This window comes from Streptomyces kanasensis, assembly GCF_043077165.1.
Taxonomy (GTDB): domain Bacteria; phylum Actinomycetota; class Actinomycetes; order Streptomycetales; family Streptomycetaceae; genus Streptomyces; species Streptomyces changanensis.
In genome coordinates, this window is the sequence record NZ_JBIBSF010000011.1 from 47111 (window position 1) to 162453 (window position 115343).

Genomic DNA, 115343 nt, shown 5'->3' on the forward strand with positions numbered 1-115343 from the left:
GTTGCGGCCCGGGGGGGGGGGGGCCCCCCCCGCCCCCGGGCCGCCGCGGGGCGGGCCCCCCCCCCCCCCCCCGGCCCCCGGGGGGGGGGGCCGCCCCCCGCCCCCGCCCCCCCCCCCCGGCTCGCTCCGCTCAGTCGCGGGCCAGCAGCCTCTTCATCTCCGCGATCTCGGCGCTCTGCGAGGCCGCGATCGCGTCGGCCATCTTCGTGGCCGCCGGGTACGCGCCCCGCTCCCGCTCGGCCTTGGCCATGGTCACGGCCCCCTCGTGGTGCCTGATCATCATCTCCAGGAAGGCGGTGTCGAAGGCCTTGCCCGAGGACTTGCCCAGCGCGGCCATGTCCTCGGCGCTCATCATGCCCTCCATGCCCGCGTGGTGGGAGTGGTCCGCGGCGCCCTCGGCGGGGACCTTCTCGCCCCAGGACACGAGCCACTCGGAGAGCGTCCTGATCTCCGGGTCCTGCGCCTTCTCGATGTCCTCGGCGAGCTTCCTCACCTCGGGAGACGCGGCCCTCGACGGCGCCAGGTCCGCCATCTGCACCGCCTGCCGGTGGTGGGGGATCATGCCCTGGGCGAAGGCGACGTCCGCGGCGTTGTGCCGGTCCTGCGACGCCGGCCCGGACGCCGGGGCGGAGGAGGCCGACGAGGGGGTCGCGCCGTGACCGACGTGCCCGGTCGATCCGCTGCCGCTCCCGCCGCAGGCGGCGAGGGCGACCGCGGCCACGCCCGCGGTCAGGGCGGCGGCGGTACGGCGGTGGAGGGAACTCCTGCTGTTCATGGGTGCTGCTCCTTCACGCGCGGCGACGGGCGCCGCGCGGGGTGTCACGGATGGGAGACGTACGTACCGGGGCACGGCGCTCCACCGGCCGGTGCCGGGGGGCGCGCGTGCGGCGCGTCGGTCTATATCCGCAGGAGCTGCAGCTCGGACAGGTCGGGAGGGCCCCTGCCGCTCGCCGTGGAGGCCGGAAGGCCGTCCCCGGGCGCCAGGGCGGTGGGGACGGCCGCCACGGTGGCGGTGAGCGCGGGCGGCGTGTAGGCGGAGCCGGTACCGGCCGCCGCGCACGTCCCGTCGGCGTGGGCCGGGTGGCCCGCCCCACCGTCGGAGTGTGAGCAGTCACCGTCCAGTCGGGGCACCTCCGCCGCGGTGGCCGGCACCGCCTGGTGGCCGGTGTGCGCGGCCGCCACGGGCATCGATCCGGGCACCAGGCCGTGCATGCCCAGCACACCGGCCAGCACCGCGAGCACCAGCGACGACAGCAGGCACCCGACGGGGTGCCTGCTGGTCACGGTGCGCGCGCTCGCCATGGCGCCATCGTACGCGGGCGGTGAGGACGGACCGTGCCGGTGGCGGGGTCCCGGCCGGCGCGGTCGTCGACGGACCCGCCGACCCGGCTCGTCGTCCGGTTCGTCCGACTCGTCGAAGTCGTCGGACGTCGGGCGCGTACAGGGGGACCGGAGCGGCGGGAGCAGTCGCCGCCGTCACTCGTGGTGACCGGACCGGCTCCCGAGCATGCGGACGGCGTCGGCGGCCGCCGGCGACAGCGTCGACGTCCGCAGGTCCGCCAGCGGTACCCACACGGCCGCGTCGGTGGAGCCGTCGGTCTCGGTCACGACCGGTGCCCCGCGCGGGAGGTCGACGGCGTAGAAGAGCGCCGTGAGGTGCCAGCTCACCCCGTGCCGCCGCGCGCCGTAGCTCCGGGCGTCGGGCAGGCGGGCGGCGGAGAGCTCCAGGCCGGTCTCCTCCCGGAGTTCGCGGGCCAAGGCCTCCACGGGCTGCTCGCCCGGGTCGATGCCACCGCCCGGGAGGTGCCAGAGCCCGGGGGCGAACACCGGGGACGCGGCCGACAGGCGGGCGAGCAGCAACCGGTCGTCGTCCACGGCGATCGCGTACGCCGAGACCCGTGTCCGCACGTCCGTGTCCACTGTTCCCCGTCCTCCCCGCGCCGGACCGGCACCGCGCCGGCACCGTGCCGGCACCGCGCCGGCTCCGGCACCGTAACCCGGCCAAGATCGACCGTCAGGAGCCGAAGCGGAGGCGGGCGGCCTCGCCGCACGGGCCGGGCAGTGCCGTCCCGACGCCGCCACCGTCCCGAAGCCGCCACCGCCCCGAGGCCGCGACCGCCCCGGCCGGGGCCGGCGCTTCCTCCCGGGACGTGGCGGAACGGGCCGTCCACGTCCCGGACCGGGCGCCCGACGGATGCCCCTCCTGTCGGAGGCGCCGCCCGGACGACGGGGTCCGGCCGGGCGTCACACCGGCATCACCGGCCGCGCCGCTGCGGGTGCCGGACCACGGGGATGCGGGGCGGAGCCCTCGCGGGGGTCGGCCGGCCCGGGTTGCGCAGGGCCCCGGACGACACGTCAGATGGGCGCATGCCCTTGCACTGGAAGCTCGTCATCGACAGCACGAACGCGCCCGCCCTCGCCGACTTCTGGGCGGCGGCACTGGAGTACGAGGTGGAGGACCCCACTCCTCTGGTCGAGCAGCTGCTGGCCGCCGGCCACCTCCCGGAGGACGCGGTCGTCGAGCACCGCGGCCGCAGGACCTTCCGCGGGTACGCCGCGATCCGTCACCCCGAGGACCCCTACGACGCGACCAGCGGGGTCGGCCACGGCCGGCGACTCCTCTTCCAGGACGTGCCCGAGCGCAAGTCCGGCAAGAACCGTCTGCACCTGGACGTCCACGGCGGGCCCGGCGGCCTCGACGACCTGGTGACGAGGTTGGAGACCCTGGGGGCGACCCGGGTCCGCGAGGTGGACAAGGGGCCCGCCGGACACTGGTGGGTGATGCAGGACCCGGAGGGCAACGAGTTCTGCGCGACCTGACCCCGGGACCCCGGCGCGCTGACCCGGTCACCGTGCGGTGCACGGCCCGGGGGCGTCCCCCCCCGGTGGCCGGGGTACCTTCCGGCGTGACCGCGACCGGCGGCGCGTCCCGCCCGCCCGGCGTCGGGGGTCTCGGCGGACGTATCCGGTCAGGCCCAGGCGTTGAAGAGCACTCCGCCCAGCGTGTCCACGCCGTAGCAGCGCACCTGCCGCCGTTCCGCCTTGGTCAGCACCGACGTGTCCACGTCCGAGAGGGGCGTGGCCAGCCGTTCGCACGTGAGGAGGACGAGACCCGCGTCGGAGAAGGCCCGGGCCCACGCGGGTGGGCTCACGAACTGGTCCGTGTACCAGTTCCGGCGGGTCTCGGCGAAGGCCACCCACGGGTGGTGGGCGTGGCACAGGACGATCCACTCGTCCCCGCCCCCGGTGATCACCGCGGTGTGGAACGTGACCGGGTAGGTCTGCTCCTCGACCTCGTCCACGGTGCCTCCGGCGGCGCGGGCGGCGGCGTGGAGTGCGGTGCGGAAGGCGCGGAGGCCGGTCCGGGGGAGCGGGCCGTCCTCCGGGCGGAAGAAGCCGGTCGCTCCTCGCGGCAGGGCGAAGCCCGCCCCCTCGTCATGGCGCATGCGTCCATCCTGCCCGAGCGGCGCGGCGGGTCGCGTGGCGGTCACCGCCGTCTTGCTCACCGGCCTGCCGTCTCCTGCGCCCGGCCGCCGCTTCCCGACCGGTCCGCCACCTTCCGGACCGGCCCGCCGGCTTCCTCACCTGCTCACCGGCTCACCCATCACCCGCTCACCGGCTCCGGGGACGGGCTGCCGGCGTGGTCGGCCAGGAAGGGGTAGTCGGTGTACCCGGTCTCCCCTCCCGTGTACATCTGGTACGCCTCGCGCACCGGATTGAGCGGAGCGCCGAGGCGTATCCGCTCGACCAGGTCGGGGTTGGCGATGAACGCGCGGCCGAGGGCGATCAGGTCCGCGCCGGCAGCCAGCAGCCGTTCGCCCGCGCGCCGGCCGCCGTCGGCGGGGAGCGGCGTTCCCCACCCGAGGGCCGGGTTGGCGATCAGCGTGCCCGGCCAGCCGTCGCGGAGCGTGCGGAAGAGGGGCTGGTCCGGATCGGCGGCCACGACGTGCAGGTAGAGCGGTCCGCTGTCCGCCAGGGCTTCGACGAGCGCCGGGTAGACGCTGTCGGTGTCGTCCTCCCGTACGCCGTTCACGGTGTTGCCGGGGGAGACGCGCAGTCCGACCCGCTCCGGTCCGATCGCGTCGGCGACGGCCCGCACCACCTCGACGACGAAGCGGATCCGGTGGGCCACCGGGCCGCCGTACGCGTCGCCGCGCCGGTTGGTGTTCCCGGCCAGGAACTGGTGCAGGAGGTGCCCGTTGGCGGCGTGCACCTCGACGCCCTCGAATCCGGCGTCGACGGCGTTGCGGGCGGCCGACGCGAAGTCGGCGACGGTGGAACGGATGTCCCGGGTCGTCATCTCGCGCGGCACGACGGCGGGCCGGAGCCCGGAGGGCGTGTGGAGGGTCTCCGGCAGCGGCACGGGGGAGGGGGCGAGGGGAGTGAGGCCGCTGGTCTCCGGGTGCCCGACCCGGCCCCCGTGCTGGAGCTGCAGGAACATCCGGCCGCCCGCCGCCCGCACGGCCCGTGTGACCCGCCGCCACCCGTCGACGTGCGCCTGGCTGTGTATCGCCGGGATGTTCGGGTACGTCTGCCCGACGGCGTTCGGCGTCGCGGCCTCGGCGATGATCAGCCCGGCGGAGGCGCGCTGTGCGTAGTAGGTGGCCATGAGCGGCTGCGGGACGCCGTCCGCCCCCGCGCGGTTGCGGGTCAGGGGCGCCATCACGAGACGGTTCGGCAGGTGGAGCGGGCCGAGGCGGGCGGGTTCGAGGAGCTGCGGGATGCGGGGTGTCTGCGTCATGCCGGTACCGTAGGAACTGACACCGGTGTCAGGTTCAAGTGCCCGTCGGGCGGCGGGGGGGGGCGGGAAATGAGGATCGGTGAACTGGCCCGGCGCAGCGGGGTGAGCGAGCGCTCCCTGCGCTACTACGAGCAGCAGGGGCTCCTGCGGAGCGAGCGGACCCCGGGCGGGCACCGGGAGTTCGGCGCGTGGGCCGTCGACCGCGTCGTCCGGATCCAGGCACTGTACGCGGCGGGCCTGAACAGCAGGAAGATCGCGCAGTTGCTCCCCTGCATGCGCGACGCGGACGGCGGACCCAACGCGTCCGCCACCTCGCGCCTGGTCGGCGAGCTGCTCGCCGAACGCGAGCGGATCGACCGCACGATGACCGACCTGGCCCTCACGCGCGGCATCCTGGACGAGGTCATCGAGGCGGCGTCCGGTGACCGGGGCGCGGGTGACCGGGGGGCCGGTGACCGGGGCGCCGCAGCGGACCGCGGGGCCCAGGCGTCCTGAGCCTTCCTCCCGCCTCCACCGCTCCCCGGCCGTCCGTCAGACCGGGGGCCGGTGCGGCGGCAGGTGGATCCGGGAACGCAGGTACTCCAGCCCCGTGGTGCCTCCCGTGCCGGCCCCGTCGCCGATCATGCGTTCCACCATCAAGAGGTGTCTGACGCGCCAGCGGGTGACCGCGTTGTGCAGGGCCCGCCAGGACGGGGCCGGTTCCTCCTGCTCCTCGCCGCGGACGGGTGGCGTGCCGGCCCCGCCCCCGGTGTCCCTCGTACGCCCGAAGTGGGCCCTGCCGTGTTCGTCGACCAGGTCGAACAACGCGGCGAACTGGGGTGACTGCGACCCGCTCGCCTCCTCCAGGAGCGGACGGAAGGCGCCGAAGCCGGCCGGATCCAGGTGGTCGAGCAGGATGAGGTGCTGGTCCAGGGCCTCGACCAGGGCCGTCACGCGCCGCAGCGACGTACAGGCCGGTCGCACCCGACCCGCCTCGGTGTGCTCCAGGGCGGTGCCGAGGTCCACCAGCGCCTGGCCGACGAGCAGCTCGGCCGACTGGTGGACGACGATGAAGAGACGCTCGTCCGGCCAGCGCGCCGTGTCGTCCCGCGGGGTCCGAGGCCGCTGGAGGGACAGCAGCGAGGGAAGGCGCAGATAGCGCTCGTAGGGTGTTTCCACATCGCGCTCCGTCGCAGTTTCGTCCGGGAGTGGGGGGAGGGGGAGGCGGTCGGGGCCTCCTGGCACTGTTACCGGAAGCGGGGCGGAAATCACCTCCGGGCCTGCCGGCGCTGCACCGACCGGTGGAACGCGCCCCCTCCGCGCTGCCGCGCGCGACGCGACGGGCCCCCGCGCCGTGCGGACTGCGACGGGCCCCCGCGCCGTGCGGACTGCGACGGGCCCCCGCGCCGTGCGGGAGGACGACGCGCCCCAATCCCGCCGCGGGGAAATCCGGGGGTGCGGGGCCTGCCCGTTGGCGTACCGTTCCCGGCCATGACCGTGCTGCGTGGCGCCTTCGTCGTCCTCCGCCCCACCGTCCGCGAGGACATCCCCGCCCTGGCGGCCATCCGGGCGACACCCGAGGTGCGCGCCCGGTGGAGGGGCGGGGACGACCTGGGGGCGGAGATGGCGCGGGAGTTCGACGACCCCGACAACCGGTGGCTGACCGTCGAGCACCGGGACCGCACCGTCGGCATGATCCAGTGGTACGCCGAGGAGGAGCCGGACTACCGGCACGCCGGCATCGACCTCTTCCTCGACCCCGCCGCGCACGGCAGGGGGCTGGGCACCGACGCCGTACGGACCCTCGCCCGCCATCTCGTCGACGTCCACGGCCACCACCGGCTCGTCATCGACCCGGCGGCCGACAACGCCGCGGCGATCCGCTGCTACACCAAGGTCGGCTTCCGGCCGGTGGGAGTCATGCGGCAGTACGAACGCGGCGCCGACGGCACCTGGCACGACGGGCTGCTGATGGACCTCCTGGCGGCGGAGCTCGTCCGCCGTCCCTGACCGGCACCGGAGGCGCCCCCGGCGGGCGCCGCTCCTCCGGCGTGCTGTCCGCCGTCCCGCGCGGCGTCCGACCTCCGGCGCGGCGTCCGGTCTCCGGCGCGCGTCCGCCGTCCCGCCGGTGCCCGCCGTACCTTCCTGGCCCGGCGCCGCGCACCGCCCCTCGCCGTCAGCCGTCGTCCCGGTGCCGCGCCGCCGAGGCGCCGCGGTCCCGCGTGACCGCCAGGACGCCGCCCGCGACGGCGATCACCGCGATGGCCAGGGCGATGCTGACACCGCCCTCGGTGTCCCAGTACACGTCCTCCAGGCTGATCAGCAGCGCGGCCTCGTCCACCACCAGCGCCAGGCCGACCCCGTAGGCCAGGCCCATCCACGCGCGTGCCCGGGCGGAGCGCTGGACCAGGCCCGCCACACCGACGGCCGCGAGCAGCAGGATGCCCCACACATAGTGGTGGAGGTGGACCCCGCCGGCCTGGACGTCACCCACGCCGGCCACGTCGATGTGGATGAGCCAGGTGAGCAGACGCATCCCGCCGAAGGTGAGGGCGAACCCCCACCAGGCCAGCACCAGTCCGCGCCGCTCCGGGGAGACACCGGGCAGGACGCGCAGCCACGGCGAGGGCCTGCCGCCGTCCTCCTCGGACCGGGGCGTGCGGGTGGTGGTCTTCGACGGCTTCACGCGCGTCCTCCTGTCACGAACGTCCTGATCAGCGCGGCCATGGCGTCCGGCGCGCTGTAGTGGGCCGCGTGCGCGGCGTTCCGCACCTCGGCGAGGTGCCCGTCGACGACCGTGCGCGCCACCCGCCGCACCCAGGCGCCGGAGGCGAGCGGGTCGCGCGCACCCCGTACCACGAGCGTCGGCGCCCGGACCCGTGCGAGGTTCCCCTCGAACGACGTGGCCGCGTCCCGCAGGGCGTGGCGGAACGACGCGGCGAAGCGCAGGGGGCCCGTCAGCAGGTAGTCGGCCGTCGCCACGGCGAGCAGCGGGAGCGGCTCGCGGGGCGCGTCCGCGAGGAGCCGCCCCGCCTGGCGCCAGCCGGACGCCCCCGGTTCGAGCGCGGGGCCGACCATCACCGCCCGGTCCACCCGGCGGGGGTGGCGGGCGGCGAAGGCCGCGACGACCTGACAGCCGACCGAGTTGGCGACGAACGTGCACGGCCCCAGGGACAGCCCCCGGTGCCAGTCGCCGACCGCCTCGGCGAGCGCACCGACGTCCGGCATGCGGCGCACGGCGGACCGCGACCGTGCGTTGCCCGGCAAGTCCGGTACGAGCACGCTCGCCCCGCCCGCCGCCAACCGCCGAGCGAGCGGCACGAAGTACCGGCCGGACAGCCCGAGCCCGTGCACGAGCACCACGACCGGAACGTCGTCGCGCGGCGGGGGCCCGAACCTGCGGGTGAAGAGGCCGGGGGTCGTCGTCTGTCCCATGCGACCACCATCGCGTCCGGGGAGGCCGGAGGCGGGGAGGTGCCGTGTGTCGTCCATGGTGTCCCACCTGCCCCGACGGACCGCCCACCATCACCCGCCTCGGCCCCGCCCGCAGCAGCCGCTCCGGCGTACCGGCCCGCGCAGCCGTCGCGGTGCCCGCGCCCTCGCCGCCACCGCCGTTGCGAACTCGCACCCGCCGCGCCGGACGCGGTCTACCCCCTGCGGACCCGTCGACGCCGTGGACGGGCCCGGGAGCGTGCGGCGGAGGGCGTACGCCCCTGCTGTCCGCCCGGCCAGGGCGGACAGCCCGCGCGGACGCCAAAGCCCGCATGGACGCCAGAGCCCGCGCGGACGCCGGAGCCCGGGGCGCAGAGACCTTTCCGAGGGGGTGATGGTCCACGGAGGTGGGGAAGCGGATCCGGTGCCACGCACCCCGGGCCCGTCCACGGGGCCACACCACGGAGCCCGCGGCTGGCGCCGGCCCACAAGGCGGCCGACCTGACCGGTCTCTCCTCCCACGGCCCCCGCCTCCCGCCGCTCGGAGGGCTCCGGCGGCTCGGAGGGTTCCGGCGACGCCGGCTCCCGCACTGTCGGGGGTAGCGCCCGGGGGCCGCCTCGTGCCGGCCGGGGCGCGGGGGAGCGGCGGCCCGTGTGTTCGGCGGCGCGGGGGAGTGGCTCAGCGGGCGCCGCCGAAGATCCGCTCCAGATGCGCGTCCAGCCGTGCCAGCGCCTCGTCGCCGGTCTGGACACCGAGCAGGGTGTACGCGGTCAGGCCGTCGACGAGGCTGATGAGCAGCATCGCCTCGGTGTGCGGGTCGAGCGCACGGTCCGCCGCCAGCTCGCCGCGCTCCCCGGCGCTGCGCAGGAGGTCGGCGAAGAACCCGGCCAGCTTGGGGATGCCCTCCCGGGCCTCCTCGCGCAGCCGCTCGTCGTGGACCGCGCGGGCGAAGTAGGCCGCGCCGACCAGCGTGCCCACCCGGCTCTCCTCGTCCAGCGGCAGCATTCCCGTCAAGCACTCCCGCAGGACGACCCTCGGTGGCGGTCCCTGGGCCCCGCCCCTCGATGGGCCGTGAGCCCCACCCTGCCCGCCCCCTTCCTGCTCCAAGCCCTCGCCCGGCTCCCGGTCCCGTGCTCCGCCCGGCTCCTGGACCGCCGCGAGCGCGCCGAGGCGTGCGCGGATCCGCCCTTCCGCGAGGGAGTTGATGTGGCGCAGGGCGAAGAGCAGCATCTCGTCCTTCGTCCGGAAGTAGTGCTGGAGCCTGCCCAGCGAGATGTCGGCCTCCGCCGCGACGTCACGCAGGCTCACCCCGTCGAGGCCGCGCGTACCCGCGATGCGCCAGAGCGCCTCCGCGATCTCCAGGCGCCTGGCCTCGTGGTCCACCTTCTTCGGCACCGGACGTCCTCATCTCCTCCGTGCGGCAGGCCGGTTCCCCGGCCGGGGTCCCTCCGGGCCCGCCGCGTTGGCAAGTCACTTGTACCGTTGTAACGTATCGCTATCCAATACAGTTGACTTGGAAAGTGGGTCACCGTCATGTCTCTTCCTGCCGTGCCCGGCCTGAGGCCGCCCCGCCACCGGGTCGATCCCCGATCCCGCCGTTGGTGGGCGGCCCAGGCGCTGGTGACGGTGAGCGGCCCCATGCTGCTGACCGCCCTCCTCGTCGGCGTGCTCTGCGCGCTGTTCTTCGCCGGGTCCCTGCCCTGGCTCGCCCCGTTGCTGGTGATCTCCCTCGTCGTCCCCGCACTCGGCTACCTGCTCCTCATGCCGCGCCGCCGGTACGCGACGCACGCCTGGGAACTGGGCAGGCACGCCGTCTACGGAGCCGGCGGCTGGATGTGGCAGTGGTGCCGCGTCGCCCCGCTCGGTCAGGTGCAGACCGTCGACACGGTCCGCGGCCCCCTCCAGCGGCGCTACGGCCTGGCGACGCTCACCGTCACCACCGCCTCCACCGCGGGTGACATCAGGATCGCGGGGCTGCCGGACGCGCTGGCCGAGGAGCTGGCGCGGACGATCGGACGGGCCGCGCACACCGCCCGTACCGCTTCCGCCACCCCGGAGGGCGCCGCGTGAGCCGTCAGGGCGAAGCCTGGCGGCGGCCCGCCGCCCGTACCCTGCTCGTCCACTGCGGCTGGCTCGTCCCGCCGCTCGGACCGCTCGCCCTCACCCTGCTCGCCACGGGCGGCCGCGTCCCCGTCGGCGCGCGCATCACCCTGGCCGCCCTCGTCGTCTCCTTCGCCGCCGTCACCACCGCCGGCCTGATGGCCTGGTCGCGCACCCGGTACCGGCTCACCACCGACGCGTTCACCCTGCACAGCGGGGTGTTCAGCCGGCAGCGCCGCACCCTCCCGCTCGACCGGATCCGCAACGTCGACCTCACCGCGCCCCCGTTGCACCGCCTGCTGGGGCTCACCGTCGTACGGGCCGGAACGACCGCCTCCGGCGGGGAACGCGGCGGCATCACCCTGAACGCCGTCACGGTTCACGAGGGGCACCGGCTCCGGGTCGCCCTCCTCGCCCGCGCCGCCACCGGCCCCCGCGCCGCCACCGGCCCCCGCGCCGCCACCGGCCCCCGCGCCGCCACCGGCCCCCGCGCCGCCACCGGCCCCCGCGCCGCCACCGGCCCGGGCGCCCGGGCCCTCACCGAAGACCCCGTACTCAGCCGCCTCGACTGGCGGTGGCTGCGGTACGCGCCGCTCACCTTCTGGGTGTTCGGCGGCGTGGGCGTCGCGGTGGGCACGGCGTACCGGATCCTCGACGGCGTCGGGATCGACCCGTGGCGGGCGCGGTACGTCCAGGAGGCGTTCGACGCGCTCGGCGCCCGCGCCCTGTGGCTGACCGTGCCCGCGGTCCTCGTCGCGGTGACCGCCCTGGGTTGCCTCGGTGCCGTCGTCGTCTACGCGGAGAACTGGTGGGGGTACCGCGCCGCCTGGACCGACACCGACACGCTCACGGTACGGCGCGGCCTGCTGACCACCCGCTCGGTCGCACTCGAACGCGGGAGGCTGCACGGCGTGCTGCTCCGCGAACCCCTCCTGCTGCGGGCCGCCGGCGGCGCGAGCGTGACGGCCGTCGCGGCCGGGCTCGGCGACAAGGAGGAGGCCCATGCGCGCGGTGCCCTGCTCCCACCGGCGCCGCGTGCCGAGGCCGCACGCGTCACCGCCGGAGCACTCGGTGTCCCCGCACCACCGTGGGACTCCGTCACGCTGACCCCCCACCCACGCGCCGCGCTGCGCCGGCGGAGGGCCCGCGGCCTGCTGTACGCCGTCCTGCCGGCGACTGCCGTACTCCTCACCCTCGGACTGTTCGTGACGCCCGTCTTCCTCCACGCGGCGTGGCTCTACGCCCTGCTCGCGACGGCGGCGACCCTGCTGCTGGCCCGCGACGCGTACCGGAGCCTCGGCCACTCCCTGCACGGGCCGCACCTCCTGGCCCGTTCCGGCACGTTCCACCGGGACACCGTCGCCCTGGACCGCGCGGGGATCGCCGCCTGGACGTTCTCCACCTCGCCCTCCGGCCGCCGCGCGGGCCTGGTCACGCTCACGGCGGCGGTGGCGGCGGGGGAACACGCGTACCGCGTCCGCGACATGGCCGCCACCGACGCCGTCCCCCTCGCCACGGCAGCCCGCCCGGGCATCCTGGAGGAGTTCCTCGTCCAGGACGCCCCCGGCACGCGCCCGCGAGTCGGATGGACGCGGCGCACGCCTGGCAGGCGGCCCGCCTCGTGGCGAGTGGTTGCTCCGGCGTTCGGCAAGACGGTCTTCTCGGCCGGAGTGTCCCGCTCCTGACGGTACGTCGGATCGGGTACGGGCCCGTCGACCCGGCGGCGCCGGTGCGCGTCGCCGGGCGATTCGCCTGCCGCGTGCGCGTCCGCCGGGGTGTGGGGGAGTGGGGGAGGGGAAGGCGGAGCCGGGAGCGGGGCGGGTCCGGAGGGGTTTTGCGCTGGTATGCAGCCAAAAACCCATTCCGTGATCTTCGTCCTACTTGACGGTAGCTTTCGGGGATAGCGTCCTGTCCCATGATCAAAACCAAGGGGACATCAGCACGGACGACGGTCCGGGCGACGGCCGTGGCCGGCGCGGTCCTGGGTCTCGCCGCGGCCCTGGTGCCCGGCCAGGGCACGGCGCACGCGCAGACGGCACAGGCCCGGCGGATCGTGGTCGACAGCCGTACCGACGCGCCCGACGCGACGCGCTCCGACGGCAGGTGCCTGTCGACCAGGGGTGGTTGCACGCTGCGCGCGGCGATCATGGAGGCCAACGCGCACCCGGGCTCGACGGTCGTGCTCCCGGCAGGCCGGTACGACCTCGCCATCCCGCCCCTCCTCGGGCGGGCCTTCACCGACTACACCCTGGCCGACACGGCACACGGGAACCTGAAGGTCTTCGCGCCCACCACGATCACCGGGGCCGGAGCGGGCAGGACGGTCATCGACGGGCACGGCGTCGACCGGGTGTTCACCGTGATGCGGCCGTCGACGATCTCGGACCTCACCATCACCGGGGGCCGGTCGGAACCCACGGCGTCCCTCTACAACTACTACGGCGGCGGCGCCGTGCTGAACTCGTCCGACCTGACGATGGAGCGCGTCCACCTCACCCGGAACACCGGGAGGATCGGCGGCGCGGTCCAGAACATCCCGCTGAGCTCCTTCACCCTGCGAGACAGCCTCGTGGACCACAACGAGGCCGGCGAGGCCGGCGGCATCCGGTTCGACTCGGCGGGGCTGGTCGAACGGTCCACGATCACCGGCAACCGCGTCGTCGACCCGCACGACCCCACCCGCCCCGGTGAGCTGGCCGGTTACGGCGGCGGCATCGACGTGCGGGGCATCCGGGACGTCACCCTCGTGGACACCAAGGTGACCGGCAACCACGCCGACAAGGGCGGCGGCGGCATCAACATCACCCTCGCCTACGTGCCCGCCCCGCCCGTGCCCGTCGGCCCCGGCAGTGTCCGGCTGAAGAACAGCACCGTCACCGGCAACACCAGCCTGGCGGGCCCGGACGACTGCCGTGCCGTACTCGCCCGGTTCGCCGACCTCGGTGGCAACGCGGTCTCCGACGACGGCTGCGGCGTCAGCCGGTGAGCCGTCGGGCCGGCCCGCGATCCGTGACCGCGGACCGGCCAGAGGCAGCCGGAATCGGGGCGACGTGACCGGACCGGACCGGGGCCGACGCGACCTGACCGCGCCGACCCGGCCGGGCCGAGGTGACCCGACTGCGCCGACCGTACCGGGCCGATGTGGTCCGACTGGGCCGACGTGACCTGCCGTGCTCGTGGCGGCAGCGGCCGGCGTTGGGGGGCCGGGGCGTACTGCCGGGTCGGCGTACTCGCGGGTCGGCGTACTGCCGGGCGCGTCCGGAGCCGGGCGGGCCGGCGCCGTCAGCCGTCATCCCCGCACCGGCCGTGCCCCTGCCGCCCGGCGCCCGCCGGCCCGGCGCCCCACCCGGCCGTCCTCCCCCCCCGCCGCCCGGCGGCCACCGGCCCGGCGCCCCGCCGCCGCGGGCGGCCGGGCGGACGGGCCGCCTACCGGGCCCGCGTCCCCCTGGCGCGGGCCTCGCGCGGAGGGTTACGCGGTCTCCTCGACGAACCCCTCGTCCGGGAAGCCCTCCTCGGGGAAGTCGCTCCCGGTGGGCCCTTCCGCGCCCATCCCCGGACCGGCGAAGAGGTTCTCCACCAGCTCCTCGATGTCCAGTTCCGTGGCGCCGGTCGGGGCGGTGGGCTTGACGCCCTCGCTCATCCGCACCACGAGGCCGAGCTTCTTGACCTTGGCGTTCTCGGCGAGCTTGGCGAGGTCGACGCGGACCTCGGTCAGCTCACCGTTCTTCAGCGTGAAGTCCGCCGTCACCTTGGTGTTCGGGGCGTCCTTCAGGTCCTTGTCCGTCGGCAGTTCCACACCCGGCGGGAGGTCCTTCGCCAGCGGGCGGATCTCGCCGATCATCTCGGTGATCAGCGTGCGGAAGGGGGCCGTGGCGGTGATGCGCTCGGTGCCGCCCTCGCCTCCGGCCGTCGTGAAGTCGACCTCGCGCGCGACGACGTCGCGCAGGGCCTGCACGAGCTTCTTCTGCGTCGCGGCGTCGAGGCTGGGCTCCGGCGAGGGCTTCGCGCCGGGCTCCCCGCCCTTCTCGGCCGCGAGCTCCTGCATCTTCTTGTTGTCGATCTTCACCCACTCGCCCTCGAGCACCTTCTTGAGCGCGCCGGCCTCCGGGGGCAGGTCCGCCGCCTTCGGCAGGGGGCTGCCCATGGCCTTGCCGAGGGTGTCCACGTCGGAACGGACGTAGGTGTGGTCGCCGACGACCCGGTACTCCAGCAGGTCCCCGTCCGGGGTGCTGACCTTCATGGCCATGCCGTCGAAGTCCTTGTCGCCGGCCTCGCCGAACGGCTTCTTCGACTGCACGGTGACGCTGATCTTCGCCCCGCGGAGCAGCTCCACCGCCTCGTCCGGGATCTCGTCGCCGGGCTCGGGGTCCGACGTGTCGTCCAGCGCCTTCAGTGACGCCGCGTCGGTGTCCAGGGACAGCTCGAAGGAGAGCGACTTCTCCTTGTCGAGCTTCTCGAAGGCCCGGTCGAGCTTCTGTCCCGCGGACAGCTGCTCCACCGTGCCGCACGCGGCCGAACCGGCGAGGACGGCGCCGACGACTGCGGTGGCCGTGAGGGTCTTGCGTATGGCGGTGATGGTGGTCTCCTCGTTGATGTGATCGGTCCGTAGACTCGCGCCCCCCGCAAAAGGTTGCCCTGTTCCTGCCAAGGCGGAGGGAGAGTGACGGGCCGAGGACGTCGCCCGCACATCCTGGGCCCCAACGGCGGTGACCGCACCGGAATTTCCCGCGGCCCCGGCCGGAGCGCACCCCGGGACGCCGTCCTGCGGAGCGCGCCCGCACCGGCTCCGCGCCGCGCGCTCCCACGGAAGGGTGGCGGTCGCCGGGCGGCCTCCCCGTCGCGCCGCCGCGCTGTGAGACTGGAGGGGGCCGGACGGGTGTGACCGGCGGCGACCGATCGGAGGACGGACGTGAACTGTCAGCGGTGCGGGGCGCAGGCGTTACAGCAGGGTCCGCGGTGGACGTGCTCGCAGGGCTGCGGCTGGTCGAGCGTGACCCCGCCGCCGGGGGGAGGATCGGGCGGCGATGACCAGTAGGTGGGAGCCGGAGCGTGAGGCGGCCGGGGCCCGGCCGACCACGCCGGAGATCACGACGACGATGTGCAAGGCGTGCGGGTCGCAGGTGTCCGGGCTCAACGGCCGGTACGCGTGCGGGGTGTGCGGCTGGGTCAACAACTGGGCCGAGGGCCACACGCGCCTCCCGACGGCCGACGAGGACCCGAACGCGCCGTCGCCCCCCTGACCGGCGCCGGAATCGGTGATTTCCGCCGGCGTGCGGAATTCACCGCCGATCGCCGCGCCGGAGTCTTCGGGAGATCCGGTGCGGCACCGGGGAATCCACCCGTCCGTATTCCGTCGGGAACCGCTTCACTTGAACAGCGTTTCCCTTCCTTCCCCCGCGCACTAGCATCCACGCGGAGAACGCCTGGAATGGAACTTCGGCCGATTCCCGATGTGAGGATGCGATGACGGGACCACTGGTAGAAGCAGACGCCCTGGTCAAGAAGGACCGATCCCGGTTGATCCACCCGCACCTGCCCGGTGACGTCACCGATCGCATCGTGATGGTGGCGGGTTCCGGTTGTCGCTTACGCGACGCGCACGGCCGCGAGTACCTGGACGCCACCGGCGGACTCATGCTCGCGCACGTGGGCCACGGACGGCGCGAGATGATCGAGGCCGCGGCCGGGCAGATGGGGAAACTGGAATACTTCAGCAGCTTCCACGAGTTCACCAACGAACCCTCGATCAAACTGGCCGACCGCCTCATCGATCTGGCGCCGTCCCCGATGGAGCGCGTGTACTTCACCAGCGGCGGTGCGGAATCCGTCGACGCCGCGCTGCGCATGGCCCGCCTCTACCACCACCGGCGCGGCGAACCGGAACGCACCTGGGTCCTCGCCCGGAACTTCGGGTACCACGGAATCACCTACGGCGGTGGTGCGGCGACCGGAATGCCGATGTTCCACCAGGGTTTCGGACCCATGCTGCCCGACGTCCGGCACCTGACGCCCCCGATGCCCTTCCACCCCGAGATGTACGGCGGGGAGGACCCCACCGAATTCTGCCTGCGCGAGCTGCGGGAGACCATCGAGGAGATCGGCGCCCACCGCATCGCCGTCATGATCGGCGAGCCGATCCTCGGCGTCGCCGGCGTCATCGAACCGCCGGACGACTACTGGCCGCGGGTCCGCGAACTCCTCGCCGAGCACGGGATCCTCCTCATCCTCGACGAGGTCATCACGGCGTTCGGCAGGACCGGGCACTGGTTCGCCGCCGAACGGATGGGCGTCACACCGGACTTCATCGTCACCGCCAAGGGGCTGACCTCCGGCTACTTCCCGATGGGCGCCCTGCTCGTCGCCGACCACGTCGTCGACGTCGTCACCCGCGACGAGGGGTTCATCGGCGGCTACACCTACAGCGGCCACGCGACGGGCTGCGCGGTCGCCCTGGAGAACCTCGACATCATGGAACGGGAGGGCCTCCTCGGGGCCGCCGTGAAGGTCGGCGACCACCTCGGCACCCAGCTGCGCCGCCTGGAGGAGCTGCCCACCGTCGGCCAGGTACGGCAGGTCGGCCTCATGATCGGCATCGAACTGGCCCAGGACCCGGCCACCGGGGAACCGCTGTCCGCCGACTGGGTACCGCCCCTGGTCCGGGAGCGCAGCGGCATCATCATCCGCAACAACCCGAACACCGTCCTGCTGAGCCCGCCGCTGGTGATGGGGCTCGACGAGGCCGACCAGGTCGCGGCCGCGGTCACCGACGCCCTCACCGAGCACGCCACCAAGGCCGCCCGCACGCGCGCGGCCGGGGGCGGGGCCGGCCGGGCCTCCGCGCCGACCCGTGAGCCGTCGGTGCTCGACGCGCCCTGGGAACGGCCGCCGTCGATGCCGGACCTGCTGGCCGCCGCCATGGAGTGGCACTTCGACCCGAGGACGGGCTCCCGGTTCTGGCTGGAGCGCGCCAAGAGCCTCGACTTCGACCCCCGCAAGGACGTCCGCACCGAAGCCGACCTGGCGCTGTTCCCGAACGTCGTCGACGAGCTGCGCGACGTCCGCGCCGAGGACCTCGTGCCGCGCGGGTACGGGGACGAGCCGATCCCGCTGGACGTCTTCGAGAGCGGCGGCACGACCGGCGCGCCCAAGCGCGTCGCCTGGCTGCCCGACCTGCACGAGCAGCTGAACGCGTGGCACTGCGGCGTCCTGGACGAGCGCGGCGTCCCCCGCGGGGTCAACTGGCTGACGATCGGCCCGAGCGGACCGCACATGTTCGGCCCCATGGGCCGGACCCTGGCGCACCGCCGCGGCGGCCACCCCCTCACCGTCGACCTGGACCCGCGCTGGGTGAAGAAGTGCGTCGCCGAAGGCCGCCACGACGACACCAAGAGGTACCTGGAGCACGTCCTCGACCAGGTCCGGTGGATCCTGCGGAGCCAGGACGTCGGTGTCGTCTTCACCACTCCGCCCCTCCTGGAGGCCGTCGCGGGCGACGAGGAGCTGGCCGACCTCGTCAACCGGAAGGTCCGCACCCTCATCTGGGGCGGTGCCTCCATGGACGTCGACACCCGCGGCCTGTTCCGCACGGAGGTGTTCCCCGAGGCGCAGCTGCTCGGCTTCTACGGCAGCACCATGGTGGGCTGCGGCATGTACGAGCGGGCGGGGCTCGCCGAGGACGAGCCGTCGACGTTCGACCCGCCGTACCCGTTCGTCAGCATGCGGGTCGTCGACCCGGACACCGGCGAGACCGTGCCGTACGGCGAGCGCGGCCAGGTCGTCATGCACCACGTCAGTCGCAGCATGCTCATACCGAACAACCTCGAACGGGACACCGCGATCCGCAGGCCCCCGGCCGCGGGGTTCGGCGGGGACGCGGTCGCCGACATCAAGCCGGTCCCGACGTTCGACGGCAGCACCGTCATCGAGGGGGTGTACTGACGTGCCCGGCTCTCCGGCAGTCGTCCACCTCGACGCCCTCGGCCCCGGCGGGCCCTACCGGGCGCAGGCGCGGGAGGTCGTCACCGACGTCACCGGCCGCCCGGTCGCCGAGCTGAGCATGGTGCCGCGGCTGTACGTGCGGCGCGGTCTGACCGCCCTGAAGCGGGCCCGCACGCTCCCCACCGACGAGCGGACGGCGGCACTGGCCGAGGCCGGCCGGTTGTTCGCCACCGCCACCCTCGGCGGTCTGACCGTCGACGCGTACGAGCACGCCGTCGCCCGCGTGAGCGGCCTGCCCGTCGCGATGGTGCGGGAAGCCACCCGAGAGACCGCTGCCGGCCTGGCCGGCGCGTACGGCTCCGCCGGCCAGGCCCGACCGCGCGGCAGCCGCGACACGACGAACGGGGCCGGCACGGCGGCGTGGATCCGCCGCGCCGACGTCCTCGGCGTCGTCACCGCGGGCAACCACCCCGGGATCCACGTGCAGTGGGCGGAGGCGCTGGCACTGGGCTACCGCGTCGCCGTACGCCCCTCCCGCCGCGAACCGCTGACCGCGCACCGCCTGGTCACCGCCCTGCACGCGGCGGGCTTCGGCACGGACCACGTCGTCCTGCTGCCGACCGACCACGGCGTCGCCGACGACCTGGTCGACGGCGCCGACCTCGCCATGGTCTACGGCGGCGACGACGTCATCGCCAAGTACCGCGGCAGCACGACGGTGCTGCCGCACGGACCGGGGCGCGCCAAGATCCTGCTCACGGCCGACACCGACGTCACCCGGCACCTCGACACGATCGTCGACTCGATCAGCCGGCAGGCCGGCGCCGCGTGCGTGAACGCCACGGCCGTCTTCGTCGAGGGGGACCCCGCGCCGGTCGCCCGGGCCGTCGCCGAACGCCTCGCCGCCCTCCCCTCGCTGCCACCGGAGGACGACCGGGCGGTGCTGCCGGTCCGGCGGCTGGACGCCGCCCGGACCCTGGAGAAGTACGTGCGCTCCGAGGCCGTCGGTGCCCGGGCGTGGCTCGGCGGCGACACCATCGTCGACGAGCTCGGGGACGGCTCCGCGGTGCTGCGCCCGGCGGTGTTCCAGCTGGACCGCGCCGACGCGCCGCAGGCCCGCGCGGAGATGCCGTTCCCCTGCGTGTGGGTCGCGCCGTGGACCCGCGCCGACGGCGTGGCCCCGTTGCGCGACACGGTGGTGCTCACCGCCCTGACGTCCGACCCGGAGCTCGTGGGGGAGCTGCTCGCCGAGCCGACCATCCGTAGCCTCCACGTCGGCGACCACCCGACGCACGTGCTGGTCCCCGGGCTGCCGCACGACGGCTACCTGGGGGAGTTCCTGATGCGCAGCAAGACGTTCACGCCCGCCTCGGCGTCCACCGCGCCGGTGGCGTCCGCCGCGTCGGCGACACCGGGGGCGGGGCGGTAGCGCGGCCAGGTCCCCAGCGGAGCGCACCCCGGCCGGCGCCGGGCGTGGAGACCTCGACTCCACCCCCGGCGCCGGCCTCGGCGCGCCTCCTCCGGTGTGTTGGCCGGACGCAAGGTCACGGCCTCTGCGTCACCGTGGTCGCCGTGTCGCTGCCGCTCGCCCTCCTCGGCGGGGGCGTCCTGAGCGGGGCGGTCCTCGTCACGTGGGCGCTGCACCACGCCGGCTGGGGGAAGCCGAGCTGGTCCCCGCCCGCCGGAGGAGTGGCCCTGGCGCGTGCGGGACCGGGGGGCGCGGCACGGGCACCGCGACCGCCCCGGCTGCCGCCTGGCCGGCCGGCGCCCCGCGGAGGACCCCGTGCCCGCGCGTGCCGCCCGGCCCGGGCCCGCGCCGGCCACCGCCGCCACCCGGTGAACCCTCGCGGCGGCGCGGTGGGCCGGGTCGGAGCGTTCCCCGTGTGAACGCCGGCTCCGGGGGCAGGCGGGGAGAATGGCCGATCTGTCGCACGTCCTCCAAGCAGCGATGCGCCGCCGGCACCTCAGTGTGCAAGGGCTCGCGGACCGCACCGGTATCCGGACCCCGCGCATCAGGGTCTTCGTCCAGGACGGGGCCGAAGGGCCCGTCCACCCCACGGAGCAGGAGTTGCGCGAACTCGCCGACGCCCTCGACCTGCCCCTCGCGGAGATCCTCCCCGGCGCCCTCGCCGGCGCCCCCACCGGCTGACGCCGGCCCCGGGCCGTACCGCCGGCCGCTCCTGGCCGGTCCCGTGACCGCGGGACCGCTCACCCGCCACGCGGCGCGCGCGGTATGCCTCCGGCACGTGGACGCGCCGTGCGGTTCACCCCCGTTCCCGCTCCACGGGCAGCCACAGCTCGGCGTCGGCCTCCGCCCCGTCCGGCGACAGCCGGGTGCGCAGGATCTCCGGCCCGGGGCGGCTGCGGTACGGGTTCGAGGGGAACCACTGCGTGAACACGTCCCGCCACAGTTCCTGGATGGCGCCCGGTACCGGACCGGACGTGCCGAACACCGCCCAGGTGCCGGCGCGGACGGCCAGGGACGTCGTGCCCGCCGGAGCGGGCGCGGACGTGACGACCCCGTGGTGGTAGTCGAGCTCGGTGCCCTCGGCGCGGCTCGGGTCCAGATCGTCGCAGACCGCGACGACGCCCCGGGGCTCCTGGTCGGACAGCTCCTCCAGACGCTCCAGGGTGCGGGGCGCGAGACCGCGCACGAAGTCGATGATGGCCTGGTTGGGCCCCGCGTGCACCAGTGGCACCCGGGTCTTCAGGCCGACCACGGTGAACGCCGGCCGGTCCACCACCCGGTAACGCATGCTTCCGCTCCCCTCGACCGTGAGGCGGAAGGTCAACCGGGACTGGGAGACGAGCGCCGCACCGGTGCGCCGGGCCTCGCCGGGCCCCACGCCGTGCACGGCGCGGAACGCCCGCGCGAACGCCTCACCCGAGCCGTAGCCGTACCGCACCGCGATCTCCAGCAGCGACCCGCGCCCCGCCAGCACCTCGGCGCCCGCGACGGTCAGCCGCCGGCGCCGGACGTACTCCGACAGCGGCATGCCCGCGAGCGCGGAGAACATCCGGCGCAGGTGGTACTCCGACGTGGCCGCGACGCGCGCCAGGCCGGCCACGTCGATCGACTGGTCGAGGTGGCCCTCGATGTGGTCCATGACCTCGTTGAGCCGCTCCAGCACGCGCGCCCCCCTATCCTCCTCGTGCCCACCACGCCGGACGGCGCGCACCCGACCGGACCCGACACCCCGTGCCCGGTTCAGTCGGGTACCTGTGGCGGACCGTCCGACGCGGCGCGGGGGCCGTCCGCCCTCGGCCCCGCCGCGGTGGGGTGCCACCGGGCGCCTCCGCCCCTCGGGGGACCGGCCGACCGTCGTGGCATTCCGCCCTGGTGATCATACGAACGCGGCTCACCGCGGCGTTGCTGCCGTTCGCCCTGCCGGTCGCGGGGTTCACCGGCTGCACCCGGCCCGTCGGTCGCGTCCGCCTGCGACGACACGGCGGAGCGTGCCGAGCAGCTGCGTGCCGAGCCCTTCCTCGACGCCGTCCCGCGCGGCGCGGAGCCGGCGGGCCGCGACGCGGGATGCACCGACGAACGGCGGGGAGGCGTCCGTGTACGCCGACCGGTCGTACACGTTCTCCGGCTCGCGGGGCGAGGTGTACGACTTCTACCGGTCCGCCGCCGCCGCGAAGGGCTGGACGCCCTCGGAACCACCCGACTCGTGGGGCCGCCTGTGCTTCGCCCGGGAGGACCGGGGCGACCGGGTCCTGCTCCTCGTCTTCGCCACGGACCGCGGACCGAGGTCGGACTACGGCATCGTGGCGTCGGGTCCGCCGGGCGGCGCGGACACGCGCTGCTGAGCGGGACGAGGGGCGGCGCGGACCGGGCGACACCCCGTCAGCCCGTGGCCCGCGCCGCGGCTTCCCGGGTGATGTCGGCGTAGAGGCGGAAGAGGGCCGGGCGGGCCCCGCCGTGGTCGCGCCGGTACAGGGCCGCCCAGCACCGGGCGACGACCTCGCGGGCCCGGGCGCCGGGCCACGGCCGGGGAAGGAGCTCGGGCGGGAGCAGCGGGTCGGGTTCCATGGCCCGGGTGAGCTCGGCGGCCAGCTCGACCGCGATGGTCAGGAGCGCGGGCGGCGTGAGCTCGGCGGTGCCGGTGAGCCGGTCGAGGCGGGCCCGGGCGACGCCGTCGAGCCGGTGGTAGCGGTCGGCGACCTCCTCCAGGGGCCACAGGCTCCGCGCGAGCGCGGCGGGGTCCCGCGTGTCGCCCCTGCGCAGGTCCGCCGTGGTGAGGAGGGTGAGCGCGTCGTGGGCGCCCAGCCGGTGGGCGGCCTCCTCGACGTACGGCTCCCAGGCGTTGGCGCAGACGTACAGTCCGCCCTGGAGCGGGGCTCCGCCCAGGTGGACGAGCGTCTCCCGCAGGGCGTCCCGTGCGGCGCGCGCCGACTCCGGGACCGCGAAGGCGGCCAGGTGCCACACGCCGTCCCACGGCGCGAGCCCGGCGTCCTGCCGGAACGCGTGCCGGACGAAGTCCGCGCGGGGGGCGAGGGCGCGCGTGGTCTCCTCGGTCGCGTGCAGCGTCGCCCGGCGGCCCCGCCCCTCATGGGTGAACCGCCCCTCGGTGACGAGACGTTTGACGCACAGCCGCACCTGCTGGTCGCTCATGCCGAGGGTGGCGGCGACGGTGTACAGCTCGTCCGCGGCGACGGTGCCGTCCTCGCGTACCAGCGCGTGGACGAGCATGCGGGTGGGCACCTCGACGTGGTCGGTCCCGGCGCTCACAGCGCTCCCTCCTCTCTCACCGCGACGGCGCGGCGCATGGTGGTCACCGCGCCGAACCCGAGCAGCCCGCGCAGGTAGGGCGTCCGTTCGGTCCGCACGGCCCGGAATCCGCGCCGCTCGTACAGGGCCCGGGCGCGCGGGTTCGTGTCGATGACGTCCAGTCTGACCTCCCGGCAGCCGGACTCCGCCGCGACGGCTGCCACCTCCTCCAGGAGCAGTCCCCCGATCCCGCGGCCGCGCATGCCGGCGTCGACGGCGATGCCGTCCATGACGAGCTGCCCGGGTGCGGGACGGCGTTCGAAGAGCGCGAGCAGGGCGAGGCGGCGCAGTCCTCGGAGGTGTCCGTACGCGCGCAACACGTCGGAGGCCGAGCCCCCGGTGAGGGACCGGCCGTCGAGCTCGTAGCCGGCGAGGCCGACGAGCCGCCCGTCGACGAGCGCGCAGACCGCGCGGTCGGCGTTCAGGTGCGCGGCGAGGAAGGGCACCGCCTTCTCCGGCGGGTCGAGGGCGGGGCCCAGCTTGCGGCCGAAGGCCTCCCAGTAGAGGTCGGCCGCCCGCCGTTCCGCCCCCGCCGGAAGGCCCCGCCGGACCGTCACCGGTCCGGGGTCGGTGCCTGCCCCCGTCGCGTGCCCACCCATGTCCCGCTCCCTCCGCTCGACGAGCCACGAAACTATCACAAGGAGAACGACCGTGAGAGGGATGATAGTTTTGCGCCGTCGGGCAGCCCGAGCAGCCCGAGCAACCCGACCCAAGCCACCCCGAGCAGAGGCGGTCAGATCCCATGCGTCCCCCGACCCGGCCCTTACGGCGCGCACTCCGCGCCCTCACGTGGACACTCGTCGCGGTCCTGGCCATGGCCGCCGGGCCGACCGGTGTGGTGCTGTGGCAGCACTCCTACGCCATGGACGAGCAGCGGGTCTCGATCCGCCACGGCGGCCACACCCTCCACGGCGTACTGGCCACCCCCCGGGACGGCCGCACCCGACATGGCCTCGTCGTGTACCTGCACGGCGACGGCCCCCTCGACGCCACCCACGACGGCGGGTACCGACCCCTGTGGGAGGCGAACGCGCGAGCCGGGTACGCCTCCCTCTCCTGGGACAAACCCGGCGTCGACGGCGCACCCGGCAACTGGCTCCACCAGTCCATGGACGACCGCGCCGACGAGGCCGCCGCCGCGATCGCCTGGGCACGCGCCCGCCCGGACGTCGACGGCGCCCGGATCGGGCTCTGGGGTGCGAGCCAGGCGGGCTGGGTCCTGCCGAAGGTGGCCGCCAGGACACCCGTGAGCTTCGTGATCGCCGTCTCACCCGCGGTCGACTGGCTCCGCCAGGGCCGCTACCACCTGCTCGCCGAGCTGCGCGCCGAAGGGGCGCCCCCCGCCCGCGTCGAGGCCGAAGTCGCCAGGAGCGACGCCGTCCGCCGCCTGCTGCGACGCCGCGCGACCTTCGAGGAGTACACCGCGGCCGTGCACGGCGACACGCGCGGCATGACCGCCGACCGCTGGCGTTTCATCTCCCGGAACCACACCGCGGACGCCACCCGGGACCTCCACGCGCTGCGCGGCGTGCCGGTGCTCCTCACGCTGGCGGGCCACGACGTCAACGTCGACACCGCCGACACGGAACGCGTCTACCGCCGGATCCTGGATCCGGGCCGCGCGCTGACCGTCGAGCACTACCCCGACGCGACCCACGCCATGGTCAGGCACTCCGTCGAACGGTCGGAGCTCCGGACGGTGCTCACCGCGCTCTTCCGCCCGCGCGCGCTCTTCGCCGACCGGTTCCTGGAGGACCAGCGGCGGTTCCTGCAGGGGGGTCACGGATAGGGCGCCACCGGCCACGGGCCCCGGGCGGATCCGTGCCCGCCCCCGGTGGGCACAGCCGGGGCACGCGGAGGGGGGTGAGGTGTTCTGTGTCACCCCGAGTTCACCTTGCCGTCGGACTCACGTCACCGTCCGCCGGTCGTCAGGAGGGCTGCGGCCGGGAGCGGGGGCGTGCCGGCACGTTGCCAACGGGCCGTTGTCTCCCAGGCGTTGGGGCGCGGTGGCCGCGCCCGCCGTGCCTCGGTGGCCGGCCGTGCGCCGTCGGTGTCCGCCGTCCGTGGCCGCTCCGCGGCCGGTACGCGGAGCGGCACGCGACGGGGGCCCTGTGTAGCGTGCGGGGACGAAGTCGTTGTCCAGCGCACAACCGTTCGCGTGCACCGGCTGTCATACGGGTACAAGGCGCTGCCGGGAGGACCGACCGACTCCCCGGTCGCCCCTCCGTGTCGACGCACATCCGGAAAAGGGTGAACGACGCCCCGCGCCGACACGCACGTGACGTCTGGCGCGGCCGGTTCCGGGGCCGGAGAACATGAGGATCTTCCGTGGTACAGCTTTCCCGTCCGGTTCGGCTGCCCGCCCCCCGGCGCCGTCCACGGCTGGCGGCGCTCGACGGCCTGCGGCTCGTCGCCGCGTTGATGGTGGTGCTCTACCACTACGTGGGCCTCGGCCACGGGTGGCGGATCGACAGCGGGGCGCTGTTTCCGCACGTCTTTCCGTTCGCGGCCTACGGGTGGCTGGGGGTGCAGCTGTTCTTCCTCATCAGCGGGTTCGTCATCTGCATGAGCTGCTGGGGCCGTTCGCTGGGGGACTTCTTCACGTCGCGGGTCGTGCGGCTGTACCCGGCGTACTGGTTCTGCGTCCTGGCCACCACGGCCGTCCTGGTGCTCGTGCCGGGCGGGTACACCCGGCTCGCGTGGGCGGACGTGGTGACGAACCTGACCATGGTGCAGGCGTTCCTCGGCGTGGAGCCGGTTGACCCGGTCTACTGGACCCTCTTCGCCGAGCTGCGGTTCTACCTGCTGTTCGCGATCGTGGCGTGGGGCGGCCTGACGTACCGGCGCGTGCTGCTGTTCTGCTGCCTGTGGGGGTCGGCCGCGCTGGCGTTCAACCGGTTCGGCTGGGGCTCGTTCGGGCAGTTCCTCATGCCCGAGCACTGCTGGTACTTCATCGCCGGCATGGCGTTCTACCTCATGTACCGCTTCCGGCCCACGGTGCTCCTCTGGGGCGTCGTCGCGGTGTCGTTCGCGGCCGCGGTGCCGAGCGCACGGCTGACGTGGCGGGCCTCGATCAAGAACATGGAGCAGTGGGTCCCCTTCTGGCCGGTCATGGCCGTGCTGACGGTGTCGTTCCTGATGATGGCCCTGGTGGCGACCGGGAGGACGAACCGGATCACGTGGCGGTGGCTGCCGGTCGCCGGATCGCTCACCTACCCGTTGTACCTGCTGCACCAGTACATCGGGTGGGAGGTCATCACGTACGTCGAGAACACCTACCGGGTCGACCCGACCGTCCTGCTCGGTGGACTGATCGGCGCCATGCTGTCGGCGGCCTACCTGGTCCACCGGATCGTCGAGGAGCCCCTCGGCCGGTGGCTGAAGCCGCGGGTCCGGGCCGGCATCAAGGACGCGGCGGGACGTGCCGAGCAGGTCGGCGCACGCGGGAACCCGGGCGTCCCCGGGGCGCGGGCGGCTCAGGTCCCGGTGGCGACGTCCGCGGTCGTTCCCGGTGCCGCGGCGCCCGGCCGGCGCCGGGAGCCGGTCGTGGTCGGAGCCTCGGTCGGCTCCCCTGCGGACGGCACGGGCGGCACGGCGGGCTCGGGTCACCACACGACACCCTGAGGCTGCTCCGGGACGTCCTTGCGTACGCACGGCCGGGCGGGTCGGCCGTGGCCGCGTGTCCCGGGCCGTTCCTCTGGCAGGGTGGTGCGGGTGACAGCCGACGCGCGGCAGCCCGACCGCACGCCCGACGGGCGGTACATCGTCGTCGACGGGAGGCGCTGGCGGGCGACCGACCCGGACGTTCCCGACGACGCGGCCGCGCGCCTGCGTTCCCACCTGATGGCGGCGCGCCGCGCGGTCGGCGCCGCCCGGCGCGCCCGGGACCCCGAGGCGGAGAGCGCCGCACGGGCCCGGGTGCACACGGCGAAGGTCGCCCTCGGCGAGCGCGGCACGCCTTGGTGGGAACAGGACGCCGCGCAGCGCCGCACCCGCTGGAGCGAGGGCCTGGCGGCGCTCGACCGGGAGGCGCCCGGCACGTGACCCCCGCACCGCGGGTACGCCCGTGGGGGAGCGGGGTCGGCGAGTCGGCCGTACGCGCCGGTCGGCGAGCCGTCGCCCGAGGGGGCGTGACCGGCGGACGTACGCTGACCCGGTGCACAGCGTGGAGCTCTTGCCCGACGAGGCGACCGAGCGGGCCGTCCGCGCCGTGTGGGACCGGCTGCTGCAGGCGGGCCTGCCCAGCCAGGCCGCCCACCGGCACCCGACCAACCGCCCGCACCTGACCCTCGCCGCGGTGGACACCCTCGCACCGGCGACCCGCACGCGGGTGGGCGAGCTGCTCACGGCCCTCCCGGTCCCGCTCGTCCTCCAGGGCAGCGTCCGGTTCACCGGGCGGACGCACGTACTGGCCTGGGCCGTCCGGCGGGACGACGCCCTGCTGCGGCTGCACGAAGCGGTGTGGCGCGCCCTGCGCGACGCGCCGGCGCGCGGGCGGCTCCATCCGCTCCACGACCCCGCGCGGTGGAACCCGCACGTCACCCTCGGCTGTGGCCGAGGCGCCGCCTGGCCCGTCCCGGACGGGACGCTCTTCGGCGCGGCGCCCGGTGGCGGCACGCCGGGCGTCCTCGGGGGCCGGTGGGTCGACGCCCGCACCTACGACTCGGTGACCCGCACGACCGCCCGCCTCGGCCCGCCCGCCTGAGACCCGGGGCGCCGCGGCACCGGCGGTCCACGGCCCCGAAGCGGCCCCGACACGGCGGCCGGATCGCGTGTCCCCGCCGCGACTCCGTACCGGAGATCGTGTCGATGACCGGGACGGCCGGGGGGAGAGGCGCTATCGTGCCGCCCTCCGCGCCGATGGCCGTGCTCGTGACGACGCGAACCGTTACTGCGGTGAACCTCCTCCGCCAAACGAGTGAGCGGAGGGCCGTTGGGTTTCGGCCGAATGTGAATCGGCCGGTACAACGCGAGGTGACGACCCACGGACCTGCACACGGGACGGGCGCGGCGCCCCGGCGCGGCGCCCGTCCCGGTGCCGGTGTCCACGGGTCGTCTCCCCCATTTGTGTTCTTGAAGGGTGTTCACCATGAGCCGCAGTCTGATCGTCGTGGATGTACAGAACGACCTCTGTGAAGGGGGCCGTGTGCCCGTCACCGGAGGCGCCCGGATCGCGTCGGCGATCGCCGAGCTGGTCGAGCGGACCGCGGGTGGCGACTACCGGTACGTCGTCGCGACGCGCGACCACCACGTCGACCCCGGCGACCACTTCTCCGACGAGCCCGACTTCCAGGACAGTTTCCCGGTCCACTGCCTGGCCGGAGACCCGGGAAGCGAGTTCCACCCCGGCTTCGCCCCGGTCGTCACCGCCGGCAAGGTCGACGCCGTCTTCTTCAAGGGCGAGCACAGCGCCTCCAAGAGCGGCTTCGAAGGCGCCGACGAACAGGGCACGTCCCTGGCCGACTGGCTGCGCGCCCGCGGGGTGGAGGACGTCGACGTGGTCGGCATCGGCACGGAGCACTGCGTCCGCGCGACCGCGCTGGACGCCGTCGCGGCCGGGTTCCGCACGCGGGTGCTCCTGGAGTACTCGGTCGGGGTCACCCCGGACACCACGGCCGCCTCGTTGGAGGACTTCCGTGCGGCCGGCGTGACCGTGACCGGTCAGGTCCTCGTGGGGTGACGTCCGCGCCCCGCGCACGGCGTGCCGGAGCCGACCCCGGGCGCCCCGGGGCCGAGCCGTGCGCCCGCCGCGGCTGAGCACGTCGGAGCCCCGTCCGGTACGTCGAACCGGACGGGGCTCGCCCTCGTCCCGTACCGTCACGCACCGGGGCCCGGGTCGGGGTGGACCGGCTCCGTGACACCCGCCCTCGCGGCCTCCAGCTGCGCGGCGAAGGCCACCCCGAGGAACAGGGCGACACCCGTCACGTTGGCCCACAGCAGCAGCGCCACGAACGCGGTGAGCGGGCCGTACACGGCACCGAACGAGCCGCTCCTGCCCACGTACAGGGCGAGCAGCCAGGTGGCGACGACCCAGAGGAGGAGGTGGACGCCCGAACCGAACACGAGCCACGTGTAGCCGGGCTGGTCGCGACGGGGCGCCCAGCGGAAGATCACAGCCGACGCCAGCGCCGCGAGCAGCACCCCGAGGGGGACGTGCACCGGCTGCCACCAGTCGAGGAGCGCGGGCGGCCAGTGCAACGCCCGGACCACCGACTCGCCGATGTCCCGGCCGGCGACGATCGCCAGGAAGCCACCGCCGAGCGGGAGGCCCGCGCACACGGCGAGCACCACGCCCCGGCCGTACTTGGCGAGGAAGGGGCGGTCGCGTTCGATGCCGTAGATCCGGTTGCAGCCGCGCTCGATCTGCCCCATGGCGGAGGCGAGGTTGAGCACGGCGAAACCAAGGCCCAGCCACATGGCCACGGCCCCCGCGACATCCGCCCCCGCACTGCGCCGGGTGTCCGCGAGGGCCTGCCGGACCAGGTCCGCGCTGGTGCCCGGCACGATCCGCGCCAGCGTCAGTTCGATGACCCGGCCGACGCCCTCCGTGTGCATGGTCGTGGCCACCCCGACCAGGGCGATCGTGAAGGGCACGATGCCGAGGACCACCTGGTAGCCGAGGGAGCGGGCGGAGCTGAAACCGTCCGCGTACCGGAAGCGGGCGAACGAGTCGAGGATCAGCTCGCGCCCCCCGTAGCGCCGCAGCGCGGTGAACGCCTCGTCCCCGGAGAGCTCCTCCCCGACCATGTCCCGTGTCTGCGGCACATGCACGACCGTGCCCATGTCGTCCCTCCCGCCGGACCCCGGCAGCTCCTCCGCCGCGTCCCGCGCGGTGGGGGTCCACCTCATGGACGGGCGGAGGGGCGGCCGCGGCCACCCCTCCGACGCGGTGTCTGCCGTCTGCCCCGGAGGAAGGCCCCGTACGCCCGCCGGGCCGCCGGGCCTCCGGCTGTTCCGGGCCGGGACCCGGCCGCTCGGGGCCCGCGGCTGCCCCTGGGCGTCGGCTCCCGGCGGCTCCCGTACGCCCGCCGGGTCGCCGGGCCCGATAGGTCCTGTCTTTTCGGATCGTGCCGGGCTCGCGGCGTCCGGCACCGCGCCTCGCCGCGTCGTCGCCGGTCGCCCATGCTCCGCAGTGGTTCCCTCCTCCGCCCTGCGGTCCACAGCACCGGACGCCGCTCCCTGATCCGGCCTGATCCACAAGACGGGCCCCTAGGTTGTTTCTTGGCCGGAGGGTGAGTCTTGGGCGGACAGTTCTTCGGCCAGTTCCATACAGCGCAGGCGGGCTGGGGAGAAGTCGTAGGGCATCTTGCCGGTGGCTTCCAACGCGCTCATGGAGTCAGCCTCCCGCCTGCCGGAGCTGAGGTCGGCCTCGTCCTCGCCGTCATCGGCGGTAGCAGGGTGCAAAGTGTCCCAGGCGTCGTAGAGGGTATCGTCGTCCTTCCCCAGGCCGGACTCCTCGATGACGGCCTGCAGGGCGCTTTCGAAGGCGTGCCGCTCGACGGCCACTCGAGCCACCCGTGGATCATCGACGGCGACGCTGTCATCGAGTGCCTCCTCGGCGTCGTCGATGCGGTCGGAATCCTCCCGCAGGGTGGGATGCGTGGCCAGGACGACGAAGCGGCTGGCCTGGACGGCCGCGCCGAGCGGGCCGAAGATCCGCTCAGTGACCAGCAGACTGTCCAGGTCCGCCTGACGCAGGGAGCCCTCGGGCAGGCTCTTGAGGCGCTCGGTGACGAAGCCGGAGAGCAGGCCCATCCGGCTGCCTTCGGCGCGCATCCGCTGCACGGCGGTCCGTTGCCGCCGCAATTCCGCCTCCTGTTCGGCGAGGGTTTCCTCCAACCGCTCCAGGATGCCCGCGATACCGTCTCCGCTGTCCGCACCGGCGGAAGCCGTGCCGGTGGTGAAGGCGTCACGGATGTCGTCCAGGGCGATCCCGGCGTCGGCCGTCTTGCGAATCCACAGCAGGCGGATCATGTCCTCGTACCCGTAGCGGCGGCGGTCATCGCCGCCCCGCTCAGGTTCGGGGAGCAGGCCGATCTCGTGGTAATGGCGAATCGCCCGTGGCGTGGTGCCGGCGAACGCCGCCGCGTCACCGATCCTGACCTGGCGGGGTGGCGTGAAAGACGAACGCATGAGCAGGGACCTTTCCTCAAGGGACCGGGACGTGAGGCCACCGGACCACATGCCGCTACGGCAGGTGCAACCTCACCCACACCGCCCCGCGCCAATGCCGGGTGACGCGCCCTTCCTCCGTGATGACCGCAGGGCCGCCCTTTCCTGCCGGGGCATCCGCGTGACGGCAGGCTGAGGGTTCCAGCCACCGAGGAATCGCCGCGACCCGAACCGTCGCCTCGAACCGAACCGCAAGGTCGTCGAACCGGGTCGCCAGGGCCGGGTGCTGCTTGAGCCGGCTGATCCCGCATTCGACCGCATGCCGGGCCTCGTAGTCCTCGCGGTCGAAGAACGGCGGATGTCCACCGCCACGTCCGCGGCGCCTGCCGTTGCGGACCTGATCGACCGGCTCAGGAATCGTGCACCTGATGCCACGTCCGCGCAGGCAGGCGCGATTCGCGCGTGAAGAGCACGCCTTGTCGCCTCCCACCCGCGGCGGGCGGCTTCTCGGCCTCCCGCCGCGCGATCAACCGGTAGGCGTTGGTCAGTCCCAGCCGTTCCGCGAGCGGCCCCGCCACCGCCCGGTCCAGGAGGGCGGCCGCCAGCAGCAGCGGCACCCCGGCCAGCAGGACCGCACCGCGTGCCGCCCGGCGCACCGCCCCCGGCGGTTCGGGCAGCCACGGCAGGTCCTCGCGCGGCGCCAGCGCGTCCAGGGCCAGCCACGCGGCCGCCACCAGGTCCACCGCGTCGTGCGCCCGGGCGTGCTCCTGTGCCAGTACCGTGAAACCCGTCCCCTCCAGCCGTCGGCGCAGGTTGCCCACCGGCGCCAGGTGCAGGTGTTGCGGCTGGAGCCACGGCAGCCACCAGCGGCCCAGCAGCCGGGCGAAGCGGCACTCCGGGTCCGGCACGTCGATCACCAGCAGGCCACCCGGCCGCAGCGCGGCGCGCGCCGCCTCCAGCTCCTCCTGCGGGTCGGTCGCGTGCTCCAGGTAGTGGAACATGCTCACCACGTCGTACGTCCCGGGCCGCCGCGCCGCCAGTGCCGTGAACGTCCCCCGGTGCCCGTGGCGGACGCGGCCGGCCCGCCGGGCGAGTTCCGCGCCGTCGGATCGGTCGAGGCCGTCGAACACCACCTGCGGCAGGACCTCCGCGGCGCTCGCGCAGAAGTGCCCGTGTCCGGTGCCCACGTCCAGCCACTCGGCCGGTCCGGTCAGGTGCGGGCGCACCGAGGCGGCCCGCGCCCGGTAGGACGCGGTGCGGCCCGCGAACACGCCGTCGAGGCGGTCCCCGCCGAGGCCGTCGTAGAAGTCCCGGTAGTAGAAGGCGAGTCCGCGCTCGTTGAGCCGGGGGTTCTGGAAGAGGTGCCCGCAGTCGTGGCAGCGGTCCAGGGTGAACACGCCCGGCTTGTGCTGCAGGAGGTCGGTGGTGCGCAGCCGGCCGCCGAGTCGGGCGGAGCCGCACCAGGGGCACTGGTTGCGGCGGGCCTCGAAGAACACCGCGGTGCCGTCGGCGAGTTCCCGCCGGTAGCCGGGGCGCAGTGCGGCCACCCGTGCGGCGCGCGCCCTGCGGCCCGCACGACCGGGGGCGGCGCCGGCGGCGGGGGAGGCGCCGGGCGTGCCGGGGCCGTCGGGCGCGTCGCCGGGGTCCGTGCGCGGTGCGGAGCTCATCCGTGGTCCTCCTGCCGTGCCAGTCGTTCGAGGTGGTCGGCCGCGGCGCCCGCGCCCCCCGCCGCACGGAAGGCGGCGGAGACCCCGGTGGCCGCGGCCCGGACGCGCGGTTCGCCCAGTACGGTGTCCAGCGCCGTGCCGATCGCGGCGGCGCCGGCCCGCCCGAAGCGGATCCGGACGCCCACCCCGGCCTCCGCCACCTGCGCGGCGACCACCGGCTGGTCGTCGCGGATGGGCGCCACGACGAGCGGGACGCCGTGCCACAGGGCCTCGCACACGGTGTTGTGGCCCGCGTGGCAGACCACCGCGGCGGCGCGTTCCAGCAGGTCGAGCTGGGGGACGACGGGCAGGGCGATGACGTCCGGGTCGTCGGGCCGCCCGCCCAGCACCCCCTCCGGGTCGGCCACCACGGCCTGCACCCGTGCGGCCCGGGCCCGTACCGCGTCGGCCGCCCCGGTGAGGAAGCGCCCGCCGGCGCCGGCGTTCGCGGTGCCGAGCGTCACCAGGACCAGGGAACGGCCGGCGTCGAGCCGGTGCCAGGGGAACGCGGCGGGGCGGGGCCGGGCGGCCAGCGAAGGACCGACCCAGCGGATCCGGTCCCCGCCGCGCAGCGCGGGCCCGGCCAGTTCGGGGGTGGTGAAGGCGAGCACGAGGTACGGGGAGAACCGGGGGTCACAGGTGCCGTCCGGCCGTCCGATCCTCTTCCGCAGGTCGCCCAGGAGCGCGGCGTTCCAGGCGGCGACCCGCGGCATCGGGGCGAGCACGTCCGCGAACTCCGCGGACGTCGTCGCCGACGTGGCCCACGGCACGCCGAGGTCCTCCGCCACCAGCGCCCCCGCGAGCGCCTGTTGGTCGGCGACGACCACGTCCGGCCGGAAGGCGTCGACCGCGCGCCGCACCCCAGGCGCCATCGCCTCGGCGAGCGGGACCAGGAAGCGTTCCCACAGGAAGCGCAGGGCCTCGGGGCCCCGCAGGTCCGGCGGCCGGACGGCGTGCGTCACCGCCTCGGCGTGCGCCGCGTCCCCGGGGGGCGTCCCCCTTGCCCCCGCCGTCCCGGCCGACGGGTGGGGCGGGCAGGCGTGGACGTCCGCGCCCGGGCCGGCCAGGCGGCGTACCAGCGCGGGTTCGCCGGCCCAGGCCACCCGGTGCCCGCGGGCGGCGAGCGCGGACGCCACCCCGACGAGCGGGTTGACGTGTCCGACCAGTGGTGGCACCACGAACAGGTAGGAACTCACCGCGAGCCCACCTCCGCCCCCGCCGTGGCCGCCTTCGGCGCGGCCTCCGGCGGCGGCGCGTGGCGGGTGACCCAGTCGAGGACCGCGTCCCGCACGAGGCCGGGCGCCTCCACCAGCACCGAGTGCCGCAGACCCGGCAGCAGTTCCGTGGTGCAGCGCGGCAGCAGCGCGCGCAGCCGGGGCGCCTGTGCCGCCAGGTCGGAGTCGGCGCCGTAGAGGGCGAGGACGGGGCAGCGGATCGCGCGGATCCGCGCGTCGTCGAGCACCGGGCCGGCCGGGACGTCCCGGGCGATGGTGGTGTCCCGCACCAGCCGTCCGGCGGACCTCGCCAGGCGGGCGGTGTGGCCGCCGTGGTGGGCGGCGATCCAGTCGAGGGCGGCCTCCTCGTCGGTGCTCATCGCGTGGCGGACCCGCCCCAGCAACCCGGCCAGTTTGACCGCCCACGCCGCCGTGGCGGGTTCCGACTCGACGACCACCAGGCTCGCCACCCGCTCCGGGCGCCGCCGGGCGTAGGCGAAGGCGACCGTGCCGCCGTACGAATTGCCCACCAGGTGAACCGGCCCGGGCACCCCGACCCCGGTGAGCACCGCCTCCAGGTCGTCGGTGAACGCGTCGAGCCCGTACCCGCAGGCCGGACGTCCGCTGCGGCCGTGCCCCCGGTGGTCGTACATGACCACGTCCAGACCGGCGGCGGCGAAGGCCGGGGCCACGGTGAAGTAGTAGCTGGCGAGGCTGTCGGTGAGCAGGCCGTGGAGCAGGACCACGGTCGCGCGCGCCGGGCCGCCGCCGGCGGGGGCGAGGCGCTGCACGTGCAGCCGGACCCGGCCGGTGTCGAGGAAGGTCATCGCGACCGGACCCCGTCCGCGGCCTCCAGGCACCGGCGGATGTGCCCGACCAGCCGGCCCACGTCCAGCTCGATGATCTCCTCGAGCTCCATGTCGGCCACGAAGGCGGCGAAGTTGACCGCACCGCCGTAGCGCTCCTCCAGCAGCCCGGCGAGCGCCACCAGGTCGATGCTCTCCAGTTCGAGGTCCCTGCCGAACCGGGTCGCCATGGTGACCTCGCCCTCCTCCAGCTCGTACCCGTCCAGCACCTGCTGGATCATGGCGGTCAGTTCGGCGAGTATCCGCGCCTCGTCCGCCTCGTCGTTGGCCCCGGACACGCCGGGCCGGCTGGTCGTCACGACTGGTCCCCCTCGTCACGGTCGGCGCCCGTACCCGGCGGTTCCGGGTCCGGGCCGGTCGTCCACGCCACGACGTACGCGCGTGGCGGCAGCCCCGGCGGGTTGGCGACCCGGGCGCAGTCGACCCGGTACACGCGGGCCGGGACCCGTGTGCGCGGCGTGCCGGACGCGCCGGACCCGTCCGGCGCTCCCGGTGTACCGGTGGTGGTCCGCGGCGCGTCCGGCCGGTGGACGTGCACGGTCAACCGGTCCGGGTCGGCGGCCGTCACCGCGATGTCCCGCGGGCGTCCGCCGAAGCCGGTGCCCTCCGCCTTGGCGACGGCCTCCTTCGCCGCCCAGAAGCGGGTGAACCACACCTCGGGCGGTTCCCCGGACCCTTCCTGGCAGGTCGTCAGCAGCGCGTACTCCTCCGGCCCGAGCGCGGTGGCCACGGTGGCCCCGGCCGGCACGGCGATCTCCTCGATGTCGATCCCCGGCCCCGGCCGGCACGGCCCCGCCCCCACACCGCCCACCGAGCCCGGCGAGCCCGGCGAGTCCGGCGGGCGTCCGGGGAGGGCGAGCGCCACACCCGCCTCGGCGCGGTGCGCCAGCGACAGGGTCAGCGGCGGGAGCGAACGCCCGTGCCGACCGGTGACCCGCGGCCGCCCCGACGGCTCGTTCTCCACGAGGAGCTCGGCAGGGAAGACGGGCCCCTCCCCGGCGTCCCACAGCAGGCGGCGCACGGCGTCCTTCGCGGCGATCCGGCCCAGCAGCCACTGCCGGCGGCCGCGCGGCGGCCTGGCGGCGTAGGCGGCCCGCTCGGGACCGCCCAGCGCGTTGCGCATGATCAGCTCCCGGGACGCCAGGTCGGGCCAGCGCTCGAACACCAACGACCAGCCGCCGGGCCCGGTCGCCGACAGGGTGTGGCGCTCGGGGAAGCGTTCCACCGGCCGGGTGTGCGGGTCGTTGTCGAAGCGGCGGTCCTGCCAGCCGGTCAGCTCCGCCCACACCCGTCCCGCCACCGTCAGCACCGCGTCGGCCTCCAGGGTGGTGTCCGTGAGCGAGCCGATCCGCACCAGGCACTCCACCGGCGTCCCGGGCCGCGGTTCGGGGCCGAAGAACCGCAGCCGCCGCATCCGTACGGGGAAGACCACGGTCCGCTCGGTACGGGTCGCCATGATCCAGTAGCCGAGGACCTGGCCGACGTTGTCCAGCAGCGCGCCCGGCGCGGGCGGGGTGGTGAGGGTGGCCCGCACGTGTCGGTCGCCGATGGCGGTGAGCCGGCAAAGGCCCTGGTAGGCCGGTCCGTGGAACATCCAGCGCTCCCGGTAGACCTGCTCGGCGGTGTGGTCGGGCGCGCGCTCGGAGGCCGGGTCCGGCGGTGCGGGCGGCGGAGGAGCCGCGGGGTGGCGGTCGGCCAGTTCCACGACGGCGCGGGCGTGCGGTCCGAACGACACCGCCACCCGCCCCGGTCCGCGCGGGGTGACGGCGACCGGGACGTCCACCGGTTCGGACGCCGTGAGCCACCGGTCGAAGCACGCGTCGTGCACCGCGACGGCCACCCGCCCCGGCACGGCCCACTCCGCCGCCGCCGTCAGGTGCGCCACGATCGTCGTCGCCGGCACCACCGGCCACCGGTCGGCGACGTCCGGCCAGTCCGCGCGCTGCGGGAAGAAGCAGTGGTCCAGCAGGTACGGCATGTGCTCCACAGACACCCGCACCGTCTCGTGCCGCACCGTCTCGTGCCGCCCGGGATCCGTCGCAGCGGCACCCGGCCGGCGCGGTACGCCCTCCGGACGGACGGCATCCGCGGGCCGCTGACCCGCCCCCTGGCCCGTGCCGCGCCCCGTCCCGCCTTCCGGGATCCGTCCCGGCCGCCGCTCCGGCGGCGTGACCGCCGCCCGTGCCGGGCGGTGCGCGGGCGCGGCGCTACGGTCCGCGCCGAGCAGCGCGGCGGCGGTGCGCGCGGCCTGCGCGGTCTCCTGCAGCAGGGCCGCCAGCTCCACCGCGACGGGGCCGGTGGCCGCCGATGTCGCCGCGGGCGCGGGCGCGACGGCGGGGGCACCGACGGCGGGGTCGGCGGCGGTCGGACCGATGGCGGCGGGGTCGGCGGCGCTCGGCACGACGGGTCCGGCGCCGAGGGAAGGGTGCGGGGTCAGGGACGGGCGCGCGGACGGTGGCAGGGTCACCAGCGCGCCGCTGAGGTCCAACCGGACCGGCCGGTCCGGCCGCCCGGCCCGCCCGTCGGCGAGGGCGGGGCGGTGGGCGGCGCGCCCGGTCGGGCGGGGCCCGTCGGGCGCGTCGACCGCCTGCGGGCCGGTGGCGGCGCCCGCCGCCCACACGGCGGTGGCCACCCGCCGGAGCTGGTCGAGCCCGCCGCGCTGCGGGGAGTTGGCGGCCACCACCAGGTGGTCCCGCCCGGCGAGCGAGTCACCCACCAGGGAGCCGAGCTGCCCGGGCCCCGCCTGGACGAAGACCCGGAAGCCCGCCGCGTACAGCGCCCCGGTCAGAGCGCGGAAGCGGACCGGTTCGAGGAGGTGGCGTACGAACAGCTCCCGGACGCCCGCCTCGTCGGCCGGGAACGGCGCCGCCGTGGTGCCGGACCAGACGGGCGTGTGCGGGGTGCGCAGCGGCAGCCGCTCGGCGGCGTCCCGGAACGGCCCGAGACAGGGCGCGAGCATCGGGGTGTGGAATCCGGAGCGGAACGGCAGCGTACGGACCAGCACCCCCTCGGAGCGCAGCACGGCGGCGAACCGCTCCACCGCATCGGGCGGCCCGCAGACCATGGACTGGCGGGGTGCGTTGTCGTGGGAGACGACCACCCCCGGGTGGTCCCCGGAGGCCAGCCGTCCGGCCACCCGGTCGGCGTGCGCGCCGACGGCCGCGTACGCCAGGTCGGCGCCCCGGACCGTCTCCGGGTCGAGGGCGGACATGAACGCGTCGACCGCCTCCTCCTCGTAGAGGCCGCCCGCGGCCATCGCCGTCCACTCGCCGACACTGTGTCCGGCGACCGCGTCCGGGACGATGCCCATGCGGCGCAGCACGGTGTCCATCAGGCGGCCGACGGCGACGACACCGAGCCCGTGCCGGCCCAGCCCGGCCAGCCCGGCCGGCCCGGCCGGCCCGCCCGGTCCGGCTGACCCGGCCGGTCCGTCCGGGCCGCCCAGGCCGCCTGGCCCGTCGGGTCCGTTCCGTCCGCCCGGGCCGCCGTCCGGTGTCCCGGCGAGGGTGGTCGGCGGGCGGGGCAGGCCGAACCGGTCGGCGACGTCGTCCACGTGGGGCGCGAACTCCGCCTCGAGACCGGGGAAGAGGAAGACCGTCCGGCCGCTCCCGGATGTCCCGGCCCCGGACGTACCGGCCCCGGTCGCGCCGGCGCCCACCAGCGGGAACGGACGGAACCACACGTCGCCGCGCCCGTGCCACGGTTCGCCCTTGGCGACGGCCCGCCGGGCCAGGGCGAGCCGCTTGGGGGTGGGACCGACGACGCCCAACCGCACCGGCCCGGCGTCCGCACCGGCCGGGGCTCCGACCGCCCCGCCCACCGCGCCCGCAGCCTGCTGCTCGTCGAGGAGGCCGACGAGGGCGTCGGGCGTCGCGGCGGCCAGCAGCAGGACCCGCTCCGGTTCGTCGACCACCGCCCGCCCGCGCCGTCCCGCCCCCGCCGTGGCGGCGGGCGGTGCCGGTGATCCGGCCGGTACGGCGGCGCCCGCCCCGCGCGGGGCCTCTTCGATGACGACGTGCGCGTTGATCCCGCCGAACCCGAAGGCGTTGACGGCGGCCCGGCGCGGCCCGCCACCCGGTGCGGGCTCCCAGGGGGCCGCCCGCGCGAGCGTCCGGAAGCGGGTCCCCGCCAGCGCTGGATGGGGGTCCTCGCAGTGCAGGGTCGGCAGCAGCACGCCGTGGTGGACGGCCAGCGCCGCCTTGACGAGCCCCGCCACCCCCGCGGCGGGCATGGCGTGCCCGATCATGGACTTCACCGACCCGACCACCGCCCGGTGCGCGGGCGACCCGGTGTCCGCCGAGCCGAACACCTCCCGCAGCGTGGCCAGTTCGGCGGCGTCGCCGGCGGGGGTGCCCGTGCCGTGAGCCTCCAGCATCCCCAGCGCGCCGGGCACCGCGGGGTCCAGGCCGGCGGCCCGCCAGGCCGCCCGCACCGCGCGGGCCTGCCCGGCCGGATCGGGGTTCACCAGGCCCGATGTGCGGCCGTCGCTGCTCACCCCGGTACCGCGGATGACGGCGTACACCCGGTCGCCGTCGCGCTGCGCGTCGGCGAGGCGCTTGAGCACCACCACCCCCGTGCCCTCGCCGATGAGGAGGCCGTCGGCGCCGCGGTGGAAGGGGCGGATCCGTTCGCTCGGGGAGAGGGCGCGCAGCTGCGAGAAGACGCTCCACAGCGTGATGTCGTGGCAGTGGTGCACGCCCCCCGCCAGCATCAGGTCGCACCGTCCGGAGGCGAGCGCGGCGACCGCCTGGTCCACGGCCAGCAGCGACGACGCGCAGGCGGCGTCGACGGTGTAGGCGGGGCCCCGCAGGTCCAGGCGGTTGGCGACCCGCGAGGCGGCGAGGTTGGGCACGAGCCCGATGGCGTCCTCCGGCCGGTCCGGGCCCAGGCGTGCGGTGAACGCCTCCCGCACCCGGTCAAGTCGCTCCGCGTCCAGCCCGGGCACCAGCTCGCTGAGGGTGCGCACCAACTGGTGGGCGGTGCGGACCCGCTGGTCGAGGCGGACCAGGCCCGGGGTGAGGTAGCCGCCCCGCCCGAGGACGATCCCCACCCGGTCGCGGTCGGGCAGCCGGTCGGTGCCACCCGCGTCGGCGAGCGCGGCCGCGGCCACGTGGAGGGCGATGAGCTGGTCCGGCTCGGTGCCGGGCACGGAACGCGGCATGACCCCCCAGCGCGTGACGTCGACCTCCGCGACGGCGTCCACGAACCCGCCGCGCCGGCAGTAGACCCGGTCGGCCGCCGCGGGCTCCGCAGCGGTGCCGGGGTGGTAGTAGGCGGCGTCCCAGCGGCCCGGCGGGACCTCGCCGATGACGTCCACGCCCGCGCGCAGGTTGTGCCAGTACGCGTCCACGTCGGGCGCGCCCGGCAGCAGTACGGCCATGCCGGTGATGGCGACGGGCGCGGCGGCGCGGGCGCCGGTCCCGTGCGGGGGGCGGGTCACGTCACCACTCCGAGGCGGTCAGGACGACGGCCCGCTCCGCCGGATCGCCCCAGGCGAGCTCCCGCAACAGGGCCAGGGCGCCCTCCTCCGGATCGATCAGGCGCACCCCGCGCCGGGCGTAGTGCCGCGCCAGCTCCGGGCCGACCATGCCGCCGTGTCCCTCGGAAGGGGCCCACGGCCCCCAGTGCACGGTCAGCGCACGGCGCCCCGTGCGGGCGGCCCAGGCCGCGCCGTACGTCTCCAGCGCGTCGTTGGCGGCCGCGTAATCGGCCTGACCGCGGTTGCCGAGGACGGCGGCGACACTGCCGAACAGGACGGCGAAGGAGGGGCGTTCCGCCTCGGGCAGCTGCTCGACCGCCGTGAGGAGCGCGGCCGCGCCCTCCGCCTTGGTGCCGTGGACGTGGCGGAACGACGCTTCCGACTTGTCCTCGATCAGCCGGTCCTCGATGACCCCGGCGGCGTGGACCACCCCGTCGACGCGGCCGTGTTCGGAGTGGATCTCCTTGACGGCCTGGAGCACGGCGGACGCGTCCCGGCAGTCGACGCTGCGGTACGCGGCGCGGCCGCCGGCGGCGCGTACGGCGTCCAGCGTCGCGGTGACCTCCCGCTGGGCCATGATCAGGTCGGCGGCGCGGTTCACGTCGGCGGGCGAGGCGTGACGGCCGGTACGGGCCAGTGCGCCCCGCAGGGCTGCGCGGTCCGGGGCCACGGCGGTCACCGGGTCCTCGGGGCCCGCGGGCACCGGGGTGCGGCCGAGGAGTTCGATACGGCAGCGGGCGGCGGCCGCCAGCGCGGTGACGCACCGCGCGGTGATCCCGCGGGCCCCGCCGACGACGACCAGCACGCTGTCGCGGTCCAGTCCCAGGGCCCGTGCCTCGGCGGCGCCCTCGCCTGCCGGCCCCGCGCCGGTACCGGCGAGCGGGCCGAGGGGCGCCTCGACGAGCATCGGCGCGAACCGTCCGGCGGGCGTACGCACCACCACGGGTCCGGTACCGTCCGCGGTCAGCTCGTCCAGCAGCGCCTCCGCGGCCGTCACCGGTCCGGACACACCGTCCCCGCCGGACGCGCCGTCCCCGCCGGGCGCCTGGCTCCCGCCGGCCGCCTCGCCCCCGCCGGAGCCCGCGGCTCCGCCGGACCCCCCGCCCGGGGTGTCGGGACCGTCCGCGTCGAGTGTGCCGCCCGGGGTGAGCGCGACGCAGCGCACCGTGACGCCGGGGTACTCGCGGGCGGCGGACCGCAGCAGGCCGTCCGTGCCGGCCGCTCGCGCCCCGTACCCGTCCTCCCGAGCGACGATCAGCCGCCGCGGGGCGGCCCGCAGGGCGGCGCGCACGACGGGGAAACCGGCCGGCAGGAAGGGCGGCCCGCCGTCGTCGCCGAGGGCGCCCAGCAGGACGACACCGTCCGGCGGGCCGTCCGCCACCGCCGTCAGGTCCCTGTCCGTCGCCGTCACCGCGTGCGCGCCCCGCGCCGTCAACCGGGCCCGCAGCTCGGCGGCGGTCCCGCGCCAGGCCCCGGTCCCGTCCCCGAGCAGTACCCACCGGGTACCGGTGAGGTCCGCCGCCGCGCCGTCCGCACCGGCCAGGGCCCGCCGGACGACCCGGTACCGCCGGGGAGCGGCCACGACCGGCTCCGCCGGGTCCGGGGCCTCGGCGGGCGGCGTGGCCGCTCCGGCGGGCAGGGGGTCGGCCGCCCACGCACCGGCCACGGCACGGGGAGGTACGGCCGCTCCGGTACCCGGCGCCCACCCGGACCACGCCGTGCGACCCGCGCCGAGGCCGTCACCCTCCGGGGCGGTGGAGCCCGGCCCCGCGTACGCCGACGGGGCGCCGCCCCGGACCGCACCCGGCGCGGGGGCGGTGGCCGAAGTTCCGGACGGGGCGGACGGCTCCTCTTCCGGGCCGGCGGGGGCCGCGCGGGCCACCAGCCACCGGGCGATCTCGGAGGCGGTCCGCGCCCGCGTCAGCTCCTCCAGTTCCGCGTCCTCCAGCGCCGCCGGCGCCGGGCCCTCCGAGCCGCCGAGACGCCGCGCGAGTTCGCCCGCGATCTCGGCGCGCTTGATGGAGTCAACGCTGAGGTCGGCTTCCAGGTCGAGGCCGGGCTCGACCATGTCCAGGGGGTAGCCGGTCCGTTCGCTGATCAGCTCCAGGACCGCCCGCAGCACCGTCTCCTCCGTGAGCCGTGCGGCGGTCGGCGGCGCGGGCGCGGAGGCTCCGGCCGCCCCGTCGCCCGGTGGGAGCGGTACCGCACCGTGCGCGCCCGGTTCCGGCGCGCCGGAACCGTCGGGCCGCCCGGCCTCGTACTCCGGCACCGGCCCGGCCTCGTACCGCGGTGGCGCCACGCTTCCGGACGCCGGCACCGGCGACACCACGGGCGGGGACGGCGGTGCGGGGGCCGTCCCGCCGGGTGCCGTCCCCTCCGGCACGCCGCCGAAGTACGTCAGCAGCACGTCCCGCTGGGCGGCGATCACCTCCCGGCTGGTGCGGAGGAACTCGGCGATCAGCGCGTCCGAAGCGCCGCCCGGCGCCTCGTCGGGGTTCGTCGTCACGGGGGCCTCCACGACTCGTCGGGCCGGCGCGAGGGCGCCGGGGAGCGGCTCGCCGGACGCGGTGCGGACGAGGTGTCCGTCCACGGTCCAGCCGGGTGTGCGGGGTGGGGCGGTGACGTCGACGTCCACGGCGTCCCGTCCGCGGAACATCAAGTCGTGGGACACCGGCACCCCGGCCACCGCGAGCCGGGCGAGCGCGTCGAGGAAGCCGGGGAGCCCGCTGCCGGCGTGTGGCTCGCAGGCGACGACGCGGTGCGGCCGGTCGCCCAGGACGTCCGCGACGAGCCGGGTCAGCACCCGCCCGGGCCCGACCTCGACGAAGGTCCGGGCCCCCGCGCCGTACATCGCCTCGATCTGCGCCGCGAACCGTACCGGGGCCCCGACCTGCGCGGCGAGCTCCTCGTGCACCGCCTGCGGTCCGGACCCGTAGGGACGGGCGGTGCGGTTGGCCCACACGGTGAACTCGGGCTCGCGCAGGGGCTGTTCGGCCAGGACCCGGCCGAAGGCGGCCCCTGCCCCGGCCACGAGCGGGCTGTGGAAGGCGCACGCCACCGGCAGCCGCCTCACCCCCAGCCCCGCGTCCCGCAGCCGGCGCGCCGCCGCCTCGACCGCGTGCGTCGGTCCCGACAGGACGCTCTGCCGGGGCGCGTTGTGGTTCGCGACCACGAGCCCGCCGGGCAGCGGCGGGCCGCCCAGGACCCGGCCGATGTCGTCCGGCGCGGCGGCCACCGCGGCCATGGCGCCGGGTTCGTCCCCGGCCGCGTCCAGGATGGCCGCGGCGCGGGCGGAGCTCAACCGCGGCAGCGCCTCGGCGTCGACCACGCCCGCCGCGCACAGGGCGACCAGTTCGCCGTAGCTGTGGCCGGCGGCCATGTCGGGGCGCACCCCGCAGCGGGTGAGCAGCTCGTACGCCGCCAGCTCCACCAGGCCCAGGGCCGGCTGGGCGGCCCGCGTGTCGGTGAGGGCTCGCCGCGCCTCCTCCCGGGCGGCGTCGTCGAAGGCGGCGGGCGGGTACAGCGCCGCGACCGCCCGGCCGTCCGCGTCGGCGCCGAGCAGCCGGCCGAGGTCGGGAAAGGTGGTGAAGAGGTGGGCGGACATCCCGGGCCGCTGACTGCCCTGCCCGGGGAAGAGGAACGCCGTACGCCCGGCTTCCCCACCTCCCTCGACCGCCCGGTGCACCCCGTGCCCGGCAGCCGCACCCACCCGGCCGTCCGTGCCGCCGTCCGCCCGGCCCTCCGTCCCGCCGTCCGTCCGGCGGTGCGTCCCGCCGTCCGCCCCGCCGTCCGGCTCCACGGCCGCCCGCAGCAACCGGCACAGGTCCTCGACGTCCGTGGCGACGAAGGCGATCCGGACCGCGCCCCGGGCCCGCGCCGCGCGGTGGGCCGCCGTCGCCGCCAGGTCGCGCAGCCGCCACGGGGCCTCACCGCGGGCGGCCGCGGCGGCCGGGGCGAGCAGCTCGGCCGCGGCGCGTCGGGCCACCGCCGGGTCGGCCCCCCGGAACAGGAAGAGCTCCGCCGGCCACGCGTCCCGGGCGTGCGCCGGCGGGGGCCCGGCCGCGGGGTGGGCGGCCAGCACCGCGTGGAAGTTCGTGCCGCCGAAACCGAAGGCGCTCAGCCCCGCGTACCGCCGCTCCGGCGCGGCCGGCCACGGCAGGGCCTCGCGGTGGAAGACGAAGGGGCTGTCGCCGGCCCGCCAGGCGGAGTTCGGCCGCTCCAGGTGCAGGGTGGGCGGCCGCACCCCGGTGTACAGGGCCAGCGCGGTCTTGACCAGCCCGGCCAGTCCCGCCGCGCACTTCGTGTGCCCGATCTGCGACTTCACCGATCCCAGCACGCAGCCCCCGCCGGGGGCGCCCGCCTCGCTGAAGACGGCCGTCAGCACGCCCAGTTCGGTGTGGTCGCCGACCACGGTCCCGGTGCCGTGCGCCTCCAGCAGACCGACTTCGGCGGGGGACACGCCGGCGCTCCGGTAGGCACGTTCGAGGGCGGCGCGCTGGCCCTCCGGGCGGGGCGCGGTCAGTCCCAGGGAGCGGCCGTCGCTGGAGGCGCCGACCCCTTTGATGACCCCGTACACGCGGTCCCCGTCCCGCTCGGCGTCCGCGAGGCGCTTGAGGACGACGCAGGCGACGCCCTCCCCGAGCGCGATGCCGTCGGCGGCACCGTCGAAGGCGCGGGAGCGGCCGGTCGGGGACAGGGCGTGGACGGAGGTGAAGAGGGCGTAGTCGTTGATGCCGTTGTGCAGGTCCGCGCCACCGCACAGCATCACGTCGCTCGTGCCGAGGACGAGTTCCTTGCAGGCCACGTCCACGGCCGCCAGGGAGGAGGCGCAGGCGGCGTCCACCGTGTAGTTGGGGCCGCGCAGGTCCAGGCGGTTGGCGACCCGGCCGGCGACGACGTTGGCGAGCAGCCCGGGGAAGGTGTCCTCGGTGAGCCGCGGCAGCTGCCCGTCCAGCGCCGCGGGCACCTGCCCGTAGTACGAGGGCAGCACGGCCCGCAGTGTGGTCGCGTGGGACAGGTCGCTGCCGGCCTCCGTGCCGAACACCACACCGGTCCGGGTACGGTCGAAGGGGCGGCCCCCTTCGCCGTAGCCGGCGTCCTCCAGGGCGCGCCGGGACGCTTCCAGAGCGAGCAGTTGCACCGGCTCGATGCTGCCCAGCGATGCCGGCGGGATGCCGTAGCGCAGCGGGTCGAAGGGGATGCGCGGCAGGAACCCGCCCCACCGGGACGCGCTGGCCGCGCCGGCGCCGTCCGGGCCGGGGGAGCAGTGCACGGCCGGGTCCCAGCGCTCCGGCGGCACCTCGGTGACGGCGTCGCGGCCGTCCAGCACCTGCGCCCAGAACGACGCCAGGTCCGGGGCCTGGGGGAACATGCAGGCCATGCCAACGACGGCCACGTCCAGCGGAGCCGGCGCCCCGGCGCCGTCCCCTGCGCGGGCCGTGTCCCGACCGGCCCGCAGGGCGGCGCGCCGCCGGTCCAGGAACGCGGCGGCCCCCTCGGTGACGGACGCGTGCAGTGCGGCGACGGTGGTGGTGGCGTCGCGCAGCACCGCGACCTCGCCGGCCATGAACATCCCCTCGGCGTACTGCCGTTCCTCGTCGACCGGGGCCAGGACACCGGTGCCGGTGCGCTCGACGCCCTTGCTCGCCAGCCGCAGCCGGCCGACGTTCAGGCGCTCCAGCCGCTCCCAGACCTCGCGCTCGGGGAGGCCCTCGGCGCGCAGGCCCGCCGCGAGGTCGCGGAAACCGTCGCTGAACGGGCTCGGTACGCACCGGGTGGCGTGCCCGGGGGCCGTGCGCAGCAGCGCGGTCCCCTCGGCGGCGAGCACCTGCCGCTGGAACAGGGGGCGCACGGCGCCGTGGGCGACGGCCTCTCGGGTGAACAGGTAGGCGGTGCCCATCAGTACGCCGACCGCACAGCCGCGTGCGGTGAGCGGCGCGGCCAGGGCGGCGACCATGGCGGCGGAACGGGCGTCGTGCACGCCGCCCGCGAAGAACACCTCGATACCCGGTGCGGCGCCGGGGTCGTCCGCCAGGTGGTCGAGCAGGACGCCGGTCTGCGCCTCCCACAGCGGGAAGCTGTTGCGCGGCCCGACGTGGCCGCCGCACTCGGCGCCCTCGAAGACGAACCGGCGCGCGCCCTGCGCGAGGTACTGGCGCAGCAGCCCGGGGGAGGGCACGTGGAGGAAGGTGCGGATGCCGTCCGCCTCCAGGGCGCGGGCCTGCGAGGGCCTGCCCCCGGCGATGACGGCGTGGCTGGGCCGGTGCGCGCGCACCGCGTCGAGCTGCGCCGCACGGGTCCGTTCCGGCGCGAAGCCGAGGATCCCCACCCCCCAGGGGCGGCCCCGGAGCGCGGCGGCGGCCTCGGAGAGCAGGGCGTCGGCCCGGTCGCGGTCGGCGAGGGCCAGGGCGAGGAAGGGCAGGGCCCCGCCGTCGGCGACGGCACGGGCGAAGGCCGCTCCGTCGCTGACCCGGGTCATCGGGCCCTGGGCGACCGGCAGCGTCGTGCCGAGCGCGCGGCTCATGGCCGCCCCGGCGCGCAGGCCGAGGGCGGCGGCGTCGTCCTCGGTCGCGGCCCGGACGCCCGCGGTGACGGCGCGGACGGCGCCGGCCGCGTCCCGGTGGCGGTCGGCGAAGAGGGCGGCGAGGAAGGCGTCCTGTCCGACCGGCAGGAGCTGGGTGTCCGGGTCGCGCCCGCCGAGCATCGCGGCGACGCGGTCCGCGTCGGCGGGGGCTTCTGCCTCCGGCGGACCGCCACCGGGCCGGCGGCGGGGCAGGAAGCGGTGCCCGCCCCGCACCGCGGTCTCGGAACCGTCCACGGACCGCAGGACGGCCGCGACGGACGCGGGGAGGGACGACTCCGCGAGGAGGGCCAGCTGCGTGTCGAGGACGACGCCCGCCGCGCCGCCGACGACGGCCGCGGCGGCCGTGCCCGGCGCCATGCCCCCGCAGGCCCATATCGGCGGCCCGTCGGGGCCGGTGGCGTCGAGGAGCTGCTGCAGCAGGACGAAGGTGCCCAGGTCGCCGATCCGGCCGCCGCACTCGCTGCCCCGGGCGACCAGGCCGTGCGCGCCGTCCTCCAGGGCGGCCCGGGCCTCCGCCAGGCCGGTGACCTCCGCCAGCACCCGGACGCCGGACGGCAGGTCGGCGGCTCGGGGAGCGGCCCCGGCGCCCAGGAGCACGGTACGGGGCCCGCCCGGACCGCCGAGCAGCCCGGCCACGTCGCCGGGGCGTAATCGGCACCGCGGCCCGATCCGCACGCCGTACCGCCCGGGGAGCCACCCGCGCAGGTCGCCGAGGGCCGCACGGGCGGCGCGGTCACCGGCGCCGAGGTCCAGGACGCCGAGCCCGCCGCCGCGGGTGACCGCGGCCGCGAGACGCGCGTCGGGCTCGCCGAAGGGGGTCAGTCCGATGACCGGATTCAGGACGTGCTCTGCCGACGTCATAATTCTCCGAATGTGCGATGGCGTTGCCCGGAGGGGGGATTTCGGCCACAACAAAGGCCGCGGGAAGGCACAAGGTCGCGCGGGCCCGGAACGGGAATTCGGGCCTTTCGGTGAACGTAGCGAAACTAGCGCCAAGTTACTGAAGGGTCAACGCTCCGTCCCTGATCCCACGGTGGCGGCGCGGGCGAAGTCGGAGGAAGGCGGGGCCTCGGAGGGGAAAGCGGCCGCTTGCCGGAAGAATGCGGCGTGCCGTGCGCGGCGTAATGAGCGGCGTGAATGCGCTGTGGGGCGACGACCGCACCGGAGCCGGAAAGTACTGGTCAGTAGGGCCCGAATGCCCCTCACCGCGACCGGGCCCGAGCGGCCCGTGTCCGATTCGCGCCGACGCGGGGTCGGCCCCGGCCCGCACCCGGCGGACGGGGCCGCACCCGATGGACGGGGCCGCACTCGGCGGACGGGGCAAGCACCCGATGGACGGGCCCACCGCACCCGGCGGACGGGCCCACGGCGCGCGCACCCGCCCCGCCGACCCCGGGCCCGCCGGTGCCAAGTCCGCCTGCGTCGCTCGCGCGCGGCGCGCGGCCCCGCTCCGCGGGGGAGCCGTCGTCCGGCGCCCGGGCGCGGGTCGATCCCGTTCAGGAGGCGGGCGGTCGGACGGCGTCGAAGTCGGTCCGGGCGACGTACTCCGCGAAGTCGCGCGGCGCGCGGCCCAGCGCCTCGCGGACGCCGTCGGTCACCGTCGCCCCGTGCTCCTCCCGGATGTGCCGGTACATGACCAGCAGTTCGTCGGCCACGGCGTCCGGGTATCCCAGCGCGGTGAACTCCGCCCGGTAGGCGTCCTCGGAGACCGGGACGAAGCGCAGCGGCCGGCCCGCCGCGCGGGCGATCTCCGCGACCGCCTCCCCGAAGCCGAGTGACCGGGCGCCCGACAGGACGTACGTACGCCCCGCGTGCCCGTCCTCCGTCAGCGCCGCCACCGCCACGTCCGCGAGGTCCTCCAGGTCGACGAACGCCTCCCGGCCCTCCCCGGTGGGCAGCCGCAGCTCGCCCGGGGCGTCCAGCATCGAGGCCAGGATCTCCAGTTCGGTGAAGTTCTGGGCGAACCAGGTGGGGCGCAGGATCGTCCACTCCAGGCCCGACGCCCGTACGGCCTGCTCGGTGGCGAGACGGCCGCCGCCCAGCTCGCCCCAGACGCGGGCGGACAGCAGCACCAGCCGCCGTACCCCGGCACGGGCGGCGGCGCCGGCGAAGTCGCGGACCTCGGCGGGCGCGTCGGGGCCCTGGGAGTCCACGACGTACACGGCGTCCACACCGTCGAGGGCCGGCTCCCAGGTCGAGCGGTCGGCCCAGTCGAAGCGGACGGGGCCGCGGCGGGAGGCGACGGCGGGGGACAGGCCGCCACGGCGGAGCGCGGCGGCGACGCGGCTGCCGGACTTGCCGGTGCCGCCGAGGACGAGGACGTGAGGGGTGTTGTCAGTGATCATGTAGTCAGTACACGGCGCGCTGGCTGGACGGGCGATGGCTGATCATCTCGTTCCGATGTCCGGGCGTCTCCCCTCGCCGGGCCCGCGCGGGGAACGGCCGCGTAGGCTCGGCCGGCATGGATGACGCGCTGTCCGGACTGCTGCAGGACGTCCGCGCCCACGGGGCACTCTTCGACCAGTCGGTCCTCAACCCCCCGTGGTCGTTGCGGTGCCTCGACGGGGCGCCGCTCTCCCTGCTGACGATGCTCCGCGGCGACGCCTGGCTGACCCCGGACGGCGGGGATCCGGTACCGCTGCGGCAGGGGGACGTGGCGATCGTGGCGGGACCCGAGCCCTACACCGTCGCGGACGACCCGCGGACGCCGCCGATGGCCCTCCTGGACGCCCCGGACGGCGACGGCTACCGGTGCACCACGCCCGAGGGGGCCCTCATCGTCGGCGACGTCCTGCCCATGTGCGGGCCCGGCGCGGCGGACCCCGCCGACCCCGGCACCGTCCTCCTCAAGAGCACCTACCCGGTCCGGGGCCACGTGTCGGAGCGGGTCCTCACCGCCCTGCCGCGCCTGGCCCTGGTCCCCGCCGCCGGGAACGTCCACCTCCCGCTCACCATGATCGAGAACGAGTTGCGCACGGACGCTCCCGGCCGTCAGGTCATCCTCGACCGACTGCTCGACCTGCTGCTCCTCTCCGGCCTCCGCGCCTGGTTCGACCACGCGGACGCCCACGCCCCCGCCTGGTACCGCGCCCACCGCGACCCCGCGGTCGGCGGGGTGCTGAGACTGATCCACGGCGACCCGGCCCGACCCTGGACGGTCGCCTCGCTGGCTGCGGCGGCCGGCATGTCCCGCGCCCGGTTCGCCCAGCGCTTCCACGACGTCGTCGGCCGGCCGCCGATGACGTACCTCACCGAATGGCGGATCTCGCACGCCGCCGACCTGCTGGCCCGCACCGACGCCACCGTCGACGCGATCTCCCGCCAGGTCGGGTACGCCAACGCGTACGCCCTCAGTGTCGCCTTCAAACGGACCCTGGGCATCCGCCCCACCGAACACCGCACCCGGACCCGCGGATCCACCTGACGTAACGTCAGGTGAGGCGCCGGGGGCAGGTCGCGTGCCCCACCAAGTCCGCACGTGTCGACGGTGGTTGATCTTCCCTGCTACGGTGACGCGAGCCCAGGGAAGGGACATCCGATATGCCCACGATGACGTTGCAGATACCCACCGCGGACGGCCGGGCCGACGCCTTCGCCGCCTTCCCCGACGGTGACGGACGACACCCGGGGGTCCTGCTGTACATGGACGCCATCGGACTGCGGCCCGTGCTGCGGGAGATGGCCCGCGAACTGTCCGCGCACGGCTACTACGTGCTCGTCCCCAACCTCTACTACCGGCACGGCCCGGCGCCGGTGGTCGAGCTCCCCGAATACATCGGAGAAGAGGAGCGCCCCGCGCTCTTCGCCCGGCTCATGCCGCTGGTCGAGGCGCACACCACCGAGCGGGCCCTGCGTGACGCCGCCGCCTACCTCGACTTCCTCACCGCCCAGCCCCGGGTCGGTACCGGGCCGGTAGGCGTGATCGGCTACTGCATGGGCGCCGTCCTGGCGCTGCGCACCGCGGCGGCCCACCCCGACCGGGTGGCCGCCGTCGCCGGCTTCCATCCGAGCCCCCTGGTCACCGACGCGCCCGACAGTCCGCACCGCCTGGCCCCCCGGCTCGCCGCCCGGGTCCACCTCGGCCTCGCCGAGAACGACATGTCGGCGGAGGCCATCGGCGAGCTCGACCAGGCCCTCGACGCCGCGGGGGTCCGCCACACCACCGAGGTCTATTCCGGTACCGTCCACGGCTTCACCATGGCCGACACCGCCGCCTTCGACCCCTCGGCGCTCCGGCGCCACTGGGACCGTCTGCTCCCGCTCCTCGGCCACGCCCTCGCCGACGGCTGACTCTGCCGCTCGACGACCGGAACCGGAGTGTACGGCCCGCCGTCCCCCGCGTCGCCGGTCGCCGGTCGCCGGTCGCCGGTCGCCGGTCGCCGGTCGCCGGTCGCCGGTCGCCGAGCACCCGGAGTCCGCCCCGGTCGTGAACACGCCTCACAAAAGGGCATGAAAGGCGCATTCAGGGGCGATTTGTCTATGCTGGCGGCTGCTGTCCGACGTCTCGGAGGCCCGTCCGTGAGCCCTGACACCCGCACCACCGTCATCGTGATCACCCGCAACCGCCGTGATCAGCTGCTCCGCTCACTCGACCGGCTCGCAGCCCTTCCCGAGGAGCCGCCGGTCATCGTGGTGGACAACGCGTCGACCGACGGCACCGCGGACGCCGTGGCCGCCCACCACCCCGGGACGACGGTCCTGACCCCGGGCCGCAACCTCGGGGCACCCGGCCGCACCCTGGGCGTGCGGCGGGCCCGCACCCCGTACGTGGCCTTCAGCGACGACGACTCCTGGTGGGAGCCGGGCTCGCTGCGGCGCGCGGCGGACCTGCTGGACCGGCACGAGCGGCTCGGGCTGGTCGCGGCGCGGATCCACGTCGCCCCGGCAGGCCGACCCGACCCCCTGAACGACGTGCTCGCCTCCTCGCCCCTCGGCCGCGCCGAAGACCTCCCGGGGCCTCAGGTCTTCGGGTTCCTCGCCTGCGCCGCCGTGGCGCGGCGGGACGCCTTCCTGGCGGCGGGCGGGTACCACCCGCTCCTGTTCCTCGGCGGCGAGGAGACACTCCTCGCCTACGACCTGACGGCCCGCGGCTGGGGCGTGTGCCACTGCCCCGACGTCGTCGCCGTCCACAGCCCGACCGGCGGGGTCAGGCCGGGGCGCCCCGCCGTCCAGCTCCGCAACGCCGCCCTGACGGCCTGGCTGCGCCGCCCCCTGCCCGTCGCGCTGCGGCACACCCGGGAGCTCCTCCGGGAGGCCGGGCGCGACCCGGACGCCCGTGCCGCGCTGCGCCAGACGCTCCGGCGACTCCCGGCGGCCCTGCGGGACCGGCGACCGCTGCCCGCCGCCGTGGAGGCCGCGGCCCGCCGCCTGGACGCCCGAGGAGCCCTCCTGTGAGCCACGTCGGCACCGAACGCCCGTACCGCCCGGGCCCGGCCCGCGCACCACGGTGCTCGTGATCCCCCACGATCGTCGCGAAGAGCCGCTGCGCACCCTGGACGAACCGGCGCGGCCCTCCGAACGCCCGCCCGCCCGTCACCGGCACCGTCACCGACAACGCCTCGACCGACGGCACCGCCGAGGCCGTGGCCCGCATCCATCCCGGGGGTCGCGCTGCCGACCCCGGCCGCCGGCCGGAGCCTGGGTGGCGTGGGCCGGCGTGGGCCGCAATGGGGCCGTGGCGCGGGTCACCACGCCGTACGTCGCCTTCTGTGGCGACGACTCGTGGTGGGAGCCCGCGTCCCTGGCCCGGCCGCCGACTGCTCGACAGGTACCCGAGGCTCGCCTCCGCCACGGGCGCGTCCTCGTCGAGCCGGGCGGACGGGAGGACGCGAGGCCCCCGTCGTCACCGGGCTCCGCGACTCGCCCGTCGAGGGGCCCTCGTCATCCCGAGCCCCGGCGCTCGGCACCCGGCGCCCGCGAGCCGCGCTCAGTCCTGGAGGAAGGCGGACAGCTCCCGTTCGAGGGCGACCTTCGGCTTGGCGCCGACGATGGTCTGCACCACTTCGCCCCCCTGGTAGACGTGCAGGGTGGGAATGGACATGACGCCGTACTTGGCCGCGGTCGTCGGGTTCTGGTCGATGTTGAGCTTGACGATCTCGATCTTGTCGCCGTGCTCCTGGGCGATCGCTTCGAGGGACGGGGCGATCTGGCGGCAGGGCCCGCACCACTCCGCCCAGAAGTCCACCAGGACGGGCTTGGGGCTCTTGAGGACGTCCTCGTCGAACGAGGCGTCGGTCACCGTCTTGAGGGCCACAGGGGGCCTCCTTCACGTCGTTCCGCGCTGGACAGCTCAGGCCTTCCGGGCCAGGCGGCCAGTCAACACCCGTCCGCGGGTCGCGTCCCGCCGGGACACGGAAAGCCGCGGCCGACCCCGCGCCGCCGCTCCGGACGGCCCGCCGGCCGGTGTGCCCGCCCGCCGGTCGGTGCCCGCCCGCAGTTCCTCGGCGGACCCCCCGGTGGGCCGCCCTGCCGCCCCTGCCGGGAACGGGCGACCGGCATAGGCTGAGAGCAGCGCAGTCGCTCCTACGGCGGGAGGCGTCATGACATTCGTCCAGATCATCGACTGCAAGACCGACAGAGTCGACGAGATGAGCCGGCTGATGGACAGCTGGGTCGAGGCCACACAGGGTAAGCGCACGGCCACGCACTCGCTGATGGCGCGGGACCGTTCCGACTCCACCCACGTACTGGAGATCGTGGAATTCCCCTCGTACGAGGAGGCGATGGAGAACTCGAAGCTACCGGAGACCGACCGGATCTTCCGGGAGATGGTGGCCCTGTGCGACGGGGAGCCCACCTTCACGGACCTGGACGTCGTCCGGGACGAGCAGCTCAACAAGCTCGTCGTCCGGAGCTTCGTGGACGAGGTGATCAACAGGGGTGACATCGGGGCGGCCGACCGGCTGTGCACCGCTGACTACCGCGAGCACGACCCGTCCCAGCCCTCGTACGACGTGGACCTGGCCACCGCCAAGGAGGCGAACCGGGAGATCATGGAGGCGTTCCGGCCGACGTGCACCATCGAGGGGCTCGTCGCCGAGGGCGACACCGTCTGTCTGCGGATGTCCTTCAAGGGCCGTCACGTCGGCCCCTACCAGGGCGTCGAACCCACGGGCCGGGACGTCACCGGCACGGGACACGCGACCTTCCGCTGCCGCGGCGGCAGGATCGCGGAGAGCTGGTGGAACGTCGACGACATGGGCGTCATGCGGCAGTTGGGCGTCGTGGAGGGCTAGCCACCGGCCGTCGCCCCGCACGGGCCGCCCGCCCGCACGTCCGCGCCGCGAGGACCGCACGGGCCGCCCGCCCGCCCGCCGGGTGGCGTGGGCTGCGTGGGTCGCGCGGCGCCGAGCGTGGCGGTGGACCGACCAGGGGCCGGGACCGAGGGACGCACATGTGCCGAGCGCCCTTCGGGGCCCGGCCCCGTCAGGCGCGGACGAGTTCGGCGGCCCCGAAGGACACGTCGAACCGGTCGCACCAGATGCTGACGCTCGTGTACGCCGGCACGTCGACGTCCGCCGGCAGCACGTAGTTCTGGTCGCCCTTGTTGCCCTTGAGCTTCCCCAGGCTGACGTACTTCCCGTCGTCGAAGACGCCCCATCCGGCCTTGCCCTCCTCTACCGGCGCATCGGTCAGCCAGACCCGCAGGTCGGGACCGTTGCTGGTGTCGAGGCCCTCCAGCCGCAGGGTGTGCGTCCCGTCCTCGAGGCGGAGGAGCTTCACCGCGCCGGTCGTCGTGTGCTCGTGGCTGATGAACGTCCCCTGTGCCAGGGTCGTCGGCCCGCTCGGCGAGGGCGCCGTCGACACCCCCGCCGACGGGGCGTGCGACGGCCGCGGGGCCGCCGGCGTGGTGGAGGGAAGCCCCTCGTTCACGGTCTCGTCCACCCACAGCGCCCAGGGCTTGAACCACACCAGACCGCTCGCGAGCACCACCGCGAAGGCCATCCCCGCCCCCACCCACAGCTGCTTCCTGCCACCCCGTCCCACGGTGCGTCCCTTTCCTCGGTACCGGCCTTCCCGGCACATTCAACCCGGTCCCCGGGTGTGAGAGAAGCCGTTCGCCGACGAATCCCCGCACGTACGCACCGGCGCGACAGGACGGCGCCCCGCCCGGCGCCCGTCCACGCGCCACCCCGCCCGCGCACCGCCCGCGAGCCGTCTCCATACCATCGGCCCACTGCCCCCGGCGGCTCATCCGCCGGCCGCGCGGCGCGCGGTGTGGCCGTGCCGCCGCCGAGGGTCCCGTCCCTCAGACCGCGATCGCGTGCAGCGCCGCGGGGAGGGCCACCGGACGGGCGGACGGGGAGCCGGCCGCCGCGGCGTGCGGCGCGTACTCGCTCCACGCCCGCGCCAGTCTGCCCACCGCCTCCGACAGGACGTCCGGCGGCAGCAGGAAGGGCAGCCGCAGCCGGCGCGTGCTGCCGCCCAGCGCGTCCATCGTGGCACCGGGCAGCACCGCCACCCCGTGCCGGAGCGCGACCTGCGCGAAGGCGACGCCGTCGCCGTGGGGGAGGCGTACCCAGAGCGTCTGGCCGCCCTCGGCCGGCGGGCAGCTCCACGACGGGAGCAGCCGCGCCAGCTCGGCCCGCAGGTGGTCGTGGCCGGCGCGCAGCGCCCGCACCCGGGCCGCCACGATCGGCGCGAGGCGGCCCAGCACCTGCGCGGCCACCCGCTGCGCCGCCACGTCGGACCCGAGGTCGTGGATGGCCTTGAGCCGGGCCAGCCGGGCGATCAGCGGCGTCGGTCCACGCACCCAGCCGATCCGCAGCCCGCCCCACACCGCCTTGCTCAGCGAGCCGACCCCGATCACCTCACCGCAGGAGGAGAGCGACGGCGGCGGCGGGCCGGGCGCGAACGCGAGGTCCGTCAGCACCTCGTCGTCCACCAGCGGCACCCCGAGCCCGTTCGCCGCCTCGACGAGCCGACGGCCGGCCAGCGGCGGGAGCAGGGACCCGGTCGGGTTCTGGAACCGGGGCACCACGTACGCGAGCGCGGGCCGGTGGCGTTCCATCACCGCGACCGCCCCCGCCACGTCCACCCCGTCGGGCCCCACGGCCACCGGGTGCAGGACGGCGGCCGCCTCCCGGAACAGGTCCAGCGCCCCCGGGTACGTCGGCGCCTCGACCAGCACCCCGTCACCGGGGGCCACCAGCATCCGGACCAGGAGCGAAAGGCCCTGCTGGGCGCCCGTGGTGACCAGGACCTGTTCCGGCCCGGTCGGTACGCCCCGCGCCCGGTACCGCTCCGCGACGGCCTCCCGCAACGCCGGGAGGCCCGCCGGGTGGTAGCCCAGGTCGCCCGGCGGGAGCGTCACCGTCCGGTACGCCTCCACCAGTTCGGGCGGTGGGTCCAGCGGGGCCGCGCAACTCATCAGGATCACGTCGTCGGGCGTCTCCAGCAGATGCAGGAAGAGCGGGTTCGACGTCTCGCGCACGCGGGGCCCGGGAGGGAGCGCGGCGGACGCGACACGCGTGCCGCTGCCCTGCCGCCGTACGAGCCGCCCCTCCTGACGGAGCGTGTCGTACGCCGCCACGACCGTCGTCCGGCCCACCGCGAGGGCCCCGGCGAGCCGCCGGTCGGGCGGCAGCAGGGCGCCCGGGGCCAGCACCCCCTCGTCGATCAACTGCCGGAAACGGGCGGCCAGGAGCAGGTACAGCGGGCCCCGCCCGGCCGACCAGCGGCCGAGCCGGGCGACGAGTTCGTCGAGGGGGAGGGGGATTGGCTTCATCGCCGGACCAATCTGCCGGGATTGGTCCTGTGACCGCAAGCGGATCGCCCGTTCACTGGGTCCCATGAGCGACGACACGACCGCCCTCCGCCCCGAGACGCTCGCCGTCCACCCTCCCCTGGTGCCGATCACCGGCAGCACGCCCCTGGGCGTCCCGCTGCACCAGGGGCACATCTTCTCCTTCGACAGCGCCGACGCGATGGCCGACGCCTTCCACTCGCCCGACACCTTCGTCTACAGCCGCCTCGGCAACCCGACCGTCCGCGCCCTGGAGGACGCCGTCGCCCGTCTCGAAGGCGGGGCCGCGGCCCTCTCCTACGCCTCCGGCATGGGCGCCATCAACGGCCTCCTGCTCGGACTCCTCTCCGCCGGGGACCACGTCGTCGCGCAGCGCTGCCTCTACGGCGGCACGTACGCGGTCCTCACCGACCTCGCCGAGCGCTGGGGCGTCGAGGTGACGTACGTCTCCGGGACCGACCCGGGGGAGGTCCGGCGGGCGCTGCGGCCGAAGACGCGGCTGCTGTACCTGGAGACCATCGCCAACCCCACCACCCGGGTCTCCGACCTGCCCGCCCTGATCGCCGTGGCCACCGGGGCGGGGGTCCCCAGCGCCGTCGACAACACCTTCGCCTCGCCTTTGCTGTGCCGGCCGATCGAGTACGGCGCCGACGTCGTCATCCACTCCGCGACCAAGTACCTCGCCGGGCACGCGGACGTCCTCGGCGGGATCGCGGTCTTCAAGGACCCGGAGCTGTACGGCCGCATCCGTCACCACGCGGTCGAGCAGGGCGCCATCACCGATCCGTTCGCGGCCTGGCTGACGCTGCGCGGCCTGCAGACCATGCCGCTGCGCATCGAGCGGCAGAGCACGAGCGCCGTCGACCTGGCCGGCCGGCTCGCCGCCCACCCGGCGGTGGCGGCCGTACGCCACCCGGCGCTCCCCGGGCACCCCGATCACGCCGTGGCGCGGCGGCTGCTGCCCCGGGGCGGGGGCGGGGTCGTCTCCTTCGACCTGGCGGGCGGACGCGCGGCGGGCCGCGCCTTCATCGAGGCGGTCCGCCTGGCCGCCCTGACCGCGTCGCTCGGCGACGTGAAGACCCTGGTCATGCACCCGGCCTCCACCTCGCACCGCCAGCTCGACGCGGCGGCCCTCGACGCGGCGGGCATCGGCCCGGGAACGGTACGGATGTCCGTCGGCATCGAGCACGTCGAGGACCTGTGGGCCGACCTGGAGCAGGCGCTGGCGAAGACCCCGGCCCGCGACCCGGACCCGTCGGCTTGAGGGGCGGCTCGCCGGCCAGGTCGGCGAGCCGCCCCTCGGGCCGGCCGCGCACACCCGGGCGCCGCCTGCGCGGGGCGCCGCCTCCCGGGTGGTTCAGGGGCGCGGGCGCGTGGCCGTGTCGAGGTAGAAGGCGTCGATGCTCTGGACGGCCCGCTCGAACTCCTCCAGGTTGACCGGCTTGGTCACGTAGGCGTTGGCGTGGCTGCTGTAGGCGTCGGTCACGTCGTCCGGGGCGGTGGACGTGGTGAGCACGACCACGGGGATCGTCTGCAGGTCCTCGTCCGTCTTGAGGACCTTCAGCAGCTCGCGCCCGTTCATCCGGGGCATGTTGAGGTCCAGGACGATGAGGTCGGGCCGCGCGGTGTCCGACGCGCGCAGGTGCTCCAGCGCGGCGACCCCGTCGGTGACCCGGACCAGGTTGCGGGCGCCGCGCTCGGAGAGGGCCTCCTCGATGAGCATGGCGTCGGCGACGTCGTCCTCGACCAGCAGGACGTCGAAGGGGCGGGCGGGGCTGGTCATCGTCGGAAGCTCCGTCGGTTTCTCGTGGGAGTGGTGGTAGATCCCCGGCCAGCGGCGCCGGGCGCCCTGGCGGGTCAGGCCGCAGGCGGCACCGAGCTGCGGATAGCCGGCCCCCGCGCGCGCGGCGGCCACGGCCGCTTCCCGCTGGAGCCGCTCGGTGGCCTGCTGGAGGTGGTCCAGCACGTGGAGCAGGGCCAGGGCCCGCGTCGGATCGTCCGGTGCCGGGTGCGAGGAGGCTTCCAGCAGCTGATGGGCGAGGCGCTGCGCGAGTGCACCGACCGCCGCCTCCGCGAGGCCGGCCGTCTCCTGCGGAGTGGTCCGCATGTGGAAGTTTTTGCCTGGCACACCTGGCACTCTAGGCCCCGGGACAGCCGTGCGACAACAAGCGTTGTCGCCGATTAAGGTGGGCGGGCCGCACCCCCGCAGCGGCTGTCACAGCGAGGAGCCCAGAGGATGACCAGCGAAGAGAAGCAACCGCGTACGCGAGGGCTCTCCACGTGGACGACCCGGCGGTGGCTTCGCGTGGGGGCGGCCGTGTCCCTGGTGGTCCTGGCGCTCCTCGGGACGGCGGGGGCGTGGGTCCTGTCACGGACGCAGGCGCTCAGCACGGACCTCGTGGACGTGCGGTCCCCCGCGCTGACCACCGCGATCCGCCTGGAATCGGCCATCCTCAACCAGGAGACCGGCATCCGCGGCTACGGGCTCACCGGCACTCCGGAGTTCATAGCCCCGTATGAGCAGGGCCTCACCGAGCAGCGGGCGAGCGCCGCGGACCTGGCCGGGCTGCTGCACGGGGAACGGGCCGCCCTCGCCGACCTGAAGGCCGTGCAGGACGGCGCGGCGAGGTGGCAGGAGAGGATCGCCCGCCCGGTCGCCGCCACGCCGCCCGGCAGGCCCTCACCGCTCGCCGCCGCACGCGCGGCGGAGGGCAAGGAGGCCTTCGACGCCGTGCGGGTCGCCCTGAGCGACCAGCAGGACCGCCTGCGCGCGGACCTCGACCGCGCGAGGGACGACCTGACGGCCACGATCGCCCTGCGCAACTGGGTGTTCAGCGCCATCGCGGTGCTGATCGTCGTGCTCACCGCCTTCGTCTTCGAAGGGCTGCGCCGTGGCATCAACCAGCCGCTGGAACAGCTCGGCACGGACGCCCGCACCATCGCCGGGGGTGACTTCGACCACCCCATCACCCCGACCGGCCCCGCCGACCTGCGGCACCTCAGCGGTGAGATCGACTTCATGCGCAGGCGCCTGGTGCGCGAGCTGGCCTTCAGCGAGGAGGCGCGTCTGCGTCTCGACGCGCAGGCCGCGGACCTGCAGCGGTCCAACGCCGAACTGGAGCAGTTCGCGTACGTCGCCTCCCACGACCTGCAGGAGCCGCTGCGGAAGGTGTCCAGCTTCACCCAGCTCCTCCAGCGGCGCTACGGGGGGCAGCTGGACGCGCGGGCCGACCAGTACATCGACTTCGCGGTCGACGGCGCGAACCGCATGCAGACGCTCATCAACGACCTGCTCGACTTCTCCCGCGTCGGCCGCCTGCACAACGCCCACGAGGAGGTCGACCTGGACGAGGTCCTGGAGCGGACCCTGTCCTCGCTGAGCGTCGGCATCGAGGAGTCCGGGGCGCTGGTCACCCACGAACCGCTGCCGTCCCTGGTCGCCGACCCCACCCAGATGGGCATGCTCTGGCAGAACCTGATCGGCAACGCCGTCAAGTTCCGCCGCCCGGACCAGGCGCCGGAGATCCACGTCACGGCCGCCCGGGAGGGCGACCTGTGGCGCTTCACCGTCACCGACAACGGCATCGGCATCGCACCGGAGTACGCCGACAAGGTCTTCGTGATCTTCCAGCGGCTGCACACCAAGGACACCTACTCCGGCAGCGGCATCGGCCTCGCGATGTGCAAGAAGATCGTCGAGTTCCACGGCGGCACCATCGCGGTCGACACGACGTACCGGGACGGCGCGCGCATCACCTTCACCCTGGCACCCCGGCCGCCGGAGAACCCCGGCCCGTCCACCCTGCCGGAGGCCAGCCGCTCCGGCCCGGAGCAGGCATGATGACCCCAGCGATGACCGCCGGTCCCGACGCGGCCTCCGGCGGGACGACGTACCGCATCCTCCTCATCGAGGACGACGAGGGCGACGCCCTGCTCGTCGAGGAGCTCCTCCACGACACCGGGCTGCGGTTCGAACTGACCACCCGGCCCACGCTCGCCGAGGCCCGCACCCGGCTGGCCGCCGGCACGCCCATCGACTGCATCCTCCTCGACCTGCACCTGCCCGACGTGTCCGGCATCGACGCGGTCGCCGCCGTCCGCGCCATGGCCCCGCACACCGCGGTCATCGTGCTGACCGGGCTGTCCGAGGCCCAGGCCGGCACCGACGCCATGGCCGCGGGCGCCCAGGACTTCCTCGTCAAGGGGAAGGTCGAAGCGGACCTGCTGCACCGGACGGTGCGGTACGCCGTCTACCGCAGCAAGACGGAACGCGCGAGCGCCGAGGCCCAGGCCGCGCGGCTGCGGGCCGAGGAGAACGCCCGCCTGGAGCGCGGCCTGCTGCCCCAGCCGATCCTCGACACCTCCACGGTGAGGGTGACCTCCCGCTACCTGCCGGGCGCCGCCATGGCCCTGCTCGGCGGGGACTTCCTCGACGTGGTCGAGGGTGACGACGGGCTGCTCCACGCCGTCGTCGGCGACGTCAGCGGCCACGGCCCCGACGCCGCGGCACTCGGCGTCTGCCTGCGCATCGCCTGGCGCTCCCTCGTCCTCGGTGGACACCGCGGCGACGACCTGCTGCACCTGATGGAACGCATCCTGATCGCCGAACGCGGCGGCCGGCACATGTTCGCCACCTGCACCCTCCTCACCCTCGACCAGGACGCCGGCACCGCGACGCTCCACCTCGCCGGCCACCACGAACCCCTCCTCACCACCGACGAGGGGACCCAGGAAGTGGCCGCGGCGCACGGCATCGCCCTCGGCATCCTCCCCGGTCTGCGCACCTGGCCCCCCACGGTGGTCGCCCTCCCGCCCACCGGAGCGCTGACCCTCTACACCGACGGCCTCACCGAAGGGCACAACGGGGCGTCGAGCGAACGGCTCGGCGTCGAAGGGCTGCTCACGCTGATCGAGGACCTGCCGCCGACGGATCCGGCCGTCCACGTCGACCTCCTCATCGAGCGGACCCACAAGCTCAACGCCGGACGTCACTCCGACGACCTCGCCGTGCTCCGGCTCGACTGGGGCGACCTCCCCGCCCGCCCGTAGCCGAGGACGACCCGGGCGAGCGGCGGCGCGCTGAGCCGGTGTGCGGCCGTCAGCGCTCGTGCCCGGCGTGGTGGTGCTCCTCGCCGCGTGCCTCGTGCCTCTTTCCGATGGTTCCGAGGCCCACCCAGGTGACGAAGAGGACGGCGGCGGCCGCGTACCCGAGGGGCGAATCCGTGAGCCCCAGTCCCATGAGCACCACGGTCAGCACGAGGAACCAGGGGCCCGACGAGGTGGCCCTGTCGATGCGCAGGATCAGGCACAGCGGGCACGACACCCGGGCGGCGGGCTGAGTCACGGGGCGTCCTCTCCTGTCGGAAGCCCGGGCGTGGTCAGCGGGGCCGGGCGGTGCTTGCGTTCCCATCATCGGGCAAGGCCGCCGCCCGCCGCCCCCGGGTGCCGTGACGACGGCTCACCCGCCCCTGGGCGCAGCGGCGTTGTCAGTGATGGCGGCTAGCGTCCGGGGTGTTGGAAGGGCTGTTTCCCGACAGGAGTGGACGATGACCGAGAACCGTGTGGAGCCCGCGCTCAGGGTGGTGCTGACCGATGTCAACGAGCGTGTGGTGGAGGCGTGGCGGGCGGCCTTCGCCGACACTCCCGGCATCGAGATCCGCCGAGGCTCGATCCTCGCCGAGGACGTCGACGCGTGGGTCACGCCGACCAACTCCCGGGGTCGGATGGACGGCGGGGTCGACGCCGCCATCAAGCGGCACCTCGGAGCCGGCATCCAGCTGCGGGTGCAGCGGGCGATCCGCGACCGGTTCGCGGGGAGCCTCCCGGTGGGCAGCGCGGTCTGCGTCCCGTCGGGTGCGACCGTCCCGCGGTACCTGATATCGACGCCGACCATGGTGCGGTCCTCCCAGAACGTGCGGGACACGCTGAACGTGGCCCTGGCGTGCGCCGCCGCCTTCCAGGCCGTCCACCGGCAGAACCGGCTGGTGCCGGGCAGTGTCCGTTCGGTGGCGCTGGTCGGGATGGGCGCGCAGACCGGTCGGGTGCCGGCGCGGGTCTGCGCCGACCTGATGTGGACCGGTTACACCCTCTTCCACGACCACTGGTTCGAGGACGACGACGAACTGCGCGCCACGATCACCGCCCAGCTCGACGGCATCGAGAACGCGCCGGTGGGGGAGCGGGTGCGCATCGTGCCACCCAAAGGGCGTCCCTTTCGCCCCTGACCCGGCCCACCCCGTCCACCCCGTCCACCCCGCCGGCCCCCCGGCCGGTGGGCCCGCCGACCACGTCCACCCCTCAGGTGCGACGACCGGGAGCCCCGCCCCCATGAGTGACGCCGCCACCACCCCGGCCCAGCCCGACGCCGACGACCCGCTGGGTCTCACCGACCTCTTCAAGGGCGGGGGCGAGCCCTGGCTCCCGCTGCTCAAGCCCGTCATCGAGGCGCAGCCGGACGCGGCCGGGTTCATCGGCCAGGGCCGGAGCCCGGAGGTCGTCCCCGTCCGGGAACTGACCTTCCAGGCCCTCAAGCCGCACCCTCCGCACAAGTGGAAGGTGGTCGTCTTCGGGCAGAACCCGTATCCGCGGCCGGAGAGCGCCACCGGCATAGCGATGTTCGACAACACCTTCAACGACTGGAAGGACAGCCAGTTCGGCAGGGTCGTCAGCATCCGCTGCCTCATCAAGGCGGCGGCCATGTGGAAGTACGGCATCGCCCGGAAGACCCCCATCGCGGACCTGCGCGCCCTGCTGAGGGAGCGGGAGACGGTCCAGCCGCCGGAATGGTTCCAGGCGATGCTCACACAGGGCGTGCTCCTGCTGAACGCGTCACTCACCGCCAGTGGGGACGGCGCGATGGGAGCCGACCGGCACACCGCGTTCTGGCGGCCCGTCGCCGAACGGATCGTCGAGGAGATCCTCAAGGCCAAGCAGGATGCCGACGAGGAGGACCGCGGCGTCGTCTTCGCCTGGTGGGGGGCCCACGCGCGCAGCCTGAAGAGGATCGTCCTGCGGCTGCAGAAGAAGTACCCGGACGTCGAGGTCCGGCACATCGACCACGCCAACCCCGCGGCCCAGGGCGACATCTTCTGCGAGGGCGACCACTTCGCCACGGTCAACGCGGCCCTCGCGTCGCTGGGCGCCGAGGAGATCGACTGGCTGCCGAGCAAGGGGTGGGACGAGGCGGCGGTCGACGCGGGCGGTGCGGACGGCGACGTCGCGGCCCGTATGGGCGCCTTCATCGCCTCGACCATGGAACTGCACCAGCTGTACCTGGAGCGGCTCACCAGCGTCAAGGACGAGGGGCTCGTCCTCCCGGCGATCACCGGGGTCTTCGACACCCCGCTGATGGACTTCCGGGACGCCGTCGCCCCGGTGGCCGGCGTGCTGCCCGGGCTGGGCCGGCACATCGACCGGTCCGGGGAGTTCGGCGAGCGGCGCGCGGTCGAGACGGCCGGCGGCCTGTCGGCCCACGCGATCGCCGCGCTCCACCTCTACACCTGTGAGTCCGCCTTCTACCGGGAGATCAACGCCGTCCTGCGCTCCCCGGACCGGACCGAGGTCGTGCCGTACCTGCCGTACCTGCGGCTGCTGTTCTCCGCGGTCTCCGAGCTGCCCGCCCACACCCGGCCCCTGTGGCGCGGCGTGTCGCTGGACCTGCGGGCGCAGTACCCGGTCGGGCGGACGGTGACCTGGTGGGGCGTCTCCTCGTGCACCTCGGAGCTCGCCGTGGCCCGGTCCTTCCTGGGCAACCGCGGCAAGCGGACGCTCTTCGAGGTCACACCCGCCCACGCGGTCGGGATCCGGAGCTTCTCCGCCTTCACCGGGGAGGAGGAGTACATCCTCGCACCGGGCACGCAGCTCCGGGTGACGGACGTGAAGGCGGAGCGCGGCGGCCTGTGCACGGTCAGGCTGGCCGAAGTGGACGCCGCCCCCCTCGTCTCCTGACGGCCGGCACGCGGCCGGGGCGACCAAGACGGAGGCGGCGAACGGGATTGGACCTTCCGTCCAGACGTGGATAGTCTGTCCAAGGCGTCGGCGCCCGGCCGGCGCGGAAGGAGGGCCGCCGTGCCGCAGCAGGACCCCTCGGGGACCAGCCCGCACCTCGTCGACGTACGCTCCGGCCGTACCTACGCGCTGGACCCGCTGCGGTGGCGCGGTGACGACGGCGCGCCGCTGACGGTGTCGCCGCTGCCCGGCCTCACCCCCTCGGGCGTCGACACCGGCACCCGCTCGCTCTGGCGGTACCGGGCCGCGCTCCCCGACGTCTGCGGGGAGCGGCCCGTCAGCCTCGGCGAGGGCCGCACCCCGCTCGTCGAGGGGACGTGGGACGGCGAGCCGGTCCTGTTCAAGCTGGAGTGGTTCAGCCCCACCGGCAGCTTCAAGGACCGGGGCAGCAGCGTCATGGTCTCCGCGCTGGCCGCGAGCGGGGTGCGGGAGGTCGTCGAGGACAGCTCGGGCAACGGCGGGTCGTCCGTCGCCGCCTACGGCGCCGCGGCCGGGATCGGCGTCACCATCCTCGTCCCCGAGGGCACGTCACCGGCGAAGGTCCTGCAGACCCGGGCGTACGGCGCCGCCGTCGACACGGTGCCGGGCGGTCGCGACGAGACCGCCGCCGAGGCCCTGCGCCGGTCGGCCGACACCTGCTACGCCGGGCACAACTGGCACCCGTTCTTCCTCCAGGGCACCAAGACCCTCGCCTACGAACTCTGGGAGGACCTCGGCTTCCGGGCCCCCGACGCCGTGGTCACGGTCGCGGGGGCCGGGAGCATCGTCCTCGGCTGCGACCTCGGCTTCTCCGAGCTGCTCGCAGCCGGGCGGATCCCCCGGCTGCCCCGGCTGCTCGTGGCGCAGCCGGCCGCCTGCGCCCCGCTGCACGCGGCGTTCCAGGGCCTGCCGGCGCCCGACTTCGGGCCGACGATCGCCGAGGGCACGGCGATCCGGGAGCCGGTGCGGCAGCCGGAGGTCGTCGACGCGATCCGCCGCTCGGGCGGGGACACCGTCGCGCTGTCCGAAGAGGCCATCATGGCCGCCGCCCGGCGTCTCGCGGCCTCGGGCCTCTACGCGGAGCCCACCAGTGCGACCGCCGCGGCGGCGGTGTCGCTGTTCCGCGAGCGGGGGGCGATCCGGGACGGCGAGACGACCGTGGTCGTGCTGACCGGATCGGGGCTCAAGGCCCCCGTCGCGACGGACCGCCTGCTGTCAGCGGCCGGCACGGGGCAGGGGACCGGCGGCGGGACCGCAACCGGCGACAACGGTGGAGCCGGGGCCCCGGCCGGGGACGGTGCCGTATGACGGCCGGGCCGGGCGACTCCGGGCGAGCCCCGGAACGCGCCCCCTCCCACCCCGCCCCGCCGATGAGCGAGGACGACCTGTTGCTGCGCGAGGCCGAGAAGATCGTCACCGCGCTGGGCGCCATGTTCCCCGGACTGTGCGAGGTGGTGCTGCACGACCTGCGCGACCCGCGGCACGCCGTGCGCGCCATCGAGAACAACCTCTCCGGCCGGCGGGTCGGCGCCGGGGCCACCGAGCTCGGTCTCGCCCGCATCGAGGACCCGGACTACCCGGGCATCCTGCAGAACTACCCCAACAGCTTCCCCGACGGCCGGCCCGCCAAGAGCACGTCGATCGGGCTCAAGAACAGCCGGGGCGAGTACGTGGCGGCCATCTGCCTCAACCTCGACGTGTCCCTCCTCGGCACCGTGGCCCGGACCCTGGCCAACCTGGTGCGCACCGATCCCTCGGACGAGCCGGTGGAGGAGACCCTGCGGGCACAGACGGTGGAAGAACTGCGAGCGGTGGTCGAGGAGTTCGCCGCCGCGCGGGGGAGTACACCGCGCGGACTGGACACGGCCGCCCGGCGTGAGCTCGTCCGGGCGCTCAAGGACCGCGGGTACCTGCGGGTGAAGCACTCGGTCCAGGCCCTCGCCGATCTCCTCGGCATCTCCCGCGCCACCGTGTACAACTACCTGCGCTGACCGTCGACCGACGACTGTCCGCCGTGCTTGTTGCCCTTCTTCTCCTTCGGCGGCTTGACCTTGGCCGGCTGCGCGTCCGTCTCCTCACGTCCGGGGCCTCCCGCCGCGTCGCCCCGTGCGTTGCCCTGCCCGCCCCGGAAGGCGGTCGGAGCCCCTCCGGTGTCGGCATCGGTACCGGTGTCGGGACGCTCGTCGGCCGTCGGGCCTGTCCGGTCGGCCGCCGTGTCGGAGGTGCCGGCGGGGGAGCTCGTGAGCGGGCCGGGATCGGAAGCCGGTACGACGGGGGAGGAGGGCGACGGGTCGGGGCGCTCCGCCGAGGCCGACGGCTGGTCCGTCACGGCCACCCGCGGCGGGGGCACCGCGCCCTCGCCCTCGACGGGACGTCCGTCGATCGATCCGGTCAGGGTGACGCCGAACACGGCCAGCGCCGCGCCCGCCGTCAGCAGGGCCCGGCCGGTACGGAACGACGGAGCGGGCGCCGGGGCGGCGTGCCCGGGGGCCGCCCGGCCGCCGCCCGGCGCCGCCGCGACCGCCGGACCGGCGCCGGCGGCGCCACCGGTGCGCGCGTCCGTGTCCTGCGAGTGCAGCGTGTCGTCCGCGGGATTCCGGTCGTCCTCCGGCGGGCGGACGCCCGGGAGGGACGGCGCCGGGTGCGCGTCCGGCACCGCGGCCAGCGCCCTGGAGCAGGCGGCGGCGTCCGGCCGGCTGTTCGCGTCCGGATCCGTCATGGCCTCCAGCAGCGCGACGAGGTCACGCGGGAGGTCCGCGGGGATGACGGGGGGCCGGTGCAACCGCGCGATCGCGGCTTCCAGCGGAGCGCCCGCGTACTCCAGTTCGCCCTTGAGTGACTCCAGGAGGACCAGACCGAGGCTGTACACGTCCGCGGCCGGCCCGGCGCCCTGGCCCAGCACCTGCTCTGGGGCCAGGTACGCGGCCGTGCCCACGAGCGTGCCGGTGCTCGTGTGGGCGGTGGTGTCGAGCAGCCGGGAGATGCCGAAGTCGGTGAGGTGCGGGGCGCCCGACCCGTCCAGGAGTATGTTCGACGGCTTGACGTCGCGGTGCACGACACCGGCCGCGTGGACGTGGGACAGGACGGAGGCCAGTGCGGCACCGGTCCGACAGGCCTCACCGGAGGTCAGGGGGGCCATGGCGATGCGCCGGCGCAACGTCGTCCCCTTGATGAGCTGCATCACCAGGTAGGGCTGCCCGTCCTCCTGGCCGGAGTCGTACACGGTGACCAGCCCGGGGTGCTCCAGCCGGGCCAGCAAGCGGCCCTCGTGGTCGAAGCGCTCCTCCGTCTGGACCGCGCTCTCCGGCCGGAAGACCTTCACCGCGACCGGTCGCCGCAGGCGCAGGTCCAGCCCCTCGTACACGTCAGCCGCACCGCCGCGCCCGAGCAGGTCGTCGAGCCGGTAGCGGCCGGCGACCACATGGGCCGTGAGCCGGAGATCCGGTCGGATGGACCACGGGCGGACCTTCATCTGTGCTCCCTGCGTGCGTTCCGCTGACACCTTCCCGTCCGCCCGCCCACGTGCGTCCGTGCCGGGCCGTTGCCCGACCGCATGACTGCCGGACCGCGCCCGGCGCCGGACGGCAGGCCGCAGCCCGACCGTGTGCGAGCACGGACTACGCGTGCCCCCTCAACGCGCAGCCATCCGTGCCGGGAGCGGAAAGTCCGGATCGGTGCCCGCGCGGAGGGCTTCGACCCGGGGACATGACGGAGGGGCGGAGGACGGAGGGGCGGTACCGGACGTACGGTGGTCCGACGCCGGTCGTGGCCGGCGGCGCGCGGTTCAGGGGTCGGACACGGTGCCGGCCGGGGCGGCCCCCCTGTCCCGGAGTTCCGCGAGGCGGTCGAGGTCGTCGCGCACCGACCGCCGCTCGTCCGGGGACAGGGCGACCGCCTCGGCCCGGGTGAGCGTGCGGGACGCGGTCTCGTCGTCCCCGAGGCGTTCGGCGACGTCCGCGCGGAGGACGAGGAGCCGCAGGAGCTGCACGGGGGTGGGCCGCTCGTCCCGGAGGTGCAGCACCCGGTCGATGATCTTGGCGGCGCCCGCCGGGTCGTCCCGGGAGTCCGCGAACAGGGCGCCGAGGTGCAGGGCCCGGGCGAAGGTCTCCTCCGGGGCGGGCAGGTGGTGCCGGTCGGCGCGCGTCGGGCAGCCGACGCGGACGCAGTTGCCACCCGGGTCCGTCATGAGGAACTGCCGCATCCCGTGCGAGGTGTCCCTGACCGGTCCGAGGCGGGGCAGTCCGCGGGTCGGTACCTTCCCGTAGGCGGCCTTGAGCCCGGCGCGGAAGGCCTCGTGGAGTCCGTCCACGTCATCGGTGAGGACGTAGCAGGTGCTGTACGACCCGGCCGGCTCGTACTGCTTCATCGCGAAGAACTGGAGCTGGATGCCGCCGCGTTCGACGACCGCGTACGGGTTGGGGCTCCTCTGCTCGAAGGTCACCGTGAAGCCGAGGGCCGTGTAGAAGTCGAGGACGGGGCGGAGGGCCCGGCACGGGAGTATCGGGATCGTCTTCTCGCTCACGGGACCCACCCTAGTCAAATTTGAAGAGCGGGTGTGGGGGTTCGTGTGTGGCCGCGGTCGCAGGAGTGCCCCGGACGCGGTGGGGACGCGTCGACGACCCCGTCGTAGGCTTCGCCCAGCACGGGAACGGCGGCGGGGGGCGGGGCACATGACGGCTGGTACGACACCGGGGTGGAGTTCGGTCCTCGACGCGGTCGTGGTGTACGCGCAAGGCGCGGTCTGCCGGCGCCTGGCGCGTGGCAGCGTGCCGCAGGACGGCCGGGTGCGGGTGACGGGACTGCCGTGCACGCTGGACCCGGGTTCGCTGCGGGCCCGTGTCGTGGGCGCCTCCGGTGCGCGCGTCACCGAGGCCCGGGTGGAGGTCGAGGCGGAACCGTCCGACGCCGCAACCGAAACCGACACCGACCGAGGCACCGGCTCGGACGCCGGGACTCCCGACGCCCTGCGGCGGGAGGTGGAGCGGCTGCGGGACGAGCGCACGGCCGTCCGGGGGCGCCGCGACCGGCAGCTGGGCCTGATCGAGGAGGTCGCCGCGCTGCGCCCGGTACCGCCGGTCCGCAGGCGTGACGACCCGCACCGGCGGACACCGGTCGACGCCTGGCTGGAGCTCGCCGACTTCGTCGACGAACGGCTGGCGGGGCTGCACGCCCGGCTCGCCGAACTGGACGGGGACCTGCGCCGCGTCGAGCACGAGCTCGACATCGCCGCGGACCGTCTCGGGCGCGCCTCCACCGACGCGCCGTCAGCGCACGTGGACACCACCGTCTCGGCGCTGCTGACCCTCACCGGCCCCACCGGCGCCACCACAACCGAGGTGGAGGTGGAGTACGGGGTGCCCGGCGCCGTCTGGGTGCCGACCTACCGCCTCACCCACCGCCGCGGCGACACCGGTGGCCTCCTGCTGCTGCGGGCAGCGGTCGCCCAGCGCACGGGCGAGGACTGGACCGGCGTACACGTGGCCCTGGCCACCGCCGACCTGCGGCGCGCCACCGACCTGCCGCGGCTCCGCTCGCTGCGTATCGGACGCCGTCAGCCCGCCCCCGCGCCCTCGGGTTGGCGCGAGCCGCCGGCGGGTCTCGGCGAGCTGTTCGCCGGGTACGACGCGACGGGCCCGCGCCCCGCCACGACCGCCGCAGCAGGCACGACCGCCGCAGCAGGCACGACCGCCGCAGCAGGCACGGCAGCGGCGGCGTCGGCCCGAGCGGTCACGGCCACGGCGGGTGCGGCAGCCGGAGCGGGTCCCGCTCCCGCTCCGCCCGCCTCCTCGGCCGGCCCAGTACCCCCGCCGCCTCCGGCGCCGCTCGGCTACGGCGCACCGCCCGCCGCGTTCGCGGTGCCCGGCGGCGCACCGCCGCAGCCCTTCGCCGGCGCAGCCCCCGCTCCCGCGGCACCGGCCCGGTCGCGACCGGACGGCAGGCCGCGCACGGCAGGCAGGGCGGCGGCCCCTGCCGCGGGGCCCGCCGCTCCCGGGCGGGCCCCGGCCCCGCCCCCTCCGGCGCCGGCGGGGCCGCCGCAGCCGAGCGGCGCCGAACTCGACTACGCCGCCCTCGTCCTGTGCGGCCCCGACGACCGGCGCGACCGCCGCGGCCGGCTGTTCCCCGACCCCACCCCCGATCCGGTGGCCGCCGAGCACCGCCGCCGCGCCGAAGCGGTCGCCGCGCTGCGGCTTCCCGGGCACGCCGTGCGGCCCCGCGAGTCGGCGGGCTCGTTCGACCACCGCTACGACTGCGCCGCCCGCGCCGACATCCCCTCGGACGGCACCTGGCACACCGTCACCGTCGGCGAGATCCCGGTCGGCCTGCGCACCGAGTACCTGTGCGTGCCGTCGGTGGAGCCGACCGTGTACGCGACGCTGGTCCTCTCCAACGCCACCGACCAGGCACTGCTGGCCGGCCCGGTCGACGTCACCGCCGACGACGAGTTCCTGCTCACCGCGGCCCTGCCCACGCTCGCCCCCGGCGGTGTCCGGCGTCTGGGGCTCGGCCCGGCCGAGGGCGTCCGGGTCACCCGCGGCGCCCACCTCCGCGAGTCGACCTCCGGCCTGCGCGGCACCACCACCGTGCTCGACCACCGCGTTCACGTCGAGCTGGCCAACAGCCTGACGGGGCCCGTGACCGTCGAGGTCCGCGAACGGGTCCCCGTCACCTCCGAACCGGACGTCCGGATCGAGGAGCGCGCCGACTGGAGCGTCCCCGACGACGGCACCGGGCCCGACCGCCACGCCCCGGGCACCCGCGTCTGGCGGGTGGAGCTGCCCGCGGGCGGCACCGCCGCCCTCGACGGCGGGTACGAGATCCGCATCCCGGCCGGCAAGGCCCTGGTCGGCGGCAACCGCAGGAGCTGACACACGCCATGACCACGCCCCCGGCCCCCGGACCGATCGCCCTCCCCGTCACCGCCGTCACCTGTCTGGAGGACCGCGCCCACGTCGAGCGCGCCGCCACGCTCGACCTGCGGGCCGGGGTCCAGCGGCTGCGCCTCGGACCGGTCAGCGCGCTGGCCGTCGACCGGACCCTGCACGCCGAGCTGACCGCCGACCAGCCCGCGTCCGTGCTCGACGTGCGGATCGTCCGCGCCTGGACGCCGCGCGGACCGGTGCCGTCCGCCGCCGACGACTCGGCCCTGCGCCACCGCGAACACGCCCTCGGTGAGGAGCGACGCGAGCTGGAGCACCGGCGCGACCGCCTGCACGCCCGTCTCGACGCGCTCGGCCGCCTCGCCGCAGACCTGCTGCGGGACATCGGCGAAGGCGCCGGCGCCGGCGAGACCGACACGGCGCGCTGGACCCGCGAACTGGACCGGACGGACGACGAACGGGCTTCGTACGCCGAGCGACTGCGCACCACCGACGCCCGGTTGACCGCACTCGACGCCGAACTCGACGCGGTCCGTCAGGCGATGGACCGCACCGGGGAGGGGCCGGCCGAGCTGATCGGCCACATCGAGCTGACCGTGGAGGCCACGGCCGCCGGACCGGCCGCCCTGCGCCTGACCCACCTCACCCCGTGCGCGCTGTGGCGGCCCGCCTACCGGGCCGTGCTCGACGGGGACGCCCTGACGCTGGAGACCGACGCGATGGTCTGGCAGCGCACCGGCGAGGACTGGTCCGACGTACGGCTGACGCTGTCGACGGCCCGCTCGGCGCTCGCCGCCGACCCGCCGCCGCTGGGCGAGGACCGGCTGACGCTCACGGACCGCTCCGCCGCGGATCGCCGCACGGTCGACGTCGAGCTCCGCGACGAGGAGGTCGGCGATCTGGGCCCGACCCCGGTGCTCGGCCTGCCGGGCGTCGACGACGGCGGCCGGACGCGGGTGCTCCACTCCCCGGAGCCGGTCTCCGTACGCGCGGACGGCCGTGCCCACCGCGTGCCGATCTCCTCCTTCACCACGGCCGCGACCAGCGAGTACGCCTGCTCGCCCGAACTGTCCCCGCTGGTCACCCGCGTGGTGCGGTGCGACAACCGGTCCGGGCACGCGCTCCTGGCCGGGCCCGTCGACCTGGTCCGCGGCAGCGGGTCCGGCGGCCGCGGCTCGCTGGACTTCACCGCGCCGGGCGCCCCCGTCGAGCTGGCCTTCGGGAGCTGCGACGACCACCGCGTGGTCCGGCACACCGAGGAGTCCCGCGACACCGCCGGCCTGACCCAACGGACCGTGGTCACCCGCTCGGTGCGGCTGGACCTGTCCCGGTTCTCCGCCCCGGGTGAGCAGGACGACCGGGTCGTCGTCGTTCGGGAGCGCATTCCCGTCTCCGAGGTGGCGGCGGTGGAGGTGCGGCTGCGGGGCGACGCGTGTTCCCCGCGCCCCGACGAGGTCGACGCCGACGGCATCGCACGCTGGGACGTCACCCTCCCGCCGGGCGGCCGCCGCACGGTCACCCTGGTGTACGAGCTGTCGGCGAGCGCCAAGGTCACCGGGCTCTGACCCGGATCCCGGGCTCTGACCCGGATCCCGGGCTCTGACCCGGATCCCGGACCGTGACCCGGATCCCGGGCTCTGCCCCGGACACCGGGCCGCTCGCGGCGCCGCTGCCCCGGTTCCGCCCGGGGGCTCGGGCGTCCCGCCGGCGGTGGAGCGCCACCGCCGGCCCGGGACGCCCGTCTGCGCGGTCCGTGCGCCTCTCCCGACGCGACGCAGGACCCGGAGCGGTCGGTCCGGGCTCTGCAACGTCGCGGGTGGCACCCGACCGGCCGTCACCGGCCCGGCCGTCAGAGGTGATCGCCGACCAGGGGCACGGTGGTGAGGCGGCGGCCGGTCGTGTAGTCACCGGGGGGCCGGGTGGCCGGGCGGGCAGGGTGGTCGAAGGCGTGGCGCCGCCGCCGACGGCGCCGGCCCGAGCGGGCCTGCGGCTGCCGCCGCGGCTCGGCCGCCGCCTGCGGCGGGGACGGCACACCGGCGGCGGCACCGTCGCCCCACAACGCGTCCTGGTGCCACACCATGCGGATCGCGGTCTGCCCGTCGAGCCGCGCCGGGGGCGCCTCGGACAGTTTCCGCTCCGCGGCCCGAAGCCGCGCCACGGCTGATGACGTCACACGCACCCCTCCCACGGCGGTCCGACTCGACGATCCGCCTTCCCCTCCTACCGCCGCTGACGCCGGTACGTACGCACCTCGCCGGGACGGCCCCGGCATGACGGTACCCCGGCTGCTCCGGTGCGGCGGACGGGCCGGGGCGGGCCGTGGGCCGTCGTCCCCACCGGCACGCGTCCGGCCGCGCGGTGGGTCAGGATGCGCGGGTGCCTCGTACGCCAGGGCGACCGGCCGGCACCGGCGGCTGCCGAGCGGGCGGGAGAAGGGGCGGCGCTGGTCGTCACGGCGCTCCTGCGGCCGCCTGGTGGCATCCCCGCTCGCGGGTCCCACGCGAGCCCCCCGCGGCGGCCGGAAGACGGGGCCGGCAGGGGCGGCCCGGCCGACGGTTCCGGGGGCGCGGACGACGGGCGACATCGGCACAGGGGAATTGTATGAGCGCTGTCATATTTGCGCTGTGACGCATTCCGACCCCACGCTCCTCCCCGACCCCTGGCAGCCGCTGCACGAACTGCTGGCCGCCATGGACGCCGAGATCGAGCAGGTCTACCGGGAGCGCGGCATCGAGGGGGTACGGCCGCGGTTCGCCTATCCGCTGATCCGGCTCGCCCACACCGGACCGATGACCATCCGCCGGCTCGCGGAGTCCCTGGGGCGCTCCCACTCCGCGACCAGCCAGACCGTCGCCGCCCTGCGCAAGGAGGGCCTGGTCACCTCCGAGCCCGGGCCCGACGCCCGCACCCGGCGCATCGAGCTGACCGAGCGGGGCCGGTCGCTGGTGCCGTTCCTGGAGGCCGAGTGGCGCGCCACCCACGCCACGGTCACCGAGCTGGACGGGGAGATCCCGTACGCGCTGACCACCGCCGTCGGGGAACTGCGGCGGGCACTGGGACGCCGGTCGATGCGGCAGCGGATCCTCGACCACCTCGCCGAGCCACCGCGATGAGCCGACGCGTCCGGTTCCTCGACACCCGCCCGCTGCGAAGCAGCCGGCCCTTCCGCTCCCTGTGGATCGGCTCCGCCGCCTCCCAACTCGGCGGGCAGATCGCCCTGGTGGCGGTGCTGGCCCAGGTCTGGGACCTGACCGGCAGCCCGGTCGGCACGGGCGCCATCGGTCTCGCGACCGGTCTGCCGATGGTGGTGTTCGGGCTGCTCGGCGGCACGTTGGCCGACGCCGTGGACCGCCGGGCGATCGTGCGTGCCACCACCGCCGGTCAAGTGCTCGCCGCCGGCGGGCTGTGCGCGCAGGCGCTGGCGGGCAACCGCGACGTACCGGTGCTGTTCGCCCTGGTCGTCCTGGGTGCCGCCTGCGGCGCACTCGGCGCCCCCGCCCGCCGCACCTTCCCGGTGCGGCTGCTGCCCGCGGACCAGGTCGCGGCCGGTCTCGCGCTGAGCAACCTCTCCTTCCAGGTGGCGATGCTGGGCGGGCCCGCGCTGGCCGGACTGGTGATCGCCCGCTGGGACCTTCCCGCCGCCTACGCCGCGCAGGCCGTCGCCAGCATGGTCGCGCTGCTCTCGCTGCTCCACCTCCCGGCCATGAGGCCCGAGGGCGCCGACGCGGCGGGCGGCAGGCGCCGGCCGGAGCGCGGCGGCCTGCGGACCGTCCTGCGCCGGCCGACGCTGTGGGGCTCGTTGGGCACCGACCCGTCGGCCACGCTGCTCGCCATGCCGGTCGCGCTCTTCCCGCTGGTCAACGAGATCCGCTTCGACGGCGACCCGCGGACCCTCGGTCTGTTCCTGTCGGCCGTCGCGGTCGGAGGCGTCACGGCCGGCCTCCTCTCCGGCACGGTGACGCGCCGGCGGCGCGGCGGCCTGGTGCAGCTGACCGCGGCCGGCACCTGGGGGCTGGCGCTGGCCGGCTTCGGGCTGGCCGAGCCGCTGTGGGCGGCCCTCGGATGCCTGGCCGTGGCCGGTGCCGCCGACACGGTGTCGGTGATCACCCGAGGCGCCCTGGTGCAGGTGGAGACCCCCGACGCGTACCGCGGTCGGATCTCCTCCGTGGAACACGTGATCGGCGTCGCCGGCCCCGAACTCGGCAACTTCCGCGGCGGCCTGCTGGCGTCCGTCACCTCCGCCCCCCTCGCCCTGGTCGCCGGCGGGCTGTCCGCCGCGCTGGCGGTCGCCGCCGTGGCCGCGGCCAACGCCCCCCTCCGCGCCTACCGCACCCCGACCACCGCCCACGGGCCGACCGTGCCCGAGGCCGCCGACGCGGCGAGGGCCCCCGAGGCCGCCGACACGGCGACGGCCGCCCGCTAGCGACGGCCGCCCCGCCAGGCGGCCGCGGTCGATCCCGCCGGCCTGCCCCCTCCGTACGCGTCCCCACTCGCGCACAACCCGACCGCGGACGCGGTGGACCGCGCCGCGACCGGCCGGTGCGCCGGCCGACACGCCCCAGCGCGGTGCGCCGGCCGACACGCCCCCGCCCGGGGAGGGGTCAGCGCGGGATCCGATCCCCGATCAGTGCGAGGTTCTGGATGGCCGCGAGGCCGAACAGGGCCGTGGTGTTGGTGCTGATCCCCGGGTGCTCGTAGCCCGGTTCGAGGACGGCCGGGCCCTTTAAGGGTGTCTTCTCCCACGTCATGGCGGTGGTGTAGCCGTCGCTGTCCAGGAACTTCCGCCAGGCGCGCGCCGCCAGCCCGTCGTCCCCCAACTGGGCCGCCGCGTACGCGTCCTGGCGCGAATGGCCCTGGAAGAGCAGGAGGTTCCCGAAGTGCGCACCGTACCGGGCCGCCTGTTCCGCCTTGGTCGCGTTGAAGTAGCGGCAGTAGTCCAGCCAGGCGGCCTTGAAGGCGGGCACGTCGATCAGGTCGATGAGCTCGGCGCACATCTCGACGAGCCCGAACATGGCCGACAGGTGGGAGACGCCGACGACCGGTTCGGCCGGGACCGCGAAACGGCCGGTGTCGAGGTCGTACAGGCCCGTGCCCTGGACGAAGCCGTTGGGCTGGGCGCCGATGGTCTCCATGGTGGAACGCAGCCGGGCCTCCGCCTTGGCGGCCTTGGGCCCCCGCCGCTCCCACTCGGTCAGCCAGGCCGCCGCCAGGCCGCTCCAGTCGGTGCCGAAACCGATGGACAGCGCGTTGCGGTCCGGGATGTACGGCTCGGTACGGATCTTGCGGATCGGGTCGAGGACGAGGAACGTCTCGTCCGAGTCGACCAGGTCGTGCATGAGGTCCCCGACCCGCTCGTCGCCGGTGAGGAAGTAGTACGGGCGGCGGTAGACGGCGGTCGAGATCCGCTGCTGCTTGGCGCTGCACGCGAAGTGCTGCACCCCGTGCCGGGTGCCGAGCCCGGCCCACTTCCCGAGGTGGTAGACATCGACCTCGCCGGTGTGCCGGGTCATGGCCTCCGCGAACCGGAAGATGTCGCCGCGGCCCGAGCGCAGGTAGGCGTACCAGAGCCACAGGTCGGGCGAGAGCTCGGAGTTGTCCCAGGCGTAGCCCCCGACGTCGTACCGCCACTGGTGGCGGTCCTCGTCGTAGGTGTGCATGATGTCGCCGTAGTCCCAGAAGCCGTACCAGCGGCGCTGCTCGACCTGGTCCTTGTAGTACGTGAAGAGGAAGTCGAGCTGGTCCTCGATCCTCGCCTTCGCCGGTACGGAGCGGTCGACGGGCGCGAACAGCCCGCCGAACACGCCCGCGCGGGCGAGGTCGGCGGGGCCCGCCGCGAGCTGGGGCGGCGTGCGCACGGCGGCGGCCTGGGCGACGAGCACGTCGGCGCCCGGCGTCGCGTCGTTGACCCAGAACATCAGCTCGCTGGTGCGGGCGATGCCGTACGGGGTGCCGAATCCGGGCTCGTAGTCCTCGTAGGTGATGTTGAGGCCCTCGAGCTGCTCCGGGTACGTGTCCTGCCCCATGCCGTCGTGGTAGAAGCGCAGGTCCATGGGCTGCGCCTCGGGGGACCAGAGCCAGCAGGTCACCTCCGCCGCGTCGCCGGCCGCCCCCCGTATGTCGAGCTGGGCGGGGTGCTTCTCCCAGAAGTCCCGCAGCCCGAAGGACAGTCCGCCGCCGACCCCGCCGACGTACCCGAAGCCGTTCGCCCGGCCGCCGCCCCCGGCGGTGATCCAACCGCGGCCGGGGCCGGTGCGTTTGCGGAGGGTGAAGCCGTCGGCGGACAGCTGCGCGAGGGTGTAGTCGCCCCAGTGGGGGACGTACGCCAGGCGGCTGGTGACGCGCTGGTCCCAGGTGGCCGGGTCGGGCAGCCTCTCGCCCTTCACCTGCGCGGCGCGCACGGCGGCACCGGGGTCGCGACGCAGACCGGTGATCCCCTGCACGGCCTCCGTGAGGAACCCCTCGCCCTCGCCCGCGATGCGGATGTGGCGGTCGTAGGCGGCGTCCCGCATGGGCACGGTGAAGCGGACGCCGAGGCCGCGGATGAAGTCCTCGTCCTGGTCACCGTCGAAGGTGATGGTGTGGACCATGCGGAACGAGTCGGCGCCCGCGTGGAAGTACAGCCGCACGCTGAACGGCAGCAGGCGGCGGCTCCCCTTGCGGTGCGTGCCGTCGATGCGCACCACCGCCCGCACGGGCCCGCGCTGTTCGACGGTCGCGCCGCTGATCTCGCCGTCGAACCGCTCCCACGAGACGCTGCCCTGGTCGCCGTCGTCCGGGACGCCCTGGCGCAGCAGGACGAGGCGGCCATCGGTGACGATCTTCGTCCCGCCCCGGGTGACGGACTCGACGAGCCTGCGCCCGCCCCGGGGGACGACGGCCCTGATCGTGCCGGTGTCGACGGTGATCCTGCGGCCGGTCTCGGTGACGGTGACCCGGCGGGCGGCGGTGGCCGGGATCCCGGCGGCGAGGGTGAACCTCTCCGCCCCGGCCGCCTCGGGGCCGACCGCGTGGGCGGTCCACTTGAGGGAACCGTCGGGCCAGTAGGCGGTGGCCCAGGTCTGCACGGGGATGCCACGGTCGCCGTCCGCGGTCGTCAGGGCGAACGTCCGGTCCGCCGGGTGGGCGCCCTTGGGCCACGGGACGCCGAACGTGGAGCCGGGCGCGGCTCCGAGCCCGCCCTCCTCCAGCCAGCCGACGTCCACCGGGGCGTCCCCGGCGGGGGCGGCGGGCGGCGAGGCCGCCCGAGCGGTGTCCCGACCGAGCGCCCAGCTGAACTGCGCGGCGGCGCCGGCGGCCGCGGCGGCCTTCATGAGACCTCTGCGCGCGAGGGGAGTCATGGGTGTCCTTTCGTCGACATGACGCTCCGGAGGTACGGGTGTGCCACGGGACCGTGGCCGTGGTGTGGGGTGCGGTCGGGGCCGGGGCGCGGACGGGGAGCGCACGCGGTGGGTCGGGCCCTGCCGGGGGAACGGGCCCCGACGGGTACGGGCCTCGTCGGGGGAACGGGCCCCGACGAGGACGGCCCTCGCCGGGGGAGGCGCGCGGCGTGAACGGACTGCGCCGGTGTCAGGCTCAACCGGGAGCGGACCCCGGCGGCGGGGGCGACCCCGCCCGCGCCCGCCCCCCTCCTGTGGCCGCTCCTCGGGCGTCCGCCCGCCGCTCCAGCGCGAGGGCCGCCGCCGTGACGACGCCGAGCGCGGGCGCCGCCAGCGGCAGCGCGAACCACGCCGACGCCGCGACCACGGCGAACCCGCACACGAGCAGGGAGGAGCCCACCGGGTCGCGTACCGTCCGCCGGGCGGCGACGGCGGACAGCGCCCGCCAGGAGGCGCCCGGACGCCACGCCACGGCCGCCCGCAGCCCCGCGACCGCGAGGGCGAGCAGCGCCAGCACCCCGACGGTGCCGGCGAAGGCGCCGCCCGGCAGCCCGCCCGCCCGTACGACGGCCAGGTCCGCCGCCACCAGGGCGAGCGCTCCCCACCCGGCCAGCCCGGCGAGCCACCCGCTCCGCGCCGCGGCCCGCAGGTCGGCCGCGTACTCCCGCAGCCCGCCGCGCTCGTGGGCGAGGTGGCGGCGCAGGTGGGCGGCCCCGGCCGCGACGGCCGCGGGCAGGGTGACGAGCGGCAGCGACGCGAGCGCGATCCACACGCCGGTGAGCAGGCACTCGGCGAAGACCCCGAAGCGCACCAGGCGCAGCGTCCGCACCGCTTCAGCCCTTCAGACCCGAGGTGGCCATGCCGTCGATCAGATGGCGCTGGAAGGCCAGGAAGAACAGCAGCACGGGCAGCAGGGCGACCAGCGACATCGCGATCATGCTGCCGTAGTTGGCGACGCCGTCCTGGTCCACGAACATCTTCAGACCGAGCGAGACCGTGTACTTCTCGGGTTCGTTGAGGTAGATCAGCGGGCCCATGAAGTCGTTCCACGCGTTGATGAAGGTGAAGATCGCGCTGGTGATCAGCGCGGGCCGGCACAGCGGCAGCACGATCGACCAGTAGATGCGCGCGTGCCCGCAGCCGTCCAGCCGGGCCGCCTCGTCCAGTTCCTTCGGCAACCCCCGCATGAACTGCACCATCAGGAACACGAAGAAGGCGTCCGTCGCGAGGTACTTGCCGAGCAGCAGCGGCGTGTAGGTGTCGATCAGGCCCAGTTCCTGGAACAGCACGTACTGCGGGATGAGCAGCACGTGGTACGGCAGCAGCAGCGTGCCGATCATCAACGCGAAGAGGACGCTCCGCCCGGCGAACCCGATCCGGGCGAAGGCGTAGGCGGCGAGCGAGCAGGAGACCAGCACCCCGACGACCGAACCGAGCGCCAGGAACAGGGAGTTGCCGAAGAAGGTGGAGACGGGGATGTCGGCGATGCCGTCGGCGAGGCGCCGGTAGTTGTCGGTGAGGGGATCGGCGGGGAACAGCTCCAGGCTGCCGACGATCTCGTCGTTGGGCTTGAACGAGCCGCCGATCACCCACACCACGGGGTAGAGCACCACCGCGAGGACGGCGAGCGCCCCGAGGTGCCAGGCGAACGATCCGGCACCCCGCCGGCGCGGGGACGTGACGACGCTCATCGGGCGGCCTCCTCGTAGTGCACCCAGCGCCGCTGGGACCAGAACAGCACCGCCGTCACCAGGCCGACCGCGAGGAGCAGCATCCAGGCCATGGCGGAGGCGAAGCCCATGCGGCTGTTCTCGAAGCCCTGGACGTACAGGTAGCAGGTGTAGACGAGCGTGGCGTCGGCGGGACCACAGGTGCCGCCCTGGCCCCCGAGGATGTACGCCGAGCCGAAGATCTGGAACGAGTGGATGGTCTCCAGCAGGACGTTGAAGAAGAGCACCGGCGAGATCATCGGCAGCGTGATGCTCCGGAACCGGCGCCAGGCGCCCGCCCCGTCGACCTCGGCCGCCTCGTACAACTCGCGCGGCACCTGCTTCAGGCCGGCCAGGAAGATGACCATGGGGGCGCCGAACTGCCAGACCGTCAGCGCCACCAGGCTGTACAGGATCCAGTCCGGGTCGCCCGTCCAACCGCCGACGTCCACGCCGAACAGGGCCCGCTGGGCGCGGTCGACGATGGCGTCGTCCGAGAAGATCGCCTTCCAGACGATCGCGACGGAGACACTGGCCCCGATCAGGGAGGGCGCGTAGAACGCCGCCCGGTAGAAGGACTGACCGCGGCGCTTCTGGTTGAGCAGCAGCGCCACGCCCAATGCGGCGGCGAGCTTCAGCGGGGTGCCGATGACCACGTACCAGAGCGTCACCTCCACCGACGTGCGCCAGCGGGGGTCGGCGAACATGTCGGTGAAGTTCTTCAGGCCGATCCAGCGGGGGGCGTCGAAGAGGTCGTAGTCCGTGAAGGCGAAGTAGAGCGAGGCGACCATCGGGCCTGCCGTCAGGAGCAGGAACCCGGCGAGCCAGGGCGACATGAAGAGGTAGCCGGCGAGGTTGTCGTCCCGGCGGCGGCTGCGGTGGGCGCGGGCGCCGCCGGTCGGGACGGACGGTGCCGGGGGTCCGGCGGCGCCCTTCGCCGGGGGCCCCGACGAGGCCGGGCGGCGCTGCGTCACGGTGTCCCCCATCAGGACCCCAGGGCCGTCTTCGCCTCGGTGAAGAACTGCGCGACCGCTTCGGCGACGGACCGCCTGCCCAGGGCCATGTCCTCGGCGATGCGCAGGAACGCCGCCTCCGCCACGTCGGCACCGGCCGGGTGCGGCGTGATGGGCTCCAGCACGCGGCTGTCGACGAGTTGCTGCTCGTAGGCGGCGATCTGCCGGTTGACCTCGTCGGTCGGGGTGAACGCCTCGTACTGCGCGGTGGTGGCCGGCACGCCCCGGTCGTACCCCATGATCTTCGCGACCTCGGGGTCGTGGACCATGAAGTCGATGAACCGGGCGACCTCCTCGGGGTGCTTGGTGCGCCGGGACGCGCTCAGCATCAGCGAACCGAGGTACTGGCCGGTCCTCCTGCCGTCGGTGGTGGGGATCGGCGCGAGGCCGTACTGGCTCTTGCCTTCGGAGGTGTAGCGGATGGTGAAGTTGTCCCAGGTGAACTCGGCCGCGGCCAGCTCTCCGGCGACGGCCGACTTGGGCTTGATCTGGGCGACCTTCTTGGGGTCGGCGTGGACGCCGGACCGCACGCCCGCCCGCGCCGCGGTCCACCAGTCGGTGAGGTCCGCCTCGGTGAAGCCGAGTCCGTCCTTCGTGAAGAACGCCTTGCCGTGCTGGCGCAGGTGGAGGTCGTACAGGTACATGACGCCGTACAGGCCGCTGTCCCCGGCGCGGCCCTGGGTGTCGCGGATCTTCGCCATGGCGGCCCGGAACTCGCCCCAGGTCCAGCCGGGTTCCGGTGTGATGCCGGCCTCGGCGAACACGGCCCGGTCGATGACGAGGGCCATGGAGTTGGAGCCGACGGGGACGCCCAGCAGCTTGCCGTCGACCTCGCCGAACCTCTCCAGCCCGGCACGGAAGCCCCGCATGCGCAGGTTCCCGGCCTCGGCCTGCGGACGGAGGTCGAGCAGCACGTTCTTCTCGTCGTACTTGCGCAGGAAGCCGATCGCGTTCTGGAACACGTCCGGCGGGTTGCCGCCGGAGGCCTGGGTGTTGAACTTCTTCCAGAAGTCGAGGTAGGGCTGGAAGTCGGTCTTCACCCTGATCTTCGGGTGCTTCTTCTCGAAGAGCCGGATCGTCCGGTTGATGCGCCCGGCGCGGTCGTCGGACCCCCACCACGCGTACCTGATCGTGACGGTGCCGTCGCCGCCCGCGCCGCTTCCGGAGCCGCAGCCCGCCGCCGTCAGGCCGAGAGCGGCCGCGGAGCCGCCCGCCGCCTTGAGCAGGCCGCGCCGGTCAACAGTCCCGTCGGTACGCACAGTTGTCCTCCAGCCGGCTTTGAATCGTTTTAGGAAAGCGCTTGCCGGGCCAACGTAGGGACCGCCGTCGAGTACGTCAACGGTTCGGACGAGATCCGTCAGGCGCGGGTCGGTCCCAGCGCAGGCCCGGCCCTCCGCCCGCCGTGCCCGCCCTGACCGCCGGCCGCCGCGTCGGTCACCCGGGGGAATGAATCGATTCATGGCACCACTGGGGAGGGGGGCGCCCGCCATCCGGCGACCCGGGAAGCGCGGCGGTCGCGGAACGAACGGCACGGGCGCGGGGCGACCTCGCCGACCGTGGATCGTCTCTTCGAACGGGACCGTAGGTTCGGTGGCCGCCGGCGTCAATGGCGCGGCGCGGCCTCCGCCCACCATGCCGACCGACGTCCGAAGGGCCGAACGGCGCCACCCGGACGGCGGCGTGCGGACGCCCGGGGACGCGGGTCGACCGTGCCGACCCCAGGGCGACGTCCTCAGTCCACTCCGTCGAGGTAGGAGGTCTTCGCGATGAGGTAGGCCAACTGGGCGCGGCTGCGACTGCCCAGTTCCTCCGACGCCTTCTTGATGTGGTTGGCCACCGTGCGGGCGCTCATGCCGAGGCGGGTGGCGATGGTCGCGTCCGTGTACCCCTCGACCATGAGGCGGAGCACGGCCCGCTGCTTGGCGTCGGTCAGTGGATCGGGACGGGTGTCGGACGGGTCGAGGTCGACAGGTTCGGCGTACTCCCAGGTGTGGTCGAAGACGCCCGCGAGGAAGCCCGCCACTCCGGGGTGGTCGATCAGGAGGGCGTGCTGGGCCCGCTCGTACCGGTGGTCGGGCAGGACCGCGATCGTCCTGTCGTAGACGAGCACCCGCTCGAAGAGCGCGCCCAGGGTGCGGAAGCGGCTTCCCTCGGCGTGTGTCTCCGCCATGAAGGCGAGGCTGGCTTCGTGGGTCCGTACCGAGTGCTGGTAGATGGCGCGGTGCCGGACGCCCCGGCGGAGGAGGTTCAGCGTGTCGCCGCGCACGGCGCGCAGGACCTCGGGTGGACGGGGGCCGCCGGGCTGTACCGCCTGGAGTTCGTACCGGCAGGAGTCGTTCAGCTTGCGCAGCGTCGCGAAGATCACCTCGGTGCCCCGCAACAGCCGGAAGGCGGAGGCCCCGTGGTGCTCCTCCCGGTGGAGGGCGGAGGCCCGCGAGAGGGTGTCCCGAATGGTCAGCAGGCGCTGCTGGGTCTCGAGCAGGGTCCGTTCGACCGGCAGCGAGAGCTGGTACTCGGCCACGTCGGGGGACACGGGAACGAAGGTGTCCGGCTGCTCCGGGGCCGGCCGGAGCAGCCCCCAGTCGAGCAGGCACCGGGGGACGGGGTGGGTGACCGTTCCCCTGCCGATCGCGACGCGGTAGACGGCCAGGCCCCGCTCGCATAACCCGGTACGTTCCTCGTGTGCGTGATCATCCCCGTTTGCGCACATGCGCACCCCCTGTTGCTTCTTGCATTGCTCGATCTTGCACGTTCTCGACACTGTGCCATGGACCGGCTGGGCGGCAAGGTGGGAAGCCGAACCCGGCCGGTACCGTCCACCCGCCCCGCAGCAGGAGCTCCGACGGCCGACCGGGCGGCGCGGCGCCGAAGACGCCGTCAGGCGCTCCGTACAACGCCGTCAGGCGTTGCGGGGGACGACGCCGACGAGGGGGTCGCGCATTTTTTCACGCCCTTTCGAACTGTATTCACGTCGCGCCGAATGCGGTGCTCCGGCATGCCTTTACGCGTTCGAAAGGGAACTGGAAAACGATGGTTGACGGCACGGTATTCGAAGACCTAAGTTCCATTGCCAGGCGCCGGGGAAAAGGATTCCCGCCGCACATCGACCATGGAGTAAATCATGACCGCTGCCATGCTGCTCGACGACGTCGCGACCGCGGAGCTCTCGGACTTCGACCTGGAGATCCAGCTCTCCGTCACGGGTGACCTGAACGGCCCGCTGGCCCCCGCGGCGAGCTTCACCAACGTCACCTGCCCGGGGGGCCCGAAGCTCACCTCGGCCGCCCACCACCCGGCGGACGGGATGGTGGGCCCCATCTGCTGCGCCTGACGCACGGTCGTCACCGTCGGCACCCTGCCTCCGCCCGCCCTCACACGGCGGGCGGAGGCCCTGCCGGCCGAGAGGAAGAGAATGCACAGCAGGAAACGCGTGGCAATGACGAAAGAGCACCGATTCGAGGCCACCGGCCCTCTCCTCCTGCGATTGGCCGCCCGATCGCGAGAAAAGGAAAAGCCCGGTTCCTTCCCGGAATCCGGACCGGGTCTCCCCAGTGACGAGGAGCTCATCGTCGCCATACGGGAGATGCTGCACCAGGCCGATCTGTGCGAAGCGGTGGAAATATCCAGCGGGTCCCTGATGGTCATGGCGGAGAAGATCGCCGGCGGTGCCGACGTGCCGCGCAAACGCCTGCTGAGCACGGCTGTCTCCCTCACGCGCTACGCGCTGCGGAGCACCGGCCGGCCGACACCCTTCGGATTGCAGGCGGGCGTGGCCCCCGTCGCGGCGGGCACCCGCGCCCGGGTCGTCTGGTCCGCTCCCGACCGCAAGGCGACCCGGCTGGACGCGGGCTGGTTCGCCGACATGGTCACGCGCTGGGTGGAGGACCCGGCGGTCCGCCACCGGCTGGAGGTGGCCGCCAACGACCTGTGCACCACCCGGGGGGACCGGCTCGTCCTGCCGTACGTCACCGCCACCGCCCTTGCGGACGGCGCCCGCGCGGGGTACGCGGGCCGGGAAGTCTCGCTGCGTCACACCCGGGCGCTCCGTTGGGTCCTGGACGCCGCCCGGCGCCCCGTGCCGTACGGGACGCTCCTGGAAGCGGCCGCCACCGAGTTCCCGCAGGTGCCCGCCGACACGCTCGACGGAATGCTGCTGAGCCTCGTTCGGTGCGAGGTGCTCCTGACCGAACTCTCCGCCCACACGATGGACGAGGCCCTCCTGGACCGCACGCTCGCCCTCCTCGCCGCGGTACCCGAGGAACGCGCGGCGTTCGACGAGGTCCGTGCGGCGCTCACCGCGTACACCGGTGAACCCGTCGGCTCCGGAGTCGCGCAATGGCGGCGCGCCGTCACGGCCGCCCACCGCATCGGGGAGAGCGCACACCCCGTCGCCCAGGTCGACCTGCGCGTCGGAGCGGACGTCACGCTCCCCGGGGCCGTCCTGCGCGAGGTGGAGGAGTGCGCGACCGCGCTGTGGAACATGTCGCCGGAGGGCCGCCTCCACCCGGAGATGCGCGCCTACTACGAGGCCTTCGTTGAGCGCTACGGAGAAGGCGGTGCCGCCCGTCTGCCCGAACTGGTCGACCCGCACAGCGGACTGGGCTTCCCCGCCGGATACAACAATCCGCGCGCGGCACATAACGGCCGGCTGCTCCTCCAGGCAGGCACGGTCAAGGACACCGCCGACCCCCGCCGGCAGGCCGTGGTGGCCGACCTGGTCCAGAAGGGGATGCTTCACCCCGACCGCGAGATCGTGCTGGACGAGGGGGCCGTCGCCCGTCTGACGACCGGCCCCGCCACCGCCCCGCCGCCGTCGCTCGAACTCTGCCTGCACCTGCTGTCCGACTCCGTCGAGGACCTGGACGGCGGTGACTTCCGGCTGCTGGTCTCGCCCATGCTCGGATCGGCGACGGCGGGCGCGTCGATGGGCCGCTTCGCCCGGCTCGCGGGTCTCGAGGAGGACATGGGCCGACTCCTGTCGCACACCGGAGCCGGACCCGGAGCCGGACCGGAAGCCGCACCCGGAACCGAAGCCGCACCCGCAGCGGGCACCACCGCACAACTCACCTTCCGCACCCGGTCGGCCCGCAGCCTCAACGTCGCCCAGGTCCCGCTCCTCGCCCCCCACACCATCGCGATCGGACAGTTTCCCCGCGCCGACACCACGACCATCGGCTGGCGCGACCTGCTCGTGGTCGCCGACGAGGAACGGCTGCGGCTGGTGTGCGCGCGGACCGGCCGGGACGTGCACCCCGTCCTCCCGCACAAGCTCAACCTCGCGGATCAGGCCCCGAACGTCGCCCGCCTGCTCGACGAGCTGCGGCACACCGGACGCACGAAGAAGCTCCAGCTGTGGGACTGGTCCGGTTACGGCGCCTCCCCCTGGCTGCCCAGGGTCCGCATGGGCCGCGTGATCCTCTCCCCGCTCACCTGGAACCCCGGGCCGGAACTCCGCGAGAGCGCCGCCACGCGCTCCGGGTGGGACACCGCCCTCGGCCACTGGCGCCGCGAGTACGGGGTCCCCGACCGCGTCTGCGTCGCCCGCGCGGACCAGGTGTACGAACTCGACCTGCGCCAGGGCTTCCAGCGGGAGATGTTCCGCCGCGACCTCCGCGGGGGATCGGTCACCGTGACCGAGAGCCCACGCGACCTCGGGTCGTACGGATGGTCCGGCCACCGGGCCAACGAGGTGGTCGTACCGCTCATCGGCAGGCGCGGAGGCGGGGACACCCACCGGACCGCCCGCGGCGGCACGCCCGTCGTCAGCGCCGTACCCATGCACTCACCCGGCAGCGACTGGGTGTACGCCCAGATGCCGGCCACGCCCGAGGCGCACGACCAGCTCGTCAGCGCCCTCGGACCCCTGGTGCGCGACCTCGCCCCCTACCTGGACCAGTGGTTCTTCAGCCGGTACTACGCCCCCGAGCCCCAGGTGCGCCTGCGGATGCGGCCCGCCTCCCCCCAGGTGGCCGAAGATGTGCGCACCCGACTGTGCGCACACCTGGAACGGCTCCGCGAGGGCGGCCTGATCCGCCAGTTCGCCCTGGCGGCGTACGAACCCGAGACCGCCCGCTACGGCGGCCCCGAAGCCCTCGCCGCGGCCGAACACGTCTTCTGCCTCGACAGCCGGCTGGCCCTGGCACAGCTCACCGCGCTCGGCACCGGGCGGTGCCCCGTGCCCCGCACCCGGTTGATCGTCGCCAACCACGCGCTCCTCCTCGAATCACTCGGATCCTGGGACTGGCTGCGCTGGGCCGCGGCCGCCTTCCCGAGGAGTAACGACGGCACGGTCACCCGCCCCGACGTCCACGAAGCCATGCGCCTGATCCGGCCGGGCGGGACAGCCGCCCTTTTGGAACGCGCACTGGGTCTCGGCCGACTGCGCCAGGAGTGGCAGGAGTCCGGCACCGTCGCCCGACTCGGCGACAGGCTCCAGGCCCTGCGCGACGGCGCCGCCGGGACGCGCCGCCGGGACGTGGCCGTGCTGTCACTCCTCCACATGCAACACAACCGCCTGGTGGGCGGGGACGTGGCTGCCGAACGCACGGCCTGCGCACTCCTCGGCCACGTCGCCCGCGCCCACCTCGACAGCCGCGGAACGAGGGGAACCCGATGACCCACCCACCCGGGACGACGACCAACCCACCACTCCACCGGGACCGGGCCAGGCAGGTGGCCGACCTCCTCACCGAGCGCCTGCTCGACCCGGAGCGGGTGGCCGCCCTGGCCGGTGTCCCCGGTGCGCCCGCGGCAGCACTCACCTGGGAACCGGTCTCCCTCGGACGGGGCCACGCGGGTCTCGCCGTCCTGTGCACCAACAGGGCCGACCGGCACCCCGGCTTCGCCACCGCGGCGTACCGCCACCTCCGCAGGGCCGCCGACCTGCTGGGCCGGTCGCACCGACCCAGCCACGGCATCGTCGGCGACGTCACCGGCCTCGCCTTCGGCACGGAGATGGCACACCGGGCCACCGGTGGCTACACCGGCGCCCTGGCCTCCCTCGACCGCGCCGTGGCCGAGCACGCCACCCGCCTGTGCCGGCACATCGGACAGCAGCCGATCGGAGGGATGACGCGGTACGACGCGATCGAGGGACTGTCCGGCATCGGCCGGCACATGCTCCTGCGCGGTGACGCCCTGCGCGTCCCGCTCGAAGAGGTGCTGACCACGCTCGTGCGCATGACCGGGACCGTGATCACACCCTCCGGCCCGCTGCCGGGTCTGTGGTGCGACGGCCCGCCCTCGCTCACCGCCAGGGTCACCCCCGACGTCGACGAGCACGGGCATCTCAACCTCGGCCTCGCCCACGGCATCGCCGGACCCCTCGCGCTGCTGTCCGTGGCGTACCGGCACGGGGTGCGTGTCCGGGGCCAGCACGGCGCGGCCGCGGCCATCGTCGCCCAACTGCGCCGTGCCGCGTACACCGACGCGTACGGCATCGGCTGGGCGGACTACGTCCCGCGCGAGCAGTGGCTGCGGGGAACGCCGGTCCCGGCGCCCCGGCGCGCGGCATGGTGCTATGCCGCCCCGGGGGTCTCGCGGGCCCTGCAACTGGCCGGCGAGGCGTTCGACGAGCCGGGCTGGACGGAACTCGCCGAGGACTCGGTACGCGCTGTGGTGCGCGCCCCGATCGACGAGTGGAGTCTGCGGGACCATGGCCTGTGCCATGGCACGGCCGGGATGGTGACCCTGCTCCGGTTCTTCGCCGACGGCCCGCTGGCGCCACTGGTCGGGCCCGTGCGTGACGCCCTCGTGGAGAGGCTCCTCGACGCCTTCGATCCCGCCCGGCCGTTCGGCTACGCCGTTCCCGTTCGGGGATCGGTGGCCGGCGGGGACTACCCCGGCCTCCTGGAGGGCGCCGCAGGCATCGCCCTGGCCCTGGACTCGTACGCGGACCCCGAGCCACGGGTCCCCTGGGACGCGGCCCTGATGGTGGCCTGAGAGAAGAGGACGTGATCATGGACGGGTTCCCCGCTCCCGCGCTGCCGGCCGACGGTCTGCCCGACTTCCTGCGCCGCGTCGCCGATCTGCTGGAGACCGACACCGCCGACGCCGGCCCGGAGTTCACCCGCACGGCACGACGGTTCCTCGACGCCGGCCGTGCGGCGGCCTGCGCACCCGAGCCGGTGCGCTGGCTGGAGTACCGGCTGCGGGCGCCGGCCGCGATGGGCGGGCTCCTCGGCCGGCTCGCCCGGTTCGCCGGCGACCGCCTGGACGCGGACGCCGCCGACGACTTCTTCTTCGTGCGCAAGGGCCCGGTCCTGCGCGTGCGTTTCCACTGCGGACCCGGCCGGCAGGAGGAGCTGGACCGCGTCGCGGTGACGGAGTGGCGGCGCCTGTGCCGGCAGGGCCACGCCGAGAGCTGGGGCCGCGCCTTCTACGAGCCGGAAGCGCACCTCTTCGGCGGCGATCGGTCCATGGCGTACGTCCACCGCATCTTCACGGCGGACTCGCTGTTCTGGGCGCGTCACCACGCCTCACCGGACGGGCCGGCCCCGGCCTGGGCCGCTTCGCTCGTCATGATCCGCGCGCTGTTCGACGCCCTGGGCATCGTGGGCTGGGAGGACGGCAACGTCTGGGAGGTATTGCGCCGGCGGGCCGGCCGCACGTTCGGCGTCACCGTGCCGGACGGCTGGCAGCGCACGGCGAGCGGCGTGCGCGACGCGTGGTCCGGCCCCGGCGGGCCCGCCCGGCTGCTGGACGAGCGCACCCTCGCGCGGATCGAGGAGTTCAGGAGCGCGGTGGCCGCGCCCTGCGCACGCTGGCACGAGGAGTACTTCGGCACCCGGCACGCCGTGGTGGGGCCGCGCGAAGCGGCCGCCTTCCTCATCGTCTTCCACTGGAACCGGGCGGGCCTGCCGATGTCCTGGCAGACGGCGATCACCGAGGCGCTGGGCACCGCGTGGGGAGACGGACGATGACCGCGGCGGCCACGCGGGCCCCGGCGCCCGTGCCGTGGCGCCGGATCGCGGGCCTCTTTGCGCCCCACCGCCGGAGCCTCGGACTCCTCCTCGCCCTGCTCGTCGTGAGCGCGCTGATGTCGATCACGTGGCCGTTCCTCCTCAAGGCCGTCCTGGACGTGGCGCTCCCGCAGCAGCGACCGGGCCTGCTGACCGTGCTGGCGCTCGGCATGGTCGTGGTGGCCATCGTCACCAACGCCCTCGACGCGTGGCAGACCCTGGTCTCCACCAGGATGGGCCAGGGCGTGATGCACGACCTGCGCACCGGCGTCTACGCGCGGTTGCAGGGCATGTCGTTGCGGTTCTTCACCCACCAGTCCTCCGGCGAGACGCAGTCCCGGATCCTGAACGACGTGGGTGGCACGCAGTCGACGGTCACCACGGCCGCCACCTCCCTCGTCTCCCACCTCACCAGCGTGCTGGCGCTGTCCACGTCCATGCTCGTGCTCGACTGGCGCCTCGCATCGGTGTGCCTGCCCATGCTCGTCCTCTTCGCGTGGATCAGCGACCGGGTGGGCAAGGAACGCCTCGACATGACGCGCGGGAGACAACGCCGGCTCGCCGCCATGGCGGGCCTGATCGGTGACTCCCTCTCGGTGGGCGGCATCCTCCTCAGCCGCACCATGGGGCGCGCGCCCGAGTTGACCGACAGGTTCCGCGACGCCTCCGCCGGTCTGGCCGAGGTCGAGGTGGCCACGGCGGTGGCGGGCCGGTGGCGGCTCTCCCTGATCGGCATGATCATGGCCTCCGTACCCGCCCTGCTGTACTGGACCGCCGGGGCGGTGCTCGATGGCGGCGGCACCACGTCCCTCGGCACGCTGGTCGCGTTCGTCGCCCTCCAGCAGGCCCTCCTGTGGCCCGCGCTCCAGCTCCTCACCACCGGGGTGCAGGTACAGGCGTCACTGGCGCTGTTCGAACGGGTCCTCGCCTACCTGGATCTCGAATTCGACATCGCGGAGGCGGCCGAGCCGGTCGACCTCGAAGCACCGCGCGGAGCCGTCCGCTTCGAGCAGGTCACGTTCGCGTACGACCCGACGGGGCGAAGACCGGCCCTCCGGGACGTGGACCTGGACGTCCCTGCGGGCACCCACGTGGCGGTCGTCGGCGAGACCGGCTCGGGCAAGACGACTCTGGGCCACCTGGTGCCCAGACTGTACGACGCGACCGGCGGTCGGGTCCTCATCGACGGTGTGGACGTCCGCCGCCTGTCCTTCGCGTCACTGGCCCGGACCGTCGGCGTGGTGTCCCAGGAGCCGTACTTCTTCCACGCCTCGATCTGGGAGAACCTCCGCTTCGCGAACGCGGACGCCACCGTCGACGACGTCCTGCGCGCGACCAGGACCGCGCGGGTGCACGACACCATCGCCCGCCTGCCGGACGGCTACGACACCGTCCTCGGCGACCGCGGCTACCGCTTCTCCGGCGGCGAGAGGCAGCGGCTCGCGCTGGCCCGCACCCTCCTGCGCGAGCCGGCCGTCCTCATCCTCGACGAAGCCACGAGCGCCCTGGACACGCACACGGAGCACGAGGTGCAGGAGGCGCTGGCCCGGGCCCTCGCCGGCCGGACCCGCATCAGCATCGCGCACCGCCTGTCGACCGTCCGGGACGCCGACCTCATCGTGGTGCTGCACCAGGGACGCGTCGCGGAGCGCGGCACCCACGAGGAACTCATGGCGGCGGACGGCCGGTACGCACGCCTCGTCGCACACGACCTGACACCCAGTTCCTGAAAGGAGCCCGGCCATGGAACCCGCGCACCTCACCACCGACCGCCTCGTCATGGGAACGCTGCTCGACTCCGACGTCGACGCGTTCGTCGAGGCGTGGCGGGACCCGCTGATCCGGCGTTGGACCAACGTCCCGAGCCCGGGGACACGGGAGCAGGCCGTGCACTTCATCCACGACTTCTGCCCCCGGGGCTGGCGTGAGGACACCAATTACCTCTTCGGGGTCCGCGTCAAGGACACCGGGGAACTCGTGGGCCCCATGGGCGTATTCGGACTCAGCTGGGTGGGCCGGTCCGAGCGACTGGCGTCGCTGGGCTACTGGACCCTCGCCGCCCAGCGGGGCAGAGGGTACACCTCCGAGGCGATCCGGGCCGTCGCCGGCTGGGCCTTCACCGAGTTGGGAGTGGACCGCATCGAGAGCGTCGGAGAGGTGACGAACCGGGCGTCGCTGGCCTGTGTCGTCAAGGCGGGGTTCACCCACGAGGGGACCTTGCGTTCGCGCATCATCCAGGACGGCGTACGGCGCGACGCGTGGATGGCGTCCCTACTGCCCCAGGACCTCGGCCTGCCACCGTCCATGCCGTACCAGCCGGAGACCGCGCGGGAGCCCGGACCCGTCGCCTGAGCCGGCCGGGGCGGGCCCCCGGCCGCCCCGGCCGGCAGCACGGTTCACCGCCTCCCGCCGTCAGGTGCGCCGTGCGCCGTCCCCCGTCCGCCGCCCGGACGTCCCGCCGTCAGGTGGGCTCCCGCCGTGCGCCGTCCGGACGTCCCGGGTTCAGCCGAACAGCTCGCCGAGCAGCTCCGGTCCCAGGGGCAGGGGGGCGGGGCGGTGGGCGGGCGGCTCGGTGTCCATCAGGGCGCGGACCAGGAAGTCCCAGCAGCGCTTGCGGACGTAGGACAGGCAGTCGATGAACGTGTGCTCGGCCCCGGGGACCAGGAGCAGCTCGAAGTCCTTGTCCGCGGCGATGAGCCGGTCGGCCAGCCGCAGGGTGTGGTCCGGGTGGACCTGGTCGTCCAGTTCGCCGTGGACGAGCAGCAGCTTGCCCGCCAGCCGGTCCGCGAGGTCCACGTTGGAGGAGCGGGCCCAGGCGTCGGCGTCGTCCGCGCCGTCGTAGGACTCCACGAAACCCGCGTTGAAGCAGCGGGCGTCGTGCGAACCGGAGAGGGCCACTCCGGCCCGGTACACCTCGGGGAAGTCCAGCATCGCCCGCGCCGCGGCGAACCCGCCTCCGGAGTGGCCGAACGCGCCCACCCGGTCCAGGTCCATCCACGGCCGAGTCGAGGCCAGCTGCCGCAGCGCGGCGACGTGGTCGGCGAGGCAGCCCGCGTCGGCCAGACGGCCGTAGGAGGCGTCGTGGAAGGACTTGCTCCGCCCCGGGGTGCCCCGCCCGTCCACCGCCACGACCACGAAGCCCAGCGCCGCGAGGGGTTCCGCGTCGAGCCCCATCCCGCCGGGGTCGAAGCTGGGGGCGACCCGCTCGACCTGCGGCCCGGGGTAGAGGCTGTCCACCACCGGGTAGCGCCGGGCGGGATCGAACCCCCGTGGCCGGTACAGCACCCCGTGGATGTCCGTCACCCCGTCGGCCGCCTTGACGCGGAAGCGCTCCGGCGGCGTCCAGCCGGTGGCGACGAGCTTGCCGACGTCGGCGCGCTCCAGCTCGACCAGCACCCGCCCCGCCCAGTCCCGGACCGTCGTCACCGGCGGGGTGTCGACGGTGGACGCCGAGTCGAGGAAGTACTCCCGGCCGTCCGGCACGGTGACGACGTGGTCCAGCGCGTCGTCGGTGACCTTGGCGAAGCCGGAGCCGTCCAGTCCGACCCGGCACACCGTGCGCCGGTACGGGTCCTCGTCGACCAGCCCGGAAGCGGTGAAGTACACCACCCGCTCGGTCTCGTCGACGTGCAGGATCCGGCGCACCGACCACGGCCCGGAGGTGACCCTCCCCGACAGCGCGCCGCTGCGCAGGTCGTACCGGTAGAGGTGGCCCCGGTCGTCCCGCTGCGAGTACCACAGCACTTCGTCGGCCAGCACCCGCACGATCGGCGGCTCGTACGCCCACTGGTTGGGCTCCACGCGGGTGGCACCGGTCTCGCTGAGGACGGTGGTGACCGCGCCGGTGGCCGGGTCCATGCGGTTCAGGGTGAGGGTGCGCAGGTCGCGGGGCCGGCTGAGGTAGTACACCGCCGAGCCGTCCGGCGCCCACCACGCCCACTGCGTGGTGATCGGTGACAGCTGCGGCATGAGCAGCGGCTCGGCCTGCGCGCGGACGACCGTGCCCTCGGCGACGTCCAGCACGACCAGCTCGGCCCGCGGCAGGTTCTCGTCCCCGGGGTAGGCGTACCGCTGGGTGTGCAGGAGGGGCGCGCCGCCGTCGGCGGGCCTGGACTCCACAAGGTGGGTCCGCCGGACGTCGCGCTCGTCCGTCCGGTGCGTCAGCACCTTGGTGGAGTCGGGCGACCAGGCCACCGCGGGCGGCAGGTGCGGCAGGCCCAGCTTGCGCATCAGGGTGCGGTTGCCGGTGCAGTCCGGGCCGGAGCCGTACGGGTGGTCGGGCTCGCCGTCGGACGTCAGCGGCCACTCGCGGCCGTCGGACAGCGAGCGCGCCCACAGGTCGTGGCCCCGCCGGGACACCGCGACCTTCCCGTCGGGTGACGGCACCTCCAGCGGGTTGCCCGGCGGCGTGAACGCGGCCGGCTCGCAGGTGTAGTCGTCCAGGCGGCAGCGCCAGTACGCGCCGAACGCGGCGAACTCCACGGCGTTCCCGACAGGTTCGACGGCCGCGAACGGCAAGGCCCCGGGGTCGACCGGCTGTCCGGAGGCAGCTGCCAGCGCGGCGGCGAGCCGGGCGTGGTCGAAGGCCGGCTCGCGGCTGCCCGCCGCCGGGTCGACCAGCACGAACCGCCTGCCGGCGCCGTTGTCCACCGCGTACCGGAAGCGGGCACCGCCGTCGATCCACTGCGGCCGGACCTTGTCCCCGACGACGAGCTCGCCGGGACGGGCGGGTCGGTGGAGGAGCCGCTCGGCGGCCTGGTAGTCCTCAAGGGTGCTCATTCTTCGGGTCCTTGCTCTCGATGGCGTGTCGGGACGGCGGTGACAGGGCGGGGGAGGGGCCGGGGAAGACGCGACGGGAGGACCGTCCTGGTCACTCCGGTCGAGCCCGGTGCCCCTCAGAGGCTGCGGGCGGTGATGTCGCCGTGGGCGGTGGTGGCGCGGATGGACAGGCCGGCGGCGGCGCCCTCGGTGTTGAGCAGGGCGTTGTGGATCCGGCCGTGGCCGGTCCCGGCGTCGAGGGTCGCCGAGACCCCGTGGGCGGCGCCGACCGCGATGTCCCCGGCCTCGGTACGCACCTCGACCGCGCCCCGCACCGCCTCGGCGATCCGGATGTCGCCCTGCCGCGTGCCGATCTCCGCCGCACCACCCAGGCGGCCGACCGCGATGTCACCGGCGGCCAGGACGATCCGGGCACTGTCGGCCTCGTCGAGCTTGACCACGCCCCGCGCCGCCTCCAAGACGACCTCCCCCAGCCGCCCGACCCCCCGGACATCAGCGTCCGCCACCCTCGCCTCGACCCGCGAACCGGCCGGCAACCGCACCGTCACCTCGACCGACCCCGACGCGCCGCGCAACCGGCCCTCCCCCGCCGGCACCCCGATCCGCAGGACACCGTCCCCGTAAGCGACCGTGACCCGCCGCGCGGCCTTCACGTCCCGCTCCTTCGCGGCGTCCGCGGGCAGGACCTCCACCGTGGTGTCGGCCCGGTCGGCCCCGACGAACCGCACCCGCCCCGCGGGCACGTCCAGGACAGCGGAGATCGGAGCGGGCGTGACGAACTTCTGCATGAGAGTCTCCCGTGACGGTCACTTCGTTTCGAACAAGGGAAAGGCTACGTTGCCTTTCGTTATCGAGCAACAGTTACGTTGCTATGTAGAGCAATAATTGCAGCTCAAAGCGACATAATCGTTGCAACGGATCTGTGGGTAACGCAACAATCGCCCTGATGTCGATTGCAATGACCTGCGAGGAAAGTCCGACGCCGGCGACGAGGCCGTCACGCCACGGCCCGCCGCTCGTACCGGGGTGCCGAAGCGCCGACCGCGACCGCGCCCATCCCCCTGCGCGCCGTATCCGCGACGTCCGTGACGTCGGCGCGCACGGCTCGTTGGTGGTCGGCGCTGTCACCTTCTTGCGCACCTCAGCCTGTCGTCGTCATCGGTGCCGGCCCCAGTGGGCTGGCCGCCGCGGCCATGCTGCGCCGCGCCCACATCCCCACGGTGGTGGTCGAACGCTGCGCGAGCGTCGGGGAGCACTGGCGGGGTCACTACGGCCGTCTGCGGCTGCACACCACCCGCCGGCTGTCCGGCCTTCCCGGCCTGCCGGTTCCCAGAGCGGCGGGGAACCGGGTGGCGCGGGACGACTGGGCCGTCGACCCCGCCTCGGCCCGGGACACCGCCGCGCGACTCGGACGAGAACACCTGGTCGTGACCGGGGACGTCGCCGACCCCGCCGGATCGCCCGGCGGACCGTCGACCGCTTCGACCGGCTCGACGTCTGGGCCGACAACGCCGGGATCCTGCCGGCCGGCCGCCTCACGCAGCAGTCACCCGAGGTGTTGGACCGCACCGTGGCCGTCAACCTCGGCGGGGTCCTCCACGGCAGCCGGGCCGCACTGGACGTCATGACACCGCGCCGCGGCGGACACCTCGTCGACATCGCCAGCGCCAGTGCGCTCATGCCCATGGCGGCATGGCCGCCTACAGCGCGACGAAGGCCGGGGTACTGGCCCTCTCGGAAGCCCTCAGGCGCGAAGTGCGCGGCGCCGGGGTGCACGTCACGGCGGTACTGCCGTCGGGGGTCACCACCGACCTCAGCGCCGGGTTCCAGCTCCCCCTCGCCATGCGCCCGATGCCACCGACCGCGGTCGCCGACGCCGTGCTCGACGTCCTGTGCCGCCCCAGGGCGCGCCGCCACGTACCCCGGTGGCTCCGGCGGCGTCCTGCCCTGCGGCAGGCTCCTGCCGACCGCCCTGCGCGACCGCCTCGACGACCTCCTCCGCGTGGACCACATCGGCTGCAGCCCGATCCCCGGGCGGCGCACGGCCCGTGACGACGAGCTCCGCGAGGGGTGCCGGCCCACCGGCTGAGCGGTCCGCCCACCGGTCGCGACACGGCCGAAGGCCCCCTCGCGGAGATTCGGAGGTGACAAGCGGCATCGGGAGGGTACCTGCGGCTGGGTACGACGAACGCACCACTGCGGGAGGTACCCATGGGCAAGCTCGGAGACATGGCGAACAAGGCCAAGGAGATGGCGAAGGGGCACCCGGACCAGGCGGACAAGGGTGTCGCCGGCGCCGAACGGGTCGTCGACGAGCGTACGGGCGACAAGTACGACGCCCAGACCGACAAGGGCGCCGACGCGGTACGCCGCTCCTACGGGAGCGACGGTACGACGGAGCGCTGACCCGCACGCCGACGCGGCCGGCTCCCCGGGCACGACGCCGGGGGAGCCGGCCCCGTGCGTGCACCACGGAGCGGAGCCCGCCCGTGCGATGAAGGGGGCGCCGCCGTGGCGGAGCCCCCTCCGACTCGGGACGTCAGCCCCTCACCCGCTCACCCCACGGCTACGGCGCCGTCGCGCAGCTCCAGACGGGAGCCCGTGAACCGCGCCCGCATCCGACGGTCGTGGGTGACGACGACCAGCGCGCCCGCGTAGCCGACCAATGCCTCCTCCAGCTCCTCCACGAGCGCCGGCGAGAGGTGGTTGGTGGGCTCGTCCAGCAGGAGCAGGTCCACCGGCTCACTCACCAGCCGGGCCAGCTCGACACGGCGCCGCTGACCGTAGGACAGCTCCCCGACGCGCAGCCGCAGCGCCCCCGGTTCGAACAGGCCGAGCGACAACAGCCGGTCGGCGTGCTCGTCCCGGTCACCGGGGCGGCCGTGGGCGAACGCCTCCAGCAGGGTCAGTCCCGGTGGCCACGGCGCCTCCTCCTGCCGCAGGTGCCCCACGCGCCCGGGAACGCCCACCGTGCCCGTGTCCGGCGGCAGTTCTCCGGCCAGGACGCGCAGCAGCGTGCTCTTGCCCGCACCGTTGGGACCGGTGACCAGCAACCGCTCGGCCGGGGCGAGCACCAACTCCGGCACGTGCAGGCGGTTCCCCACGACCACACCGTGGAGCGCCGCGGCCGGCGTCGTGCCCGGCCCGCCCGCGGTGGCGACGCGGGCCGTGAAGGACAGCGGATCCGGCGGCGGCGCCACCGGGTTCGCGGTGAGCCGCTCGACCCGTTCCTTGGCGTTGCGGACACGGCTCATCGCGCCGTGCGCACGCCCCCTCATCCGGAACCCGCCGTGCCCGAAGCATGCCTTCGCCATCTTGCGCGGGATGTCGTCCAGCCGGGCCGCGCCCGCCTCGGCGAGCCGACGGCTGCGGTCGAGTTCGGTACGCCACTCCTCGTGGCTCCGCTGTCGCCGCCGGCGTTCGGCGGCCTTGGCGGTGAGGTACCCGGTGTAGCCGTTGCCGTGGCGGGAGACGCGACCGCCGTCGACCTCCAGGAGCGTGCTGGTGATCCGTTCCAGGAACACCCGGTCGTGGGTGACGGCGACGACGGTTCCGCCATGGGCCCTCAGGTGCTCCTCCAGCCAGCCCACGGCCCGGTCGTCGAGGTCGTTGGTCGGCTCGTCGAGCAGCAGCAGCTCCGGGCGGGACGCCAGGGTCGCGGCCAGCGCCAGCCGCGACCGCTCGCCGCCGGAGAGCGTTCCGAGCGGTCGTCGCCGCTCCAGACCCGGCAGGCCGAGTCCGTGCAGCGCGGCATCGACGCGGGCGTCGGCGCCGTAGCCGTCGCGGGCCTCGTACCGCTCGACCAGCCGCGCGTACGCGGTGAGGCTTCCCTCCAGGGCAACGCCCTCGGGCGCCTCCGCCAGCGCGGCCTCGGCCCGCCGCAGCGCCGCCTCCAGCGCACGCAGCTCCGCGAGCGCCAGATCGACGACGTCCTGGACGGTGGAGTGCGCGGGCAGGCTCAGCGTCTGGGGCAGGTACCCGGTCCCACCGGGCGCGACCACGGTCACCTCGCCCGCGTCGGGCCGCTCCCGACCCGCGAGGAGGCGCAGCAACGTGGACTTGCCGGCCCCGTTGTCACCGACGACGCCCGCCTTCTCACCGGGGGAGAGGCTGAACGACACCTGGTCGAGCACGGTGCGGTCGCCGTACCGCTTGGTGACGCCGTGCAGGGAGAGCTGTGAGGAACGTACGGAAGGTGAGGACGGTGCGGAACGTGGCGCACGCATGCGAAAGCCCCTGTTCTCGGCCATGCCGATGGAACGGATTCGTCAGGACGAATGAGCGCGACGACGACGGAGCGGAGCTCTACGCGGTCGTGCGCGGGGCTGTCACAGAGTTCCCATGCGCAGCACCCTACGGGGGCGCCCCGCTCCCGGGCCACGCCTTTTCCGCGCCCGCCGGGCGGTGGGCGCGCGGCACGCCGAGAACAACCGGGCGTCAGGCACGGTCCGTTCGGCTGGTCGGGTGCTTCGGGTCCCTGTCGGCCCGCGGCAACCACATCCCCCCGTGCTGACCCGTGCCGCGCCCTCGTCGCCTACTCCGGCAGGACGACCTCCGCCCAGGTCAGCTCGGCGGAGTCCTCCAGCGTGTGCGGCTCCCCTGCCAGCACGGCCCCGAGCGCCGCGGCACGGCGCGGGTCGCCCGGCATCGTGACCACGCTGAGGGTCGGGCCCGCCGGCCCGTCCTGTACGCCGAGTACCAGCTCGTCCGGGGTGCTCAGGTCCGCGAGGGCGGCCGTGAGCACGGCGCGCAGCAGGGCCGTCCGGGCGGGCGTCTCGGCCGGCGCGGTGTCGTCGTCGGCCCGGGCGTGGATCGTCACCTCGCAGCCCGCCTCCCGGGCACGGCCGACCAGGTCGCGCAGGGGGCCGTCGAGGACACCCGGCAGGTGCAGTTCGTCGCGCAGGGACTGGGCCAGCCGGTCGGCCCGGGCTCGCACGGCGGTCGGCCCGGGGCCGTCGTCCGCGGCGACCGCACGGAGGAACGGCACGATCTGCGTGTCGATCTCCCGCAGCCGGCGGCGGTGCTGTTCCGCCCTCGCGCGCGCCGCCGACTCGGTCGCGACGACGACCATGCGGTGCCGGTGCGCGTCCAGTACCGCACCGCCCAGGGTGACCAGGGTGCGCCGGATGACCAGGCCCATCACCACCCCCGTCGCGGGAGCGAGCATCGCGGGGAGCGCCATGACGACCGAACCCGCCGCCGACCCGGCGACCGGCGGGTCCATGGCGATCAACACGGCGACGCCCGCCTCCTCGCACGCCAGGGCGAGGAGCGTCTGGCGCACCGGGCGCACGATGACGAGCAGCGTCAGGAGCGGCGACACGGCGCCGATCGGCCACGACCGGTAGTCCGTGACGGCCTCCGGTGGGATAACCCGCAGGCAGCTCACCGCGCCCGCGACCGCGACCACCAGCAGCGGAACGGCCACCCGTCCGCTGATCCGGCGGTCGGCCCGCAAGAGCAGCAGACAGGTGGCGCCCGCCAGCGCCAGGTACCAGACGAGGTGACCGAGCAGCGCCGGCGTCCCCGCCGTCTGGACCACCGCGACGACGGCCATGACCCCCAGGTGCGGCAGGCACACCGCCGCCAGCCCGCCGCGCACGTCGCCCACGGCGGCGCGCAGCGTCTCCTGCTGTCCGCGCGGTCGCCGCGGCCCGCGGTCGCCGTGCGCGTCCGGTGCCGGGGCGCTCCACCGGAGGGTCACCGTCGTGCCGTGTCCGGGCCGGCTGCGCACGTCGGCCACGCCGCCGACGTCGGCCATGCGCCGGCCGACGGAGTCGCGCAGGCCCAGTGCGGTCCGGCGGACCTGGGACGGGACGAATCCGCGACCGTCGTCCGCCACGGTCAGTTCCAGGCCCCGGTGGTCCCCGCGCAACCGGACCACGACGTGTGCGGCACCGGCGTACCGTACGTTCCGCAACGCCTCTACGGCCGCTCCCGCGCACGCGGCGGCCACCTCGCGGGGCACCGTCAGTTCCGCCGGGAAGTCCGTCGTCACCCGCGGCCGTGGGACGCCGCCCACGGAGGTCGCCGTCAGCCCGGTCAACAGCGGTACGAGGTCGGCGACCCCCACGCCGTCACCCGCCCCGTTCCCGCCGGCCGCCCCGTCCCCGCCACTCGTCCCGGCCGCCCCGACCGCCCCGGACGTCAGCGCGGCCACCGCGCGGCGGGCCTCCGCGCGCCGCTCACCGGCGGTGACGCCGCTCATGCCCGCCGCGCGCAGCGCCGACCCGACGTCGTCGTGCAGCAGCCGCTGGAAGTCGCGCCGGCTCCGCCGGGCAGCCCGCTCCCGGGCTGCGGCCTCGCTCGCGTCCTCGTCCTCGCGCAGGGCGATGTCCGCGCGGTCACCGGCGGTACGCAGGACGGGGGCCAGCACCGCTGCGGCCACCCCTCCGGCGAACGCCGGCCAGATGCCCTCCAAGGCGGTCCCCGCGCCCTCCTCCCACCCGGCGACCACCTGCGCCGCCAGCGCGGCCACCGCCGCCGCCCGCCCCCGGACCCCGGGCAGATACGCCACGGCGAGGAGGACCGCGGCGGTCGTCACCATGCAGCGCAGGCCCACCACCAGCTCCGCGGACCGGTGCAGCGCGCAGGCCGTGTGCACCACCACGGCCACGGCCACGGCGGACCAGGCGTCGACCGGACCGACGCGGACGAAGGCCCCCCGGTAGGCCCACACCGTCGCGGACCCGGCGAACAGCGCCGCGGCGGCCACGAGCGACGGACGCCGGTCGTCCGAGACGGCCAGCGAGACGGCCGTGAGCCACCACACGAGCGAGAACAGCAGGGACAGTCCGGCGAAGGAGCGGCGAAAGGCGGTCTCCACACCGGATCGATGGGTGCCGCGCCGGGTCACCCGGCGGCGTCCGCACAGGACGCACCGGGCTCACCGGCGTCCGTGTGGGGGAGAGGACCGTGCTCGGTGCCCGTGCCCGTGCCCGTGCCCGTGCCCGTGCCCGTGCCCGTGCCGGTCGGGTCGAGGTCGATGTGACCGTCCACCATCGAGCGGTACACCAGCTCGGCGGTGCTGGCCGGCCCGGTGCCCTCGTTCTGTGCGAACGCCTCGATGGAACGCCGCCGGTAGGTCTTGACCGTCTCCTCGCTCAGGTACAGACGGCGGGCGATGGCCGGCGGCTTGAAGCCCCGCGCCAGCAGCTCCAGCACCTCCAGCTGACGCTCGCTCAGCCGTACCTTCCCGCGCCGGTCGTGCACGATCTGGTGGGCCAGCCGGCTCGATACGTACGCCGTGCCCGCGTGCGCCGCCCGGATCGCCTCGGCGAGTTGGGCGTCCGGATCCTCCTTCAGCACCAGTCCGAGTGCTCCCGCCTCGATGCCCCGACGCACCACCACCGGGCGGTGCTCGCGGCTGAACAGCATGACCCGAGGCCCCCATCCGCGCAGGCGCCGCACGTTGGCGGCGACGTCGCTGCCGTCGTTCAGCTCGATGTCCAGCAGGACGACCGACGGCAGCGCCGTCACCCGGGACGGCAGCTCGTCGACGGTCCCGGCGCTGCCCACCCAGTCGATCTCGGGCGCCGAACCGGCGAGGCAGGCCCGGATGCCGTGCAGGATGACCGGATGGTCGTCGACTGCCGCAAGACGCGGTCCGGTCGCGCGGTCGTCGCCGGTGTGCGGTCCCCGTGCGTCGCTCATGGCGCCCCCCTCGCGGCCCGCCGGCCGCCCGGCCGGACTCACGGCCGACGGGACAGGTCTACCACCCGTGGACGCCCGGCGTCTGTCCCCGTCCCCGGGGACAGACGCGCGTACCGCCGCGCGGTCAAGGTGGGCCGGACCGGGCCCGCACGACGCCCGGTCCGCCGCAGCGGCGGACCGCGGGGCGGAGCCGAGGACGCATCGCACCACACCAGGAGGACGCACATGGGCAGGTTCAGCAAGCGGGTCGGCGGCTTCGACTCGCCGCACTCGGTCGAGGACACGTTGCAGGTCCTCTTCAACGGCGTGGCCGAGCAGCTCAGCACCCCCTCGCCGGCCGTGTCCGCGCCCGGCGTGGAGGCGGCGGTCTACCTCAGCCGCTTCGACACCAGCGGCATCACGGTGACCGCGGGCAACACGATCGACACCTACTTCACGTTCCACGTCGACCTCACGCCCACCCCCGGTGGCTGCACCGGCGAGGCGTACTTCGACCGGCGGATGGGAGCGATCACCCGCTGGATGGGCAACGCCATGGGCCTGACGGGCGGCCTGGCGCTGGTGTTCCAGCGGTGCAGCGTACGCACCCGGGGCTGGACCATCGCCTGACACGACGGAAGGAAGGGTGAACAGTGATGGGGCAGATCACGTGCACGTGCGGTCAGCGTCTGGAACGGTGCTGCTCCCGGGGCTGCGGCCGCTGCACCTCGGGGCAGCGGTGCCCGCGGCACGGCAAGGACTGGGCCGTCACGACCGGCGGTGACCTGTTCAGCGCGGGCCGGTCCGGCAGCGGCGCCACGTGCCGCAAGGACCGGGTACCCGTCGTCAACTGCCCGTACTGCCGGGGGCGGCGGGGCAGGACCTGCGACACCTGCGGCGGTACCGGCCAGACGTGCCCGAACCACGGACGCTTCTGGACGTGACCCCTGGGCGGGCCCGAGGGCCCGGCGCGGCGCGAGAGCCCCCCGCCCGTCCGGAACGCCGCGCCGCGTGGGAAGCCGTGCTCCGGTGCGGGCGACCGGCCGGTGCGGGCGACCGGGGGCCGGCCGCCGACCACCCCCGCTCCCGACCGTCACCCCGGGAGCTGCTCCTTGTACCGCTCCAGCGCGGGCGCCGTCTTCGTGGCGATGAACTCCGTGATCCGGTACGCGCACACCCCGGCCGTCGTGAAGGGGTCCGCCGCCGCTATCCGCTCGGCGCGGGCACGGTCGATGCCCGCCGCGACGAGCACCCCGCCGTCCCGCGGGTCCTTGCGGCCGGAGGCGATCACGACCCCCTCCTCGTACAGGCCGTCCAGCCAGGCCACATGTGCCGCGAGGTGTTCCTCGACGCGCTCGATGGGCGCTGTGTAGGTCAATTCCATGATGAACATGATCGGCAGGTTAGCCGGATGCCGGCCGGGCCGCCGTCGCGCCGGTCGTGGCACGCCCACGGTCCGGGCCGCTCGCCCTTGCGGGATCCGGGCCCGACGTCCGTCCGCGGACGTGTGGAGGGCGTGGAGGAACCGGGCGGGGGTGTTCAGCCGTGGGGTGGGAGGAGAGGGCCGAGCGGGCCGAGGTCGAGGTTGAGGTCGTCCAGCGTGTAGCCGTGCTGGGTGCACAGGTCGGCCAGCCGGTCATGGAGGGCCAGCAGGGTGGCCCCCAGTTCCTCCTCCTGTTCCTCGGAGAGGTCGCCGGCGTCCACGCGGCGCAGGGCTTGGCGCTCGATGAGCTGACGAAGGAGTTCCACCAGGGTGAGGACCAGTTTGAGAAGGTCCTCCTCGACGGTGTCGCGGTCGGTGTGGACACGGCGGGCCGGCCGTGGAGGGGCGTCCGGGGACGGGGGCGGTGTCCGGACAAGCCGGAAGGCGTGCGACATGGTGTCGCCGACGTCCTCAAGAGCCCGATCGGTCGGCGGGAGGGGGTGGGGAGGTCGTCGGGAGCGTTCGCTCATTCCGGCAGCACCTCCTGACGTGCCTGCCCGGGGTTCTCCGAGCTGACGGACACGATGAGGGCCCGCAGTGAGATGCGGACGAGATCGATGTCGGCGATCGACAGCACGATGTCACCGGTGACCACCACACCGCCGCTGAGGAGCCGGTCGAGGAGGTCGACCAGCGCCACCTGCCGCCCGGGCAGTGCGTGACCGGGCTCCAGGGGGGTCATGGGGTGCGACCCTGCTCGGCCACCGGACGGTCGCCCTGGGACGGGGGCATGGCGAATGAGTAGGGGGCCCAAGGGCCGGTCACTTCCACGTGGATGTCGCGGAAGGCCCTGACGGCTTCCTCGACGTCGGCCCGGAACCCTGCCGCCCGCCCGTCGGGGACGAGGTAGGCGTCATTGAGGACGTTCTCCGCCGGCCCCGTCAGAGCGCCGCGCTGGGGTGGGTGGCGTACCCGCCCGGAGGCGTAGCGGGAAGCGACGGCTTCGATCGTCGCGGCGGCTTCCTGTGCCTGCTCGTAGACGGCCTCCCGTGCGGTGTGCTGGGCTCTGCGCTGCCGGAGGTACGCCTTGCCCGGGCTGACGGGAGGAGCCGTGCCGCTGTCGGTAGGAGCCGTGTCGCTGCCGACTCCGGGACCGGCGGGAGCCGCGGCGGGCTTGAGGTAGATCTTGACGCCGTACTCCATGTGCGCGTCGAGCAGGGCGATTCGCTCGGCGAAGGTGTCGTGCTGGGCGGCGAGGGCTTGGCGGGCGCGGTCGTCGTCCTCGTAGACGGTGGCCAGGCGCAGCGGAAGGACCGTGGTGTGCAGGGCCAGCGCCTGTACGACGTCGTTGTGGGTGCGGGCGGTGTCCTCAAGCCATTCCAGGTCCTCGAGGTGCTTTTTGAGCGCTCGCTCGTTGAAGTCGCGCTCGGGGACCGGGCTGGCAGCGAGGACGAGGGGGGCACTTCGGCCGGCGGCGGACGGGCCGGTCAGGAGGACGACGGGGGCGCCCCCGAGGCCGCGAAGGCCGGTCCGGCTCCCGGCCGCGGTCCCGGTGTGCCGGGCGACGGCGTACACGTAGGTGAGCGTGTCGACATATGGGTTCGTCATCGCGGTCCTCGGAAGGTCCCGTCGCCCGCTTCCCGCCCGGGGGGAGGTGCCACCGTCCCCGGCTCGCCGAGCTGTTCGTGCCGGAGGGCGGCCAGCTCGGCGCGCAGCCGGCGGTTCTCCAGCTCGAGGGGACTGCCGGTGTGCCGTGAGGAGAGGGAAGGGTCGTACTCCCACCAGTCGATGCCCATTTCCTTCGCCTTGTCGACGGAGGCGATCAGGATCCGGAGCTTGATGGTCAGCAGTTCGATGTCGAGGAGATCGATGCGGATGTCGCCGGCGATGACGATGCCCTTGTCGAGGACGCGCTCCAGGATGTCGGCAAGGCTGGAGGTGCCCTGCCCGTACGGCATCGGGGCGGCACGGGAGGAGAAGGACCTCGGTGGGTCGGGGAGTGACTCGGACACGGTTGCGGTCTCGCTTTCCGATCAGGGCATCCTCTGCTGGAACTCCGCGATCTCGCTCAGGCGGTCGAGCAGCACGTCCTCCCGGCGGTCGAACGTCGACTGGTCGATCTCACCGCTGACCAGGCGTCGCTCCAGGTCGGCGAGTTCACGCCGCACAGGAGCCGGGTCGTAGTACTCCGCCTCGGCCTGCTCCGTGACCCGCTGGGCGACCCAGACGACACCGCGCAGCGGCGCGACCGGAAGGGTAAGGAGGTGCGTGAGCAGTCCCATGGTCTTCGTCCTCCTCTGCGGAAGGGCCGCCGGGCACGCCCCGGCCGTCGGTCACTGCACGAAGCTGTACGGGGGTAGGGGGCCGGTGAGCCGCAGCTCGACACCGTCGTCGGTCCGGTCGGCCAGGTCGGCCTGTGCGGTCAGGAAATCGTCCTTGCTCCCGTCGGACACCAACAGGGAAAGGTTGAGGAAGTCGGGGGCGGAATGCGGATGGACGGCGTGCTCGCGGGCGAAGGGAAGCAGCGCCTCGACCAGTGAGGCAGCCAGGGCGTCCTGCCGCTGTTCCACCTCCCGGGCGACCAGTTCACCGAGGGCCACCGGCAGCCGCGGATCGGCAACGCCGGAGCGGATGCGATCGTTGAGCCCCCTCGCCTCCTCGGACTCCTTCAGGATCCGGCGCAGCAGCGGCTCCTCCTCCTGGGAGGCCCTCAGGTGGTACTCGGCGCACCCCGTGAGGCGCCCGAGAGCGGCGAGGTAGTCGTCCGCGGCGTCTTCGAGGGCCTGCCTGACGGCGAGGTCGTCCGGGGCGGTGTACCCGAACTGCAGCGGTAGGACCGTCCCGTCGGCCATGAGGCGCTCCTGCACCTCCTGGTGAGCCGCGAGGTCCCGGCGTTTGGGCCGGATCTCCTCCGTGACGTCGCTGACCACCGCGGCCAGCGGTCCTGCGGTGACCGTGCGCGGTGGCGAGGGACTCTCGCCGACACCGGTCAGGCCGTCGAGCCGGTGGGGGTGGGTGCCCGCGGTGACGGAGTAGACGTAGAGGGCCATCGGTCACTCCCTCTCCCGACGTACCGGCCGTCGGGCGGGCCGACGCCGCTTGGCGGCGACGGCTTCCTCCGCGGCCTCTTCCTCCTCGTCGACCACTTCGTCCCGGGCGGTGCGACCGGTCAGGGATTCGGTCACGGCGTCGACGGCCCCGCTCAGGGCCCCTTTCGTCTTGCCCCGCGCGCCGCCTTCCATCACCGTTCCCACGACCTCGGGCAGCTGTGCGGGCGCCTTACGGCCGGCCTCCAGGTCCAGCCGGTTGCACGCCTCGGCGAAGCGCAGATACGTGTCCACGCTGGCCACCACTATCCGCGCGTCGATCTTGATGAGTTCGATGCCCACCAGGGAGACGCGGACGAAGACGTCGATGACCAGACCGCGGTCGAGGATGAGCTCCAGGACGTCGTAGAGGTTGCCGGAGCCACCTCCTCCGTCGCTCCTGCTCATACTGCTGGCGGTCTGCGGCACCATGGTCATGGCGCCTCCCTTCCGGGCCGGACTCCCCTCAGGTCGGCCGGTCGATCATGCCTCGGCTGTAGCGGCGTGTCCGCTCGTAGGAGATGAGCTGCCCGCCCCGGCCCAGCTCGACCCGGTAGCTGGCCATCACGCTCGTGGTGTCCGGGATGCGTTCCAGTTCCATCACCTCCACTTGCGCTTCCCATCCCTCCTCGGTGGGTTTGAGGGAGGAGACGGAGTCAGGGGTCCGGCCGAGGAGTCGTGACAGCTGCTCGGCTGCCGAGCGCATCGCCGATGCGGCGTCGGGCGGCCTCGCCGCCTTTCGAGCCGGAGGGCGGCGTGCCGGCGGCCCTTCCTGATCGGCGCCGTCGGCCTGTCGGGGCCGGACTCTGCGGGGACGTGCCGGTTCGGCTGCGGCCATGTTTCGCTCCATTGGGGGACGCCGCTTACTGAAATTATACTGTCAGCATATAGGCGTTATGCCCTGTATGTGAGTGCGGGGCGATGTGCGGCCGCCTGGTCAGGGCGGCCTTCGGGTCGGCAGGGCAGAACACGGCGGCCGGCACGGTCCGAGGTGGACTCGGACGGTTTGTGCGGGCGGCTCGTACAGCCCGCAAGCGCCCTGGTGAAGGGAAAGCAGCTCATGCAAGACACCACCAAAGTCGCGCTCGCGGCCGCTGTGGCCGGCGGCTACGTTCTGGGGCGCGCCAAGAAGGGCCGCCTCGCGTTCACCGTGGCGACCTATCTCGCCGGCCGGCGGTTCGGACTCGAGCCGAGCCAGCTCATGACGCAGGGCCTCACCAAGCTCAAGGAGATGCCGCAGTTCGCGGACGTCGGCGACCAGCTGCGGGGCGAGGCCATGGACGCAGGCAAGAAGGCGCTGAGCGTCGCGGCCAACCGCAAGCTCGTGGAACTCGCCGACTCGCTGCACCAGCGAACCCTCGATCTCAGTCGCGTCGACGAGGAGGACACCGCGGACGAAGAAGCGCCCTACGAGGACGAGTTCGAAGAAGCGGGCGAGGAGCAGGACGAGGAGCAGGGCTTCGAAGAGCCGGAAGGTGAAGAGGAGGAGCCGGAGCCCGAAGAGGAGGAGGAAGAAGCGGCGCCTGAAGCGGAAGAGGAGGAAGAGGAAGAGGAAGAAGAGGAAGAGGAACCGGAAGAAGAGGAAGAGGAACCGGAAGAAGAGGAAGAGGCCCCCGCCCCTCGCGGACGTCGTCGCACTCCGACGCGGCATCAGACCGATGAGGAGGCCGCTCCGGCCCGCAGGGCCCCGCGGCGACCGAGCACCTCCCGCCAGGAAGCGCCGGCCAAGAAGGCAACGGCCAAGAAGGCAACGTCGAAGAAGGCCGAGCCGCGGAAGACACCGGCGAAAGCCGGGGCCGCGAAGAAGGCCGCATCCTCCGAGACCGCCGCCAAGAAGACGGCCAAGTCCTCGCCGTCCAAGACCACGGCGCGGCAGAGCCCGACCCGAGGTGCTGCAGCGAAGAAGACCGCAGCGCAGAGTCCCGCCCGCAAGACGGCGGCCAAGAAGACGGCGGCCAAGAAGACGGCGGCCAAGAAGACCGCGGCCAAGAAGACGACGGGCCGCAGGCCGTCCGCACGGAGGTAGGTCATGCCACAGCCAGACCGCGCCGACGCGCAGACACCCAAGTCAGGGCTGGACAGGCTGCTCGGGGAACTCTCCGACTTCGTGGCAGCGCAGGCGGGACAGCTCGCCGACAAGGCGACCGACAAACTCGGTGATGTGACGGACCAGCTCAGCGACGTGGCCGAGAGCGGCGGGAAGTTCTCCGACATCGCCGGCATCGGCGGGCGGATGATGCAGGGCGACTCGCCCCTGAAGGCCATGGCGGGCCAGGGCCTGTCGGGCCTGAAGGACAAAGTGACCGGTGGTGTCTCCCAGATGTTCGGCGGCAAGGGCAAGAAGGGCCGCAAGAGCGGCGGCAAGGTCGTCAACATCGTGGAGTTCCTCGACGTCGGCCTGCCCGTACGTACGGTGTACGACCACTGGTCCCAGTACGAGGACTTCAGCGGCTTCGCCAAAGGCGTACGGGACGTCTCGCGCAACGACGACACCACCAGCGACTGGAAGGTGAAGGTCGGCCCCTCGACCCGTGGCTGGAAGGCCACGGTCCAGGAGCAGATTCCCGACGAGCGGATCGTCTGGACCTCCGAAGGCGCCAAGGGCACCACACGCGGTTGTGTGAGCTTCCACGAACTGACTCCCTCCCTGACCCGCATCGTCGCGGTCGTCGAGTACTACCCGTCCGGGTTCTTCGAGAAGACCGGCAACCTCTGGCGCGCCCAGGGCCGCCGCCTGCGACTGGACCTCAAGCACTTCCTCCGCCACGTGTCGCTCACCACCGACGAGCCGGAAGGCTGGCGTGGCGAGATCCGCGACGGTGAGGTGGTCCGCACGCACGAAGAGGCGATGGAACACGAAGAGGCGATGGAAGACGAGCGTGAAGAGGGCGAGTACGAGGACGAGGAAGAGGGCTACGAGGAGGGCGAGGAACCGTACGAGCTCGAAGAGGAAGCAGACGAAGACGACGTCGACGAAGACGTAGGCGAAGCCGACGACGAGGAGGCCGACCAAGAGGAGGCCGATCAGGAGTACGCGGACGAGGAGCAGGAGTACCCGGACGAGGAAGGCCCCGAAGAGGAGGAGGAAGAACGTCCCCGTCCTGGTCGGCGCCGTCGACGGTGAGGAGCCGGACGGGCGACACCGGCCGCGGTGCCAGGGGCGGAGCGGGGCTCACTTCCGGCCGCCACCCCGCGCACCGCGGCCGACGCTGTCGTCCGTCATGAGCGCCGCCGTGCCCGTAGGCTGCCGCCTGGCTGCGGTCGACGTGTCCCTCGCGGCCCTGTCCGACCTCCGGCCGTTCCCGCTCCGAAGCGGCCCGACCGGACCGCGTCACCGGGCCGCTCGGCTCCCGACCGGCCCGGACCGCCGTCCGCCCCGGGGCGTTCGTTTCCGCCCCGGATCGAGGGGCAGGCGCACCTTAGGGCGTCGACGAAGGGACCGACATGAGCACCGGGGAGAAGGCCAAGGCCACGACCGAGCAGGTCGTCGGGAAGGCCGTGCGAAAGCTGGCTCATGCGATGGGTCAGCACACCACGGCTGCCAAGGGTGCCGCACTGGAAGCACGGGGTAGGGCCCGTGCCGCCAAGGAGGGCGCGAAGGACGGCTTCCGCCACTGACGCGACCCGGGGACGGTCCGAGTGACCTCGGTCCTGTGCCGTGCGTGACGCATGATGACGAGGGCGTGCCCCGGCCGGTGACCGGGTGGGCTCCACGGGCCGTCACCGCGGGTTGCGCCTACCCTTGAGGGTGAGGTGACAACCTGCCGCCACCCACCTTGTGAGGCGCGGAACCGTGACCCTCTTTCTCGTCCTGCTCGCATGCGCCGCCGCTCTGATCATCGTCGGTTCCGTCGTGGACGGGATGCTGTACCTGGTCTCCGTCGGCGTGATCGTCCTGGTGGTCGCGGGCGTGTACCTACTCGTCCGCTCGATGGCGCGCTCCCGCCGTGGCTCGGCCGATTAGGCTGCCGGGCATCGGGATCGGCGCCCGATCCGGGCGGGCCCGAGCAGGACGACGGTGCGTGGCACCGCCCCGTCCGATCATCCGCACGCGCCTGCGGGAGGCCCGGGTGCCGCCCGTGTCCGCCCGTGCCGCCCGGGTACCGCTCGTTCAGCGGAGCCGGAACACCGGCCCCCGCGGGGTGAAGGGCAGCGTCGCGCCGTCCGGGACGAGGTAGGCGTGTTCGCGGCGGACGCGCAGGACGTCGCAGTACCCGTCCGTGATGATCAGCACCGGCGCCTCGGGTGGGAAGTCCTCCGCCCGCTGGAGGAGGTCCACGCCCGGCTGGAGGACCGTACCGCCGCGGCCCCGGACCCGTACCCGCCCGGCGATCTCCGTCGGCGGCAGGTACCCGGCGTCGTACGGGGCCGCGTCGCAGAACACGACACGGGCGGCCGGCACGTCGCGGGCCTGCGCGTACGAGGCGATGGCGCCGAGCGCCTTGCCGAGGAGCTGCGCGTTCATGGAGCCCGAGGTGTCCAGGACGACGCCGAAGGTGCAGCGCGCGATCTCCTCGGGCGGGAAGTACCGGCCGGCGCGCGGGATGTCCGGGGTGGACGCCTGGCGGCGGGCCGGCCGGGCGTGACTGCGCACCGGCTGGGGGCGGGGTACGTACGCGTCGAACCAGCGGGCCAGCCGCGCGTCCCACGGCACGGGCGGGTGGCTGAGGGCCCGGATGGCCTGGACGAGCCCGGCCGGCAGCAGCCCGCGCCCCCCGCTGACGTGCAGGTCGAAACCCTGGGCCAGGCCGCGCCGGTAGAACTCGTCCAGGTCCACGTAGTCGCGGGGCCGCCCGCCGAGGGGCTCGCCCAGGATGTCGCCGACCCCCTTGCCCCGCAGGGTCGCCAGGCGCCGCATCCGGCGGGCGTCGGTGGCGATCCGGTCGTACACCTCCTCGGCCGACAGGCCCTTCAGGTCCGGGTCGTGCAGCAACCCCTCGGGCATGGTGCCCACGCCCATCTCGACGAGCCAGCCGTTGACGACGTAGTCGGCGGCGACGTTGAAGAGGTACGGGTCGCGGGCGCCGCGCCGGTCGCCGTGGCGGAGCGCGGCGTGGAGCATCTCGTGGGCGAGGACGAACCGCCACTCCTCGTCCTCGTACCGGCGCAGCGGGTTCAGGTGGATCTCGCCGAGCGTGGCGTCGACGGCGGCGATGGAAATGCCGTACGCACGCGCCAGTTCGGCGTCGGCGACCAGCGTCATGCCGGACGCGATGCCGCCGAGCAGCGGGTAGGAGGAGACGAACCAGCCGAGCGCCCGCTCCCAGGGCTGCTTGGCCCGGATCTCGCCGGTGACGGCGTCGCGCCGCCCGCCTGCGACCTCCATGGTCGCGGAGACGGTACGGGTCAGGGCCCGGGCGAAGACCAGCTGCCAGTCGGGCGCGGTCCGCTCCCGCGGCCACGGCACGAGGACCTGGTCGGGTGCGTCGCCCGCCGTCCCGCGGCGCTCGTGCGCGGCGGGGACACCGGTCTTGCGCCAGCGGGCGGCGAGCTGCTCCTCGTCGCCGTCGGGGAACGTCACCGGGTGGTCCTCGGGGGGCCGGCCGATGTGCTGGGTGAGCATGAAGCGGTTGACGACCGCGCAGCGGGCGGCCAGCTCGACGCGGTCGGGCTGGGCGCGCCTCTCCTGGCGGGCGGGGACGTGGCCGAAGCCGAGGTGGATGAGGCAGTGGGCGAGGGCCCACGCCCACGCGGCGGGCTCGGCGCGGCGGTCGGGGTGGACGTGGACGCGACCGTCGGAGTCCACGACGGCCAGCCCGTGGCGGGGACTCAGCCCGCAGTCGCGGGTGCGGCAGATCTCGGCGTCCAGCGCCGCGAGGGCCGGGTGGCGCTTGACGAGGGCGAGTCCGGCGGCGAACGCCTCCCCTGCCGGGTCGTCGCGCCGGCCCTTGGCCGTCCTCGCACCTCGGCTCACCGGCGGGCCTCGACCAGCCGGGGCATGTCACGGGCGGCCTCGACGAGGAACCACGCGGGCAGCACCGGCTGCCCGTCCTCGTCGTCCCGGATGACGGTCTGGGCGACCTCGACGGAGATCTCGGCGAGCTGGACGAGCAGCGACTTGGCCCGGTACGCGGTCTGCCGCAGGGCGGGCGGGATCTGGTCCTTCGTCGCGGGGAGTTCCCTGATGAGACGCCCGCGGAACGCCTCGGCGAGGTAGTAGAGCAGGTCGCGGTCCTCGATGCGGTTCGGCCAGCCGGCGTCGCCCTTGATGATGGCGTCGATGCCGTGGGAGTGCCGCACGATCTTGGCGTAGCCGCAGAAGGAGACGGCGTGCGCGGGGGTGAGCGTGCCGTGCGCGACGATCTTGAGGGTGTCCTCGTCGAGCGTGGGCCCGAAGGAGTGCAGCGCGTCGGAGAGCATGTGCCAGGACCGCGGTGTGGAGAACGGCTCCTCGGTCTTGGGCGGCTGCGACCAGAGGTGGTCGGGCCGGTCGGTGACGTAGTCGGTCACCCACGGGTGGATGCCGTTCTCACCCGCCCACACCAGCCAGTCGGCGGCGGAGGCCCGCAGATGGACGTGCGTGAGACGGTTCACGAGCGCCGAGGCGATGGGCCGGGCGAGGGCGTTGTCGGTGGCGCGGTTGCCGGCGCCGATGACGATGGACCCGGCGGGCAGCTCGTAGTTCCCGACGCGGCGGTCGAGGATCAGGGAGTAGAACGCCTTCTGCACGTCGGGCGTCGCCGCGTTCAGCTCGTCGAGGAAGAGGCAGTACGGCTCGTCGCGCGCGATGGCCTCGGGCGGGCAGAAGACCGACTTGCCGTCCCGGATCTGCGGGACGCCGATGAGGTCCTCGGGCGCGAGCTGGGTGCCGAGCAGGCTGACGCACTCCAGGCCGAGCGACTCGGCGAAGCCGCGCACGAGGGACGACTTGCCGATGCCGGGCGCGCCCCACAGGAAGACGGGGCGGACGGTCGCGAGGCCGAGCAGCAGCTCGGGGATCCGGGCGGGCGTGACGGTGACGGCTGCCTGCAAGCGAGGGGCTCCTGTGCCTTGCGCGGGGCCCGTCCGGCACGCCGGACGGCCGGTCGGCACCCGCACGACCGTGCGGGCCCGCCCAGTCTGAGCGCCCGACGGGTACCGACGCAGCCGAATTTCGGCGCGCCGGACGCCGGCCGGCGGTGGCGCCGGACGAGGACGCAGGTGGTGTTCCTCCCCGCGCCGGGTTCCGCGCCGAGGGCGTCCCGGACGCGACGCGCGCCGCGTGGTCGAGCAGCCCGCCGTGCGGCCGGTGCCGAAGCGGCCGGCGTCAGCCGTCGATGTCGAGCGCCGTGCCGTACAGCCGTTCCACCGCCAATCGTATGACGACCCGGCGCTCGGCGACGAGCTCCGTGAGGAAGGCGTCTTCGTCGCTCGGCCTCGCGGCCCGAGGGACCATCGCGAGCAGTTCTCGCCCGACGGCGTCCCCCGGGACGGTCGTCACCTCGGACACCTCCGCCCGGCCCTCCGCGACGGCGAAGGACCACACGTCACCCCCCGAGACGTGCAGGGCCGCGCGCGGGTCGCGGCGCAGGTGCTTGACCTTGACGCGGTCAGCGGTCGTGGAGAAGCGCAGGACGCGCGTGTCGGGGGACCACTGGTAGAGCATCGTGGTCAGGTGCGGGTGGCCGCTGCGCTTGTTGGTGGCGAGGGTGCCGAACTGCTGGTGGTCCAGCAGGGTCGAGAGGGCTTCGTCGGACAGGGATCTGGGTGCGGGGCCTTGTGGCATGACAGGCCCAACTCTCTTGTGGGCCGGGGTATTCCGTGGCCTCGCCCGCCCATGGCGCCAGTCCGCGTGCGCGCCATGGCCGGTCTCCGCGACGAGGGGTGGCGGCCGCGCCGGCCGGTCCCGGCGAGC

Annotated in this window: 97 protein-coding genes and 3 pseudogenes; 46 read left to right on the plus strand and 54 right to left on the minus strand. The window is 74.7% G+C overall.

All coding sequences use genetic code 11. The annotated features are described in order from the left end of the window. Positions 1-130 precede the first annotated feature (130 nt). The 3 genes from ACF053_RS25200 to ACF053_RS25210 all read right to left on the minus strand — a co-directional run bounded on the left by ACF053_RS25200 (position 131) and on the right by ACF053_RS25210 (position 1920). Entirely contained in the window at positions 131-775 is a 645-nt protein-coding gene (locus ACF053_RS25200) for a DUF305 domain-containing protein (RefSeq protein ID WP_391956042.1), read from the minus strand. 122 nt (positions 776-897) lie between these two features. Continuing rightward, positions 898-1302, minus strand: a complete 405-nt coding sequence (locus ACF053_RS25205; protein WP_391956043.1) for a DUF6153 family protein — start codon at positions 1300-1302, stop codon at positions 898-900. 174 nt (positions 1303-1476) lie between these two features. After that, on the minus strand, positions 1477-1920 hold the full coding sequence (locus ACF053_RS25210; RefSeq protein WP_391956044.1) for an NUDIX hydrolase: 444 nt from the start codon (positions 1918-1920) through the stop codon (positions 1477-1479). A gap of 447 nt (positions 1921-2367) precedes the next feature. Between ACF053_RS25210 and ACF053_RS25215 the strand changes: the two genes are divergently transcribed. Further along, complete coding sequence (locus ACF053_RS25215) at positions 2368-2820, plus strand: VOC family protein (protein ID WP_391956045.1); 453 nt, start codon at positions 2368-2370, stop codon at positions 2818-2820. Between the two features lie 149 nt (positions 2821-2969). On the opposite strand, the gene ACF053_RS25220 is transcribed toward ACF053_RS25215, so the two are convergent. Beyond that, entirely contained in the window at positions 2970-3446 is a 477-nt protein-coding gene (locus ACF053_RS25220) for a hypothetical protein (protein WP_391956046.1), read from the minus strand. A gap of 158 nt (positions 3447-3604) precedes the next feature. Next, complete coding sequence (locus ACF053_RS25225; protein WP_391956047.1) at positions 3605-4741, minus strand: alkene reductase; 1137 nt, start codon at positions 4739-4741, stop codon at positions 3605-3607. Positions 4742-4810: 69 nt separating this feature from the next. On the opposite strand from ACF053_RS25225, the gene ACF053_RS25230 reads away from it, so the two are divergent. Beyond that, on the plus strand, positions 4811-5236 hold the full coding sequence (locus ACF053_RS25230; RefSeq protein ID WP_391956048.1) for a MerR family transcriptional regulator: 426 nt from the start codon (positions 4811-4813) through the stop codon (positions 5234-5236). Positions 5237-5272: 36 nt separating this feature from the next. Here ACF053_RS25230 and ACF053_RS25235 read toward each other — a convergent pair whose 3' ends face one another. Then, positions 5273-5899, minus strand: coding sequence for a tryptophan 2,3-dioxygenase family protein (locus ACF053_RS25235; protein WP_391956049.1), 627 nt, complete (start codon positions 5897-5899; stop codon positions 5273-5275). 312 nt (positions 5900-6211) lie between these two features. Between ACF053_RS25235 and ACF053_RS25240 the strand changes: the two genes are divergently transcribed. Beyond that, entirely contained in the window at positions 6212-6730 is a 519-nt protein-coding gene (locus tag ACF053_RS25240; RefSeq protein WP_391956050.1) for a GNAT family N-acetyltransferase, read from the plus strand. Positions 6731-6896: 166 nt separating this feature from the next. Here the strand turns inward: ACF053_RS25240 and ACF053_RS25245 are convergent, their stop codons facing one another. From ACF053_RS25245 to ACF053_RS25255, 3 genes are all read right to left on the minus strand, one after another. After that, positions 6897-7406 (minus strand): hypothetical protein, encoded by a 510-nt coding sequence (locus ACF053_RS25245; protein WP_391956051.1) that lies wholly within the window; start codon positions 7404-7406, stop codon positions 6897-6899. Then, positions 7403-8155 (minus strand): alpha/beta fold hydrolase, encoded by a 753-nt coding sequence (locus ACF053_RS25250; RefSeq protein WP_391956052.1) that lies wholly within the window; start codon positions 8153-8155, stop codon positions 7403-7405. The genes ACF053_RS25245 and ACF053_RS25250 overlap by 4 nt, the downstream gene beginning before the upstream one ends. Positions 8156-8831: 676 nt before the next feature. Beyond that, positions 8832-9548 (minus strand): TetR/AcrR family transcriptional regulator, encoded by a 717-nt coding sequence (locus ACF053_RS25255; protein ID WP_391956053.1) that lies wholly within the window; start codon positions 9546-9548, stop codon positions 8832-8834. 138 nt (positions 9549-9686) lie between these two features. Here ACF053_RS25255 and ACF053_RS25260 point away from each other — a divergent pair, with 138 nt between their 5' ends. From ACF053_RS25260 to ACF053_RS25270, 3 genes are all read left to right on the plus strand, one after another. Continuing rightward, complete coding sequence (locus ACF053_RS25260) at positions 9687-10223, plus strand: PH domain-containing protein (RefSeq protein ID WP_391956054.1); 537 nt, start codon at positions 9687-9689, stop codon at positions 10221-10223. Next, on the plus strand, positions 10220-11938 hold the full coding sequence (locus tag ACF053_RS25265; RefSeq protein ID WP_391956055.1) for a PH domain-containing protein: 1719 nt from the start codon (positions 10220-10222) through the stop codon (positions 11936-11938). The genes ACF053_RS25260 and ACF053_RS25265 overlap by 4 nt, the downstream gene beginning before the upstream one ends. A 230-nt stretch (positions 11939-12168) precedes the next feature. Continuing rightward, positions 12169-13239, plus strand: a complete 1071-nt coding sequence (locus ACF053_RS25270) for a hypothetical protein (protein WP_391956056.1) — start codon at positions 12169-12171, stop codon at positions 13237-13239. A 483-nt stretch (positions 13240-13722) separates the two neighbouring features. Here the strand turns inward: ACF053_RS25270 and ACF053_RS25275 are convergent, their stop codons facing one another. Then, positions 13723-14751: a hypothetical protein gene (locus tag ACF053_RS25275; RefSeq protein ID WP_391956225.1), complete on the minus strand. Its 1029-nt coding sequence runs from the start codon at positions 14749-14751 to the stop codon at positions 13723-13725. Between the two features lie 526 nt (positions 14752-15277). Here ACF053_RS25275 and ACF053_RS25280 point away from each other — a divergent pair. The 4 genes from ACF053_RS25280 to ACF053_RS25295 all read left to right on the plus strand — a co-directional run bounded on the left by ACF053_RS25280 (position 15278) and on the right by ACF053_RS25295 (position 20340). Further along, the gene (locus tag ACF053_RS25280; RefSeq protein ID WP_391956057.1) at positions 15278-15493 is read left to right on the plus strand and encodes a hypothetical protein; all 216 of its coding nucleotides are present in this window, start codon (positions 15278-15280) and stop codon (positions 15491-15493) included. Between the two features lie 223 nt (positions 15494-15716). Next, entirely contained in the window at positions 15717-18191 is a 2475-nt protein-coding gene (locus ACF053_RS25285; RefSeq protein ID WP_391956058.1) for an aminotransferase class III-fold pyridoxal phosphate-dependent enzyme, read from the plus strand. Position 18192: 1 nt separating this feature from the next. Continuing rightward, a complete protein-coding gene (locus tag ACF053_RS25290) occupies positions 18193-19620 on the plus strand; it encodes an aldehyde dehydrogenase family protein (RefSeq protein ID WP_391956059.1) in 1428 nt (475 codons plus the stop codon). 486 nt (positions 19621-20106) lie between these two features. Continuing rightward, positions 20107-20340, plus strand: coding sequence for a helix-turn-helix domain-containing protein (locus tag ACF053_RS25295; protein ID WP_391956060.1), 234 nt, complete (start codon positions 20107-20109; stop codon positions 20338-20340). Between the two features lie 115 nt (positions 20341-20455). Here ACF053_RS25295 and ACF053_RS25300 read toward each other — a convergent pair whose 3' ends face one another. Further along, positions 20456-21322, minus strand: a complete 867-nt coding sequence (locus ACF053_RS25300; protein WP_391956061.1) for an AraC family transcriptional regulator — start codon at positions 21320-21322, stop codon at positions 20456-20458. 430 nt (positions 21323-21752) lie between these two features. On the opposite strand from ACF053_RS25300, the gene ACF053_RS25305 reads away from it, so the two are divergent. Next, entirely contained in the window at positions 21753-22001 is a 249-nt protein-coding gene (locus tag ACF053_RS25305; RefSeq protein WP_391956062.1) for a hypothetical protein, read from the plus strand. Positions 22002-22038: 37 nt separating this feature from the next. Here the strand turns inward: ACF053_RS25305 and ACF053_RS25310 are convergent, their stop codons facing one another. Continuing rightward, positions 22039-22884 carry a PaaX family transcriptional regulator C-terminal domain-containing protein gene (locus ACF053_RS25310; protein WP_391956226.1) on the minus strand — a complete coding sequence of 282 codons (846 nt, stop codon included), beginning with the start codon at positions 22882-22884 and terminating at the stop codon, positions 22039-22041. 35 nt (positions 22885-22919) lie between these two features. After that, a complete protein-coding gene (locus tag ACF053_RS25315) occupies positions 22920-23561 on the minus strand; it encodes a GNAT family N-acetyltransferase (RefSeq protein ID WP_391956063.1) in 642 nt (213 codons plus the stop codon). Positions 23562-23704: 143 nt separating this feature from the next. On the opposite strand from ACF053_RS25315, the gene ACF053_RS25320 reads away from it, so the two are divergent. From ACF053_RS25320 to ACF053_RS25340, 5 genes are all read left to right on the plus strand, one after another. Further along, positions 23705-24751: an alpha/beta hydrolase family protein gene (locus tag ACF053_RS25320; protein WP_391956064.1), complete on the plus strand. Its 1047-nt coding sequence runs from the start codon at positions 23705-23707 to the stop codon at positions 24749-24751. Between the two features lie 539 nt (positions 24752-25290). Further along, entirely contained in the window at positions 25291-26586 is a 1296-nt protein-coding gene (locus tag ACF053_RS25325) for an acyltransferase family protein (protein ID WP_391956065.1), read from the plus strand. Between the two features lie 90 nt (positions 26587-26676). Next, entirely contained in the window at positions 26677-27006 is a 330-nt protein-coding gene (locus ACF053_RS25330) for a hypothetical protein (RefSeq protein WP_391956066.1), read from the plus strand. Between the two features lie 112 nt (positions 27007-27118). After that, complete coding sequence (locus ACF053_RS25335) at positions 27119-27667, plus strand: 2'-5' RNA ligase family protein (protein ID WP_391956067.1); 549 nt, start codon at positions 27119-27121, stop codon at positions 27665-27667. A gap of 384 nt (positions 27668-28051) precedes the next feature. Then, positions 28052-28642 carry an isochorismatase family protein gene (locus tag ACF053_RS25340; protein ID WP_391956068.1) on the plus strand — a complete coding sequence of 197 codons (591 nt, stop codon included), beginning with the start codon at positions 28052-28054 and terminating at the stop codon, positions 28640-28642. Positions 28643-28779: 137 nt separating this feature from the next. Here the strand turns inward: ACF053_RS25340 and ACF053_RS25345 are convergent, their stop codons facing one another. From ACF053_RS25345 to ACF053_RS25385, 10 genes and pseudogenes are all read right to left on the minus strand, one after another. Continuing rightward, complete coding sequence (locus ACF053_RS25345) at positions 28780-29745, minus strand: YihY/virulence factor BrkB family protein (RefSeq protein ID WP_391956227.1); 966 nt, start codon at positions 29743-29745, stop codon at positions 28780-28782. A gap of 426 nt (positions 29746-30171) precedes the next feature. Beyond that, a complete protein-coding gene (locus tag ACF053_RS25350) occupies positions 30172-31095 on the minus strand; it encodes a MerR family transcriptional regulator (protein ID WP_391956069.1) in 924 nt (307 codons plus the stop codon). Between the two features lie 175 nt (positions 31096-31270). Then, positions 31271-31594: pseudogene (locus ACF053_RS30265) on the minus strand (IS5 family transposase); the annotation flags it as partial. Next, positions 31485-32621 carry a class I SAM-dependent methyltransferase gene (locus ACF053_RS25355; RefSeq protein WP_391956228.1) on the minus strand — a complete coding sequence of 379 codons (1137 nt, stop codon included), beginning with the start codon at positions 32619-32621 and terminating at the stop codon, positions 31485-31487. The pseudogene ACF053_RS30265 and the gene ACF053_RS25355, both read right to left, overlap by 110 nt. Before the next feature lie 116 nt (positions 32622-32737). After that, positions 32738-33976 (minus strand): glycosyltransferase, encoded by a 1239-nt coding sequence (locus tag ACF053_RS25360; protein ID WP_391956070.1) that lies wholly within the window; start codon positions 33974-33976, stop codon positions 32738-32740. Continuing rightward, on the minus strand, positions 33973-34821 hold the full coding sequence (locus ACF053_RS25365; protein ID WP_391956071.1) for an alpha/beta fold hydrolase: 849 nt from the start codon (positions 34819-34821) through the stop codon (positions 33973-33975). Before ACF053_RS25365 ends, ACF053_RS25360 begins: the two co-directional genes overlap by 4 nt. After that, positions 34818-35081, minus strand: a complete 264-nt coding sequence (locus ACF053_RS25370; RefSeq protein WP_391956229.1) for an acyl carrier protein — start codon at positions 35079-35081, stop codon at positions 34818-34820. Before ACF053_RS25370 ends, ACF053_RS25365 begins: the two co-directional genes overlap by 4 nt. A 74-nt stretch (positions 35082-35155) precedes the next feature. Beyond that, positions 35156-40240: a beta-ketoacyl synthase N-terminal-like domain-containing protein gene (locus tag ACF053_RS25375; RefSeq protein WP_391956230.1), complete on the minus strand. Its 5085-nt coding sequence runs from the start codon at positions 40238-40240 to the stop codon at positions 35156-35158. Between the two features lie 61 nt (positions 40241-40301). Next, the gene (locus ACF053_RS25380; RefSeq protein ID WP_391956072.1) at positions 40302-47783 is read right to left on the minus strand and encodes an SDR family oxidoreductase; all 7482 of its coding nucleotides are present in this window, start codon (positions 47781-47783) and stop codon (positions 40302-40304) included. 635 nt (positions 47784-48418) lie between these two features. Further along, positions 48419-49267 (minus strand): NAD(P)H-binding protein, encoded by an 849-nt coding sequence (locus tag ACF053_RS25385; RefSeq protein WP_391956073.1) that lies wholly within the window; start codon positions 49265-49267, stop codon positions 48419-48421. A 116-nt stretch (positions 49268-49383) separates the two neighbouring features. Between ACF053_RS25385 and ACF053_RS25390 the strand changes: the two genes are divergently transcribed. The 3 genes from ACF053_RS25390 (at position 49384) to ACF053_RS25400 (ending at position 52316) form a co-directional block, all read left to right on the plus strand. After that, complete coding sequence (locus ACF053_RS25390) at positions 49384-50346, plus strand: AraC family transcriptional regulator (RefSeq protein WP_391956074.1); 963 nt, start codon at positions 49384-49386, stop codon at positions 50344-50346. A gap of 116 nt (positions 50347-50462) precedes the next feature. Then, positions 50463-51212 (plus strand): dienelactone hydrolase family protein, encoded by a 750-nt coding sequence (locus ACF053_RS25395; RefSeq protein WP_391956075.1) that lies wholly within the window; start codon positions 50463-50465, stop codon positions 51210-51212. 189 nt (positions 51213-51401) lie between these two features. Then, positions 51402-52316: a glycosyltransferase family 2 protein gene (locus ACF053_RS25400; protein WP_391956076.1), complete on the plus strand. Its 915-nt coding sequence runs from the start codon at positions 51402-51404 to the stop codon at positions 52314-52316. 532 nt (positions 52317-52848) lie between these two features. Here ACF053_RS25400 and trxA read toward each other — a convergent pair. Continuing rightward, a complete protein-coding gene (trxA, locus tag ACF053_RS25405; RefSeq protein ID WP_391956077.1) occupies positions 52849-53175 on the minus strand; it encodes a thioredoxin in 327 nt (108 codons plus the stop codon). A gap of 286 nt (positions 53176-53461) precedes the next feature. Between trxA and ACF053_RS25410 the strand changes: the two genes are divergently transcribed. Continuing rightward, positions 53462-54157, plus strand: a complete 696-nt coding sequence (locus ACF053_RS25410; RefSeq protein WP_391956078.1) for an ester cyclase — start codon at positions 53462-53464, stop codon at positions 54155-54157. Positions 54158-54347: 190 nt separating this feature from the next. Here ACF053_RS25410 and ACF053_RS25415 read toward each other — a convergent pair whose 3' ends face one another. Next, on the minus strand, positions 54348-54866 hold the full coding sequence (locus tag ACF053_RS25415) for a DM13 domain-containing protein (protein WP_391956231.1): 519 nt from the start codon (positions 54864-54866) through the stop codon (positions 54348-54350). A gap of 304 nt (positions 54867-55170) precedes the next feature. After that, positions 55171-56649 (minus strand): aminotransferase-like domain-containing protein, encoded by a 1479-nt coding sequence (locus ACF053_RS25420; RefSeq protein ID WP_391956079.1) that lies wholly within the window; start codon positions 56647-56649, stop codon positions 55171-55173. 64 nt (positions 56650-56713) lie between these two features. Between ACF053_RS25420 and ACF053_RS25425 the strand changes: the two genes are divergently transcribed. Beyond that, positions 56714-57931, plus strand: coding sequence for a trans-sulfuration enzyme family protein (locus ACF053_RS25425; protein WP_391956080.1), 1218 nt, complete (start codon positions 56714-56716; stop codon positions 57929-57931). Between the two features lie 93 nt (positions 57932-58024). Here ACF053_RS25425 and ACF053_RS25430 read toward each other — a convergent pair whose 3' ends face one another. After that, entirely contained in the window at positions 58025-58795 is a 771-nt protein-coding gene (locus ACF053_RS25430; RefSeq protein ID WP_391956081.1) for a response regulator, read from the minus strand. 108 nt (positions 58796-58903) lie between these two features. On the opposite strand from ACF053_RS25430, the gene ACF053_RS25435 reads away from it, so the two are divergent. Further along, the gene (locus tag ACF053_RS25435; protein WP_391956082.1) at positions 58904-60508 is read left to right on the plus strand and encodes a sensor histidine kinase; all 1605 of its coding nucleotides are present in this window, start codon (positions 58904-58906) and stop codon (positions 60506-60508) included. Then, entirely contained in the window at positions 60508-61716 is a 1209-nt protein-coding gene (locus ACF053_RS25440; RefSeq protein WP_391956232.1) for a PP2C family protein-serine/threonine phosphatase, read from the plus strand. Before ACF053_RS25435 ends, ACF053_RS25440 begins: the two co-directional genes overlap by 1 nt. Positions 61717-61765: 49 nt before the next feature. Here ACF053_RS25440 and ACF053_RS25445 read toward each other — a convergent pair whose 3' ends face one another. Beyond that, a complete protein-coding gene (locus tag ACF053_RS25445; protein WP_391956083.1) occupies positions 61766-62011 on the minus strand; it encodes a hypothetical protein in 246 nt (81 codons plus the stop codon). A gap of 202 nt (positions 62012-62213) precedes the next feature. On the opposite strand from ACF053_RS25445, the gene ACF053_RS25450 reads away from it, so the two are divergent. The 4 genes from ACF053_RS25450 (at position 62214) to ACF053_RS25465 (ending at position 66644) form a co-directional block, all read left to right on the plus strand. Then, a complete protein-coding gene (locus ACF053_RS25450) occupies positions 62214-62891 on the plus strand; it encodes a macro domain-containing protein (protein ID WP_391956084.1) in 678 nt (225 codons plus the stop codon). Positions 62892-62994: 103 nt separating this feature from the next. Beyond that, the gene (locus tag ACF053_RS25455) at positions 62995-64614 is read left to right on the plus strand and encodes an ADP-ribosyltransferase domain-containing protein (protein WP_391956085.1); all 1620 of its coding nucleotides are present in this window, start codon (positions 62995-62997) and stop codon (positions 64612-64614) included. Between the two features lie 120 nt (positions 64615-64734). After that, positions 64735-65961, plus strand: coding sequence for a threonine synthase (locus ACF053_RS25460; protein WP_391956086.1), 1227 nt, complete (start codon positions 64735-64737; stop codon positions 65959-65961). Between the two features lie 62 nt (positions 65962-66023). After that, positions 66024-66644: a helix-turn-helix transcriptional regulator gene (locus ACF053_RS25465; RefSeq protein WP_391956087.1), complete on the plus strand. Its 621-nt coding sequence runs from the start codon at positions 66024-66026 to the stop codon at positions 66642-66644. Here ACF053_RS25465 and ACF053_RS25470 read toward each other — a convergent pair. Next, entirely contained in the window at positions 66632-68125 is a 1494-nt protein-coding gene (locus ACF053_RS25470) for a serine/threonine-protein kinase (RefSeq protein ID WP_391956088.1), read from the minus strand. The two genes, ACF053_RS25465 and ACF053_RS25470, sit on opposite strands and share 13 nt — an antisense overlap. A gap of 312 nt (positions 68126-68437) precedes the next feature. Then, positions 68438-69175, minus strand: coding sequence for a bleomycin resistance protein (locus ACF053_RS25475; protein ID WP_391956089.1), 738 nt, complete (start codon positions 69173-69175; stop codon positions 68438-68440). Between the two features lie 148 nt (positions 69176-69323). Between ACF053_RS25475 and ACF053_RS25480 the strand changes: the two genes are divergently transcribed. Continuing rightward, positions 69324-71519 carry a DUF4139 domain-containing protein gene (locus tag ACF053_RS25480; protein WP_391956090.1) on the plus strand — a complete coding sequence of 732 codons (2196 nt, stop codon included), beginning with the start codon at positions 69324-69326 and terminating at the stop codon, positions 71517-71519. 8 nt (positions 71520-71527) lie between these two features. Then, positions 71528-73096 (plus strand): mucoidy inhibitor MuiA family protein, encoded by a 1569-nt coding sequence (locus ACF053_RS25485; protein WP_391956091.1) that lies wholly within the window; start codon positions 71528-71530, stop codon positions 73094-73096. Between the two features lie 284 nt (positions 73097-73380). Here ACF053_RS25485 and ACF053_RS25490 read toward each other — a convergent pair whose 3' ends face one another. After that, a complete protein-coding gene (locus ACF053_RS25490) occupies positions 73381-73704 on the minus strand; it encodes a hypothetical protein (protein ID WP_391956092.1) in 324 nt (107 codons plus the stop codon). A gap of 451 nt (positions 73705-74155) precedes the next feature. On the opposite strand from ACF053_RS25490, the gene ACF053_RS25495 reads away from it, so the two are divergent. Further along, a complete protein-coding gene (locus ACF053_RS25495; protein WP_391956093.1) occupies positions 74156-74644 on the plus strand; it encodes a MarR family winged helix-turn-helix transcriptional regulator in 489 nt (162 codons plus the stop codon). Then, positions 74641-75954, plus strand: a complete 1314-nt coding sequence (locus tag ACF053_RS25500) for an MFS transporter (protein WP_391956094.1) — start codon at positions 74641-74643, stop codon at positions 75952-75954. Before ACF053_RS25495 ends, ACF053_RS25500 begins: the two co-directional genes overlap by 4 nt. A gap of 178 nt (positions 75955-76132) precedes the next feature. On the opposite strand, the gene ACF053_RS25505 is transcribed toward ACF053_RS25500, so the two are convergent. From ACF053_RS25505 to ACF053_RS25530, 6 genes are all read right to left on the minus strand, one after another. Further along, entirely contained in the window at positions 76133-78868 is a 2736-nt protein-coding gene (locus ACF053_RS25505; RefSeq protein WP_391956095.1) for an exo-rhamnogalacturonan lyase family protein, read from the minus strand. 235 nt (positions 78869-79103) lie between these two features. Further along, positions 79104-79736 (minus strand): hypothetical protein, encoded by a 633-nt coding sequence (locus ACF053_RS25510; protein ID WP_391956096.1) that lies wholly within the window; start codon positions 79734-79736, stop codon positions 79104-79106. A 4-nt stretch (positions 79737-79740) separates the two neighbouring features. After that, positions 79741-80598, minus strand: coding sequence for a carbohydrate ABC transporter permease (locus ACF053_RS25515; RefSeq protein ID WP_391956097.1), 858 nt, complete (start codon positions 80596-80598; stop codon positions 79741-79743). After that, a complete protein-coding gene (locus ACF053_RS25520; RefSeq protein ID WP_391956098.1) occupies positions 80595-81602 on the minus strand; it encodes a carbohydrate ABC transporter permease in 1008 nt (335 codons plus the stop codon). The genes ACF053_RS25515 and ACF053_RS25520 overlap by 4 nt, the downstream gene beginning before the upstream one ends. Further along, positions 81602-82888 (minus strand): ABC transporter substrate-binding protein, encoded by a 1287-nt coding sequence (locus tag ACF053_RS25525; protein WP_391956099.1) that lies wholly within the window; start codon positions 82886-82888, stop codon positions 81602-81604. The genes ACF053_RS25520 and ACF053_RS25525 overlap by 1 nt, the downstream gene beginning before the upstream one ends. A gap of 473 nt (positions 82889-83361) precedes the next feature. Then, the gene (locus ACF053_RS25530; protein WP_391956100.1) at positions 83362-84162 is read right to left on the minus strand and encodes a helix-turn-helix transcriptional regulator; all 801 of its coding nucleotides are present in this window, start codon (positions 84160-84162) and stop codon (positions 83362-83364) included. Positions 84163-84750: 588 nt separating this feature from the next. Here ACF053_RS25530 and ACF053_RS25535 point away from each other — a divergent pair. The 6 genes from ACF053_RS25535 to ACF053_RS25560 all read left to right on the plus strand — a co-directional run bounded on the left by ACF053_RS25535 (position 84751) and on the right by ACF053_RS25560 (position 92941). Next, entirely contained in the window at positions 84751-84960 is a 210-nt protein-coding gene (locus ACF053_RS25535; RefSeq protein ID WP_391956101.1) for a hypothetical protein, read from the plus strand. A gap of 252 nt (positions 84961-85212) precedes the next feature. Next, complete coding sequence (locus tag ACF053_RS25540) at positions 85213-88245, plus strand: lantibiotic dehydratase (protein WP_391956102.1); 3033 nt, start codon at positions 85213-85215, stop codon at positions 88243-88245. Beyond that, the gene (locus tag ACF053_RS25545) at positions 88242-89570 is read left to right on the plus strand and encodes a lanthionine synthetase C family protein (protein WP_391956103.1); all 1329 of its coding nucleotides are present in this window, start codon (positions 88242-88244) and stop codon (positions 89568-89570) included. The genes ACF053_RS25540 and ACF053_RS25545 overlap by 4 nt, the downstream gene beginning before the upstream one ends. Positions 89571-89587: 17 nt before the next feature. Continuing rightward, complete coding sequence (locus tag ACF053_RS25550) at positions 89588-90550, plus strand: thiopeptide-type bacteriocin biosynthesis protein (protein WP_391956104.1); 963 nt, start codon at positions 89588-89590, stop codon at positions 90548-90550. Then, entirely contained in the window at positions 90547-92319 is a 1773-nt protein-coding gene (locus ACF053_RS25555; RefSeq protein ID WP_391956105.1) for an ABC transporter ATP-binding protein, read from the plus strand. Before ACF053_RS25550 ends, ACF053_RS25555 begins: the two co-directional genes overlap by 4 nt. Before the next feature lie 13 nt (positions 92320-92332). Next, entirely contained in the window at positions 92333-92941 is a 609-nt protein-coding gene (locus tag ACF053_RS25560) for a GNAT family N-acetyltransferase (protein WP_391956106.1), read from the plus strand. 150 nt (positions 92942-93091) lie between these two features. Here the strand turns inward: ACF053_RS25560 and ACF053_RS25565 are convergent, their stop codons facing one another. Together ACF053_RS25565 and ACF053_RS25570 are read right to left on the minus strand one after the other, a co-directional pair. Then, complete coding sequence (locus tag ACF053_RS25565; RefSeq protein WP_391956107.1) at positions 93092-95368, minus strand: S9 family peptidase; 2277 nt, start codon at positions 95366-95368, stop codon at positions 93092-93094. Between the two features lie 116 nt (positions 95369-95484). Next, positions 95485-96156, minus strand: coding sequence for a DUF4097 family beta strand repeat-containing protein (locus ACF053_RS25570; protein ID WP_391956108.1), 672 nt, complete (start codon positions 96154-96156; stop codon positions 95485-95487). Positions 96157-96453: 297 nt separating this feature from the next. On the opposite strand from ACF053_RS25570, the pseudogene ACF053_RS25575 reads away from it, so the two are divergent. The 3 genes and pseudogenes from ACF053_RS25575 to ACF053_RS25585 all read left to right on the plus strand — a co-directional run. Then, positions 96454-96627, plus strand: a pseudogene (locus tag ACF053_RS25575) (FAD-dependent monooxygenase); the annotation flags it as partial. Between the two features lie 197 nt (positions 96628-96824). Continuing rightward, positions 96825-97420: pseudogene (locus tag ACF053_RS25580) on the plus strand (SDR family NAD(P)-dependent oxidoreductase). A gap of 159 nt (positions 97421-97579) precedes the next feature. Next, positions 97580-97774 (plus strand): antitoxin, encoded by a 195-nt coding sequence (locus ACF053_RS25585; protein ID WP_391956109.1) that lies wholly within the window; start codon positions 97580-97582, stop codon positions 97772-97774. Between the two features lie 149 nt (positions 97775-97923). Here ACF053_RS25585 and ACF053_RS25590 read toward each other — a convergent pair whose 3' ends face one another. The 3 genes from ACF053_RS25590 to ACF053_RS25600 all read right to left on the minus strand — a co-directional run bounded on the left by ACF053_RS25590 (position 97924) and on the right by ACF053_RS25600 (position 103021). Further along, entirely contained in the window at positions 97924-99594 is a 1671-nt protein-coding gene (locus tag ACF053_RS25590; protein WP_391956110.1) for a TlrC/CarA/OleB/SrmB family ABC-F type ribosomal protection protein, read from the minus strand. A gap of 308 nt (positions 99595-99902) precedes the next feature. Next, positions 99903-102194 (minus strand): ATP-binding protein, encoded by a 2292-nt coding sequence (locus ACF053_RS25595; protein WP_391956111.1) that lies wholly within the window; start codon positions 102192-102194, stop codon positions 99903-99905. A gap of 26 nt (positions 102195-102220) precedes the next feature. Further along, positions 102221-103021, minus strand: a complete 801-nt coding sequence (locus tag ACF053_RS25600; protein ID WP_391956112.1) for a LuxR C-terminal-related transcriptional regulator — start codon at positions 103019-103021, stop codon at positions 102221-102223. A gap of 225 nt (positions 103022-103246) precedes the next feature. Here ACF053_RS25600 and ACF053_RS25605 point away from each other — a divergent pair, with 225 nt between their 5' ends. Beyond that, complete coding sequence (locus ACF053_RS25605) at positions 103247-103630, plus strand: hypothetical protein (RefSeq protein WP_391956113.1); 384 nt, start codon at positions 103247-103249, stop codon at positions 103628-103630. 26 nt (positions 103631-103656) lie between these two features. Continuing rightward, entirely contained in the window at positions 103657-103944 is a 288-nt protein-coding gene (locus tag ACF053_RS25610; protein ID WP_391956114.1) for a hypothetical protein, read from the plus strand. Between the two features lie 149 nt (positions 103945-104093). Here ACF053_RS25610 and ACF053_RS25615 read toward each other — a convergent pair whose 3' ends face one another. The 9 genes from ACF053_RS25615 to ACF053_RS25655 all read right to left on the minus strand — a co-directional run bounded on the left by ACF053_RS25615 (position 104094) and on the right by ACF053_RS25655 (position 108347). After that, positions 104094-104393: a YciI family protein gene (locus tag ACF053_RS25615; RefSeq protein WP_391956115.1), complete on the minus strand. Its 300-nt coding sequence runs from the start codon at positions 104391-104393 to the stop codon at positions 104094-104096. Between the two features lie 146 nt (positions 104394-104539). After that, complete coding sequence (locus ACF053_RS25620; RefSeq protein ID WP_391956116.1) at positions 104540-104953, minus strand: gas vesicle protein K; 414 nt, start codon at positions 104951-104953, stop codon at positions 104540-104542. Continuing rightward, positions 104950-105165, minus strand: a complete 216-nt coding sequence (locus ACF053_RS25625; protein ID WP_391956117.1) for a gas vesicle protein — start codon at positions 105163-105165, stop codon at positions 104950-104952. Before ACF053_RS25625 ends, ACF053_RS25620 begins: the two co-directional genes overlap by 4 nt. Then, positions 105162-106031: a GvpL/GvpF family gas vesicle protein gene (locus ACF053_RS25630; RefSeq protein ID WP_391956118.1), complete on the minus strand. Its 870-nt coding sequence runs from the start codon at positions 106029-106031 to the stop codon at positions 105162-105164. Before ACF053_RS25630 ends, ACF053_RS25625 begins: the two co-directional genes overlap by 4 nt. Further along, positions 106028-106381 carry a gas vesicle protein gene (locus tag ACF053_RS25635; protein WP_391956233.1) on the minus strand — a complete coding sequence of 118 codons (354 nt, stop codon included), beginning with the start codon at positions 106379-106381 and terminating at the stop codon, positions 106028-106030. The genes ACF053_RS25630 and ACF053_RS25635 overlap by 4 nt, the downstream gene beginning before the upstream one ends. Before the next feature lie 75 nt (positions 106382-106456). Next, entirely contained in the window at positions 106457-106705 is a 249-nt protein-coding gene (locus ACF053_RS25640; RefSeq protein WP_391956119.1) for a gas vesicle protein GvpG, read from the minus strand. A 51-nt stretch (positions 106706-106756) separates the two neighbouring features. Beyond that, positions 106757-107473 carry a GvpL/GvpF family gas vesicle protein gene (locus tag ACF053_RS25645; RefSeq protein ID WP_391956120.1) on the minus strand — a complete coding sequence of 239 codons (717 nt, stop codon included), beginning with the start codon at positions 107471-107473 and terminating at the stop codon, positions 106757-106759. A gap of 3 nt (positions 107474-107476) precedes the next feature. Continuing rightward, a complete protein-coding gene (gvpJ, locus tag ACF053_RS25650) occupies positions 107477-107947 on the minus strand; it encodes a gas vesicle protein GvpJ (protein WP_391956121.1) in 471 nt (156 codons plus the stop codon). Positions 107948-107975: 28 nt separating this feature from the next. Then, on the minus strand, positions 107976-108347 hold the full coding sequence (locus tag ACF053_RS25655; protein WP_391956122.1) for a gas vesicle protein GvpO: 372 nt from the start codon (positions 108345-108347) through the stop codon (positions 107976-107978). A 222-nt stretch (positions 108348-108569) separates the two neighbouring features. On the opposite strand from ACF053_RS25655, the gene ACF053_RS25660 reads away from it, so the two are divergent. From ACF053_RS25660 to ACF053_RS25675, 4 genes are all read left to right on the plus strand, one after another. Beyond that, positions 108570-109535 carry a histone H1-like repetitive region-containing protein gene (locus tag ACF053_RS25660; protein WP_391956123.1) on the plus strand — a complete coding sequence of 322 codons (966 nt, stop codon included), beginning with the start codon at positions 108570-108572 and terminating at the stop codon, positions 109533-109535. Between the two features lie 3 nt (positions 109536-109538). Then, positions 109539-110633 (plus strand): SRPBCC family protein, encoded by a 1095-nt coding sequence (locus ACF053_RS25665; RefSeq protein ID WP_391956124.1) that lies wholly within the window; start codon positions 109539-109541, stop codon positions 110631-110633. Positions 110634-110953: 320 nt separating this feature from the next. After that, on the plus strand, positions 110954-111127 hold the full coding sequence (locus ACF053_RS25670; RefSeq protein WP_391956125.1) for a hypothetical protein: 174 nt from the start codon (positions 110954-110956) through the stop codon (positions 111125-111127). Positions 111128-111302: 175 nt separating this feature from the next. Further along, positions 111303-111473 carry a hypothetical protein gene (locus ACF053_RS25675; protein WP_391956126.1) on the plus strand — a complete coding sequence of 57 codons (171 nt, stop codon included), beginning with the start codon at positions 111303-111305 and terminating at the stop codon, positions 111471-111473. Between the two features lie 147 nt (positions 111474-111620). Here ACF053_RS25675 and ACF053_RS25680 read toward each other — a convergent pair whose 3' ends face one another. The 3 genes from ACF053_RS25680 to ACF053_RS25690 form a co-directional block, all read right to left on the minus strand. Further along, on the minus strand, positions 111621-113423 hold the full coding sequence (locus ACF053_RS25680) for a vWA domain-containing protein (RefSeq protein ID WP_391956127.1): 1803 nt from the start codon (positions 113421-113423) through the stop codon (positions 111621-111623). Next, positions 113420-114481: an ATP-binding protein gene (locus tag ACF053_RS25685; protein ID WP_391956128.1), complete on the minus strand. Its 1062-nt coding sequence runs from the start codon at positions 114479-114481 to the stop codon at positions 113420-113422. The genes ACF053_RS25680 and ACF053_RS25685 overlap by 4 nt, the downstream gene beginning before the upstream one ends. A 274-nt stretch (positions 114482-114755) precedes the next feature. Continuing rightward, entirely contained in the window at positions 114756-115214 is a 459-nt protein-coding gene (locus ACF053_RS25690; RefSeq protein ID WP_391956129.1) for a PPOX class F420-dependent oxidoreductase, read from the minus strand. Positions 115215-115343: the final 129 nt, after the last annotated feature.

Coding starts and splice junctions, on each gene's coding strand:
- ACF053_RS25225 (WP_391956047.1), bottom strand. CDS start 4,741: ATGACGCAGACACCCCGCATCCCGCAGCTCCTCGAACCCGCCCGCCTC.
- ACF053_RS25610 (WP_391956114.1), top strand. CDS start 103,657: ATGGGGCAGATCACGTGCACGTGCGGTCAGCGTCTGGAACGGTGCTGC.
- ACF053_RS25660 (WP_391956123.1), top strand. CDS start 108,570: ATGCAAGACACCACCAAAGTCGCGCTCGCGGCCGCTGTGGCCGGCGGC.
- ACF053_RS25635 (WP_391956233.1), bottom strand. CDS start 106,381: ATGCCGTACGGGCAGGGCACCTCCAGCCTTGCCGACATCCTGGAGCGC.
- ACF053_RS25500 (WP_391956094.1), top strand. CDS start 74,641: ATGAGCCGACGCGTCCGGTTCCTCGACACCCGCCCGCTGCGAAGCAGC.
- ACF053_RS25560 (WP_391956106.1), top strand. CDS start 92,333: ATGGAACCCGCGCACCTCACCACCGACCGCCTCGTCATGGGAACGCTG.
- ACF053_RS25625 (WP_391956117.1), bottom strand. CDS start 105,165: ATGACCCCCCTGGAGCCCGGTCACGCACTGCCCGGGCGGCAGGTGGCG.
- ACF053_RS25220 (WP_391956046.1), bottom strand. CDS start 3,446: ATGCGCCATGACGAGGGGGCGGGCTTCGCCCTGCCGCGAGGAGCGACC.
- ACF053_RS25655 (WP_391956122.1), bottom strand. CDS start 108,347: ATGGCCGCAGCCGAACCGGCACGTCCCCGCAGAGTCCGGCCCCGACAG.
- ACF053_RS25425 (WP_391956080.1), top strand. CDS start 56,714: ATGAGCGACGACACGACCGCCCTCCGCCCCGAGACGCTCGCCGTCCAC.
- ACF053_RS25465 (WP_391956087.1), top strand. CDS start 66,024: ATGAGCGAGGACGACCTGTTGCTGCGCGAGGCCGAGAAGATCGTCACC.
- ACF053_RS25415 (WP_391956231.1), bottom strand. CDS start 54,866: ATGGCCTTCGCGGTGGTGCTCGCGAGCGGTCTGGTGTGGTTCAAGCCC.
- ACF053_RS25350 (WP_391956069.1), bottom strand. CDS start 31,095: ATGCGTTCGTCTTTCACGCCACCCCGCCAGGTCAGGATCGGTGACGCG.
- ACF053_RS25450 (WP_391956084.1), top strand. CDS start 62,214: ATGACCGAGAACCGTGTGGAGCCCGCGCTCAGGGTGGTGCTGACCGAT.
- ACF053_RS25590 (WP_391956110.1), bottom strand. CDS start 99,594: ATGCGTGCGCCACGTTCCGCACCGTCCTCACCTTCCGTACGTTCCTCA.
- ACF053_RS25505 (WP_391956095.1), bottom strand. CDS start 78,868: ATGACTCCCCTCGCGCGCAGAGGTCTCATGAAGGCCGCCGCGGCCGCC.
- ACF053_RS25400 (WP_391956076.1), top strand. CDS start 51,402: ATGCTGGCGGCTGCTGTCCGACGTCTCGGAGGCCCGTCCGTGAGCCCT.
- ACF053_RS25605 (WP_391956113.1), top strand. CDS start 103,247: ATGGGCAGGTTCAGCAAGCGGGTCGGCGGCTTCGACTCGCCGCACTCG.
- ACF053_RS25285 (WP_391956058.1), top strand. CDS start 15,717: ATGACGGGACCACTGGTAGAAGCAGACGCCCTGGTCAAGAAGGACCGA.
- ACF053_RS25640 (WP_391956119.1), bottom strand. CDS start 106,705: ATGGGACTGCTCACGCACCTCCTTACCCTTCCGGTCGCGCCGCTGCGC.
- ACF053_RS25585 (WP_391956109.1), top strand. CDS start 97,580: ATGGGCAAGCTCGGAGACATGGCGAACAAGGCCAAGGAGATGGCGAAG.
- ACF053_RS25690 (WP_391956129.1), bottom strand. CDS start 115,214: ATGCCACAAGGCCCCGCACCCAGATCCCTGTCCGACGAAGCCCTCTCG.
- ACF053_RS25515 (WP_391956097.1), bottom strand. CDS start 80,598: ATGAGCGTCGTCACGTCCCCGCGCCGGCGGGGTGCCGGATCGTTCGCC.
- ACF053_RS25455 (WP_391956085.1), top strand. CDS start 62,995: ATGAGTGACGCCGCCACCACCCCGGCCCAGCCCGACGCCGACGACCCG.
- ACF053_RS25535 (WP_391956101.1), top strand. CDS start 84,751: ATGACCGCTGCCATGCTGCTCGACGACGTCGCGACCGCGGAGCTCTCG.
- ACF053_RS25205 (WP_391956043.1), bottom strand. CDS start 1,302: ATGGCGAGCGCGCGCACCGTGACCAGCAGGCACCCCGTCGGGTGCCTG.
- ACF053_RS25345 (WP_391956227.1), bottom strand. CDS start 29,745: ATGGGCACGGTCGTGCATGTGCCGCAGACACGGGACATGGTCGGGGAG.
- ACF053_RS25550 (WP_391956104.1), top strand. CDS start 89,588: ATGGACGGGTTCCCCGCTCCCGCGCTGCCGGCCGACGGTCTGCCCGAC.
- ACF053_RS25395 (WP_391956075.1), top strand. CDS start 50,463: ATGCCCACGATGACGTTGCAGATACCCACCGCGGACGGCCGGGCCGAC.
- ACF053_RS25410 (WP_391956078.1), top strand. CDS start 53,462: ATGACATTCGTCCAGATCATCGACTGCAAGACCGACAGAGTCGACGAG.
- ACF053_RS25630 (WP_391956118.1), bottom strand. CDS start 106,031: ATGACGAACCCATATGTCGACACGCTCACCTACGTGTACGCCGTCGCC.
- ACF053_RS25260 (WP_391956054.1), top strand. CDS start 9,687: ATGTCTCTTCCTGCCGTGCCCGGCCTGAGGCCGCCCCGCCACCGGGTC.
- ACF053_RS25340 (WP_391956068.1), top strand. CDS start 28,052: ATGAGCCGCAGTCTGATCGTCGTGGATGTACAGAACGACCTCTGTGAA.
- ACF053_RS25480 (WP_391956090.1), top strand. CDS start 69,324: ATGACGGCTGGTACGACACCGGGGTGGAGTTCGGTCCTCGACGCGGTC.
- ACF053_RS25670 (WP_391956125.1), top strand. CDS start 110,954: ATGAGCACCGGGGAGAAGGCCAAGGCCACGACCGAGCAGGTCGTCGGG.
- ACF053_RS25645 (WP_391956120.1), bottom strand. CDS start 107,473: ATGGCCCTCTACGTCTACTCCGTCACCGCGGGCACCCACCCCCACCGG.
- ACF053_RS25385 (WP_391956073.1), bottom strand. CDS start 49,267: ATGATCACTGACAACACCCCTCACGTCCTCGTCCTCGGCGGCACCGGC.
- ACF053_RS25200 (WP_391956042.1), bottom strand. CDS start 775: ATGAACAGCAGGAGTTCCCTCCACCGCCGTACCGCCGCCGCCCTGACC.
- ACF053_RS25270 (WP_391956056.1), top strand. CDS start 12,169: ATGATCAAAACCAAGGGGACATCAGCACGGACGACGGTCCGGGCGACG.
- ACF053_RS25665 (WP_391956124.1), top strand. CDS start 109,539: ATGCCACAGCCAGACCGCGCCGACGCGCAGACACCCAAGTCAGGGCTG.
- ACF053_RS25520 (WP_391956098.1), bottom strand. CDS start 81,602: ATGGGGGACACCGTGACGCAGCGCCGCCCGGCCTCGTCGGGGCCCCCG.
- ACF053_RS25440 (WP_391956232.1), top strand. CDS start 60,508: ATGACCCCAGCGATGACCGCCGGTCCCGACGCGGCCTCCGGCGGGACG.
- ACF053_RS25390 (WP_391956074.1), top strand. CDS start 49,384: ATGGATGACGCGCTGTCCGGACTGCTGCAGGACGTCCGCGCCCACGGG.
- ACF053_RS25470 (WP_391956088.1), bottom strand. CDS start 68,125: ATGAAGGTCCGCCCGTGGTCCATCCGACCGGATCTCCGGCTCACGGCC.
- ACF053_RS25215 (WP_391956045.1), top strand. CDS start 2,368: ATGCCCTTGCACTGGAAGCTCGTCATCGACAGCACGAACGCGCCCGCC.
- gvpJ (WP_391956121.1), bottom strand. CDS start 107,947: ATGACCATGGTGCCGCAGACCGCCAGCAGTATGAGCAGGAGCGACGGA.
- ACF053_RS25545 (WP_391956103.1), top strand. CDS start 88,242: ATGACCCACCCACCCGGGACGACGACCAACCCACCACTCCACCGGGAC.
- ACF053_RS25375 (WP_391956230.1), bottom strand. CDS start 40,240: ATGGCCGTACTGCTGCCGGGCGCGCCCGACGTGGACGCGTACTGGCAC.
- ACF053_RS25230 (WP_391956048.1), top strand. CDS start 4,811: ATGAGGATCGGTGAACTGGCCCGGCGCAGCGGGGTGAGCGAGCGCTCC.
- ACF053_RS25565 (WP_391956107.1), bottom strand. CDS start 95,368: ATGAGCACCCTTGAGGACTACCAGGCCGCCGAGCGGCTCCTCCACCGA.
- ACF053_RS25615 (WP_391956115.1), bottom strand. CDS start 104,393: ATGTTCATCATGGAATTGACCTACACAGCGCCCATCGAGCGCGTCGAG.
- ACF053_RS25600 (WP_391956112.1), bottom strand. CDS start 103,021: ATGAGCGACGCACGGGGACCGCACACCGGCGACGACCGCGCGACCGGA.
- ACF053_RS25540 (WP_391956102.1), top strand. CDS start 85,213: ATGCTGCACCAGGCCGATCTGTGCGAAGCGGTGGAAATATCCAGCGGG.
- ACF053_RS25295 (WP_391956060.1), top strand. CDS start 20,107: ATGGCCGATCTGTCGCACGTCCTCCAAGCAGCGATGCGCCGCCGGCAC.
- ACF053_RS25620 (WP_391956116.1), bottom strand. CDS start 104,953: ATGAGCGAACGCTCCCGACGACCTCCCCACCCCCTCCCGCCGACCGAT.
- ACF053_RS25435 (WP_391956082.1), top strand. CDS start 58,904: ATGACCAGCGAAGAGAAGCAACCGCGTACGCGAGGGCTCTCCACGTGG.
- ACF053_RS25420 (WP_391956079.1), bottom strand. CDS start 56,649: ATGAAGCCAATCCCCCTCCCCCTCGACGAACTCGTCGCCCGGCTCGGC.
- ACF053_RS25280 (WP_391956057.1), top strand. CDS start 15,278: ATGACCAGTAGGTGGGAGCCGGAGCGTGAGGCGGCCGGGGCCCGGCCG.
- ACF053_RS25240 (WP_391956050.1), top strand. CDS start 6,212: ATGACCGTGCTGCGTGGCGCCTTCGTCGTCCTCCGCCCCACCGTCCGC.
- ACF053_RS25320 (WP_391956064.1), top strand. CDS start 23,705: ATGCGTCCCCCGACCCGGCCCTTACGGCGCGCACTCCGCGCCCTCACG.
- ACF053_RS25555 (WP_391956105.1), top strand. CDS start 90,547: ATGACCGCGGCGGCCACGCGGGCCCCGGCGCCCGTGCCGTGGCGCCGG.
- ACF053_RS25380 (WP_391956072.1), bottom strand. CDS start 47,783: ATGACGTCGGCAGAGCACGTCCTGAATCCGGTCATCGGACTGACCCCC.
- ACF053_RS25250 (WP_391956052.1), bottom strand. CDS start 8,155: ATGGGACAGACGACGACCCCCGGCCTCTTCACCCGCAGGTTCGGGCCC.
- ACF053_RS25570 (WP_391956108.1), bottom strand. CDS start 96,156: ATGCAGAAGTTCGTCACGCCCGCTCCGATCTCCGCTGTCCTGGACGTG.
- ACF053_RS25370 (WP_391956229.1), bottom strand. CDS start 35,081: ATGATCCAGCAGGTGCTGGACGGGTACGAGCTGGAGGAGGGCGAGGTC.
- ACF053_RS25315 (WP_391956063.1), bottom strand. CDS start 23,561: ATGGGTGGGCACGCGACGGGGGCAGGCACCGACCCCGGACCGGTGACG.
- ACF053_RS25485 (WP_391956091.1), top strand. CDS start 71,528: ATGACCACGCCCCCGGCCCCCGGACCGATCGCCCTCCCCGTCACCGCC.
- ACF053_RS25365 (WP_391956071.1), bottom strand. CDS start 34,821: ATGACCTTCCTCGACACCGGCCGGGTCCGGCTGCACGTGCAGCGCCTC.
- ACF053_RS25310 (WP_391956226.1), bottom strand. CDS start 22,884: ATGCTCGTCCACGCGCTGGTACGCGAGGACGGCACCGTCGCCGCGGAC.